Genomic DNA, 112,004 nt, shown 5'->3' on the forward strand with positions numbered 1-112,004 from the left:
CAGGAAGATGTCGGCATAGCCGGCCAGGCTGTCGACGCCCTCCTGGATGCGCGCGCCGCCGGCGTCGAACAGGCCGATGATCGGCGCGCCGGCCTTCATCGCCTGGCGCTGGACCTTGACGATCTTGGCCGCGTGCGCCCCCGACAGCGACCCGCCGAACACCGTGAAGTCCTTGGAGAACACGAATACGACCTTGCCGTTGATCGTGCCCCAGCCGGTCACCACCCCGTCGCCGGCCACCTTCTGCTCGGCCATGCCGAACTCGGTCCCCCGGTGCTCGACGAACATGTCGAACTCCTCGAACGAGTCCTCGTCGAGCAACAGGTCGATCCGCTCGCGGGCCGTCAGCTTGCCCTTGGCGTGCTGGGCCGCCACGCGGCGTTCGCCGCCGCCGGCCCGGGCCTGCTCACGACGACGCTCGAGTTCTTCCAGGATGTGTTGCAAGACAACTCCGAACGATCGACCATCGCAAAGAACGAGTTTTGCGTGGCTTCGGGACTGATCCTCAAGGAAATTGAGGCCGTGGCGAGGACTTGCGAACTTGCATCTTGTGAAATAGCAAAGTTGCGAAATGGGCGAGAAGCTGTTCATCGGGCCGCGCCTGCGGCTGCTGCGCCAGGCCAAGGGCTGGAAGCTGGAGGCCTGCGCCGGGAAGCTGGGGCTGTCGGCCAGCTATCTGTCGCAGATCGAGGCCAACCAGCGGCCGGTCACCGCCCGGGTGCTGATCGACGTCATGCGGGTGTTCGAGGTCGACGCCGCCTCGCTGGACGCCGCCGACGACCAGCGGCTGATCGCCGACCTGCGCGAGGCCAGCGCTGATGCGCCTTCGGGCGGAGAAGCCCCCAGCCTGTCGGAGATCAAGGCGGCGGTGGCCAATACGCCCAACCTGGCCAAGGCCTATCTCGACCTGCACCGCGCCTATCGCCGGCTCGACGAGCGGCTGAAGGCGACTGAGGAGGCTGTGTCGCTCGACGAGCGCGGGGCGGCCAGCGCGCTGCTGCCCTACGAGGAGGTCCGCGACTTCTTCCACTACAAGAACAACTACATCCACAGCCTGGACGTCGCGGCCGAGGCCCTCGCGGCCGAGATCGGCGGGGGCGGCGAGCGGGCGCTGGAGGCTTGGCTGGCCGACCGGCTGGGCGTGACGGTGGCCCGTAGCGGCGAGGCCGACCTGCTGCGCCACTGGCACTCCGCCTCGCGAACGGTGACGGTAGGCGCGGCCCATCCAGAGGCCACCCGCAGCTTCCAGCTGGCCTACCAGATCGCGGCCCTGACCCTGTCCGACATCGTCGAGGCCGAGCTGGCGGCGGCGGGGTTTCGCAGCGACAGCGCCGCCAAGGTCTGCCGTACGGGCCTGCTGAACTACGCCGCCGGGGCGCTCGTCTTGCCTTATGAGCGGTTCCGCGAGGCGGCGCGGGCCGCAAGGCACGACGTCGAGCGTCTGGCGCTGAGTTTCCAGACCAGCCTGGAGCAGGTGTTCCACCGGCTCTCGACGCTGCAGCGGCCGGGCGCGCGGGGCGTGCCGTTCTACTTCGTGCGGCTGGATCGGGCCGGCAACATCACCAAGCGCCACAGCGCCACGCGGCTGCAGTTCGCCCGCTTCGGCGGGGCCTGCCCGCTGTGGAACGTCCACGACGCCTTCGCCCGGCCGGACGCCTGGCTGGTGCAGCTGGCGCAGATGCCGGACGCCACGCGCTATGTCTGCCTGGCGCGGGGGGTGGTGAAGCCGTCCGGCGCCTATCGCCAGGCCGAGCGGCGCTATGCTCTCGGCCTGGGCTGCGAGGCCCGCTACGCCGACCAGCTGGTCTATGCCGACGGCCTGGACCTGGAAGGGCCCTCGGCGCCGATCGGGGTCAGCTGCCGGATCTGCGAGCGCGACGACTGCTCCCAGCGCGCCTTCCCGCCGGTGGATCGGGCTTTCGAGGTGTTCGAGAACGACCGCCGCTGGGTGCCGTTTTCGCTGCGGCCCTAACGAAGAAGGGGGCGCTTGCGGCGCCCCCTTCGTAGCTTTCATCGAAGGCGATCACGCCTCGATGTCGACGTCCTTGGTTTCCTTCAGGAACAGCAGGCCGATCACCGCGGTGATGGCCGCCACCACGATCGGGTACCAGAGGCCGTAATAGATGTTGCCGGTGGCCGCGACCATGGCGAAGGCCGTGGTCGGCAGGAAGCCGCCGAACCAGCCGTTGCCGATGTGGTAGGGCAGGCTCATCGAGGTGTAGCGGATGTTGGTCGGGAACATCTCGACCAGCATGGCCGCGATCGGCCCGTAGACCATGGTGACGTAGATCACCAGCAGGCTCAGCACGAAGACCACCAGCGGCTTGTTGACCTTGGCCGGGTCGGCCTTGGCCGGATAGCCGGCGGTCTTCAGGGCGTCGGCCAGCTTGGCTTCCCAGGCCTTCTTGGCGGCGGCGAACTCGGCTTTCGGCAGGGTCTCGCCGCGGAACGAGGGCAGGACCGCCCCGCCGATGCGGACCTCGGCGGTCTCGCCAGCGGCGGCCGGCTGGTTGGTGTAGCTGACGCCGGCCTTGGCCAGGTACGACTTGGCAAGGTCGCAGGAGGTGTTGAACACCGTCTTGCCGATCGGATCGAACTGGAACGAGCAGTCGGCCGGGTCGGCGAGGATGGTCACCGGGGCCGAGGCCGTGGCGGCGGCCAGCTGCGGATTGGCGGCGCTGGTCAGGGTCTTGAACAGCGGGAAGTAGGTCAGGGCCGCCAGGGCGCAGCCCAGCAGGATGATCGGCTTGCGGCCGATCCTGTCCGACAGCCAGCCGAAGATGACGAAGAACGGCGTGCCGATCAGCAGGGCCACGGCGACCAGGCCGTTGGCCAGGGCGCCGTCGACCTTGAGCATCTTCTCGATGAAGAACAGGGCGTAGAACTGGCCGGTGTACCAGACCACGGCCTGGCCGGCGGTCAGGCCGACCAGGGCCAGGATGACGATCTTCAGGTTGCCCCAGCGGGCGAAGCTGTCCTTCAGCGGCTGCTTGGAGCCCTTGCCCTCGTCGATCATCTTCTGGAACGACGGGCTTTCGGAGAGCTGCAGGCGGATCCAGAGGGAGACGCCGAGCAGGGCGATCGAGATCAGGAACGGAATGCGCCAGCCGAAGGCCTGGAAGGCGTCTTCGCCCACCGTCGAGCGGGTGGCCAGGATGACGATCAGGCTGAGGAACAGGCCGAAGGTGGCGGTGATCTGGATGAAGCTGGTGTAGAAGCCGCGCCGCCCGTGCGGGGCGTGCTCGGCCACGTAGGTCGCCGCGCCGCCGTACTCGCCGCCCAGGGCCAGGCCCTGGAGCAGGCGCATCAGCACCAGAGCGATTGGGGCGATGACGCCGATCTGTTCGTAGCTGGGCAGCAGGCCGACGACGAAGGTCGACAGGCCCATCAGCAGCATGGTGACCAGGAAGGTGTTCTTGCGGCCCCAGAGGTCGCCTAGCCGTCCGAACACCAGGGCCCCGAACGGCCGCACCGCGAACCCGGCCGCGAAGGCCAGCAGGGCGAAGATATAGCCCGTGGTCTCGTTCACGCCCGAGAAGAAGTGGTGGGTAATGTAGGTCGCCAGCGAGCCGTACAGGTAGAAGTCGTACCACTCGAAGACCGTGCCCACCGACGCCGCGCCGATGACCAGGGCGTCCTTGCGCTCCACGACCTTTCCGTCTTTCGCGCCAGACGTCGCAACGCCGTCAGCCATATCCCTCATCTCCTCCTAGGTCGCCGCGTCTATGCGCGGCGTTGTGGTTGAGTGAGATATGGCAGGGTGCGGCGCCGCTGCGGAAGGGGAACTTTCGAGGAACGTCGGGCTTCGAACGGTGATTTTCCGACTTGACGGGTTACCGGTAGCAAGTCTTGCAGCGCTTGCCGTCCCGGATGTTGGAATCAGGCCTTTGCGGGCGTCTCCCTGGCGAGCAAGGCTTGGCCGCGCGGGCGGCTCCGGCGACCGACGAGGGCGCCGAGCGCCTCGTCCAGCATCGGATGGGCGAAGCGGAAGCCGGCGTCCCGCGCCGCGGCCGGCAGCACCCTCTGGCCGCTGAGCAGCAGCTCGTCGGCGAAGGGGCCCAGCGCCGCCCGCAGCGGCCAGGCAGGCGCCGGCAGCAGGGCGGGGCGGCCCAGCGCGCGGCCGAGGGCGGCCGCGAAGGTGCGGTTGGTCACCGGCCGGGGCGCGACAGCGTTGACCGCGCCGGTCCACTGCGGCGTGGCGATGGCGTGGGCGATCATCCGCACCACGTCGTCCAGGTGGATCCAGCTCATCCAGTGGCGACCCGCGCCGAACGGCCCGCCCAGGCCGAACTCGAACGGGGTCAGCATCCGAGACAGCATGCCGCCCTCGGTGGACAGAACCAGGCCGATGCGCAGCCGCACGACGCGCACGCCGTGGGTCTCGGCGCGACGGGCGGCCTTTTCCCACAGCTGGCAGATGAAGCGGGAGAAGCAGGGCGTCCCGTCATCGGCCTCGGTCAGGGGCTCGTCGCCGCGCAGGCCGTACCAGCCGATGGCCGAGCCGCTGACCAGAACCTGGGGCTTGTGTTCAAGCCGGGCGATCAGGGCGACCACGGCTTGCGTGGTCCGCACCCGCGAGCGGACGATGCGGCGGCGCTTGGCGATCGTCCACAGGCCGTCGGCGATCGGCTCGCCGGCCAGGTTGACGATGGCGTCCAGCCGCGTGTCGTCGGCGATCTGGGCCAGGTCGGTGACGATGCGGATCGGCGCGGGCAGGGCGGCGGCGCTGGCGCGGCTGCGGGTCAGCACCGTCACCTCGTGGCCGGCGCCGACCAGGGCCGCGACCAGGCGCGCGCCGATCAGGCCGGTGCCGCCGGTGACCAGCACCGCACGGCGCGGGGGCAGGGCAGCGACTAGGGGCGTGGGATCGTCGACGGCGATCCGCTGGGCGCGCCGGGCGGCGGCCAGGTCGCGCAGGCCGGAGACCACGACGCCGACGGCGGCGATGGCGCAGAGGATGCTCCAGATCCCGTAATAGGCGGGCGCGACGTCCGCTGGCCGCCGGGCCCAGGCCAGCAGCAGGGGCGCGACCAGGGCCAGCACCACGCCGTAGTTCAGGGTCAGCAGGGTGTGAAGCACCCGCTCGCTGGCCGGCAGCTTGCGGGTGCGGTCCTCCTCGACGAAGTCCCACAGGGTGATGATCAGCTCGCCGGCCATCAGGGCGAGGAGCGCGAGCGCCCAACCGCCTTCCGGCCGGGTCCAGCCCAGGGCCGTGAACATCAAGGCATAGGCCAGGTTGCGCACGCCGTGCAGCACCAACTCGCCCTTCTGCGACGGCTTCCACGCCAGGCGCTGGGTCAGTTCATGGTGGTAGAGCGTGTCGAAGCCGCCCATGGCCACCTGCACGAAGACCAGGGTCCAGATCAGGTCGTTCATTGGATGATCTCCAGATGAGGGTCGGCGGCGCGTTCGCGGAACACGCCGACCTGGCGCATCACCTCGCCCAGCAGCGGGTGATGCAGGGCGAGGACGAAGTCGAAGCGTCCGTCGGAACGGTCCACGTGGCTGATGGTCAGGTCGCCGGGGGCCAGCCAGGCCGGCAGCCGCCAGCGCAGCGGTCCAGCGGCGAGGAAGTAGTGATGGCTGTGGAAGCGCAGGGCGCGCTCGTCGGCGCTGACGCTCAGGGCGATGCCGAAGCCGCCGCCGAGATATTCCTCCAGCCCCGTGGGGCCGGCGAACCGCTTGCTGCTGTGGATCACCTGCGGGAAGCCGTGGGCGCGGCCGTACATCCGCGTCCAGAACTGGCCGCCGGCGCAGGCGTCTTCGGTGACGGTGACGACGGCCGCCACGCCCAGGTCGTCGCCCAGGGGCAAGGGCGCGCCGATCAGGCGGCACAGCTGGCCCAGGATCCAGCCGGCGAGGTTGCGGCGGCTCTCGACGATCTCGCCGGCATAGGTGACGGCCAGGCCGGGGGCGAGGCGCTTGCTGAAGCGCTCGCGCACCGCCGGCGGGAGGCCCGCCCAGGCCTCGGCGCCGAGCAGGGCGGCGAAGCGCAGGTCGTGCAGGGTGTCGGTCGGCGGCGCCCCAGGTCGGGCGGTTCGAGGGCGAACGCTTCGGGCGATCATCTGACTTCCCCGTATTCTCAGTTATTTCTGTAGAAACAGAAATTATAGAGCAAATTTTTTGGCTACTCCCAGCGCCGCGCCCTCACGAGGGCGGCGGCTTGCGGCCCAGGCCCAGCAGGCCCACGACCTTGGTCCCCATCTTGATCAGGGCCATCAGGGTGGCGGGCGGCACGGTCAGCATCTGGCCGTACCAGCCGTCGATGGTGCTGACGAAGCCATGCATCTCGCGCAGGCGGGTCTTGGCCACCTTGCCCAGGGTCGGGTCGCCCTCGGCGGCGGCCAGGACGTGGGTCAGGGCCTCGACCATCGGGTCGATCTCGCGTTCCTTGCGGCCCTCGGCGATGCGGGTGAGCATCAGCCACAGGTCGGCTTCGGCCTCGTAGTGGTCGCGGCGATCGCCCAGCACCGGCACGCGGCGGATCAGCTTCCAGCCGATCAGCTCCTTGATGCTGTTGGAGACGTTGGAGCGCGCCAGGCCCAGGGTCTCGGCGATGTCCTCGGCGGTCAGCGGCTTCTCTGCCAGATAGAGCAGGGCATGGATCTGGGCCACCGACCGGTTGACTCCCCATTGGCCGCCCATGTCGCCCCAACGCAGGACGAACTGCTCGACGGCGGCGGGGAGTTTCCTGGTCGTGTCGGCTGTTTCTGTCATGACAGAAATATCAGTTTGAGCGGTTTGGGAGTCAAGGGAGGATCCGCGCATCCTTTCTTCGTCATCCTGGCCGAAGCGAAGCGGAGAGCCGGGACCTAGGGGCCGCCGCATTGTGTCGGCAGGCGCCGGGGCGCTTGATCGATCCGCTGCACCCGGTCCCCTGGGTCCCGGGTCTACGGTCCGCCTTGCGGCCCTACGCCCGGGATGACGAGAGGGGAGGAAGGCACCTCGTGATGAAAGATGGCCGAGCGTGCCTGAGGCTTGATTTGTAATATCAATACGAAGATATTCCGCCCGCAAATCTGGTCGCCTATATCCGCGGCCAACAAGATCGAACGGGAGCCAACGCCATGTCGGGACTTAAGAAGCTGGGCCTTGGCCTGATCGCCGGGCTGCTCGCCTCGACCAGCGCCCTGGCCGCCGAGCCCCTGCCGCCGAAGACCTATCTGGGCGTGGACATCTCCTACGCCAACGAGATGGACGACTGCGGCGCGGTCTATCGCTCGGGCGACCAGAAGGTCGAGCAGTACGCCTACTTCAAGCAGGCCGGCGCCAACATCGCCCGTATCCGGCTGTGGAACGACCCCAAGTGGACCAAGTACTCCAGCCCCGAGGACGTGGTCCGCAGCATCAAGCGCGCCAAGGCTGCGGGCCTGCAGGTGCTGCTCGACTTCCACTATTCCGACGACTGGGCCGATGGCGAGAAGCAGCTGGCGCCCAAGGCCTGGGAGAAGCTGTCGACGCCCGACCAGGCCAAGGCGCTGTACGCCTTCACCTACGACACCCTGCGCAAGTTGGACGCCCAGGGCCTGATGCCCGACCTGGTGCAGGTGGGCAACGAGACCAACGGCGAGATCGTCTCCAGCCTGGCCAAGGCCAAGGACCCGATCAACTGGGACCGCAACGCCGTGCTGTTCAACGCCGGCATCAAGGCCGTGCGCGACGCCGGCGCGGCGGGGTCGAAGAAGCCGCGGGTGATGCTGCACATCGCCCAGCCCGACACGGTCGAAGACTGGTTCGCCGCCGCCGCCAAGGCCGGGGTCACCGACTTCGACATGATCGGCATCAGCTACTACAGCAAGTGGTCCAAGCGCTCGATGGCCCAGCTGGGGGCGACCATCAACCACCTGCGCCACACCTATGCGGCCGACGTGGTGGTGGTCGAGACGTCCTATCCCTTCACCACCGAAGGCGCCGACAGCTCGCCCAACCTGCTTGGCGAGGATTCGCTGATCCCCGGCTATCCGGCGACGCAGGAAGGCCAGAAGAAGTACCTGACCGACCTCACTCAACTGGTTTTCGCCAATGGCGGCACGGGCGTCTTCTACTGGGAGCCGGCCTGGGTCTCGACCAAGTGCAAGACCCGCTGGGGCACGGGCTCGAACTGGGAGAACTCGACCCTGTTCGACTTCAAGGGCCAGCCGACGCAGGGCATGAAGTGGCTGTCGACGTCCTACGCCTTCCCGGTCGAGACGACCTTCAAGGTGGCGGCGGGCGACAAGGCCGCGGCCTTCATCGACGGCGACTTCCTGGGCGGCGTCGGGCCGCGCCCGATGGTTCGCGACGGGGCCGACTTCGTTTATCGCACCCGCCTGATGCCGGGGGCCTCGGTGACCGTGGCGACGGCCCCGACCGCGGAGGCCGTGGCCTCGGCTTCGGCTGTTACCGCGACCATCGCCAGCAAGCCGAGCGTCCTGCGTTTGCCGGCTCAACCGTGACCGCTTGTCATATGTGATTGGTATGATAAATAGCACTGACGCGTCGATCGGCAGAACCGGCGCGTCAGCGCCCAAAGAGGCGCGGTCACTATCGGCGCGGACCGTCGCGCCCCACTGATCCGGCGATCTTGGCGCCGGCCCAATCCACAAAACCAGAAAACAGCCACGCCCGCAGAAGGCGTCGCGTTTCAATTGGGGGAACTTGATGACCCGACAATCCATGCTGCTCGCCGCCGCCAGCGGTCTGAGCCTGCTCGCCGTTTCCTCCGCCGCCTGGGCGCAGGACGCCGCGCCGTCCACCGAAACCCAGGTCGAGGAAGTCGTCGTCACCGGCGTGCGCAAGAGCCTGCGCGACGCCCTCGACGTCAAGCAGGGTTCCGACAAGGTGGTCGAGGCGATCTCGGCCAAGGACATCGGCGTGCTGCCCGACGTGACGATCGCCGAGTCGATCGCGCGCCTGCCGGGCGTCAACGCCACCCGCGACCGCGGCAACGACAGCCAGGCGGTGGTCCGCGGCCTCGGCGCCCGCCTCGTGCTGGGCACCATCAACAACCGCGAAGTCGCCTCGTCCGAGCCCGACCGCAACGTCCGCTGGGAAATCTATCCCTCGGAAGTCGTCTCGGGCGTGCAGGTCTACAAGTCGCAGTCGGCCGACCTGATCGCCGGCGGCGTCGCGGCCACCATCAACATCTCGACGCTCGATCCGCTGGACTACAAGGGTCCCTCGCTCGTGCTGCGCGCCGGTCCGGTCTTCTATGACGGCGGCAAGGACATCCCGAACTACGACACGACCGGCTACCGCGCGAGCGGCTCGTTCGTGCACAAGATCAACGACGACCTGGCCGTGGTGTTCGGCCTGACCACCCAGCAGCAGAAGAACGGCTATGGCTCGTTCACGGGCTGGGGCTACAACGACTCCGCCGCCCGTCCGCCGGCCGGCGCCAGCGACTACAGCAGCGACGTCGATCACGACGGCGACCTGGACGCCACCCCGTGGGGCGCCCAGATGTCGGTCAGCCGCATCGACCAGAAGCGCACCGGCGTTTCGGGCGGCCTGCAATGGAAGCCCACCGACAACTTCGAACTGAAGGGCGACGCCCTCTATTCGAAGATCAAGATCACCGAGGTCCAGGACCAGACGGTGTGGGGCGCCAACAACTGGGGCAACTGGAACACCGGCACGAACAACATCGGCTGGAACGACGGCGTCTACAACGCGACCGGCGCGTCCTACACGATCATCAACAACACCGTCGTCGCCGCCACCCTGCCTTACAGCTCGGTGCAGACGGTCCTGGCCAAGTACACCGAGGACAAGGACCTGTTCGCCGGCGGCCTGAACGGCAAGTGGACCGGCGACACCTGGACCATCGCGGGCGACGTCTCCTATTCGAAGGCCGAGCGCGAGAACACCTGGAAGGCCGTGCGCTTCGAGTCGTACCCGACCTGGACCAGCTTCGACTGGCGTGACGGTCGCACCCCGACCATCAGCACCAGCCAGGACAGCCTGGGCCTGACGCAATACGCCGACCTGGCCGGTTCCTACGACGGTCCCGAGCACCTGAAGGACGAGCTGAAGGCGGCCACTCTGGACTTCACCCACGACTTCGGTCCGGGCCTGTTCAAGAGCGTGCAGTTCGGGGCCCGGATCTCCGACCGGACCAAGGACCACAACAGCTACAGCTTCGCCCCGACCGCCACCGGCGCGACGGTTCCGGCCAGCCTGCTGACCGCCTACAAGCTCAGCGACGGCGCCAACACGCCGGCCCTGCTGACCGGCGACATCGACAAGATCGCCGCCATCGCCTACGGCGCGAACGCCTTCAACGTGGCCAACGCCACCGAGGAGCTGGCCGAGCGCTGGAGCGTCAACGAGAAGGTCTACGAAGGCTACGGCAAGCTGAACTTCGCCGCCGAAGCGTTCGGCGGCTCGTGGCTGACGGGTAACGCCGGCGTGCGCGTGGTCCACACCGAGACCAGCAGCGACGGCATGCAGCAGCAGACGAACAACGCCTACACGGCGGTGACCGTCGACAACGACTACACCGACGTCCTGCCCAGCGCGAACCTGAAGTTCGACTTCCAGGAAGGCCGTATCGTCCGCCTGGGCCTGTCGCGGGTCATCGCCCGCCCGCCGCTCGACGAACTGCGCGCCAGCCGCACGCTCGCCAACTGGGCGCCGTGGACCGGCAGCGCCGGCAACCCGAACCTGAAGCCGTTCGAAGCCGTCCAGCTGGACGCCTCGGTCGAATACTACTTCCGTCCGGAAGCCCTGGCGGCGATCTCGTACTACTACAAGGCCGTGGACTCCTATATCGGCTGGAAGCAGAGCGCTGTGACCTACGGCGGCCAGACCTACGCGGTCTCCAGCCCGACCAACGGCGGCAGCGGCTACATCCAGGGCGTCGAGTTCACCTTCCAGACGCCGTTCTTCTTCCTGCCGGGTCCGCTCAGCAAGTTCGGCATCTATTCGAACTACGCCTATGTCGACTCCGACCTGAAGGAATTCTCGCCGGTCAACAACCCGCTCAGCCTGACGGGCCTGGCCAAGAACACCGCGACGATCGACCTGTGGTACGCCAACGGTCCGCTCGAAGCGCGCCTGGGCTGGAAGTACCACTCGCCGATGACCGTGATCTACGGTTGGAGCGGCTCGGACCTGCAGACCCTCGACACCGAGAAGACGCTGGACTTCAGCTCGTCCTACCAGGTCAACGAGAAGGTCGGCGTGCGCTTCCAGGTCAACAACCTGACCAACCAGGAACTGCGCATGTATCGCGACAACGATCCCAACCGGATCGGCCGCTACGACAGCTACGGCCGTCGCTACCTGGTGGACGTGACCCTGAAGTTCTAATCCACCCATCCCCTCGCTTCGGCGAGGGGACCGCTATGCAGTCCCCCCTTGCGCCAGCGAGGGGGGACTATCCAGGACGTCATTCCTCCCCGACGATCCTTTGTGAGGGGAGGAAGCCTCGCAGGCTTCCTCTCTTTCTTTTTGCTTTGAGAGGTCCCCCGATGGTCGAGTTCAGCCGCCGGCAAGCCCTGGCCGCCACGGCCGGCGTCGCCGCCTTCGCCGCCGCGTCTTCCAGCCACGCCGCTCCCCCCAAGTCGGGCAAGCCCGGCAAGCCGGCCGCGCCCGCCAGGCCTGCCCCGGTGGTCGTCGACCTTGGCCCGCGCGAGCGCACGAGCCTGGACTTCGACTGGAAGTTCCACCTCGGCCACGCCCAGGATCCGGCCCGCGACTTCGGCTTCGGGGCCAACCAGCGAACCTACGCCAAGGCCGGCGCCGATGCGCCCAACTGGTGGGTGGCCGCCGCCGCCCAGAAGGGCTTCGACGACAGCGCCTGGACCCCGGTGACGCTGCCCCACGACTGGGCCGTCACCCTGCCGTTCGTCAACAACCCCGCCTACGTGCCCAGCGGCAAGCCCGATGACGAGGACCTGCGCGCCGCCCACGGCTACAAGGCGCTGGGCCGCGAATTCCCCGACACCAGCGTCGGCTGGTACCGCAAGAGCTTCGCCCTGCCGGCTAGCGACGCGGGCAAGCGCCTGTCGATCGAGTTCGACGGCGTGATGCGCGACGCGGTGGTGATCGTGAACGGCTACATCCTCGAGAGCGAGGATAGCGGCTATGCCAGCTTCCGCGTCGACATCACCGACATCGCCAATCTCGGCGGCGACAACCTGATCACCGTCCGCGTCGACGCCAGCCTGGGCGAGGGCTGGTTCTACGAGGGCGCCGGCATCTATCGTCACGTCTGGCTGGTCAAGACCGCCCCGGTGCACGTGCCCCAGTGGGGCGTGTTCGTCAAAGCCAAGGTCGATGGCGCGCTGACCATCGACACCGATCTGGCCAACGACGGCGAGGCGCCGGCCGAGTTCGAGCTGGTTCACACCGTGCTCGACGGTGCGGGCAAGCCGGCCCTGGCCGTGGCGCCTGCCGCCGGCCGCCTGCCGGCCTGGCAGCGCCAGTCGCTGTCGCAGACCGTCACGCTCGACAAGCCAGTGCTGTGGTCGCTGGAAAACCCGCACCTCTACACCCTGGTCACCGAGGTGAAGGTCGCCGGCGCGGTGGTCGACCGCTTCGCCACCCCGTTCGGCGTGCGCTCGGTGCGCTTCGACCCGGCCAAGGGCCTGTTCCTCAACGACAAGCACGTCAAGCTGCAGGGGACCTGCAACCACCAGGACCACGCCGGCGTCGGTGCGGCCATCCCCGACGCCCTGCAGGTCTGGCGGATCGAGCAGTTGCAGTCGATGGGCTGCAACGCCTATCGCGCCTCGCATAACCCCTCGACGCCCGAACTGATGGACGCCTGCGACCGCCTGGGCGTGCTGTTCATCGCCGAGACCCGGCGGATGTCGAGCGACCCGACCTCGCTGGACGAGATGGAGCGGCTGATCCGCCGCGACCGCAACCACCCGTCCATCATCCTGTGGTCGATCGGCAACGAGGAGCCCCAGCAGGGCACGGCCCGCGGCGCCAAGGTCGCCAGGACGATGAAGCGCCTGGTCAACCGCCTCGACCCGACCCGCGGCGTCACGGCGGCGATGGACTCGGGCTTCGGCGACGGCATCACCGCCGAGCTCGACGTCATCGGCTTCAACTACCGCCATGAGAAGATGGACGACTTCCACGCCCGCTTCCCGAACCTGCCGATCATCGGCAGCGAAAGCGGCAGCACGGTCACCACGCGCGGCGAATATCTGCGCAGCGAGGCCAAGTCCTACGTCCCGGCCTACGACACCGATCACCCCTGGTGGGCGACCACGGCCGAGAAGTGGTGGAGCCATGCGGCCGACCGTCCGTGGATGGGCGGCGGCTTCATCTGGACCGGCTTCGACTATCGCGGCGAGCCGACGCCCTTCAACCGCTGGCCCAGCATCAGCTCGCACTTCGGCGCGCTCGACACCTGCGGCTTCCCGAAGGACAACTATTACTACTACCGCGCCTGGTGGCGGGCCGAGCCGCTGCTGCACCTGTTCCCGCACTGGAACTGGGAGGGCCAGGAAGGCCAGCCGGTCGCGGTCTGGGCGCACAGCAACTGCGACAAGGTCGAGCTGTTCCTGAACGGCAAGAGCCAGGGCATTCGCGAGGTGAAGGCCAACCACCACGTCGAATGGTCGGTGCCCTACGCGCCGGGCGTCATCGAGGCTCACGGCTACAAGGACGGCAAGGTCATCCTGCGCCAGCGCCGCGAAACCGCCGGTCCCGCCGCCGCCCTGCGGCTGACCACCGACCGCTCCGGGCTCGCCGCCGATGGCCAGGACGTCGGCATTCTCAAGGTCGAGGTGGTCGACGCCAAGGGCCGCCCCGTCGCCAAGGCCGAGGATCTGGTCACCTTCGCGGTGACCGGCCCTGGCGAGGTGATCGGCGTTGGCAACGGCAACCCGACCAGCCACGAAAGCGACGTCGCCAGCTCGCGCAAGCTGTTCAACGGCCTGGCCCAGGCCATTGTTCGCACCAAGCGCGGCCAGGCTGGCGAGGTGCGGGTCCTGGCCTCGGCCCCGGGCCTGAAGCCGGCCTCGCTGGCGCTGAAGGCGGGGTAGGGCGTTAAGGGAAGGCCGCTGAGCCTACCCCTCAACCGATAGATCCCCGCGAAGGCGGGGATCCAAGCTGACTTTCCAGGCGAGGCGGGGCTGTGGGTCATCCGCAGCCTCGGCTTGGATCCCCGCCTTCGCGGGGATGCTCGGAATAGTGGGCAGGGTCGAGCCTTGCGGCCCCCCAAGATCCCGCCCCGAGCCACGGAAATAGGGGTGGACGCTGACCGCGAGCGCGGCAGTATCCACCCCTTCTTTCGTCCGCCTCGCCAGGATCGCCCATGCGCCGCTCGACCCAATTGCTGCTCGCCTCGCTGCTGGCCCTGACGGCGGCGGGGCCGATGGCCGGCGCGGCGGTGCGCGAGACGCCCCAGGCGCTGTTCACCGGCCGTGACCTGTTCGGGCTGGAGGTCGCCGCCGACCCGCAGATCCGCCCCGACGGCGACCTGATCGCCTATGTGCGGGCCACCAACGACATCATGGTCGACCGGGCCGTGCGCTCCATCTGGCTGGTCGACGCCAAGACCGGATCGCAGACGCCGCTGGTCTCCGGTCCCGGATCTGCGATGTCGCCGCGCTGGTCGCCCGACGGCCAGCGCCTGGCCTATGTGCAGGTCACCCCCGACGCCGGCGCCCAGCTCTACGTCCAGTGGGTCGCCACCGGCCGCACGGCGCGCCTCGCCACCCTGGAGGAGGCCCCCAGCGACCTGACCTGGTCGCCCGACGGCAAGACCCTGGCCTTCACCATGCTGACCGCCGACGAGGGCGCGAGGCTGGGTTCGGCCCCCGAGGGCAAGCCGGAGAACGCCAAGTGGGCGCCGGCCCTGACCGTCGAGACCCGCATCACCTTCCGCGGCGACGGCGAGGGCGCGCTGAAGCCCGGCTTCTCGAAGATCTACACCGTCTCGGCCGAGGGCGGGGCGCCGCGCCAGCTGACCTTCGGCAAGTTCGACGACCGGGGGCCGCTGTCCTTCACCAAGGACGGCCGCTACCTGCTGTTCTCGGCCAACCGCGCCGAGGGCTGGGAGCGCAATCCGGCCGAGGCCGAGATCTGGCGCCTGACCCTGGCCGACGGCGCCCTGAAGGCCCTGACCAGCCGCGTCGGCCCCGACGCCAATCCCGTGGTCTCGCCCGACGGCCGCCAGGTGGCCTATCTCGGCTATGACGACACCCGTCGCCGCGGCTACGAGAACCAGCGCCTCTATGTGATGGACATCGACGGCGGCGGCAGCCGGGTCCTGACCGGAAGTCTCGACCGCTCGGTGGACGCGCCCGTCTGGTCGGCCGACGGCCGCAGCCTCTACGTGACCTATGACGACCACGGCGTCGCCCGCGTGGCGCGGGTGGGCCTGATGTCGGGCGAGGTCGAGACGGTCGTCACCGGCCTGAACGGCGCCGGCCTCGACCGTCCCTACAGCGGCGGGTCCTTCAGCGTCGCGCGCGACGGCACGGTGGCCTTCACGCAAGGCGCGACCAGCCGCCCCTCCGACATCGCCGTGGTCAAGAAGGGGGGCGAGGCCCGTCGCCTGACCGCCCTGAACGCCGACCTGCTGGGAACCAAGACCTTGGGCAAGGTCGAGGCCCTGCCGGTGAAGTCGTCCTATGATGGCAAGGCCATCGACGCCTGGATCGTCACTCCGCCGAACTTCGATCCGGCCAAGAAGTACCCGCTGATCCTCGAGATCCATGGCGGGCCGTTCTCGGCCTACGGCCCCGGCTTCTCGACCGACTACCAGCTCTACGCCGCCGCCGGCTATGTGGTGGTCTATTCGAACCCGCGCGGCTCCACCTCCTACGGCGAGGCCTTCGCCAACGAGATCGACCGCAACTATCCCAGCCACGACTATGACGACCTGATGAGCGCGGTCGACGCGGCCGTGGCCAAGGGCTTCATCGACAGCGAGCGGCTCTACGTCACCGGCGGCTCGGGCGGCGGGGCGCTGACGGCCTGGATCGTCGGCAAGACCAACCGCTTCGCCGCGGCCGCCACCCAGAAGCCGGTGATCAACTGGACCAGCCAGGTCCTGACCACCGACGCCTACAACTTCATGGCTTCCTACTGGTTCGGCAAGATGCCGTGGGAGGACCCACAGGGCTATTGGGCCCGCTCGCCGCTGTCGCTGGTGGGCAATGTGAAGACCCCGACCCTGGTCGTGGTCGGCGACCAGGACTTGCGCACCCCGGTCGGCGAGGCCGAGCAGTACTACCAGGCCCTCCAGCTGCGCGGCGTGCCCACGGCCCTCGTGAAGGTCCCCGGCGCCAGCCACGGCGGCATCGCCAGCCGCCCCTCGCAATCGGCCGCCAAGGCCTCGGCCATCCTGGCCTGGTTCGAGAAGTTCAAAGCGCCGCCGAAATAAGTTGGCGCCAAGACCCTCTCCCAAAGGGAGAGGGAGGGGCCCGCGCGAAGCGTGGGAGGGTGAGGGGTTACGCCGCCAACCGGCGTGCCGGCACGCCGTCTTCAGTCCCTAACCCCTCATCCGGCGCTTCGCGCCACCTTCTCCCTCTGGGAGAAGGAAACAAGGAAGGCGGAAGGGGATAGAGCGCCCTCCATCCCCGGCGAACTCGAAAAAGAGTCTAGCCAAAACAGCGCTCTATAACTTTCTCACCCGAACTTATCAGACGCGCCAAAACCACCCGCATACTCGCAGTCATCCCAGCCATGGGGAGGGCTCTTGGTACCGGCCCAAGTTGCGGCTGTGATCGCATCGAGCGGGGCCGCTGGTTGCGTTGCGGGAAGGGCGGGTTTGCAGGATCGCTCAGAAGGCGTGATTGGGCCGTCAGCCGTTCCGTGACGCGACAAGCGGGTCGACAGGCCGGGAACGTTCAAACCGGTTCAACAGGATCAGCCGAGGCCGCGCCGGATTACCGCGGGGCTGTCGATCCTGCCCGTCCGAGGGCTAGCCGGGCCAATGGCTGAAATAGCGCCTACGCCCCCGGTCCTTCGAGCCAACGATGCGGCGGAGCGGTCTGACGAAGCCGAAACGCTAAAACCCATCACGGTCTCCGGGCTCCGCCCGGCCGCTCCGCGCCTTCCCACCAGCTTTCGTGAGTTTTCACGGGAGGCCGCAAACCCATGCCCTCTCCCCTTGCGGGAGAGGGTGGCCTGCGAAGCAGGTCGGGTGAGGGTCTCTCAGACCTCAAAGTCGCGTGCGGCGGATCAGCTTGAAGGGCGTCGAATGTCAGCGCGACCCCTCATCCGACGGCCTTCGGCCGCCACCTTCTCCCGCAAGGGGGAGAAGGAATTCTAGTCCGCGTCCTGCAACGCCGGATCGCTGGTCGTGATCACCGCCGCCGGCTCGCCGCCCGCCAGCGCCAGGTCCAGGGCGTCCTTGTCGAGCGCCTTGTCCCAGCGGGCGACGACGATGGTGGCCACGGCGTTGCCGATGAAGTTGGTCAGGGCCCGGCACTCGCTCATGAAGCGGTCGACGCCGAGGATCAGGGCCATGCCGGCCACAGGCACGCTGGGCACCACCGACAGGGTGGCCGCCAGGGTGATGAAGCCCGCGCCGGTGACGCCAGCCGCGCCCTTGGACGACAGCATGGCCACGCTGAGCAGCAGGATCTGCTCTTCCAGCGACAGGTGCACGCCGGTGGCCTGGGCGATGAACAGCGCCGCCAGGGTCATGTAGATGTTGGTGCCGTCGAGATTGAACGAATAGCCGAGCGGTACGACCAGGCCGACGACCGGCTTGGCGCAGCCGGCGCGCTCCAGCTTCTCGATCAGGCTGGGCAGGGCCGATTCCGACGAACTGGTGCCCAGCACCAGCAGCAGCTCGCCCTTCAGGTAGCGGATCAGCTTGAGGATCGAGAAGCCGTTCAGGCGGGCCACGACGCCCAGCACCCCGAGCACGAAGATCAGCGAGGTGGCGTAGAAGGTCCCGACCAGGGCGGCCAGGTTGATCACCGAGCCGATGCCGTACTTGCCGATGGTGAAGGCGAAGGCCCCGAAGGCGCCGATCGGGGCGGCCTTCTCAGGATGGCGACCAGCTTGAAGAAGGCGTGGGCGACGGCTTCCAGCAGGTCGATCACCGGCTGGCCGCGATCGCCGACCAGGGCCAGCGCGATGCCGAACATCACCGAGAAGAACAGCACCTGCAGGATGTCGCCGTCGGCGAACGCCCCGGCCACCGTGGCCGGGATGATGTTCATCAGGAAGCCGACGATGGTCGTCTCATGGGCCTTGGCGGCGTAGTCGGCGACCTTGGCGTTGTGCAGGCTGGCCGGATCGACGTTCATGCCCGCGCCCGGATGCACCAGGTTGGCGATGATCAGGCCGACGATCAGGGCCAGGGTCGAGAAGGTCAGGAAGTAGGCGAAGGCCTTCAGCGCCACGCGGCCAAAGCGCCCCAGGTCGCGCATGCCGGCGATGCCAGTGACGACGGTGAGGAAGATCACCGGGGCGATGACCATCTTCACCAGCTTGATGAAGCCGTCGCCCAGGGGCTTGAGGGCTTCGCCGAAGCCGGGCCAGAAGTGGCCGATCAGGGCGCCGGCGACGATGGCGACCAGCACCTGCACATAGAGGTGCGTGTACCAGGGGCCGTGGCGTGTCGGCGTGGCGGCGGCGGCGGGAAGCATGGCTCGTCTCCGGGGCCGTCGTCGCCGACCCCCGACGCCGTGCGGCGGACCATTGATGTCCCGCCGGCGCGCGCTCCGGCAAGTGCTTTCGAGGCTGGCCTCTTCGGAGCCTTACGACTTCGGCTGCTTCTTCTTCAGCGGCGGATAGGCCTTTTCCACCTCTTCGGGCGTCAGCCGGCGGATCGACTGGACCGGATAGGAGTGGCGGATCGTTTCGGGCACGATCACCTCGGCGTCGAGCGGCGAGCAGATCCAGGAGCCGCCGCGCGACTTGATGCCGATGCGCAGGGCGGTGTCGAGCTCGAACGAAGAGTAGAACAGCTTCAGTTCGTAGACTTCCTTGCGGCTGATCTCGACGTTCAGGGTCTTGTCGTCGACGACCTGGTAGCCGCGGATGTTGTCGGCGAAGAAGCAGCCGTCGCGCTTGCCGGACTTGGCCGCGGCCGGCTTGGCCTTGGCGGCTTCAGCCGGAGCGGGGGCCGGATCGGGGCTCTGGGCGAAGGCCGGGGCGGCGAGGGCCGCGGTCAGGACCAGGGTGCCGAGGACGGTGACGGAGCGGCGCATGACGAGGCTCTCCTGAAGGAACAGGCCCGCACCATAGACCTGCAACTTCGCCGACGCATTGCGATTTTACGGCCGATTTTGATCCATCATGCCGCTTGCCGCGACAGGTCCTCGATCCAGGCGTCGAGGTCGGCCCGGGCGCGGCGAACGCCGGCCCGCACGCGGGCCAGCGGTTCGTCCAGCGGCAGGTCTTCGACGCAGGCGGTTTCCAGTTCCGCGGCCATGTGGCTGAGCTGCATGAAGCCGAGAATGCCGGCCGAGCCGGCCAGGCGGTGGGCGTCCTCGCGCAGGACCTCGGGATCCTCGTCGAGGAAGCGGGCGTCCAGCTGCTGGCGCAGCATGTCGGCCAGACGGGCGGTGCGGGCCGCGCCCATCGTCGCAGCCAGGGCCTTGCGGGTCGCGGCCTCGTCGGCGTCCTGGGCCGAGCGTCCGGCGACGAATCCGGCGCTGGTCAGGTGCAGGGCCAGGGCCTGGTCTAGGTCGCGCTCGCTGAGCGGCTTGAGCAGGTGGCCGACCATGCCGGCCTCCAGGCAGGCGGCGATCTGCTGCGGCGCGCCGCTGGCGGTCAGGGCCAGCACGGGCGCCGAGGTCAAGTCGCGGCGGCGCAGTTCGCGCGTCGCCGTCAGGCCGTCCATCAGCGGCATGTGCACGTCCATCAGCACCAGGTCGAAGGCGACGGCTTCGAGGGCCTTCAGCGCCTCGACCCCATCGGCGGCGGTCGCGACCTTGCAGCCGCGACGCTCCAGCAGTTCGCGGAACAGCTCGCGGTTCAGCTCGACGTCGTCGACCAGCAGGATGCGGCGGCCGGGGAAGGCCAGGCGAGCGGTGGCCTCGATCGGAACGGCGGCCTGGGCGCCGACCAGGGGCAGGGTGATTTCGAAGGCGAAGGTCGAGCCCTCGCCAACCGTGCTCTCGACCCAGATCCGGCCGCCCATCAGCTCGACCAGCTCGCGCGAGATGGCCAGGCCCAGCCCCGTGCCGCCGAAGGTGCGGGTGACCGAGCTGTCGGTCTGGGAGAAGCGCTTGAACAGGCGGTCCAGCTTGTCCGGCGCGATGCCGACGCCCTCGTCCTCGATGCTGATCCGCAGACGGGCGCGGCCGCCTTCGCCGCCCAGCAGTTCGGCGCGGGTGGTGACCGTGCCCTGGCGGGTGAACTTCACGGCGTTGGACAGCAGGTTCAGGAGCACCTGGCGCAGGCGGTGGCGGTCGCCGACGTACCAGCCTTCCAGGTCGCCGACGAGGCTGAGGTCGACCTGGTGCTCGCCGGCCTGGGTCTCGACCATGGCCGTGGTCTCGACGACCAGGTCCTTCAGCGAGAACGGATCGCTCTCCAGCGTCACGGCGCGGGCCTCGAGCTTGGAGAAGTCGAGGATGTCGTTGATCAGGGCGTTGAGGGCCTCGCCGGCCCCGCGCACCCGCTCGGCGCGGCGGCGGTCCTCGGTGGCCAGGGCAGGGCTTTCGGCCAGCAGGCGCGAGAAGCCGATCACCCCGTTCAACGGCGTGCGCAGCTCGTGGCTCATATTGGCCAGGAACTCGGCCTTGGCGTGGTTGGCGGCCTCTGCGGCGTCGCGGGCCGAGGCCAGCTGGGTGGCCATGGCGGCCAGTTCCAGCGTCTGGCGCTCCAGGGCCTCCTGGGCCTCGATGCGGGCCGTCTGGTCCTGCACCTGGGCGATGAAGTGCTTGGGCGAGCCGTCCGGCGCGCGCACCAGCGACACCGACAGATGCACCCAGACAATGCGCCCCTCCTTGTGGAGATAGCGCTTGTCCATGGCGTAGCTGGCGATCTCGCCGTCGATCAGCCGGCCCAGCAGCGACAGGTCCTTATCGAGATCGGCCGGGTAGGTGATGGTCTGGAAGTCGGTCGCCAGCATCTCGGCCTCGTCGTAGCCGACGATGCCGCAGAAGGCGGCGTTGATCTTGTTGAAGCCGCCGTCGAGGGTGACCAGGGCCATGCCCACCGAGGCGTGGTGGAAGGCGGTCTCGAACTCCTCGCTCTGGGCGCGGCGGGCGCTGATGTCGTGCATCAGGGCGGTGAACTGCCAGCCGTCGACGCCGGGGGCGGCGCTGATCGCCAGTTCGATCGGGAAGGTCTCGCCGTCGCGACGCACGGCCGGCACTTCGATCCGCTGGTCCAGCACCACGCCCTCGCCGGTGGCAAGGAAGCGCTTGAGGCCGTTTTCATGGGCCGCGCGCAGGTGCTCGGGAATGATCAGCTCGGCCAGGGGGCGGCCGATGGCCTCCTCGGCGCGCCAGCCGAAGGTGGTCTCGGCGAAGCGGTTCCAGTCGGTGACGACCCCGCCGCCGTCCATGCCGACGATGGCCTGATAGGCGTCGGCGATGATCCGCCGGGCCCGGGCCTCGCTGGCCTCGAGCTTGCGCCGCAGGGCGCGTTCCTCGGTGATGTCGCGCAGCACGCCGAAGACGGCGACCACCCGGCCGGTCTCGTCCAGTTCGCAGGTGGCGCGCGAGTGGCCCTGGCGGACCACGCCGTCGGCGCGCAGCAGCCGCAGTTCGTGCTCGACCACCGTTCGATCGACGACCACCTGCCTGGCCCGCGCCTGGGCGGCGGCCCGGTCGTCGGGATGGTACATCTCCAGCCAGTTGTCGAAGGTCGGGACGAAGGACCCCGGATCGCGGCCGTAGATCCGATAGACCTCGTCCGACCAGCTGATGGTGTGATTGACGAGATCGCAGCGCCAGTGGCCGACGCCCGAGATGGTCTCGGTCATGGCCAGGACGCGGCGCTGGTCGGCGGCCTGGCGCTCGGCGCGGCTCTTCTCCATGCGCGACACGACGGCGTCGGCGAGGATGCGCAGACGGTCGAGTTCGTCATCGGTGGGGCGCGGGCGGGGACTACTGTCGATGACGCACAGCGTGCCCAGATTGGCGCCGTCGCGGTCGCTGAGCAGGGCGCCGGCGTAGAAGCGCACGTCCGGCTCGCCGGTGACGAAGGGATTGGCGGCGAAGCGCGGGTCCTGGGTGGCGTCCTCGACCACCATCACCGAGTGCGGCTCCAGCCGCAGGGCGTGGTCGCAGAAGGCCAGTTCGCGCGGCGTGGACTCTCCGTCCAGGCCGTGGCGCGACTTGAACCACTGGCGGTGCTCGTCGACCAGCGAGATGAGGGCGATAGGCGCGCCGAACAGGTCCGCGGCGAAGGCGGTCAGTTGGTCGAAGGACGGCTCGGGAGCCGTATCCAGGATTCGGTAGGAGGCCAGGGCCGCCAATCGGTCTTGTTCGAGCATCGCGGAACATCGCTATCGGAAGGCGAGCAGAGTCGCCTTTTGCATTTCATATCTTCTGAACGAACCGCTTTTGCCGCTGCGACCGATTGAAGCGGCGACGCCAGGCGCAGCCTGGGATCAGCGTTTTTGACGGATCTGGAAGTTTCCGCTGGGGAAGACTCCCTGCTTGCGGCCGGCGCCGTTTTGCGCTTTCAATCCGTCACATCGAGATTTCGCACAAATGTTCGCATTGCGCACAATTTGGGAATTCTCTGACAAAGATGACAAAAAGGGTGTGAAACGTGACGGCTTCGACCCCCAGCAAGGACTACGTGCAGGCGTTCGCCCGCGGCCTCGACGTGATCCGGGCCTTCGACGCCGATCACTCGCGGATGACGCTGAGCCAGGTGGCCGAGCGCACCGGCCTGACCCGCGCCGCCGCCCGCCGCTTTCTGCTGACCCTGGTCGAGGAGGGTTACGCCTTTTCCGACGGCAAGGTCTTCGGCCTGGCGCCGCGGGTGCTGGACCTGGGCTTTGCCTATCTGTCGACCCTGGGCATGTGGGAGTCGGCCCAGACCGTGCTGACCGACGTCACCCGCCGCATCGGCGAGTCGTGCTCGGCCAGCGTCCTGGACGGCGACGAGATCGTCTATGTCGCCCGGGTCGCCGCCAGCCGGATCATGACCGTGGGCCTGCGCGTTGGCAGCCGCCTGCCGGCCTTCCACACCTCGATGGGCCGCATGCTGCTGGCCCACCTGCCGGCGGCCGAGCTGGATCGCGCGCTCGACGGCCGCACCTTCGAGAAACTGACGCCCAACACCGTCACCGACCCCGAGGAGTTGCGGGCCATCCTCAAGCGCACGGCCCAGCAGGGCTGGTCGCTGACCGACCAGGAACTGGAGATCGGCCTGCTGTCGATCGCCGTGCCGCTGCGCGACCGCGCCGGCCGGGTGACGGCGGCGATCAACGTCTCCAGCCACGCCAGCCGCACCACGCCCCAGCAACTGATCGACACCGTCCTGCCCGTGCTGCGCGAAGCGGCCGGCAAGATCGTCTCGATCGTTTGAGGAACGCCGACATGTCCCAATCCTCGCAGACGGCCTCCAGGCCCGTCGAGATCGGCCCGCTGCTCGATCACGGCCCGTGGGGCGGTTACCAGAAGCTGGTGCTGTTCATGACCGCCCTGGCGGTGATCCTCGACGGCTTCGACAACCAGGTGCTGGGCTTCGCCATTCCGGCCATCGTCAAGGAGTGGGGCGTCACTCGGCAGGACTTCGCTCCGATCTTCGCCATCGGCTTCCTGGGCATGAGCCTGGGCACGGCCCTGGGCGGCATGCTCGGCGACCGGGCCGGACGCCGCACGGCGCTGATCGCGGCTGTCGCCCTGTTCGGGGTCTCGACCCTGGCCTCGGCCTTCGCGCCGAACCTCGTCTGGCTGGGCGTGCTGCGAACCATCTCGGGCTTTGGCCTGGGCGCGGCCATGCCCAACGCCACCACCCTGATCGCCGAGTTCAGCCCGACCCGCCGCCGCAGCCTGGCGGTGACCCTGGGCATCGTCTGCATCCCGCTGGGCGGCCTGGTCGGCGGTTTGGTCGCGGCCCACACCCTGCCGAGCCTGGGCTGGCGGGCGCTGTTCATCATGGGCGGCATAGCGCCCATAATCCTGACAGGCGTGCTGGCGGTCTGGCTGCCGGAGTCGCCGCGCTTCCTGGCCGGCCGTCCGGTCCGCGCTGGCGAGCTGGACAAGGTCATGGCCCGCATGGGTCACGCCCACGGCGGCGCCGGCTTCAGCGATCATGGCGAGGCCGACGGCGTGAAGGTCGCGCGGGTTTCGTTCGGCCAGCTGTTCGACAAGGCTTTCCGCCTCGACACCGTGGCCCTGTGGGGCGCGTTCTTCTTCTGCATCCTGTCGACCTATGTCGTGTTCAGCTGGGCGCCGTCGATGCTGTCGGCCTCTGGCTTCGACCTGGCGGTGTCGAGCAACGGCCTGGCGGCCTTCAACCTCGGCGGCGTGCTGGGCGCGGTGGCTGGAGCCTGGGCGATCCTGCGCTACGGCTCGCGGGTGTCGATGCTGGCCATGGCGGCCGGGGCGGTGATCTCCTGCGGCCTGCTGGCCATGACCCCGCTGGACGCGGGTCACGGCGTGACCCGGCTGATGGCCGAGCTGTTTGTCGCCGGCGCCTTCATCAACGGGGTGCAGACCACGCTCTACGCCCTGGCCGCCCAGGTCTATCCGGCTTCAGTGCGGGCCACCGGCGTCGGCGCCACCGCCGCGGTCGGACGGCTGGGCGCGATCGTCAGCTCCTTTGTGGGAGCAGCGGTCGTCTCGACCGGGGGCGCGGCCTATTTTGGCGCCATCGCCCTGACCATGACCTTCACCCTCGTCAGCCTGGCGGCCATCCGCCGGCACGCCCCGCGCGCCCTGGCCGCCTAAGGCCTGACGCAGAAACACAAGGAAGACGCCATGCGAAAGCTCCTCCTGCTCGCCGCCGTCGCCGCAATCCTGCCGGCGAGCGCCCTGGCCCAGACCGCCGTCACGCCCGACGCCCGCGAGGTGCTGAAGGTCGACCGCAGCGCCGACGACGGCCAGCCGGGTTCGCTGCGCTGGGCGCTGGAAACCAGCAACGCCGCCCCCGGCCGCTATCGCATCGAGATCGTCCCGACCGGGCCGGGCGCTATCGAGCTGCGCATCGACTCGCCGCTGCCGCCGATCAAGGGGCCGGTGAAGATCGAAGGGACGGCCTGGAAGGCCGACGGCCGCTACGCCGTCATCGACGGCTCAGGCTACGTCAAGCGCGACCTCAAGGACTGCCCCGGGGCCAACCCGGCCGAGTACGGCACCAATATCCGCACCACCACCAAGCCGGGCCTGGCCTTGATCGACACTCGCGAGGTCGAGCTGACTGGCCTTGAGGTGCGCAACTTCTGCATCGGCGTGCTGGTGCTGCGGACCAGCAACTCGGTCTTCCACGACAACCGCTTCGTGCGGAACATCGGCGGGGCGGGCGTGATGTTCAGCGGCGACGACGGGCAGGGCGGTTCGACCGCCACGACGACGATCAACAACAAGGTGCTGCGCAACGTCTTCTACGAGAACGGCGACGGGCTGGAGCTGACCCGCGGCGCGGCCTTTAACCTGGTGGCCGACAACGTCTTCGACGCCGGCGAGGACAATCTGGAGCCCTCGCAAGGCATCGAGATCCTGCGCGGCAACGACAACACCGTCGTGCGCAACCTCTTCCAGAACTACACCGACGGCCTGCAGATCAACTGGGGCAGCCGCAACTATCTCGGCGCCAACGTCTTCCGGGCCAACGGCTTCGGGATCAGCCTGACCGGCGACGGCAACATCGTCGACGGCAATGTCATCAACGGCAACGCCGTGGGCGTGGCCGTGCGTTCCGAGGCCGGCGCGACCGCCAACCGCATCAGCCGCAACCGCATCTTCGCCAACGCCGCCCCGATCAGCCGCTGCTCGGCCGGCGGCAGCTGCGATCCCAAGCTGGTCAAGGGCGGCATCGTGCTGGGCCTGCCGGGCCTGGAGCACGCCAGCTTCGTGGGCAAGCGCGGCTACGGCGTCTCGACCGACACCAGCAGGATGGCCCGCATCTGCCCCGAGGCGCAGCCCTGCCAGGGCCTGCCCAACGGCGGCCAGGCGGCGCCGGTGATCGAAGGCGTCAAAGCCGATAGCGTCGAAGGTTCGGTCAAGGCCGCGCCCGGCCAGATCGTCACCGTCGAGCTGTTCGCCAACCGCTCGGCAGACGCCAACCAAGGCGAAAACTTCATCGCCGACCAGGTGGTCGCGGCCAATGCGGACGGGGAGGCGCGGTTCTCGATCCCGCTGCCTAAGGACCTGTCCGGCCAGTCCCTGACGGCGACCGCCACCTCGGTCGGCGGCGCCACCTCCAGCTTCAGCGCGCCATCCCCCCTGGCGCGCTGAACGACCGGGCTCCGCTTGCCCCCCGTGCGGAGCCCGGTCCCCCCATCGACTTCAGAGACGCGGATCCTGCCGGACCGCGAAGGAGGTTCCATGACCCGGATCCTGATGCTGGCCGCCTCGATGCTGACGTTCGCCGGCGTCGCCCAGGCGGCCGAGCCCGCCCAACAGAGCCAGGACTGGAAGGTCCGCTCCACCCTGAGCGGCGACTGGGGTGGGCTGCGCTCGCGGCTGAAGGCCAAGGGGGTGACCCTAAGTCTTGGCTACGCCTCCGAAAGCGCCCTGACCCTGTCGGGCGGCAAGGAGGGCGGCGGCGTCGGCGGCTATACGCAGGAGCTGAACGCCCGCGCGGTGCTCGACATGAACAAGCTGGCCGGGATCGAAGGGGCGGTGGTCAATATCGCCGTCGAGGAGCGCACCGGCCGCAACCTCTCGACCGAGGGGATCGGCAACCTCTTCATGGTCCAGGAGCTCTACGGCGCGGGCATGGACTTCCGGATCTCGGAACTGACCTGGGCGCAGGGCTTTGCCGGCGACAAATTCAATGTGAAGGCCGGCTTGATGCACACCGGCGACGACTTCGGCTCTTCGGCCCTGAACTGCAATTTCCAGAACTTCGCCTTCTGCCCGCGCTCGCCGGCGCTACTCTATAACAGCGGCTTCTCGGGCTATCCGGCGCCGCGCTGGGCGGCTCGGGCGCGGCTGCGGCCGGCCAAGGACTGGACGGTCACGGCCGGCGTCTACGAGGTCAATGCCTATCGCGTGCTGGAGAACAAGGGCTGGAACCTGGCCATCGACTCCAATGGCGTTCTGCTGCCCGTAGAGATCGGCTGGAGCAAGCCCGATAGGGGTGCCGGAAGCCTGCCGGGCTTCTATCACGTGGGTGGCTACTACGAGACGGCCGAGCGCTCGAACGTCTACAGCGACGCCCTGGGCCGCTCCTATGTGCTGAACGGCACGAGTCCGGCCCTGGAAGACAGCCGCTGGGGCGCCTGGGCGATGGGCGAGCAGATGGTCTGGAGAAAGGGACCGGCGGCGCTCAGCGTCTTCGCCAACGCCCTGGCCTTCGACCGTTCGACGGCGCGCTACAGCCACTTCTACAGCGCGGGCCTAATGCGCACCGCGCCCTTCGCCAGCCGGCCCAAGGACAAGGCCGGGCTGGCCGTCGCCTATGTGCGGGTCAACGAACGGCTCGAGGACGCCCAGCGCGAGCGAGCGACCCTGACCGGAAACTGGAGCGGCGTGCAGACCAGCGAGAGCTCGGTCGAGGCCTTCTACGCCGCCCAGGCGACGGGCTGGCTGGTGGTGCGGCCGAACCTGCAGTTCATCCACCGGCCCGGCGCAACCGGCGTGATCCCGGACGCCTGGGTGGGCGGGCTGACCTTGAGAGCGGCGCTCTGACGAGAGCCCCGCCCCAAACGGAAACGCCTTCCTGGCCGTGAACCAGGAAGGCGTTGCTTTGACTGAAGTGCGAGATCGAGCCGGCTTACGCCGGATCGTCGTCCACCATCGCCTTGACCAGGTCGACCACGCGGCGGCGCAGGCGGCGATCGCCGAGGCGGGGGAACAGGTCGGCCAGTTCCAGGCCTTCGGGCGTGGCCACGAACTGGGTCATGCGCTGGGCGACGCCGTCGTCCTCGCCGTTGTCGGTCTCGTCCAGGCCTTCAAAGAAGTAGGACACCGGCGACTGCAGCAGGCGGGCGGCGTCATAGAGCTTGCTGGCGCTGATACGGTTGGCGCCGCGCTCGTATTTCTGGATCTGCTGGAAGGTGATGCCCAGGGCGTCGGCGAGCTGCGTCTGGCTCAGGCCGAGCACCTTGCGCCGGATCCGCATGCGGGCGCCCACATAGATGTCGACGGGATGGGCAGGATCGACGGCGGGCTTCTGGGTCATTCTGTCTCGTCCTCGGCGGACCGCGATGCACGTGGTGCGGTTGTTTAATCTGTAGAATAGACCGCTGATCGTATTCCGTCACGTCGCCACGACGTCGCATGTCGCGAACTCGACACAAATGCCGCCGGAAAAGGTCGTCTCGCCGACGCAAAAGCTTTCTGACTTGACCTTTCGGCCGCCTGGCGGTGTTTGCCGCCCATGATTTTGCAGTCAGGCGCGCGTGTCGCGGTGGCCGGGGCCGGCGCTTTCGGCTCGGCGACGGCGCTGATTCTCTCCAGGCGCGGGTTCGCGGTCACGGTGTTCGACCCGGCGGCGCCGGGCGACAACGCGTCGGGAGTCGCCGCCGGCATGCTGGCTCCGGCCGCCGAGGCGGTGTTCGATCCGGTCTCGCGCGGCCACCTGCCGGTGCTGCGCCGGGGCCGCCGGCGCTGGGAGGCGTTCGCGGCCGAACTGGGCGTCGCCATCGACCGCCGAGGCCTTACGGTCGAGGGCGAGCCTGCGTTCCTGGCCGAGGTCGAGGCCGCCCTGGTCGAGGCCGGCGCACGCTTTTCCCGCACCCCCGAAGGCCTGTTCAGCGACGAGGACTGGAAGCTCGACGCCCGCCAGACCCTGGCGATCCTGCGCGACGCGGCCGAGACGGCGGGCGCAGTCTTCGAGGCGCGCGCCGTGACGGCGTTCGCCGATGGCCGGCTGAGCCTGGACGACGGCGCCGTGTCGCCCTTCGACGCCCTGGTCGTCGCCACAGGCGCGGGCGGGAAGGGACTGGCGCCGGAGCTGGCCGTATTGACGCCGATCAAGGGCCAGATCCTGCGTCTCGACGCCCCCCTGGCCGAGGGACCGGTCCTGCGCGGCCAGGGCGTCTATGTCGCGCCGGGCGCACGGCCGGCGATCGGGGCGACGATGGAAGCCGGGCGCGACGACCGCGAGGCCGATCCGGCGGTGGTCGAGCCGCTGCGCGCCGCCGCCGTGCGGCTGCGGCCGGACCTTGCCGGAGCTTCGGTCGAGATCGAGGTCGGCGTGCGGGCGACGACGCCGGACGGCCTGCCGCGGGTGGGCGAGAGCCGCGCGCCTGGGGTGATCCTGGCGGCCGGGGCGCGCCGCAACGGCTGGCTGCTAGCTCCGCTTGTGGCCGACATGGTCGCGGCGTATCTGACGGGCGCCGATCCCGGAGAGGACGCGGCCGCCTTCCTGCCGCAACGGTTCGAAGGCTAGAAAACAAGACCAAGCGCAGGGAAGGGACGACATGGCCGGTTTCTGGCTGACCGAAGAGCAGGAAGCGATCCGCGAAGGCGTGGCCAAGGTGTGCGCCGCCTTCGACGACGAGTACTGGCGGCGGACCGACGAGACCGGAAACTTCCCCGAGGAATTCGTGGCCGCCATCGCCGAGGGCGGCTGGCTGGGCGTGGCCATGCCGGAAAGCGTCGGTGGCGCGGGCCTGGGCCTGACCGAGGCCGCCGTGATGATGCAGACCGTCGCCCAGTCGGGCGCGGGCTTTTCCGGCGCCAGCGCCATTCACCTCAACATCTTCGGCCCGATGCCGCTGGTGAAGTTCGGCACGGACGAGCAGCGTGAACGCCTGCTGCCGCGCCTGATCTCCGGCGAGGACAAGATGTGCTTCGCGGTCACCGAGCCCAATTCGGGCCTCGACACGTCCAGCCTCGAGACCCGGGCCGAGAAGGTCGACGGCGGCTATCGCCTGAACGGCCGCAAGATCTGGACGACCGGCGCCCAGCGGGCCAACAAGATCCTGATCATCGCCCGCACCACCCCGAAGGATCAGTGCGCCAAACCGACCGGCGGGCTGTCGCTGTTCTACACCGACCGCGAGAAGATCGAGGCCAAGCCGATCCCGAAGATGGGCCGCAAGGCTGTCGAGTGTAACATGCTCTTCATCGAGGACCTGTTCGTGCCCCAGGAGGACCTGGTGGGCGAGGAGGGCAAGGGCTTCCAGTACCTGCTGCACGGCCTGAACCCCGAGCGGGTGCTGTTCGCCGTCGAGGCCATCGGCCTGGGCCGTGCGGCCCTGGCCAAGGCGACGACCTACGCCAAGGAGCGCGTGGTGTTCGGCCGGCCGATCGGCCAGAACCAGGGCGTGGCCCATCCGCTGGCCAAGTCGTGGGCGGAGCTGGAGGCGGCCAATCTGCTCGCCTTCAAGGCTGCGGCCCTCTACGACGCGGGCAAGGACTGCGGGGCCGAGGCCAACGCCGCCAAGTACCTGGGCGCGGAAGCCGGCTTCACCGCCTGCGAGGCCTCGGTGCTGGCTCACGGCGGCATGGGCTACGCCAAGGAATACGACGTCGAGCGCTATTTCCGCGAGGCCATGATCGCCCGCATCGCGCCGGTCAGCCGTGAGATGATCCTCAACTTCATCGCCGAGCGCGTGCTGGGCCTGCCCAAGAGCTACTGAAAACCCCAACGCCCGCCCCCAGGATACGCAGGGAGCGGGCGCCGGCGGCCGGGCTTAGTCTGCGGCGTTGAAGCGGATGGGGATCCGAACCTGCGCGCCGTCGACCGCCTGGCCGTTCTCGAGCTGCGGCTTCATCTTGAAGAACCGCGCCAGCTTCAGGGCCGCCGAGCCGAAGCCCTCGCTGGCCGGGTTTTCATCGATCACCATGCAGTTCTGCACAGTGCCCTTGGCCGTGACCGCGCAGTTCAGCGTCGCCCCGCCCGAGACCCCGCGCCGCTGGGCGCTTTCGGGGTAGTAGCGCGACATGTCGTCGGCGCTGGGCATCCTCAGCCACGTCGCCCGGGTGATGACCTTCGGCGCCGCGGTCGGCGGCGCGGGCGGCGACGGAGGACCGTCGATCGTCGTCACCGGTTCGCTGGGCTTGAACGGACCCGGGTCCTTCGGGATCGTCGTGACCAGCGGCTCGGTCTGGGTCTGGGTGGTGGGGACGGGCTCGCGGATCGGCAGCGGATTGCTGGCCTTGGGCGGTATGCGTTCGGCCTTCTCCGGCGGCGGGGGAGGGGGCGGCTTCGGCGGCGTGTAGATCGGCGCGATCAGGGTCGTATCCGGTTCGATCCGCTCGGGCAGGCCGCCGTACTTCTGGACGGCGACATAGGCCAGAACCGCCACGTGCGCCGCGCCCGACAGCGCCAGGGCGATGATCATGCCCTTGGAGAGCTTGCGCTTGTCGTCGCGGTCCAGGCCGGCGATGCGCGGGTTGAAGTCGGCGGGTTGGGCGATCATGGCGACCTCCGTGAAGCGGCGTCGACCGGTGTCGACGTCCTGACGCTCCCACGCGAATTTACGTCTGTAAACATATAAAATTACGAACGTGATATTTTGTCGCTTGGACTATGGTCGGGGTGCGGCCAGAGCGCGCAGGGCGGGGCGCGTTAAACGTGGTTAAGCACGCGTTAACCATGCTCGTTCAGACATTCGCGTATGGCCGTCCAGTCCATCCGCAACGTCGTCGAGTCGGCGATCCAGCGCGCTTCCAGCGCGACCGGGGTCGACTTCACGTTCCTGATGGGCACCGCCAAGCGCGAGAGCGGCTACAATCCGGCCGCCAAGGCGCGCACCTCCTCGGCTTCGGGCCTCTTCCAGTTCGTCGATCAGACCTGGCTGTCCACGCTGAAGAAGCATGGCGCCAAGTACGGCTACGCCCGCTATGCCGACCTGATCCAGCAGGGCTCGGACGGCAAGTACCGGGTGGCCGGCGACGAGGCCCGCAAGGCCGTGCTGGGCCTCAAGCTTGATCCGCATGCCGCCTCGCTGATGGCCGGCGAGCTGGCCTCGGACCACGCCTCCTACCTGCGCGGCCGCGTCGGCCGTTCGCCGACCTCGGGCGAGCTCTACGCCGCCCACTTCCTGGGTCCGAAGGGCTCAGCCCGGCTGATCGAGGCCGCCAGCAACAGTCCCGGCGCCAGCGCCGCCTCCATGTTCCCGGAAGCGGCCGCCGCCAACCGCTCGATCTTCTATCGCGACGGTCGCGCCGCCACGGTCGGCGAGGTCTATGCCAACCTAACCAAGTCCGCTGGCGGCGGCGGGGTCCCCGCGCCGGTGGCGCGCGAGGCCCAGCCGGAAAGCGCTGAGGGCTTCGTCCAGTACGCCTCCGGCCGTCGCCTCGACCGCATCCAGCAGCAGCAGGCCGTCGTCGACCTGGTGCTGCGCGGCTCGCAGGGCTTCGACGGCGCCTTCGGCGCCGGGCGCTCGGACGGCAGCGGGACCAGCCGCGTCGCCAACAGCCTGTTCTCGGCCGAGATGCTGCGCATGCTGTCGGACGCCAACACCGGCTCGTCGGGCGGCAGCGCGCGCTAGCCCGCCATCGCCGCGATCTCCGCCTCGGAATAGCCCAGCTCCGCCAGCACCTCCGCCGTATGGGCTCCCAGCGCCGGCGCCGCTTTGCGCGACCCGTCCTCCACGTCCGAGAACCGGGCCGGCGCGGCCGGCGAGCGGAAGCCGTCGGGCGTTTCAACGAAGCAGCCTGCAGCGGCCGCCTGCGGGTCGTCGGCCAGGTCGCGCGGCGTCTGCCACGGCGCCCAGGTGAGGTCGCCGGTGTCGAGGGCGGCGGCGGCCGTGTCGTAGTCCATCGCGCCGAACGCTTCGTCGAGGATGTCGACCAGGGCGGCGGTGTTCTCGCGCCGGGCTCGGGCGCCGGAGAAGCGCGGGTCGTCGACCAGTTCGGGCTTGCCGACGGCGGCGGCGATCCTGGGCCAGTCGGTCCCGCCCTGGCGGGCCAGCAGGCAGATCCAGCGCCCGTCGCGGGTCTGGAAGAAGTTGGCCAGGGGCTGCACGGCGTCGCGGCGGGGGCGGGTGGAGGCCAGCTTGCCCAGCCGTAGCTGGATCGCCAGGTCCGAGCCGATGGCGTAGGCGCCGGTGCGCAGCAGCGAGGTCTCGACCAGCCGCCCGACGCCGGTGCGATGGCGTTCGTGCACGGCGGCCAGGATCGCCGAGACCGTGGCCAGGGAGGTGACGTGGTCGCCCATGCCGGTGCGGATCGGGAAGGGCTCGGAGCCCTTGGGCGCGGTGATCGCCCCGACCCCGGCCCGCGACCAGAAGGCGGCCACGTCCATGCCCGGCTTGTCGGCGTCGGGCCCCGTGAGGCCGTAGCCGGTCAGGCTGCAGTAGATCAGCGTCGGGAAGGCGGCCCGCAGGGTCTCGTGGTCGAGGCCCACGCGGCGCAGGGCGGCGGGGCGGACATTGGTCAGGAAGATGTCGGCGGTGGCGACCAGGCGCTTGAGGGCCTGCGCGCCGGCCGGGCTGCGGATGTCGAGGACGACCGAGCGCTTGCCGCGGTTGTCGAGCTCGAAGACCGGATTGGCGGCCTGGTCCGAGCCGATCGTGTCGAAGAAGCCGCGCATCGGGTCGCCCTCGGGCGACTCGACCTTGATCACCTGCGCGCCCCAGTCGGCCATGATCCCGGCCGCGCCTGGGGCGGCGATGTAGGTGGCCAGCTCGACGACCTTGAGGTCCCGCAGCATCCGCTTCCTCCCGCTTTTCTAGTTGCGGGCAGGATGGGCGGTCGAACGCTTGTTGGGAAGGCTTCTAGGCCGCCCCGCGCGCGCCTTCCGAGCGAGGATTGCGGGTGAGGGCGGCGGCGTCGGCCACGGCGCGGGCCACGCCCGCCACGCTGACCGGCTTGCGCAGCACGGTGTCGGCGCCGGCCTCGGTGCACTCGCGGGCCTCGTCGGCGTCGCCGCCGATCACGGCGATGATCGGCATCTGGCCGTTGGAGCCCGGCATGGCGCGGATCTCGGCGGCGGTCTCGGGACCGTCGAGCACCGGCATGCGGCCGTCGAGCATCAGCAGGTCGAACTCGCAGACCTTGGCCAGGTCGACGGCGCGACGGCCGTTCTGGGCGTGGACCACCTGGTGGCCCAGCTGTTCGAGGATGGCGCGCAGCATGGCCGCGTTCAGGGCGTCGTCCTCGGCGATCAGCACGCGCAGGCTGCGCTGGACGTCGGGGGCGGCGGCCTCGGCGGCGGCCAGGGTCTCTTCCACCGGTTCCTGCGGGCAGGGGGCGGCGGCGTCGTAGGGCAGGAGCAGGGTGAAGCAGCTGCCGACGCCCAGGGCGCTGCTGGTCTCCAGGGCGCCGCCCATCAGCTTGGCCAGCTGGCGCGACAGCGACAGGCCAAGGCCCGCGCCGTTGACGCCGGCGCCGGTGCGCTCGATCCGGCGGAAGGGCTCGAAGGCCTGGTTCAGCTCTTCGGCCGACAGGCCGGGGCCGGTGTCGGCCACTTCGATGGCGATGCGCTCGCCGCGCGCCTCGATCCGCACCTCGACCCGGCCGCGAACGGTGTATTTCACCGCGTTGCCGATCAGGTTGGCGATGATCTGGCGGGTGCGCATGGCGTCGGCCATGGCCGCGCCGAGGAGACGGTGCTCCAGCGACGGATCGACATGGACGGCCAGCTCCAGCCCCTTGGCCAGGGCGTGGGGGCGTTCCAGCAGGGCCAGGTCGCGGACCAGGCGGACGGGCTCGAAGGCCTGGGTCTCGACGGCCAGGCGGCCGGATTCGGCGGTCTCGGAGTCGAGGGTGGCGTTCAGCACCGCGATCAGGTCCTGGGCGGCGTCGAGGGCGGCGTTGAGCTGCTCGCGCGACGGCGCGGCGCGGCCGCCCTTGCCGGCGGCGGCGGCCAGCACGTGGGTGACGCCGGTCAGGCCGTTGCGGATCTCGTGGCTGAGGGTGGCGACGATGTCGGACTTGGAGCGGGCCGTGCGCTCGGCGTCCTCGAGCACGCGCAGGCGCTCCTCGACCAGCGCCTCGTGGGTCACCGCCAGGGCGTGCTGCCGGCGCAGCATGCGGTTGACGATCAGGGCCATGGCCATGGCCAGGGCCAGGCCGCCCCAGGCCATGACGCCGACATTGCGGCTTTCGGGATGGCTGAACAGCGCGACCAAGGGGCCGGCGGCGGCGATCGGCGCGACGATCAGCAGGCATTGCAGCACCGGCGCGGCGAAGAAGATGCAGACCATGCCGGCGGCGGCAGCGAGCAGGAGCATCGGCTCGCGCGCCGGTCCGGCGCCCTCGGCGAAGGCCGACATCTGCACGACCGCGATCGCCCACAGCAATCCGCCCGCGACCTGAAGCCGCAGGCGACGGTTCAGGTTCTCGGCGGCGGGGGTCTTCAGCCAGTTGGTGATCCCGTAGAACACGCCCCAGTTGATCGCGAACAGCACGAAGCTCAGCGACATCCAGACGGCGTTCTTGGCGAACGACCCGGCCCAGACAAAGAACGGCAGGCTTACGGCGAAGATGGCCAGGGCGTAAGGCAGCAGGGCCGTCTGCACGTCGAGCGCGAGCACGGTGTCGGCCCCGGGCCTGGTCAGGTCTTGGGTTCGGCGCTCGGCGAGCAAGAATCGTATCCTCGGACAGTCAGGCGAGGACGCTACGTGGTCACGGTTTGCGGCCGGTTACGGCATATCGTTAATTCGGGCGGCTTTCAGGGCAAACAATCGTTAAGCCTAACCGCACATCCTTTGATTCGACCGACAATCCGCAGAAGGCCAGGCCCCATGGCCACCACCCGCGCCGCTCTCACCACCGACGACATCCGCATGCTCGTGAAGGGCGCGACGCCCGACGAGCGCGCGCTGGCCGCTCACAAGCTGTGCCGCAAGATCGACCGCGCCGACCTGGGCGAGGACGAGCGCCAGCAGGCGCAGGAAATCCTGCGCGTGATGGCCGCCGACGCCGCCGAGCTGGTGCGCCGGGCTCTCGCCGTCACCCTGAAGACCTCGCCGCTGCTGCCGCCCGACGTCGCCAATCGCCTGGCCCGCGACGTCGAGAGCGTGTCGCTTCCGATCATCAGCTTCTCGCCGGTGTTCAACGACAACGACCTGGCCGAGATCGTCCGCCTGGGCGGGCCGATCCGCCAGATGGCCATCGCCCGCCGGCCCAAGCTGTCGAGCAAGATCACCGGCCTGCTGGTCGACCAGGCCTCGGAAGAGGTCGTCGCCACCGCCTGCGCCAACGACAACGCCCGTTTCTCCGACCTCGCCCTGCAAAAGGCGCTGGACCGCTTCGCCAAGTCGGAGACCGTGCTCAAGGCCGTGGCCTATCGCTCGGTGCTGCCGTTGGCGGTGACCGAGCGCCTGATCGACATGGTCGGCGACCAGCTGCGCGAGCACATCCTCGACCATCACGCCCTGTCGGCCGAGCGGACGCTGGAGATCATCGTCGGCGCCAAGGAGCGAGCCACGATCGACCTAGTGGACCAGGCCGGCCGCACCGCCGACCCGCAGGCCTTCGTCGCCCACCTGCATCGCGCCGAGCGGCTGACGCCGTCGCTGCTGCTGCGGGCCCTGGCCCAGGGCCACATGACCTTCTTCGAGTGGGGCGTGGCCGAGCTGGCCGGCGTGCCGCATCACCGTACCTGGCTGATGGTGCACGACGCCGGCGCCCTGGGCCTGAAGGCCATCTACGAGCGTGCCGGCCTGCCGTCGCGCCTGTTCCCGGCCTTCCGCGCCGGGGTCGACGCCTATCACGGCATGGAGTTCGACGGTCGCCCCGGCGAGCGCGAACGCTTCCAGGAGCACATGCTCCAGCGCTTCCTGACCTCGTCCCAGGCCGTCTCGCGCGACGAGCACGACTACCTGCTCGACAAGCTCGACCGCCTGGCCGGCTTCAAGGCCCGCGCCGCGGGGTAGGGGACTTCCTTCTCCCCTTGCGGGAGAAGGTGGCGGCCGAAGGCCGTCGGATGAGGGGTTTCTCAGAACCTTCAGCCTCCGCATCAGGTCGTTCCGCCGTCGTGGCGGACAGGGCTTTCGACCCCTCACCCGACCTGCTTCGCAGGCCACCCTCTCCCGCAAGGGGAGAGGGATCGGGCCAGGAATCACCCCGCCGGACCCTTGTCGAAATACTTGAAGAAGGCGCTGTCGGGCGACAGCACCAGGGTCGTGTCGCCCTGGCCCAGGGCGTGTTCATAGGCCTGCATCGAGCGGTAGAAGGCGGCGAAGGACGGGTCGCGGCCGAAGCTGGAGGCGAACAGCTGGGCGCGTTGGGCGTCGGCCGCGCCGCGGATCTTCTCGGCCTCCTCGTAGGCGGTGGCGACGATCTCGCGGCGCTGCTGGTCGCCGATGGCGCGCAGCTCGGCCGCCTCCTGCTTGCGGGCCGTCTGCATGCGCTCGAACACCGCCTGCTGGTTCGGCTCGGGCAGGTCGGCGCGCTTGATGCGGACGTCGATGATCTCGAGCCCCAGCTGCGAGGCGGCGACCTGGCGGGCCACCTCGATGCGGATGTCCTCCATGATCTCGCCGCGCTTGCCGGCGATCACGTCTTCCGAATTGCGCCGGCCGATCTGTTCGCGCAGGGCGGCGTTGACGATGCGGTCCAGCCGGTCGCGGGCCACGCTTTCGCGGCCGAGCTTGCGGTAGAACTGGCGCGGATCGGAGATGCGGTAGCGGACGAAGGCGTCGACGACCAGCTTCTCCTGGTCGGCGGCGGTGACCTCTTCCTGGTTGGCGGCGATGTCGATGTTGCGCTTGTCGAAGCGCAGCACCTTGTCGATCGGCGCCTTCAGGTGAAGGCCGGGCGCGAGGACCACGCGCACCGGATCGCCGAAGCGCACCACCAGGGCCTGCTGGCGCTGGTCGACCTGGTAGACGGTGGTCGAGAGCACGAACAGGGCGCCGACGGCGGCCACGCCGGCGGCGATCAGCGGGGTGCTGGGATTGCGGATGCGGCTCATCGGGCGGCTCCCTCGACGGGCGCGGGGGCGACGCGCGGACGGAAGGTGTCTGACGGCAGGATCACCGGGGCGTTGGCGCCCTTGCTGTCGACGATCACCTTGTTGGACTTGGCCAGCACGCGCTGCATCGTCTCGATATAGAGCCGCTCGCGGGTGACGCCGGGGGCCAGCTTGTACTGCTCGTAGACCTGGTTGAAGCGGGCCGCGTCGCCGGCGGCCTCGCGCACCACCTGCTCGCGATAGCCCTTGGCCTGCTGGATCACCTGGGCGGCCTCGCCGCGGGCGATGTTGGCGGCCGACTGGGCGTTCTGGGCGGCGCGCTGGACGTCGCGGAAGGCGTCGAGCACCGGACCGGGCGTGGTGGCCACCTGGATGCGAACGCCCTCGATGCGGACCCCGATGTTGTAGCGGTCGAGGGTCTGCTGCATCAGGGCGCGGGTCTGGGTCTCGACCTGGCCGCGACCGTTGGTGAGGATCGGGGTGAGGGGGGTCTTGCCCACCACCTCGCGCATGGCGCTTTCGGCCACGTCCTTGATCACGCCGTTGGGCTCGCGGACGTTGAACACGAACTTGCCGGCGTCCGACACGCTCCACTGCACGGTGAAGGACAGGTCGACGATGTTCTCGTCGCCCGTCAGCATCAGGCGTTCGGCCGGCACCTCGGCGCCGGGCACGCCGCCGACGTCCAGGGTCTGGATCGAGGTGACGGGCACGCGCTCGACGGTCTCGATCGGCCAGGGCAGGCGATAGCGCAGGCCCGGGTCGCTGGTGCGGCTGTAGGCGCCGAAGGTGGTGACCACGCCCTGCTGGTTGGGCTGGACCACATAGGTCCCCGACAGCAGCCAAAGGCCGACCACGGCGCTGGCGCCCAGGGCGATCGCCTTGCCGCGACCGGGGCCGCCGAAGGTCTCGCGCAGGCGGGCGCTGACGCGCTCGACCAGATCGTTGACGTCGATCGGCGGCGGCGGAACGCCGGGCGGGCCGGAGGGACGGCGGGTCGGGTCGGACTTGCGTCCGCCGTCGTTCTTGTCGTCGCCCGAGGGGGGCGAGCCCCAGGGGCCGGGTCCGGCGTTGTCGTTCCAGGGCATGGGCGGCGCTGTCTTCCCGTCGCTCGTTCTTGTTGGCGGAGGTTGCGGGCAACCTCCTTGGGCTTGTTGGTGCGGAGGCCGCCGGGCGACCTCTTCAGGCTTGTTGGCTGGCGGGGTTGTAAAACAGACCCCACACGCGGATATGAGGACCCCCACGCCACAAGGCAAGACACAGACGTGACCGCAAGCTCACCCGCGACTCCCGAAGACGCCCGCGAGGCCCTCGACCGCATCGAGGATCCAGCTACCGGGCTTGGCCTGGTGAAGGCCGGCCTCGTGCAGGGGCTGGTGGTGCGCGAGGGCAAGGCCGGCTTCGTGCTGGAGGTGCCGGCGTCGCGCGTGGGCGGCTACGCCCCCGTGCGCGAGGCGGCGGAGAAGGCGCTGGCGGCCCTGCCGGGGATCACCCGCGCCCAGGTGGTGCTGACCGCCCAGGCCCCGGCCGAGACCACGAGGGTGCGCAAGGGCGCACGGGTGGCCGACGATCCGCAGGCCCAGGTCGGCCCGCCGCCGGCTTCCGAAAAGCCCGCCCACGTGCGCCACGTGATCGCCGTGGCCTCGGGCAAAGGCGGGGTGGGCAAGTCCACCGTCTCGACCAACCTGGCCTGCGCGCTTGCGGGGCTGGGGCTGAAGGTCGGGCTGCTGGACGCCGACATCTACGGCCCCTCGGCGCCGCGGATGATGGGCGTCGACGGCGAGCCGACCTTCGAGGACAAGAAGCTGCTGCCCATCGAGGCCCACGGCGTGAAGCTGATGTCGATCGGCTTCATGGTCGACGAGGGGCGGGCGATGATCTGGCGCGGGCCGATGGCCTCGTCGGCGGTGCGCCAACTGATCCAGGACGTGGCCTGGGGCTCGGAAGCCGAGCCGCTGGACGTGCTGGTGGTCGACCTGCCGCCGGGCACCGGCGACATCCACCTGACCCTGGTGCAGAAGCTGCGCATCGACGGCGTGGTGCTGGTCACCACCCCGCAGGAGATCGCCCTGATCGACGCGCGCCGGGCGGCGGCGATGTTCGCCAAGACCGCGACGCCGATCCTGGGCCTGGTCGAGAACATGGCCTTCTTCGCCGATCCCGCGACGGGCGCGCCGATCCCGATCTTCGGCTCGGGCGGCGGGGCGGCCGAGGCGGAGGTCCTGGGCACGCCGCTGCTGGCCCAGGTTCCGATCGAGATGGCCGTGCGCGAAGCCGGCGATGCGGGCCGGCCGGTGGTGCTGGCGGCGCCGGAGAGCGCGGCGGCGCAGGCGTTCGTCGAGGCGGCGAAGGCGGTCTGGAAGACGGTGGGGGGCTGACCCCCTCAGTCGCTTCGCGACAGCTCCCCCAGAGGGGGAGCATCTTTCTGGCGAGGCGTTTCCAGATCCTCCCCCTCTGGGGGAGGTGGCCCGGAGGGCCGGAGGGGGCTTGCCCGCGAAAACGAAAAAGGCCGCCCGGAGCGATCCGGGCGGCTTTTCCGCGTTCAGAGGCTATGGAAGCCTTAGAAGGTCCAGCGCGCGCCGGTCGAGAGCACGACGCCCGAACCGGTCGCCTCGCCCTTCAGCACGGTCGTGGTGGCCGCGGCGGTGCCGGCGTACGAGACGTCGGTGCGGGTGATCACGGCCTTGTCGAAGGCGATGTAGCTGGCGCCGATGTCGAGCGCCAGGTTCGGCTTGGCGGCCCAGGTGGCGCCGACGGCGTACAGCATGCGGTCGCCGTCCGGAACGCGGGCGGTGCGGCCGACTTCCGGCGTCGGGGTCGGGTCCTTCTGGACGCCGCCGCGCAGGGTCAGGCGCGGGGTCAGCTGGTGATCGACGCCGATCGCGATGGTCGTGATGTCCTTGTAGTCCTGGTCGATCACGGTGGTGCCGGCGGCGCGGGTGACGCGGATGGCGTCGAACTCGCTCCAGCCGATGCGGCTGACCGAGGCGTTCAGCGTGGTCTTCGGGGTCACGGCCCAGCGGGCGCCCAGGGTGGCCATCCACGGGGTGGTGATGGTGGCTTCACCGGCGTAGGTGCCGTTCTGGGCGGCCAGCAGGCTGCCCAGGCCCGAGATGCCGATCTCGCCCTTCAGGGTGTGTTCGATCTTCGAGCGGTAGCTGGCGCCGATCGACAGGGTCGAGACCGGGCGGTACTGGGCGCCGACGGTCCAGCCGTAGTCCCAGCCGTCGCCGGTCAGCGACTGGCGGCCGGTGTCGGCCAGCAGCGGCGAGATCTGCGGCAGGGCGTTGGTCAGGTTCGCATCGGCGTACTCGGCGCTGACGCCCACGCCCAGGTCGATCTGGTCGTTCAGGCGGTAGGCGACCGTGCCCTGGATGTCGATCGAGGTCAGGCGCGACTTCAGGGCGTCGTAGCGGGCGAAGTTGGTTTCGCCGTACTTGGTCGTGAAGTTGTAGGGGGCGGCGGTCGACAGGCCGACGACGATCTTGTCGTTCAGGCGCCAGGCACCGGCGAAGTTCGGCAGCAGGCCGTTGAGGATCGGGTTGCTCTCGCGGGTCTCGCCGCTGATGGCGGTGGTCGCCTGGCCCGGACGGGTTATGGTCGAACCGGTGTTCTTGACGTCCGAGTTCACGAGGATGGCGTGCAGGCCGCCATAGACCTCGGCGTGCTCGACGCTGGCGATGGCGGCGGGGTTCCACCACAGGCTGGCGGCGCCGGTGTCGGCGACTTCGCCCGAATAGGCGCGGCCCGAACCGCGGACCGATTGTTCCTGCAGGTAGAAGCCCGAGGCCGAGGCTTGCGAGGCGATGGCGAGGGCGGCGACGGCCGCGCTGGCGGCGAGGATCTTACGCGAGAGAGACATGACTGACGCACCTTCTAAGGGAGCTTGGGGAGGCTATTCGGTCCGCCAAACGCCTTGCAGCGCTGGAGGTTGCCGTCGGCTCTAACTGATCTTTTCAAAAACCGTTGCTATTTATTCGCTGTGGGGTGAATTTTGTTAATGGCGTCAAAGAAAGCGCGCCTTTTCGGCCTCACTCTATTCGTCGTTATGTCAGAAAGTCTGCCTTACGCTGGGTAAAGCCATGTATTCGCCAAAATCGCGAACGGCGCTCTTTTGACGTTTCTGTCAGCTTTGAAAAGCGAAGGGCGCGAGACCTGAAGTCCCGCGCCCGCGCTGTCGTGCTTTACCTGAGGTAAGGTGTTCAGCCGCCGCCCAGCTTTCGGAAGAACTTCTGGCCCTGTTCGCCGCCGTTGAAATAGGCCTGCTGGCCCGGCTCGGCGGTGATCTGTTCCCAGCTATCGCGGACTTCCTCGGCCGACAGGCCGCCTTCGCCCAGATAGACGCCTTCGGTCTCGAAGATCCGCGACAGGGCGAAGGCGCCGGCGCCGGCGGTCAGGATCGCGCCGGTCGGGGCGTCTTCCGACACCAGGTAGACGACGCCGGGCGTGACGTATTCCGGCTTCAGCTTTTCCAGCACTTCCGGCGGCATCAGGCCTTCGGTCATGCGGGTGGCGGCCACCGGGCTGATGGCGTTGATCTTGACGTTGTTCTTGGCGCCTTCGAGCTTCAGCGTGTTCATCAGGCCCAGCACCGCCATCTTGGCCGCGCCGTAGTTGGACTGGCCGAAGTTGCCGTACATGCCCGAGGACGAGGTGGTGACGACGATGCGGCCGTAGTTCTGGGCCTTCATGATGTCCCACACGGCCTTGATCGGCTTGAAGGTGCCGAAGACGTGGACCTGGATCACGGCCTCGAAGTCGGCCAGCTCCATCTTGGTCAGGGTGCGGTCGCGCAGGATGCCGGCGTTGGCGACCAGGATGTCGATCCGGCCCCACTTGTCGATCGTGGTCTTGACCAGGTCGGCGACGCCGGCGTCGTCGGTCACCGAGGCGCCGTGGGCGATCGCTTCGCCGCCGAAGGCCTCGATCTCGGCGACCACGGCCTTGGCCGCTTCGGACGAGCCGCCCGAGCCGTCGACGCTGCCGCCCAGGTCGTTGACCACCACCTTGGCGCCGCGACGGGCCAGTTCCAGCGCGTGCTGGCGGCCCAGGCCCCCGCCGGCGCCCGTGACGATCGCCACCTGACCGTCGAAGCGAATGTCGTCCGCCATGCCTGAAGTCTCCTCAAACGCGTGTTTGGTTTGACGCGTTTGTGCGGCGGCGGGGCAGGGGCGTCAAGGGCGCCCCTGCCTTGGGTCTTCGTCCTCAGCTCTTCTTGGGCTTGGTCAGGCCGCCGGCCACCGGGGCGGTCGGCTTGTCGCGTTTCACGCCGGCCTTCTTGCCCGGCTTCATGAACTTCACCAGCACGCGCTGGCCGACCAGCAGCGGGGCGCCGTCGGCGCTGACGACGACCTCGACGACGCGTTCGTCGCTGCGCTGGCTGGGATCGTCGGAGGCCAGCTTGCGGGCGCCGAAGACGGCGGCGCGGCGCAGGACCTTGCCGACATAGACCTTGTCGGGGTCGCTCTCGGGCTGGATCTCGACCTCCTGGCCGGTCTTCACGTTGGGCAGGTCGGCCTCGACGATCTCGGCGCGGACGATGCGCTGGGTGTCGGGCTCGAGGTCGAACATCGAGGTGACGTTCAGGGTCGAGGCGCCGGCGCCGGGATTGGCGTAGCGGCGGGCGATGCGGCCGTTGGCCGGCGCGCGGATCACCGTCAGTTCCTGGGTGAAGTTGGCCTGGCTGACCTGGGCGGTGGCGACGGCGATGGCGGCCTGCTGGGCGCCGATATTGGCCTGGGCCTGGGCGATCTGGTCGCTGGCCTGGTCGAGGCGCTGGGCGGCGACGAAGTTGGACGCCGACAGGTTCTGCAGGCGCTTGTACTCGCGCTGGGCGGTGCGCAGCTGCACCTGGTGCAGGGCCAGCTGGGCACGAGCGGAAGCGAGGTTGGCCGCGGCGGTCTGGGCGGCCAGGCGGGGCTCGTCGTCCTCCTGCTTGGCCAGCGGCTGGCCCGCGACGACGGCGTCGCCTTCCTGCACGAACACCTGGCGCACGATGCCCTGGCGGCGCGCGGCCACCTGGATCACGCCGCCCTCGATGTCGGCCTTGCCGTTGGCGATGGCCGCATAGGGGGAGGGCTCCTCCTGGGCGGCGGCGACCTCCAGCTTCTTCTTCTTCTCGGCGGCCTGGCCCTTCACGTAGAAGAAGCTGCCGCCGACCAGTCCGAGGACGACGATGACGATCCAGAAGGCCGGGCGGCGCAGAAACCTGGGCATTTGAACTTTCCCCGAAATATCAGTGGCTGAGCGGCGCGGGATTGGCTTCCGGCGTGCGGCGCACGTCGTCCAGGATCCGGCCGTCTTCGATGTGGATGACGCGGTCGGCATAGGCCTCGAGCCGCGGGTCGTGAGTCACGCAGATCACCGCCGCGCCGCGCTCGGTGGCGGCCGCGCGCAGCAGCTTGATCACCGTCTCGCCGCTCTTGCCGTCGAGGGCGGAGGTGGGTTCGTCGGCGAAGATCAGGTTGGGGTTCTTGGCCAGGGCGCGGGCGATGGCCACGCGCTGCTTCTCGCCGCCCGACAGTTCCGACGGACGCTGGTTGACGCGCGGGCCCAGGCCCACGGACTCCAGCGCCGCCTGGGCGCGCCGGGCCGCTTCGCCGGGGCCGACGTCCTGGTACTTCAGCACCGTCATCACCTGCTGCTTGGCGGTGAGGGCGGGGAAGAGGTTGAACCCCTGGAAGATGAAGCCGCAGTGATCGAGGCGGAAGCGATCGATCTTGCCCTTCGGCAGGGACCACAGGTCGTCGGCTTCCAGCGCCGCCACGTGGCCCTCGTCGGGCTTCAGCAGACCCGACAGCGCCGCCACCAGGGTGGACTTGCCCGAGCCCGACGGGCCCATGACCATGGTCACGTCGCCGTGGCGCGCGTCGAAATCGACCCCCTTGAGCACCTCGATGAAGGTGCGGCCGGTCTTGAACCGCTTGACGAGGCCCTTGGCGGACAGGGCGCTCTCGCCGCGCTTGTGGGCGTTGTTGTTTCCGCTCATCGCAGGAGATCCGCCGGCTGGCTGTTCTTGAGGACGCCGAGGGACAGGAAGCCCGACAGCATGGCGATGACGACGAGGAACACCGCCACGATCGCGATCAGCACGGGCGGGAAATACATCGGCACGCCGCCGGCGGTGGCCAGCAGGCTGACCAGCCAGGTCAGCAGGCCCGCGGCCAGCACGCCCACGATCCCGACCCAGAAGCTGAGCTCCATGACGATGTTGCGCAGGTCGCCCATCGAGACGCCCAGGGCCCGCAGGGAGGCGAACTCCTTGATGTTGGCCATGATCGCGCCGCGCAGGGTCTGCCAGGTGATGGCCACGCCGATCAGCAGGCCGAGGAAGGCCGAGAAGCCCAGCATGATGCCGATGATCTGGTCTTCCAGCATGGCGCCGGAATTGGCGTCGGCCAGTTCCTGGCGGGTCCAGGCGCGGAACTTGCCGTCGGCCTTCTTGTTCAGCTGGGCGGCGACGATCTCGGCGCGGGCGGGGTCACGGATCGACACCATCAGGGGGCCGACGCGCTGGCCGGTATCGGCCTCGCCGAGCATCCGCAGGGTGTCGCGCGACATCACCAGGGTGGGCTGGATGATGTTGGGATAGCCGGTGGTGACCACGCCGATGGTGATGGTCTTGCCATTGTAGATGGCCTTGTCGCCCTTCTTGACGCCCAGGCGCTTGAGGGCGGTCTGATCGATGGCCACCGAATAGGGGCGGCGCAGGGCCTCGATCATGTCGTTGCTGTAGTCGGTGGGCACGGTCACGTAGCCGGGGATGGCGTCGATGACGGTGACGTTGACGAACTCGGTCTTGCGGCCGCCGCCGCCCTTCTCGCCGCGCTTGGCCCGGGCCTCGGCCTTGGCCTGCTGTTCGGGCGACAGGATGTTCTGGAAACGGCCGCCCGAGCCGTCGAGCGGGGCGACCTGGATCACTTCGGGGTGGCTGTAGACCAGCGGGATCATCCGGCGGGGCAGGCCCGAGGGGCCGCCGAACAGCGCCTTGGCGCCGGGGCCCAGCACCATGATGTCGGCGCGGGCGCGGTCGATCTGGGCAGTGAAGCCCTTGCCGATGCCGACGAACATGCCGACTTGCGCCAGCACCAGCAGGCCCGAAAAGGCCAGGGCGACGACGGCCGCCATGTATCGACGCCACTCATATAGCAGGGTGGCCAAAGCCAACGACATTACGAACCGCTCCCCCAATTCACGGTTGTAGAAGAACAATGGGATCGGCTTTCGGCCAAGTTAAATCGGGGTAAGCTAAGTCCCTTCGACGGAACGGCCTCCGCGAGCATGTTTTTTGCGCCTGCAAGGCAAGACGGGAAACAAGGCTGGCGGCGGCGGTTCGGCTTGTCTAAGAAGTGTTATATTATACGCAGCTGCGCGCGACGCCGCGCCAAGGACGCTTGATGAAGACTCTCGCTCGCTCGACCCTGGCCGCCTCGGCCCTGGTGCTCTCGTTCGCGGCCGCCGGCGCGGCCCAGGCCGATGAAGGCATGTGGACCTTCGACAATTTCCCCTCGGCCAAGGTCAAGCAGACCTACGGCGTCGACATCGACCAGAAGTGGCTCGACACGGTGCGCGCCTCGGCCGTGCGCCTGACCACGGGCTGTTCGGCCTCGGTGGTCTCGGGCCAGGGTCTGGTCCTGACCAACAACCACTGCGTGGCCGACTGTACCCAGGCGCTGTCGAGCGAGGGCAAGGACTACGTCAAGGACGGCTTCCTGACCGGCGCGCGGGAAGAGGAACTGAAGTGCGCGGGCATGCAGGCCGAGGTGCTGCTGTCGATCCTCGACGTCACAGACCAGGTCAAGGCGGCCGGCGCGGGCAAGACCGGCCAGGACTTCGTCAAGGCGCGCGACGCGGCCTTCGCCACGGCCGAGCTGGCCGCCTGCGGCCAGGACAAGACCCTGCGCTGCCAGACCATCAGCTTCTACCGCGGCGGCCAGTACAAGGTGTACAAGTACCGCCGCTACGCCGACGTACGCCTGGTGTTCGCGCCGGAATACGCCACGGCCTTCTTCGGCGGCGACCCGGACAACTTCAACTTCCCGCGCTTCAACCTCGATAGCGCCTTCCTGCGCCTGTACGAGGACGGCAAGCCGGCCGTGACCCCCAGCCACCTGGCCTGGCGCGCCACCGCACCGGTGGAAGGCGAGCCGACCTTCGTGGCCGGCAATCCAGGCACCACTCAGCGCCAGCTGACCGTTTCGCAGCTGGAGACCAACCGCGACCTGATCATCCCGATCGGCCAGCTGCAGCGCTCGGAGATGCGCGGCCGCCTGATCCAGTTCGGCGAGCAGAACGAAGAGAACAAGCGCATCGCCAACCAGCCGCTGGCTGGGGTGGAGAACAGCTACAAGGTGTTCTTCGGCCAGCAGTTCGTGCTCAGCGACAAGAAGTTCATGGACGCCAAGCGCGCCGCCGAGACCGACCTGAGGACGAAGGTCGCCGCCGATCCGAAGCTGGCCGCCGAGATCGGCGACCCGTGGAGCGAGATCGACAAGGCCCAGGCCGCCGTGGCCGACCAGTTCGTGCCGATGCGTCAGCTCGAAACCTCGGCCGGCGGCGGCTCGGACCTCTATGGCTACGCCCGCACCCTTGTGCGCGGCGCCCAGGAGCGCGCCAAGCCCTCGGCCGAGCGCCTGCCCGAATATGGCGACACCCGCCTGCCGCTGGCCGAGAAGCGGCTGCTGGACAAGCGGCCGGTCGATGCGCCGCTGGAGCAGCTCTATCTCGAGCACTGGCTGCTGAAGACCCGCGAGTACCTGACCGCCGATGCCCCGGCCGTGAAGCTGCTGCTGGGCAAGGAAAGCCCCGAGGGCCTGTCGGCCCGCCTGGTCGCCGGCAGCAAGCTGGCCGATCCTGCCGTGCGCAAGGCGCTGTGGGACGGGGGTCTGGCCGCCGTCCAGGCCTCGGACGACCCGATGATCCAGTTCGTGCTGAAGACCGAAGGGCTGGGCCGCGAGGTGCGCAAGACCTACGAGGCCAGCGTCACCGCTCCGACCGACGCCGCCGCCGAGCGCATCGCCAAGGCCCGCTTCGCGGTGCTGGGCGACAGCGTCTATCCGGACGCGACCTTCTCCCTGCGCCTGTCGTACGGCAAGGTCGCCGGCTGGACCCATCGCGGCCGCACGATCACCCCGTTCACCGACTTCGCCGGCTTCTACGACCGCGTCACCGGCGCCGAGCCCTTCCAGGCCGCCCCGCGCTGGATCGCCGCCAAGGACAAGCTGAACCCCAAGACGGTCTACGACTACGTCACCACCAACGACATCATCGGCGGCAACTCGGGCTCGCCGGTGATCGACGCCAAGGGCCGGGTGATCGGCGCGGCCTTCGACGGCAACATCCACTCTCTGGGCGGCGCCTTCGGCTATGACGGTTCGATCAACCGCACCGTGGTGGTCTCGACGGCGGCGATCACCGAGGCCCTGACCAAGGTCTACGGCCGCGAGGCGCTGGTGAAGGAGCTGGTGTCGGGGAAGTAGGTCCTCATCCCTCTCCCCCTGCGGGAGAGGGTGCCCTCCCGGAGGGAGGTCGGGGTCTCTCAGACGTCGAACGCCGCGCCAGCCGATCCGCTGTCGCGGCGTTTTGCGTTTGTGCGACCCCTCATCCGTCGGCTGCCGCCGACACCTTCTCCCGCAGGGGGAGAAGGATTGGCCTGTGCACATTTCACCACTGCAACACGCTGAAATGTGGAATGTTTTTCGCTGGGACCGGAGCGCGCCTCGGGCAAGGGCGCGTGTTTTCCGCGCTTCGTGCGCGTCCACCGGCACCAGGAGAAATCGCCTTGAGCGTTTCCAGCCTGAGCAGTTCCTCGATCATGCAGCAGTTGCTGCAGTCGATGCGCAGCTCCTCAACGACGTCCGCGGCCAGCGCGGCGTCGACCACCAGCAGCACGTCCAGCAGCGCGTCCACTGGGCAAGAACTGCAGGTCGGCAGCGGTTCACCCCCGCCGCCGCCCCCGCCGCCCATGAGCTCGCAAGGCTCGAGCGGCGAAAGTTTCAGCTCCGAAACCCTCGGCTCGCTGCTTTCCATGCAGGAAGGCGGCATGAGCCAGATGGGCGGGATGCAGGGCATGGGCGGCCCGGGCCAGGGGGGCTTTGAGTCCCTCGACACCGACGCCGACGGAACCCTGTCGACCGACGAGCTGACCACGGCCCTCAGCAGCGCGCTGGGCGAGTCGGACGACGTCTCGTCGGCCGTCGAAAGCCTGATCTCCGACGGCGACACCGACGGCGACGGCAGCCTGTCGGGCGACGAGTTCGCGGCCCTGGCCCAAGCCTCGGGCGGCCCTGGCGGCATGGGCGGTCCGCCACCCGGACCGCCGCCGTCTGAAAGCGCGAGCAGTGAAAGTGGCGGCGGTGGCGGTGGGGCCGGCGGCGCTGGCGGCGCTTCCAGCTCCAGCGAGGTGTTCGACAGCCTCGACACCAACGAGGACGGCACCGTTTCGGCCGCCGAACTGGCCGCCGCCTATACCGACAGCACCGACAGCACCGATGCGACCTCGGCCGCCTCCTCGCTGATCTCGTCGGCCGACACGAACGGCGACGGCGGCCTGTCCGGCGACGAGTTCGCCTCGCTGCTGAAGCAGGCCTCCGACACCACCGACACCACCTCGACCCTCGCCAGCACGCTGTCGAGTTCGAGCCTGGCGTCGGACATGATGCAGAAGCTGCTGCAGCAGCTGGCCGACGCCGCGACGAGCAGCACGGCCAGCAGCGACAGCTCCAGCACGACCCAGTCGGTCAGCATCGCCGCTTAAGGCCGAGCTTTCCGATCCAGACGGCGCACGGCCGCGGGGACTCTCCCTCCGCGGCCGTGTTCGCGTCTTGACCAGCCCGTCGCCCGCCCAGCAGGCGCCGGCGCTCGCCACGCCAAAGGTTAAGCAAGCCGCTTGCGCCGGGCGCGCTTGTGTTGGACAAACTGGCCCCTTGGCCGGCGTCGCGGGGGCGTCGCTTCATACTTAAGGTTCCGCCGTCTTGCTTTTCCGTCCCGAGAACGTTCAGGCCCTCGCCGGCCTGGCGCTCACCCTCGGCCTTTGCTGGCTCGTCTCCGAAAACCGCAAGCGCTTCCCATGGGTGCTGGCCATCGGCGCCCTGATCATCCAGGTCGGCCTGGTCGTCCTGCTGTTCGGCCTGCCGCAGGCCCAGCAGATGCTGCGCGGCGTCAACGGCGCGGTCGAGGGCCTCGGCGCCTCCACCCAGGCCGGCACCGCCTTCGTGTTCGGCTTCCTGGCCGGCGGCGACCAGCCCTATCCGGTCAGCAATCCGGGTGCGGGCTTCATCTTCGCCTTCCGCGTCATGCCGGTGATCCTGGTGGTCTGCGCCCTGTCGGCGCTGCTGTGGCACTGGAAAATCCTGAAGTGGGCCGCCCAAGGCTTCGGCTTCGTGTTCCAGAAGACCCTGGGCCTGCGCGGGCCGCCGGCCCTGGCCACCGCCGCCACCATCTTCATGGGCCAGATCGAAGGCCCGATCTTCATCCGCGCCTATCTCGACAAGCTGAGCCGCTCGGAACTGTTCATGCTGATCACGGTCGGCATGGCCTGCGTGTCCGGCTCGACCATGGTCGCCTACGCCACCATCCTGGCCGACGTGCTGCCCAACGCCGCGGCCCACGTGCTGACCGCCTCAATCATCTCGGCCCCGGCCGGCGTGCTGCTGGCCCGCATCGTCGTGCCGTCGGATCCGCTGGAAAAGGGCGGCGACCTGGACCTGGCCGCCGAGGACAAGACCTACGGCAGCGCCATCGACGCCGTCATGAAGGGCACCACCGACGGCCTGCAGATCGCGCTGAACGTCGGCGCGACCCTGATCGTCTTCGTGGCCCTGGCCACCATGCTCGACAAGTTCCTGGCCCTGCTGCCGGCCGTCGGCGGCGAGCCGCTGAGCCTGACACGCGGCCTGGGCGTGGTGTTCTCGCCCCTGGCCTGGTCGATGGGCATCCCCTGGAAGGAAGCCGGCAGCGCCGGCGGCCTGCTGGGCACCAAGCTGATCCTCACCGAGTTCACCGCCTTCATCCAGATGGCCAAGACCGGCGCGTCGACGCTCGACGAGCGCTCGCGGATGATCATGACCTATGCCCTGTGTGGCTTCGCCAACATCGGCTCGGTCGGCATGAACGTCGCCGGCTTCTCGGTGCTGGTGCCCCAGCGCCGCCAGGAAGTGCTGAGCCTGGTGTGGAAGGCCATGCTGGCCGGCTTCCTGGCCACCTGCCTGACCGGTTCGCTGATCGGCCTGATGCCCCGGGCGCTGTTCGGGCTTTGACCGATCTATAGTTGCTCAGTCTCCTCCCTTCCCCCTTGATGGGGGAAGGGCCGGGGATGGGGGTGGCTGCGGCGTGTCCGAACGAGAACCAAGGCCGACACATGCGCCTGGCGCCGTCGGCCGAGCCCGCCGTCTTCGGCGGGAGATGACCGCCAGCGAGCGGAACCTCTGGAAAGCGCTTAGAGCGCTCGACCTCCATATCCGGCGCCAGGCGCCGATCGGCCGCTACGTCGCCGACTTCGTGCATCATCCGTCGCGGCTCGTGATCGAGGTCGACGGTGGGCGGCACGACCTTTCCGAAGAACAGCTGCATGACGCCGAGCGGGACGCCTGGCTGGCGAGCCAGGGCTATCGCGTGCTGCGGGTGCGGGATGTCGAGGCGTTCGGAAATCCCGAGGAGATCGCCGAGCGCGTCGCGGCGGAGATCCGGCGCTTTGTCGTCTGACGCCGTAACCACCCCCATCCCAACCCTTCCCCCATCAAGGGGGAAGGGCTCTTATGGCGACGGGAGGACTATCAGAATGAAGCTCTACGACAGCCGTCGTGCGCCCAATCCGCGCCGGGTGCGGTGGTTCATGGCCGAGAAGGGGATCGAGGACGTCGAGATCGTCGAGATCGACATCTTCGCCGGCCAGCACCGCGCGCCCGACTACCTGGCCAAGGCTGGCCTGCCCAACGTGCCCGCCCTGGAGATCGACGAGACGACCACGATCACCGAGTCGGTGGCCATCTGCCGCTACCTGGAAAGCGCCTATCCCGAGCCCAACCTGTTCGGCGCCGATCCGCGCGAGGTCGCGGTGATCGAGATGTGGGCGCGGCGGGCCGAGATGCTGGTGGCCACGCCGCTGATGCTGACCGTGCGCCACAGCCATCCGGCCCTGGCGGCGATCGAGACCCAGGTCCCCGAAGTCGCCGCCAACAACCGCGCCGCCGCCGAGAAGGGCATCCGGGTGCTCGACAGGCGTCTGGCCGAAAGCCCGTTCATCGCCGGCGACCGGGTGACCATCGCCGACATCCTGGCCGTGACGGGAATCGACTTCGCGCGGATGGCTCGGTTTCGGCCCGATCCGGAGCTGGCGCACGTGAAGCGCTGGCTGGAGGCGATGATGGCGCGGCCGGCGGCGAAGGCGGGGGTGTAGAGTGTTGGGGTTGCGGCCGCGATCCCCTCTCTCTTAGAGAGAGGGAGGGGCCCGCGCCGAAGGCGTGGGAGGGTGAGTGGTTACGGCCTCACCGATCGGAGCGCGGCCAGGATATCGGCGGCGGTTCCGCCGGGGTCCGCCAAGACCCGTTCATTGAGGAATCTGAGAACCACGTACCCAATCCGCTTCAACGTGTCGGTGCGATGATCGTCATAGACTTCACGACCGTCATGAGCCGCGCCGTCGAGCTCCACGATGAGCTTGCCCGCCTCGCAGACGAAGTCCGTGAAATAGCGGCCGATCGCGATCTGCCGCATGAAACTTGAAGCCGGCGAGGCGGCGGTTGCGGACGAGCGCCCACAGCGTCTTCTCCGCCAAGGTCTGGCTTTGGCGAAGGCGGCGGGCGTAGCGGTCCTGTCCATGCGCAAAGTCAGGCGGGGCGGTGCGGTGTTTTCAATCAGAGGAATTGGGATTTTCCTGTAGGCGGCGAAACCACTCACCCTCCCACCGCTTCGCGGCGGGCCCCTCCCTCTCTCTAAGAGAGAGGGGGAAGAGAATCCGGCTGCGCTTGGCTCCCGCGATCCATCCGGCATAACCTCGTTCCATGGCCATCTCGCTGTTCACCCATGCCGACATGCTCGACCACCGGCCAGGGCCCGGTCACGTGGAGAGCCCGGCGCGGCTGAGGGCGGTGATCGACGCGCTGGAGGACGACGCCAATCTCGACTTGGAGCCGTTCGAGGCGCCGCTGGTCGATCCGGCCGACCTGCTGCGGATCCATCCGGCCGCCTTCGTCGATTCGATCTTCGCCGCCGCGCCGCATGCTGGGATCCATGCGCTGGACCCCGATACGGTGATGTCCACGGGCAGCCTGATCGCCGCGCGGCGGGCGGCCGGGGCGGTGGCGGCGGCCGTGCGTCATGTGGCGAGCGGGGAGGGGAGCCGGGCCTTCTGCGCCGTGCGGCCGCCTGGCCACCATGCCGAGCCGGCCACGCCCATGGGCTTTTGCGTGTTCTCCAACGTGGCGATCGCCGCCAGGGTCGCCCAGGCCAGCGGCCTGCGGCGCGTGGCCATCGTCGATTTCGACGTCCACCACGGCAACGGCAGCCAGGCGGCGTTCGAGCACGACCCGACGGTGATGGTCGCCTCGATCCACCAGTCGCCGCTCTACCCCGGCACCGGCGACCCGTCGGAGAAGGGCCTGGGCAACATCGTCAACGCCACGGTGGCGCCCGGCGCGACCAGCGAATCCTGGCGCGGGGCGTTCGAGGGGCTGATGGGACGGGTCGACGCCTTCGCCCCCGACCTGATCTTGGTCTCGGCCGGGTTCGACGCCCATGCCCGCGATCCCCTGGCGCAGCAAAGCCTTGAAGTCGAGGACTTCGCCTGGGCGACGCGGGCGATCGTGACGGTCGCCGACCATCGATCCAGAGGGCGTATTGTCTCCTCGCTCGAGGGCGGGTACGACCTCGAAGCGCTCGGCCGTTCGGCCCAGGCGCATGTTCGAGCACTTCAGGAAGGATAGGGACCCGGCGCCGCGCCCAGCGCGAGCCGGACCGTCGAGGAAAATGGCCGACGCACCGACCGCCGACCAGACCGCCTCGCCCGTGGTCCGCCCGCCCGGGACGATCGTCCTGGCTCGCCACGGCGAGCCCGCCCTGTCGCGCAAGGTGCATTTCAGCGCCAAGGCCTATGGCGACTGGTGGGCCCTGTACGAGGAAGGCGGCCTGCTGGCCGGCCAGACCCCGCCGGATGGCCTGCTGGAGATCGCCCGCAAGGCCGACGTCATCATCTCCTCGACCCGCCGCCGCTCGATCGAGACCGCCCAGGCCATCGCCGGCGGCCGCGACTTTCCCCGCGACCCGATGTTCATCGAGGCCCCGCTGCCGCCGCCGCCCTGGCCCAGCTGGATCAAGCTGTCGCCCAAGAAGTGGGGTTTCTTCTCGCGCTTCTGGTGGTGGTTCTTCGACCATCATATGGGCCAGGAAAACCGCAAGCAGGCCGAGGTGCGCGCCGACGCGGCCGCCGACGCCCTGATCGCCCTGTCGCAGGACGGGAAGAACGTGCTGCTGGTGGCCCACGGCTTTTTCAACACCATGATCGGCGTGGCCTTGCAGAAGCGCGGGCTGAAGAAGACCCTCGACCAGGGCTTCCAGTACTGGTGCGTCAAGCGCTTCGAGCGCGCCTGAAGCCTCACAGCCGTTGCCCGCGGGCCGCCCACTGACTAGGGTGCCCGCTTCTCCCTGGAGTAGAAATGACCGACGCCGCTTCCCCTGTGCATGATCTCTCGGCCCTGAGCTTCGAGCAGGCCCTGGCCGAGCTCGAGAAGATCGTGTCCGAGCTGGAATCGGGCCAGGCGCCGCTGGAGCGGTCGATCGACATCTACGAGCGCGGCGCGGCCCTGAAGGCCCACTGCGAGAAGAAGCTGGAAGCCGCGCGCCTGAAGGTCGAGAAGATCGTGCTTGGACAAGGCGGCGCCGCGGGCGTCGAGCCGGCCGAGTTCTCCTGATGGGGCAGGCCTCGCCGAAGATCGCGCCGACGATCGCGTTCGAGGATTTCGAGCGCGTGGATATCCGCGTAGGGACGATCACCGCGGCCGAGGCCTTTCCCGAAGCCCGCAAGCCAGCCTACAAGCTGACGATCGATTTTGGACCGGCGATCGGCGTCAAGCGCTCGTCGGCCCAGGTGACCCGCCACTATGCGATCGACCAGCTGGTCGGGCGTCGCGTGGCGGCGGTGGTGAACTTCAAGCCGCGCCAGATCGGCCCGTTCATGTCGGAGGTCCTTTGCCTGGGCTTTCCCGACGACGAGGGCGAGGTCGTCCTCGTGACGGTCGATCGGCCGGCGCCGAACGGGGGAAAGCTGTTTTGAGCGACCTTGGCAAGCGCATCGCCCAGGCGGCCGATATCGTCACCGTGGCGCTCGACGAGCTGCTGCCGCGCGCCGACGGGCCCGAAAGCCGGCTGACCGAGGCCATGCGCTACGCGGCGCTCGGTCCCGGCAAGCGCCTGCGGCCGTTCTTCGCGCTGGAAACGGGCAAGATGTTCGACCTGCCCGAGCGGCCGGTGCTGCGCGCGGCCTGCGCGCTGGAGTGCATCCACGCCTATAGCCTGGTGCACGACGACCTGCCGGCCATGGACGACGACGACATGCGCCGCGGCCGACCGACCGTGCACATCCAATATGACGAGGCGACCGCGATCCTGGCCGGCGACAGCCTGCAGACCGCCGCCTTCGAGATCATGGCCCACCCCGACACCCACGACGACGGCCATATCCGTTCGGAGCTGGTGCGCAAGCTGGCCATAGCCTCGGGCGCCAAGGGCATGGCCGGCGGCCAGATGATCGACCTGCTGGGCGTTCGCGACGACCTGGGGGCGGTAGCCCGCATGCAGCGCCTGAAGACCGGCGCCCTGATCGCCTTCGCCTTCGAAATTCCGCTGATCATCGCCCGGGCCAAACCCGAGGAGCGCGCGGCGCTGATGGGCTTTGCCCAGGACCTGGGCCTGGCCTACCAGATCGTCGACGACATTCTCGACGCCGAGGGCGACGAAGCCTTGCTGGGCAAGGCCGCCGGCGGCAAGGACGCCGTCAAGGGCAAGGCCAACTACGTGACCCTTCTGGGTCTGCAAGCCGCCAAGGAACGGGTCGAGTTGCTCTCGACGCAGACCAAGGCTCACCTCGATATCTTTGGCGACAGAGCCGACCATCTTCGCGAAAGCGTTGATTTCGTGCTGGACCGCCGCAACTGACCGCGCTCTTTACAGACATGCCGACGCAAACTCCTCTTCTCGACACCGTCTCCTCGCCCGCCGATACGCGCGGGTTGTCGATCGCCGAGCTCAAGCAGCTGGCGCAGGAGGTGCGCGCCGAGACGATCGCCGCCGTCTCCGTCACCGGCGGCCACCTGGGCGCGGGCCTGGGCGTGGTCGAGCTGACCGTGGCCCTGCACCACGTCTACGAGACGCCCAAGGACATCCTGATCTGGGACGTCGGCCACCAGGCCTATCCGCACAAGATCCTGACCGGGCGCCGCGACCGCATCACGACTCTGCGCCAGGGCGGGGGCCTGTCGGGCTTCACCAAGCGGGCCGAGAGCGAATACGACCCGTTCGGCGCGGCCCACGCGGCGACCTCGATCTCGGCGGCCCTGGGCTTCTGCGCCGCGCGCGACGCGAAAGGCGAGGACAACGCCGTCGTCGCCGTGATCGGTGACGGCTCGCTGGGCGCGGGCATGGCCTACGAGGCGATGAACGCGGCCACCGACGCCACGCGCCAGCTGACTGTCATCCTCAACGACAACGATATGTCGATCGCCCCGCCGGTGGGCGGGATGAGCGCCTATCTGGCCAATCTCGTCTCGGGCGGCGCCTATCGCAAGGCGCGCAAGCTGGGCAAGACGGTCGTCGAAAAGCTGCCGACCCCGATCCGCGACGCGGCCCGCAAGGCCGAGGAATACGCCCGCGGCATGGTCACCGGTGGCACCTTCTTCGAGGAGCTGGGCTTCCACTATGTCGGCCCGATCGACGGCCACGACATGGACGCCCTGGTCTCTGTGCTGAAGAACGCCCGCGAATTCAAGGACAAGCCGGTCCTCGTCCACGTCGTCACCCAGAAGGGCAAGGGCTACGCCCCGGCCGAGGGCGCGGCCGACAAGCTGCACGCCGTGGCCAAGTTCGACGTCGTCACCGGCCAGCAGCAGAAGGCCGCCGCCGGCCCGCCCAGCTACACCAAGGTGTTCGCCCAGGAACTGGTCAAGCAGGCCAAGGTCGACGACAAGATCGTCGCCATCACCGCCGCCATGCCCTCGGGCACGGGCCTTGACCTGTTCGAGAAGGAATTCCCGACCCGCACCTTCGACGTCGGCATCGCCGAGCAGCACGCGGTGACCTTCGCCGCGGGCCTGGCCGCCGATGGCATGAAGCCGTTCGCGGCGATCTATTCGACCTTCCTGCAGCGCGGCTACGACCAGGTGGTGCACGACGTGGCGATCCAGCGCCTGCCGGTGCGCTTCGCCATGGACCGCGCCGGCCTGGTCGGCGCCGACGGCCCGACCCATGCCGGTTCATTCGACATCGGCTTCATGGGCGCTCTGCCCGGCATGGTGCTGATGGCCGCAGCCGACGAGCTGGAACTGGCCCGCATGGTCGCCACTGCCGTCGAGATCGACGACCGCCCCAGCGCCTTCCGCTATCCGCGCGGCGAGGGCCTGGGCCTGGAACTGCCGGCCGGTCCGGCCGAGCCTCTGGAGATCGGAAAGGGCCGCATCGTCCGCGAAGGGACCAGCGTCGCCATCGTCTCGTTCGGCACGCGCCTGAGCGAAAGCCTGAAGGCGGCCGACCTGCTGGCCGCGCGGGGCTTCTCGGCCACCGTCTGCGACGCCCGCTTCGCCAAGCCGCTGGATCTGGACCTGCTGCTGCGCCTGGCGCGCGAGCACGAGGCCATCGTCACGGTGGAAGAGGGGGCCATGGGCGGCTTCGGGGCCTTCGTGCTGCAGGCCCTGGCCCAGCACGGCGCCCTGGATCGCGGCCTGAAGATCCGCACCCTGGGTCTGCCCGACGTCTTCCAGGACCAGGACAAGCCCGACGTCATGTACGCCGAGGCCGGCCTCGACGCCGAGGGCATCATGCGCGGGGCGCTTTCGGCGCTGGGCATGGACAATGTCAGCGCCGCGGGGCGGCGGGCTTGACCTGATCCTTCTGCCCTTGCGGGAGAAGGTGGCGCGAAGCGCCGGATGAGGGGTCTCTCAAAAGTCAGACGCCGCGAAAGCTGATCGGCTTTCGCGGCGTTTCTGTGGGTGCGACCCCTCACCCGACCTCCTTCAGAGGCCACCCTCTCCCGTAAGGGGAGAGGGATCTAGCTGCCGCAAGCCTTGAAGAACGCCTTCACGCCGCGGCGCTCGTCGCCGCTGGCGGCGATGTCGTGGCGCTGGCCGGCGTTAAGGATTGCAAGATCGCCCGTGCGGCGAAAATTGCCTAGTGCAGGGTCGCGCGGGGTCGTCCGGGCCAGCAGCAGGGGCCCGGTTACGCCGTCATCGGCGGCTTTCGCGGCCAGGCGCGACGTCTGGTCGCGGCTGGACAGCGCTATGGCCTCGCCCTCGATCCCCGCCGCCGACACCTCCACCGGTCCGCCCGCGGTCGGGCAGGCCAGCATCAGCAGCACCTCGTCGCTCGACGGGCGGCCGTAGGCCAGCTTGGGGCCTTCGCCGGGCTCGTTGAGATAGGCCCAGGCGTAGGCGGGATTTGCCGGCCGCTCGTGCGCGCAGGCGCTCAGCAGCAGCGCGGCGAGCGCGGCGGCGGTGGGCAGGATCTGCAGGCGGACGCTAGGCCGGATGTTGGACACGGGGCGATGTCTCCTTGCTCAGGAGAACGCCCCGCCGGCCCAGGCGGTTTCTGCCGACCGGCGCGCTTCCGGTCAGGAAAGCGCGCGCCGGCCTCGTCTCAGGATCAGAAGGGCGAGAACTTCTCGACCAGCGACTGGCCGGCCGGGGTCTTCTGCACGCGGCTGATGTCGCCGCGGCCGCCGTAGCTGATGCGGGCTTCGGCGATCTGGGTGTGCTTGATGGTGTTGGCCGAGGAGATGTCTTCCGGACGCACGATGCCGGCCACCGTCAGCTGGCGCAGCTCGTTGTTGGTCTTCACCTCCTGGGTGCCCTGGATCACCATGTTGCCGTTGGGCATGACCTGGGCGACGATCGCGGCGACCGTCAGGTTGATCTTCTCCGAGCGGCTGACGCTGCCGGCGCCGGCGTTGGAGAAGGCCGAGTTGGTGCCCACGGCGTTGGCCGGGTCGAAGCCGCCCGGCAGAACCTTGCCGAGGCTGGATTCCAGGCCGAAGAAGTTGCTGACGCCGGCGCTGCCCGACGAGGTGCGCGACGACTTGCTGGCGTTAGAGGTGCTGGCGCTGTCGTCGATCTCGATCAGCACGGTGACGATGTCGCCGACACGGCTGGCGCGCTGGTCGTTGAAGAAGGCGCGGGCGCCGACGCGCCAAAGCGAGTTGGCCGAAGCCGCCTGCGGGGCCGGTTCGCGGGCCGAGACATAGGTCGGGGCCATCGGGGCCAGCGAGGCGGGATAGCCGACGGGCGCCAGCTCGGGGCCCTTCACGGCCTCGGTGACGGTCGAGCAGGCGGCGATCGGGGCGAGCAGGGCGAGGGCGACGAAGGCGGCGGGGCGCATGGACATCTCTGGCTCTTAGCGGGCGGCGTAGCGCACGGAGTTGGACTGGATCCGCAGGCTCTGGGCCTGGGGACCGACGGCGGCCGAACCGGGGCCCGTGGCCACGGCTTCGATGATCTTCTTGCTGGCGGTGTTCTGCACCTTGAGGACTTCCCCCGAGGCCGCGCCGCTCATGGCCTTGCCCTGCAAGGTGAGGGCCACGCCGCCGTAGTCGTAGGTGACTGCGACAACATCACCCTGCTTGATGGCCTGCGGGGCCGAGACGTCGCGCAGGGCGGCGGCCGCGCCCTGGCGCAGCGGGCGTTTGGCGCTCAGGCCGATGACGGCGTCGGCGTCGGAAGGGGCGTCGGCCGGGGCCGAGGCGACCTTGATCCACACCAGATCCTCGGGCTGGACGATGTCGCCGGCCGCCAGGCTGCGGGCATAGGCAAGAACTTCCACGTTTCCACGCTGGACGGCGGCGCCGGCCAGCTGGCCGCCGTTTTCCGCGCCCTGGCGGACGATCACGCGGCGCAGGCCCTGCGGGTTGGCCCAGTCGAGGCCGGCGCGGCGGGCGGTCATCTGCAGCTGGGCGGCGTCGAGCACGACGGTGGGGCCCAGGCGGCGTGCGGCGACGATCCCGCCAGCCGAACCAGCGCCGTCGAACAGCTCGCCCAGGGTCACCACGCCGTCGGCGTCGGTGGTGTCGTGGCGCAGCTCGACCGGTTGGCCGGCAAAGGCGGCCGGGGCGGCGATCAGCAGAGCGGCAGCGGCGAGGATCAAGGATTTCATGAGCTTACGACCGCAGGTTCGAGGTGGCCTGGAGCATCTGGTCGGCCGTGGTGATGACCTTGGAGTTCATCTCGTAGGCGCGCTGGGCGACGATCAGAGAGGTGATTTCGCTGACGGCGTCGACGTTCGAGGCTTCGGTGTAGTTCTGCAGCAGGGTGCCGAAGCCGGTCGAGCCGGGGGCGGCGACGTTGGCCGCGCCCGAGGCGCCGGTTTCCAGGAACAGGTTGTCGCCGATGGCTTCGAGGCCGCCTTCGTTCATGAAGTTGGCCAGTTCGATCTGGCCGACGGTCTGCGGGTCGGTCTGGCCGTCGAGCGTGACCTGCACCAGGCCGGTCTTGCCGATGGTGATGGCCGTGGCGTTCTCGGGAATGGTGATGCCCGGCTGCACCTGGTAGCCGTCCTCGGTGACGACCTGGCCCTGGTCGTTGGTCGAGAAGTTGCCGGCGCGGGTATAGGCCGTCTCGCCCGAGGGCAGCAGGATCTGCAGGTAGCCCTTGCCCTGGATGGCCACGTCCAGCTGGTTGTTGGTGGCCGTAGGCGTGCCTTGCTCGGTGATGCGGTAGACCGAGCCGGCCTTGACGCCGCCGCCGATCTGAACGCCGGTCGGGACCACGTTGCCGTCGCTGGACGACTGCGAGCCGGCGCGCTCGATCGTCTGGTACAGCAGGTCCTGGAACTCGGCCCGTTGGCGCTTGAAGCCAATGGTGTTCATGTTGGCGATGTTGTTCGAGATGACCTCGACGTTCAGCTGCTGGGCAGCCATGCCGGTCGTGGCGGTGCGGAGCGCTTGCATCTGTCGTTAATCCCTTACTGGACCTTGCCCATACGCTCGACGGCGGAGCGCGAGAGTTCGGCGGTTTGGTCCATCATCTTGGCGATGCTCTCGTAGGCGCGGCTGACCTCGATGAGCTTGGTGATCTGCTGGACGGGCTGGACGTTGGACCCCTCCAGCATGCCTTGGTGGATGACCGCGTCGGTGGCCGACTGCGGGGTTTCGTTACCGGCGTTGCGGTAGAGATTGTCGCCCTGCTTGCGCAGAGAGGAGAGGTCGGAGAAGCGGGCGACGCCGATCTTGCCGACCCGGGCCGAGCCCTGGCTGACGATGCCGTCGCGGCCGATGGTGACGGCGCCCAGTTGCGGATCGACCGTGATCTGGCCGCCGCCGTCGTCGAGCACCGGGGCGCCCTGCTGGGTGGTCAGCACGCCTTCCGGATTGGTCGTGAAGCGGCCGTCGCGGGTGTAGCGCTCGCCCTCGGCGGTCGAAACCTTGAAGAAGCCCTGGTTTTCCAGAGCCAGATCGAAGGTCCCGCCCGTCTGGTTCAGGGCGCCCGGCTTGAAGTCGCGGACGACGCCGTCGTCCAGCACGAACTTGATCGGCGCGGGGCCGCCCGCGGTGCGCGCAGGCTTGGCCGCCTCGGTGCGGACCATCAGGTCCTCGACCTTGAAGCCGGTGGTGTTGGCGTTGGCGATGTTGTTCGCGACGATGTCCAGCTCACGACGGAGCGTCATCTGCCGCGAAAGGCCCACATACAGCGCGTTGTCCATGACGATTAACTCGCAGTTTGGCGCGACAAATGCGCCGAAACCCTACAAGCAATCCTCGTGCCAACTCGAAAAGCGCAATAAAATCAGCAAACAGGGTGGTTAACGGCGACGCTTTCGCGGGCCCTGGCAGGCAGATTCAGCCTGCGACCAAATGGCCTTCAAAAGACATCGTTAACCATGCTCGCGCAGAAGTAGGACCCATAGTTTTCAAGGAACTCCCGCGTGGCCAAGAAACCCCCCAAGGAAGCTCCCGCCCCCGAAGGCGAAGAGGGCGCCGCCGAGGGTGAAGCTCCTGCAAAAAAGAAGCCGCCGATCGTCCTGATCGCGGCGGCCGCCGGCGTGCTCGTGCTGGGCGGCGGCGGGGCCGCGGCCTTCTTCATGCTCAAGCCGAAGCCGGCCGCCGAAGGCGAAGCCGCCGCCGGCGAGCACGGCGAAAAGGCCGAGAAGAAGAAAGAGAAAAAGGAAAAGAAGGAAGGCGGCGAGGGCGGCGAGGGGGCCAAGCCCGCCGAGGGCGGCGCCGGCGCGCCGGTCATCAAGGAAGGCCCCGACGGCGTGGTGTTCTACACCCTGCCCGACATCGTCGTGAACATGCAGGCGGCCGACGGCAAGTCGACCTTCCTGAAGCTCAAGCTGACCTTCGAGCTGCCCGACGAGGAAACGGCCGACGCCCTGACCCCGAACCTTCCGCGCCTGACCGACATGTTCCAGACCTTCCTGCGCGAGCTGCGCCCGGAAGACCTCGCCGGCAGCCAGGGCAGCTACCAGCTGCGCTCGGAGCTGCTGCGCCGGGTCAACCTGGTGGCCGCCCCTTCGAAGGTGAACGCCGTCCTGATCGAGGAGATGCTGATCAACTAGCCTTCGGGCTGGCTGAGGCGAACCATCATGGCAGACGAGATCGACGATCAGGCCGCAATGGCCCAGTGGGCCGCGGACAATCCTCCGGGGACCTTCGACGCGGCCGGCGGCGGCGCCGAGAACAGCTTCGGCGACTTCAGCGGCGGCATGGCCGGCATGAGCGGCTGGGACGACGGCGGCGGCGGAGACATGGGCTCCGAGCGGATCCTGAACCAGGACGAGATCGACAGCCTGCTGGGCTTCGACCTGTCCGGCGACGGCTCCGACGACCGCACCGGCATCCGCGCGATCATCAACTCGGCCCTGGTCTCGTACGAGCGCCTGCCGATGCTGGAAATCGTCTTCGACCGCCTGGTGCGGTTGATGACGACGTCCCTGCGCAACTTCACCTCCGACAACGTCGAGGTCAGCCTCGACAACATCAGCTCGATCCGTTTCGGCGACTATCTGAACTCGATCCCGCTGCCGGCCATCCTGGCGGTGTTCCGGGCCGAGGAGCTCGACAACTACGGCCTGCTGACGGTCGACTCCAACCTGATCTACTCGATCGTCGACGTGCTGCTGGGCGGCCGTCGCGGCACCGCGGCCATGCGCATCGAGGGCCGCCCCTACACCACCATCGAACGGGTGCTGGTGCAGCGGATGGTCGAGGTGGTGCTGAACGACGCCAAGGCGGCCTTCGAGCCTCTGCATCCGGTGGCCTTCACCCTGGACCGCCTGGAGACCAACCCGCGCTTCGCGGCCATCGCCCGTCCGGCCAACGCCGCGATCCTGGTGAAGCTGCGCATCGACATGGAAGACCGCGGCGGCCGCATCGAGCTGCTGCTGCCCTACGCCACGCTCGAGCCCATCCGCAAGATGCTGCTGCAGCAGTTCATGGGTGAGAAGTTCGGCCGCGACAACATCTGGGAAGGCCACTTGGCCACCGAGCTGTGGACCACCCAGATGGAGGTGCGCGCGGTGCTCGACGAGCAGCAACTGCCGCTTTCCAAGGTGCTGAACCTGCAGGTCGGCGACACGTTGATGCTGAACGCCACGCCCGACAGTCCAGTAGAGTTGCGGGCGGGGTCGATTCCGCTTACCCGCGGCCGGATGGGCCGTCGTAACCATTCCATCGCCATCCGGGCCGAAGCCCCGCTGACGCCCGCGGCGAAGAAGGCGGTTCAGAAGCTGAAATGAGCCTGATCGCGGTCGCCCTGCAGGTCTTTCTGGCGGTGCTGCTGATGGTGGCGCTGGTCTTCGGTTGGCGCCTGGAGCGCAAGCTGAAGGCGCTGCGCGACGCCCAGGCCGGTTTCGGCAAGGCCGTGGCCGATCTCGACAACGCCGCCCAGCGCGCCGAGCAGGGTCTCGCCGACCTGCGCGCGGCCACCGACGAGGCTTCCGAATACCTGGCCGACCGCATCGAGAAGGCCAAGTTCCTGGCCGCCCAGCTGGACGACCGCATGACCCGCGCGGCTTCGGCCCCCCGGGTGGAGAGCCGGGCCGAGCCTCGGCCGGAGCCGCGTCAAGAACTGGGCCAACGCCAGGCCCGCGATCCGCGTGATTTCGTCGCGTCCCAGGCTTCCGAGCCGCCGCCCGAGCCGACCTCGGCCAATGGCCGTCGCCTGAGCGCGCAGGACTTCGAAGCGATGCTGGAGCGCGAGGCCCGCGCCCGCAGCGCCCCGCCTGCGACCTCGCGTCCCGCGACGTCCGGCAATTCTTCGCATAATCCGTCCCCCATCCCCTCGCGGGAAACCGCCCGTTCACGGGCGCGGGTGGATGATGACCTGTTCGACGGCCCCGACCCCGCGTCGCGGCCCGGATCGCCTTTCAGAGACCGTCGATGAAAAACGTTCCTCGCATCCTGCCGATCGTCGGCATCGCCGTGGTCGGCGTCCTGGCGGTCAACGCCATGGCCGGCGCCAAGTCGGTCCCCGATCTGCTGAGCGGCGCCAAGGCCTTCGCCGAGGGCGTGGCCAAGCCGGAGAAGGGCGCCAAGGGCCCCAAGGGTGAGGAAGCCGCTTCCGCCGAGGGCGCGGGGGCTGACGCCGCCGCCAAGGCCGGCGCCGCCGCCCCGCCGCGCATCTGCGCTCCGTCAGCCACGGATCTCGCCAAGGAAGCCGGCCTGTCGCCGGCCGAACTGCGCGTGCTGCAGAGCCTGGGTCAACGCCGCGGCCAGCTGGACCAGCGCGAGCAGGACATCGACGTGCAGCTTCAGCTGCTGGCCGCCGCCGAGGCCAAGCTCGACGCCAAGATGAAGACCCTGAACGGCATGAAGGGCGAGATCCAGAGCCTGCTGGGCCAGGCCGACAGCCAGAAGGCCGCTGAGGTCGACCGCATGGTCACCGTGTTCTCGGCCATGAAGCCCAAGGACGCCGCCGCTCGCCTGACGGTGCTGGACGACAGCGTGCGCCTGCCGATCGCCGCCAAGATGAAGGAGCGCACGCTCTCGATGATCCTGGCCAACATGTCGCCGGCCGACGCCAAGGTGCTGACCGAGCGCCTGGCCACGCGGTTCTCGGGCGACGCCATCGCCAAGGGCAAGGCCGCCGTGGCCGACAATGCTGCTGCTGGGGCCGCCGCCGGTGGTCAACAAGCCGCCGCGCCGCCGCTGGCGGGGGCCAGCGCGCCGAAGAAGGCCGGCTGAGGGGACGCATGAACCTGCGGGGGGCTTTGCGGGGGGGAGTCGCGGCGATCTGCATCGCCAGCGTCTCCGCGCCCGTGGCCCTGTCCGCCGGATCCGCCGCCGCCCAGGCCATCGGCCAGGCCCCGAAGGCCAATGGACTGACGGTCCGCGCCGCCCAGGCGCCCGACTTCACCCGCATCGAGTTCCGCTGGTCGGGCCGCGCGCCGGGCATGAGCCTGCGCCGCGACGGCCAGAACCTGGTCGTGCGCTTCGCCCGCGACGCCAATCCCAACCTCAGCGGCCTGAAGGTCGCGCCGCCGCGCTGGGTGCGCGGGGCCGAGGCCCGCCACGTCGGCGGGGCGCTGGAGCTGGTCATCGCCCTGACCGACGACGCCGAGGCCCGCCAGGGCCGCGCCGACGGCGTCGACTTCATCAACATCTACGCCAAGCCGCCGCAGGCCGCCGCGCCAGCCACGCCCGCTGCGCCGACGGCGCCGCCGCGCGATCCGCGCCGGCCCAATCCCGCGCCCGCCAGCGGCGTGGTGGCGGTGAACTTCAACAAGGCCGACGGCCAGACCCAGTTCCTGACGACCTGGGCCGCGCCGGCCGCCGCCGCCGTCTTCAAGCGCGGCGAGGCGGTTTGGGTGGTGTTCGACGCCTCGGTGCGGCTGGACCTGGGCCGCACGCCGCAGAACGGTCCGCACCACACCAAGATCCAGGTCCTGCGCGGGCCGGACTATTCGGCCCTGCGCATCGTCGCCAAGCCCGGCGTGCCGGTCTATGCCGAGGGGCAGGGGAACAACTGGACCATCGCCCTGGGCGCCGGTCTCCAGCCCGAGCCCGATCCGATCAAGGTGGCCCGCGACGAGACCGTCTCGCCCGCCAGCCTGTCGGCCAACCTGGCCGGCGCGGCGCGGCCCGTCTGGGTCAACGATCCCGCCGTCGGCGACCGCATGGGCGTGGTGCCCGCCCTGGCCCCGTCCAAGGGCCTGCCGTCGCGCCGGGAATATGTCGAGATGGCCCTGCTGCCGTCGGCGCAAGGCCTGGCCGTTGAGGCCTTCACCAGCGACGTGCAGGTGGTGACCGAGGGCGACATCGTCCGCATCGGCCGGCCCAAGGGCCTGGTGCTGTCGCCGGCCTCGGCCAGCGCCGATTCCGAAGAGATCATCGCCGGGGCGCCGCAGCCGGCCGCCATGCCGGCCGTCGTCGACCTGGAGAACTGGCCCAAGACCGGCTCGGGCGGCTTCATGGCCCGCTACGCCGCCTTGCAGGCCGCCGTGGCCGCCGTCGATCCGGCCGACCGCCAGGGCGACATCGCCGCCCGCATGGCCCTGGCCCGTTTCCTGGTCGGCTCCAAGCTGTCGTTCGAGGCCATCGGCGTGCTCAACGCCGCCGCCCGCAAGCAGCAGACCCTGCTGGGCGACGCCGAGTTCCGCGGCCTGCGCGGCGCGGCCAAGGCGATGGCCGGACGCTGGGCCGAGGCGGAAGCCGACTTCTCGTCGCCGGTGCTGGCCGACGATCCGTCCAGCGCCCTGTGGCGCGGCTACGTCGCCTACAAGCAGGGCCAATGGGTGGACGCCCGCAACAAGTTCGCCGGCGGCGCCCAGGCCATGAACCTGTTCCCGGCCGTCTGGCAGGCTCGCTTCCTGGGCGCCCAGGCCGACTCCGCCGTGGCCACCGGCGACGGCATCGGGGCCGAGCGGCTGGTGACCCAGGCGCTGAAGCTGCCCAAGGTTCCGATCGTCGACCAGCTGGAGCTGCGCCTGATCCAGGCCAAGGCCTTCGAGCTGCAAGGCCGCAAGGACAAGGCCCTGAAGATGTTCGAGGCCATCTCCAAGGCCACGGTCGACCGCATCGCCGCGCCCGCGACCCTGCACGCGGTGCAGATCAAGCTGGAGAAGAACAAGATCTCGCCGGCCGAGGCCGCCAAGACCCTCGACCTGCTGCGCTTCCGCTGGCGCGGCGACGGCGTCGAGCTGGAGGTCGTGCGGGCCCTGGGCAAGCTCTATATCGACCAGGGCCGCTATCGCGAAGCGCTGGAAGTGCTGCGCTCGGCCAACAAGGTGCTGCCCGACCTGCCCCAGGCCGTGGCCTTGCAGAACGATCTCTACGGCGCCTTCCGCACCCTGTTCCTCGACGGCCTGGCCGACGGCATGCAGCCGATCCAGGCCGTGGGCCTGTTCTATGACTACCAGGACCTGACGCCGATCGGGAACGACGGCGACCAGATGGTGCGCAACCTCGTGCGGCGGCTGGTCGATGTCGACCTGCTGGACGAGGCGGCCAAGCTCTTGAAGTACCAGGTCGACAACCGCCTGAACGGCGTGCCCAAGGCCCAGGTGGCCACGGACCTGGCCTGGATCTACCTGATGGACCGCAAGCCCGAGGACGCGCTGGCGGCGATCAACAACACCCGCACCACGATCCTGCCGCCGGCCCTCAACAGCGAGCGGCGCCTGGCCACCGCCCGCGCCCTGATGACCCTGGGCCGCTACGACGACGCCCTTGAGGTGATCGAGGGCGACAAGGGCAAGGACGCTCAGGACATCCGCGGCGACATCGCCTGGAAGCAGCGCAACTGGGCCATGGCCGGCAAGCTGTACGAGGCCGCCCTGGGCGACCGCTTCAAGAACCCCGCCGGCTTGGCACCCTCGGACGAGGCCAAGTTGATGCGCGCTGCCGTCGCCTTCAGCCTGTCGGACGACGACGCCTCGCTCGGCCGCCTGCGCACGCGCTACAGCAACCTGATCGGCACGGCCCGCAATCCCGAAGGCCTGCGCGTGGCCCTGGCCGGCGTGGACGGGGTGGCGTCGAGCGCCGACTTCAGCCGGGTGACGGCCGAGAACGAGGTGTTCAACGGCTGGGTGGCGAAGATGAAGGACCGGTTCCGGGCCGCCGCGACGCCGAAGACCTAGGGCTAAAGGCCCGCCACCAAGGAACCTCCCCCTGTGGGGGAGGCGGCCGAAGGCCGGTGGGGGGATGTTTTCAGCTTTCGAAGCCTTGGCGGAGTTCGCAGCAACTCCCCCCTCCGATCGCTTCGCGATCACCTCCCCCACGGGGGGAGGTTCCTACTTCGTCAGACGAAGCCTACAGCCCCAGCTCCGCGATCACGCTGGCCGCTTCCGTGAAGGCGGTATTCGCCGCCGGCACGCCGGCGTAGATCGCCGTCTGCATCAGCACTTCCTTCAGCTCATCCTGGGTGAAGCCGCCTTGCTCCAGGCCGGCGCGAACATGGAGGCGGAATTCTTCCCAGCGGGCGAGGGAGGCGCAGATCGCCAGCACCAGCAGGCGGCGGGTCTTGTGGTCCAGGCCCGGGCGGCCCCAGATCTCGTTCCAGGCGTAGCGGGTGATCATCGCCTGGTAGTCGGCGGTGAAGGCCGTGCGCTTGGCCAGCGACTTGTCGACCCAGGCGTCGCCTAGCACCTTGCGGCGGTTCTTCAGGCCGGCCTCGAACAGCGTGTCGTTGGCCGCCCGCTCGGCGGGATCGGCGCCGAGGAAGGCGCGCACGGCGCCGGCGAAGGCGGCCGGGGCCTCGATCGACGGCAGGTGGGCGGCGTCCAGCAGGGCGGTGGCCGCGCCGGGGATGGCGGCGGCGATGCGATCGCCGTGGCCCTCGAAGGGCGTGGAGACGTCCTTGGTCCCGCCGATCACCAGGGTGGGGGTGGTGACGGCCGGCAGGCGCTCCAAAAGGTCCATGTCGCGGATGGCCGCGCCGCAGGCGGCGTAGCCCTCGGCGCTGGTCGCCAACAGGCCGGCGCGGACGGTCTCGACCTGTTCGGGATGCAGGCTGCGGAAGTCTTCCGAGAAGAACCGGCCCAGGGCCATCTCGGCGATGGCGGCGAGGCCCTGGCTGCGGACGGTGTCGATCCGCGTCTGCCAGGCGGCGGCGTCCATGGCCGCCGAGGTGCAGGCCAGGACGAGGCCGGTCAGCCGCTCGGGCGCCTTCAGCGCCAACTCCATGGCGATCATGCCGCCCAGCGAGGTGCCGACGACGGCGGCTTTCTCGATGCCTGCCGCGTCCATCGCCGCCAGCACGTCGCCGGCCAGCAGGTCCAGGCTGTAGTCGCCGCTGGGCGCGTCGGAGGCGCCGTGGCCGCGGGTGTCGAGGCGCAGCAGGCGGAAGTCGGCCAGCAGAAGGGGGGCGGCGGCGTCGTAGAGGCCGAGGTCGCAACCGATCGAGTTCAGCAGCACCAGGGCAGGCTTGTCGGCGCCGCCGTCGAGGCGGAAATAGAGGCGGGCGCCGTCGGCGGCTTGGGCGAAGGCCATCAGCGGTCCTTTTGGTAGTGGGCGAGGGTCCTGAGAGCGATGTTCTGGCTCTCGCCCGTGTCGGTGCCGACGCCGGCGGCGGCGAGGTTGGCGGCCATGCGGTCGGCGTGGACCTCCAGGCCCTCGATCACCGGGGCCATGACGGAGAGCGCCCCATGGGCCAGCTGGAACAGCTCGGCGATCACCGAACCCTCGGCCTGCCAGCCGCCCAGGTCGCGCTCGTGCGGCTGGGGCAGGGCGGACACCAGCGTGGCGGCCAGGTGCGGGGCGCGGATGGCGGCGGTCAGGGCCGTCTGGCAGGCGGTGGGGTTGCGCTTGTGGGCCATGGCCGAGGAGCCGCCGCGCCCTTCGACGCGCGGTTCGAAGGCCTCGGCCACCTCGCCCTGGGCCATCAGCGACAGGTCGCGGGCGATCTTGCCGACGGCGCCGACCAGGATGGCCAGGGCCGAGGCCAGGGCCGCCAGGGCCTCGCGGCGGGCGTGCCAGGGGGCGACGGCGGGGGCGAGGTCGAGGATCTGGGCCAGGCGATCGGAGACGGCGAAGGCCTTGCCGTCCAGGCCGGCCAGGGAGCCGGTGGCGCCGCCGAGCTGGACTTGCAGCGCGCCGGCGGCCTCGGTCTCGAAGCGCGTGAGGGCGGCGTCGACGCCCAGCAGCCATTGGCCGGTCTTGGCGCCGAAGGTGATCGGCAGGGCCGCCTGCAGCAGGGTGCGGCCGATCATCGGGGTGGCGGCGTGGGCCTTCGTCAGGACGGCGAGGCCGGCGGCGAGGCGGCGGGCCTCGTCCACGATCAGCGCCGCGCCGGCCTTGGCCTGGAGGACGAGGGCGGTGTCGGCCAGGTCCTGGCTGGTGGCGCCCTTGTGGACCAGGGCGGCGATGGCCGGGTCGGCGATGCGGCCGCGCAGGTCCTTGACCAGCGGAATGGCCAGGGTGCCGGCGTGGGCAGCCGCCTCGGCCAGAAGCTCGACGTCGGGGAGTTCGGCGCAGGCGGCGGCGATGCTCGTGGCCGCCGCCGCGTCGATCAGCCCGACGTCCGCCTGCGCCCGGGCCAGGCCCGCCTCGAAGCGCAGGGCCGCGCGCAGCAGGGCCTCGTCGCCGAAGATCGCCAGCATGGCGGGCGTCGAGGCCGCGCGGTCGCGGATCAGGGATGGCAAGGGTTCGACTCCTGAGAGATCTGAACTAGGACGGATCGACGTTCATCGTTTGAGACGAAAACCTCGTCCTTCGACAAGCTCAGGATGAGGTTTTTCTCCTGCCCGAGCTTTTGAATGGTCCTCATCCTGAGCCTGTCGAAGGACGAGGACCACGCAATGCACTAGATGTCGAAGAAGACGGTTTCGCGCTCGCCTTGCAAGACGATGTCGAAGCGCCAGGCGTCGCCGGTCTTGCGGGCCACCAGCGTGTCGCGGCGTTCGGCGGGCACGAGGGCCAGGATCGGGTCCTCCGCGTTCTGGGCGGTGTCCTCGAAATAGACCCGCGTGACCAGCCGCTTGATCAGGCCGCGGCCAAACACGCCGACGGCGATGTGCGGGGCTTGCAGGCCGGCGCCCGGACCCGGGACAAGTCCTGGACGCACGGTCTTGAAGCGGTAGAGGCCGGCCTCGTCGGTCGAGGCGCGGCCGAAGCCGGTGAAGCCTTCGTCCAGCGGCAGCTCGGCGCGGTCGTCGTCAGGGCTGGCGTAGCGGCCGGCGGCGTTGGCCTGCCAGATCTCGATCATGGCGTCGGGCACGGGCTTGCCGTCGGCGTCATAGACCACGCCTTCCAGGGTGATGACCTCGCCGCTGACCGCGCCGCGCGGCGGCGACATGTTCAGGACGTAGTGCTCCTCGGGGAACAGTTCCGGGCGCGCGCCCATGTCGGACTGGCCCACGAGATCGGCGCCGCCCTTCCAGGGCAGGCCGTAGTGGAAGAACGGGCCGACGGTCTGGGACGGGGTCTGGCCGAACAGGGCCGGGTCCTGGTTGTCGTGGCGGGGCGCCGGGTTGACCTGCTCAGTCGTCATGATGGTCGTCCTCGGTAGGCGTGGCGTCGCGGCCGCGCAGCACCACGTCGAACAGATAGCCCAGCGCCCAGTTGGGCCGGGTGGTCTCGATGTCGAAGCGCGAGACCATGCGGTCGCGGTAGGGCATGGGCACGGCGTTGGCGATCGGGTCGATCTCGATCAGCGGATCGTCGGGGAAGTACATCTGGGTGACGATGCGGCTGGCGAAGGCCGGGCCCAGCAGCGACAGGTGGATGTGCGAGGGCCGCCAGGCGTTGTGGTGGTTGCCCCACGGATAGGCGCCCGGACGGATGGTCACGTACTGGTAGCGGCCCTGGTCGTCGGTGACGACGCGGCCGGCGCCGGTGAAGTTGGGATCGTGGGGGGCGTCCCACTGGTCCTTTTTGTGGATGTAGCGGCCGGCGGCGTTGGCCTGCCAGATCTCCATCACCGTGTTCGGCACAGGGCGGCCGTCCTCGTCGAGCACCCGGCCCGAGACCACGATCCGCTGGCCCTGCGGCGTGCCCTTGTGCTGGGCCGTCAGGTCGGCGAGCGACGCGCCCATCAGGTTCTCCCAGCAGCCGGCCGGACCGGTGGTCTCGGTCAGGGTGTGGGGGATCTTGACCAGCGGCTGGCGGGGCGAGCGGGCGACGGTGGAGGCGTAGCCGGGGGCGAGCGACGGCGGCTGGCCGGCGTCTTCCCGGGCATAGGGCAGGATCAGGGTCACGAGGACCTCCTAGTCGTATCAGACACGTTCGATGGCGAGGGCCGCGCCTTGGCCCACGCCGATGCAGAGGGTGGCCAGGGCGCGCTTGCCGCCGGTGGCTTCCAGCTGGCGCAGGGCCGTCAGGGCCAGGCGCGTGCCGGAGGCGCCGAGCGGGTGGCCCAGGGCGATGGCGCCGCCGTTGGGGTTCACGTGCGCGCCGTCGTCGGGCAGGCCGAGCTCGCGCAGCACCGCCAGGCCCTGGGCGGCGAAGGCCTCGTTCAGTTCGACGACGTCGAAGTCGCCGATGGAGAGACCCGTGCGGGCCAGCAGGCGCTGGGTGGCCGGGACGGGGCCGATGCCCATGACGCGTGGCGCGACGCCGGCGGTGGCGTAGCCCAGCACGCGGGCGCGCGGGGTCAGGCCGTGGCGCTTCACCGCCGCTTCCGAGGCCAGGATGATGGCGGCCGAGCCGTCGTTGACGCCCGAGGCGTTGCCGGCGGTCACCGTGCCGTCCGGACGGACGACGGGCTTCAGCTTGGCCAGGGTCTCCAGCGTGGTTTCGCGCGGATGCTCGTCGCGGTCGACGATCGTCGGGCCGGCCTTGCCGGGGATCTCGACCGGCGTGATCTCGCCGTCGAAGAAGCCGGCCTTGATGGCGGCGGCGGCGCGCTGCTGGCTGCGCAGGGCGAAGGCGTCCTGGTCGGCGCGGGTCACACCGTAGTCGGCGGCGACGTTCTCGGCCGTCTCGGGCATGGAGTCGACGCCGTAGGCCTTCTGCATCGCCGGATTGACGAAGCGCCAGCCGATCGTGGTGTCCTCGATCTTGGCGGCGCGCGAGAAGGCGCTATCGGCCTTGCCCATGACGAAGGGCGCGCGGCTCATGCTTTCGACGCCGCCGGCGATGACGAGATCGGCCTGACCCGACAGGATGGCGCGGGCGGCCGTGCCGACCGCTTCCAGGCCCGAGGCGCACAGGCGATTGACGGTGACGCCCGGCACGGTTTCCGGCAGGCCCGCCAGCAGCAGGGCCATGCGGGCGACGTTGCGGTTGTCCTCGCCGGCCTGGTTGGCGCAGCCGTAGATCACCTCGTCCACCGCGGCCCAGTCGAGGCCGGGATTGCGGGCGATCAGGGCCTTGAGCGGGATAGCCGCCAGGTCGTCGGCCCGCACCTTCGAGAGCGAACCGCCGTAGCGGCCGAACGGGGTGCGGATGGCGTCGCAGATATAGGCGGCGGTCATTGGAAGACTCCGGGGTCGAAGGCGGCCTGGGTCTTGGCCTTGACCTCATCCAAACGAACGTTTGGCGCCAGTTCAACCAGCTTCAGGCTCTTCTGGCCGTCGGCGCCGCGCTCCAGGGTGAAGACGCAGAGGTCGGTGATGACCATGTCAACGCAGCCCGCGCCGGTGAGCGGCAGGGCGCAGCGGTCGAGCACCTTGCTCTCGCCGGCCTTGTTGGCGTGGTCCATGACGACGATGACGCGCTTGACGCCGGCCACCAGGTCCATGGCCCCGCCCATGCCCTTCACCATCTTGCCCGGGATCGTCCAGTTGGCGATGTCGCCGTTGGCGGCCACCTCCATGGCGCCCAGAACGGTGAGGTCCACATGGCCGCCGCGGATCATGGCGAAGCTCTGGGCGCTGTCGAAGAAGCTGGAGGTCGGCAGTTGGGTGATGGTCTGCTTGCCGGCGTTGATCAGGTCGGGATCGACCTCGTCCGGATAGGGGAAGGGCCCCATGCCGAGCATGCCGTTCTCGCTCTGCAGGGTGACGTGGACGCCGTCGGGGATGTGGTTGGCGACCAGGGTCGGGATGCCGATCCCCAGGTTCACGTAGAAGCCGTCCTGCAGCTCCTGGGCCGCGCGGGCGGCCATCTCGTCACGGGTCCAGGCCATCAGGCGTTCTCCTCCGGACGGGGGCGGGTGGTCAGCTTCTCGATGCGCTTCTCGTTGATGGTCGAGAGCACGATGCGGTCGACATAGATGCCGGGGGTATGGATGCCGTCGGCCTCCAGAGCGCCGGCCTCGACGATCTCCTCGACCTCGACGACGGTGATCTTGCCGGCCGTGGCCATCACCGGGTTGAAGTTGCGGGCGGTCTTGCGGAAGACGAGGTTGCCTTCCGGGTCGGCCTTCCACGCCTTGACGATCGACAGGTCGGCCCGCAGCCAGCGCTCGCGGACATAGAGCTCGCCTTCGAATTCCTCGACCGGTTTGCCCTCGGCCACGACGGTGCCGACGCCGGTCTTGGTGAAGAAGGCCGGGATGCCGGCGCCGCCGGCGCGGATGCGCTCGGCCAGGGTGCCCTGTGGGTTCAGCTCCAGCTCCAGCTCGCCCGACAGGTAGAGCTGCTCGAACAGCTTGTTTTCGCCCACGTAGGACGAGACCATCTTCTTGATCTGGCCGTTGTTCAGCAGCATCCACAGGCCAAAGCCGTCGGCGCCGCAGTTGTTGCTGATCACGGTCAGGCCCTTGACGCCGGTGTCCTTGAGGGCCGGGATCAGGGTCTCGGGATTGCCCGACAGGCCAAAGCCGCCGGACATCAGCGTCATGCCGTCGAAGGTCACGCCCTCCAGGGCGGCCGCGGCGCTGTCGTAGATCTTGCTCTTCATGCTGACTCCGGAGCCTCCTAGACCAGTGGGAGGCCGACATAGTTTTCGGCCAGCGTCACCTGGGCGGCGCGCGAGCCCTTGATGTAGTCCAGTTCGGCGATCTGCATCTTGCGATCGAAGCCGTCACGGTCGGGGAAGCGGTGGGTCAGGCTGGTGAACCACCAGGAGAACCGTTCGGCCTTCCAGACCCGGGCCAGGGCGCGGGCCGAATAGCCGTCGATCCCGGCCGCCGAACCCTCCTGGAAATATTCGCTCAGGGCTTCCGACAGCATGACCACGTCGGAGACGGCCAGGTTCATGCCCTTGGCGCCGGTCGGCGGCACGATGTGGGCGGCGTCGCCGGCCAGGAACAGGCGGCCGTGGCGCATCGGCTCGGTGACGAAGCTGCGCAGGGGGGCGATCGACTTCTCGAACGAGGGGGCGCGGACGATGCGCGAGGCCGCGTCGGGACCCAGGCGGATCGAGATCTCGTCCCAGAAGCGCTCGTCCGGCCAGTCCTCGATCCGGTCGTCCAGCGAGCATTGCAGGTAGTAGCGGCTGCGGGTCGGCGAGCGCATCGAGGCCAAAGCAAAGCCGCGCTCGTGATTGGAATAGATCAGCTCGTGATCGCAGGGCGGGGCTTCCGTGAGAATGCCCAGCCAGCCGAACGGATAGACTCGCTCGAAGGTCTTCAGCACATCGGCCGGGATCGCCGCCCGGCTGACCCCGTGATAGCCGTCGCAGCCGGCGATGAAGTCGCAGTCCAGGCGCTGCTCGACGCCGTCCTTGCGCCAGGTGACGTAGGGCTTGTCGGTGTCGATGTCGTGGGGCCGCACCTGGTCGGCGTCGAAGACGATGTTCACGCCGCGCGCCTCGGCGGCGTCGAACAGGTCCTTCATGACCTCCTGCTGGCCGTAGACCATGACGGTCGAGCCGCCGGTCAGTTCGGCCATGTCGATGCGGAAGACCTCGCCATCGCTGGCCAGGTTGGTGCCGCCGTGGACCAGGCCCTCGCGGCGCATGCGCTCGCCAAGGCCCAGGCGCTCCATCAGGTCGACGGTGATCTGTTCCAGCACGCCGGCCCGCACGCGACCTTCGACATAGTCGCGGTCCTTGCGTTCGAGGATGACGGCGTCGACGCCGGCCTGCTTCAGCAGATGGCCGAGGAAGAGGCCGGCGGGGCCTGCCCCGATAATGGCGACCTGAGTGCGCATGTGGTCCTTACGTCTTGCTCCCTGGGGCGCCTCACGGCGTCTTGTGTGGGAGGAGCCTAGCCGCCAGGCGTAGGATTGGGATGGACAGAGCGCGTCAAAACTTGGACTTTTCGCACAAGCGTTCGCATCGCGCACAAGTCGCGCTTCTCCTGGATTTGACGATGGAAAAGACTGTCGTTCCTAGCTTTTTCCTGTTCGGCGAGCCGCCTCAGGCCGCCGAGGGCAAGTTCATCCACCTGGAGGCCTTGGACGATCGCACGCGGCCCAACGATTGGAACATCCGCGCCCACGCCCATGGCGACCTCAACCACGTCTTCCACCTGACCACCGGCGGCGGGACGATGATGGCCGAGGACCGGCGGGTGGCCTTCACCGCCCCGTGCCTGCTGGTGGTGCCGTCGGGGGTGGTGCACGGCTTTGCCTACGACGTGGGGACGGCCGGCTCGGTGCTGACCATCGCCGACAGCTATCTGCGCGACCTGGCCACCCGCGAGCCGGCCTTCGCGGGACTGTTCCGGGCGCCGGAAGCGCTGGCCCTGGCCAAGGACTCCCGGGTCGAGGGGGCGCTGGAGGGGCTGGCGCGGGAACTGGTCTGGGCCGCGCCGGGCCACGCGGCGGCGGTGGAGGCGCACCTGCTGACCGTGCTGGTCGAGGCCTTGCGCTTGAGCGTCTCGGCGCGGGCCGGCGAGGGGCCGGCGGCGGTCGGCGGGCATGCGGCGCTGGTGGCGCGGTTCCGGGAGCTGGTCGAGGCCCGCTATCGCGAACACCTGTCGCTGGAGGCCTATGCCGACCTGCTGGGCGTCACCGCCAGCCGCCTGCGGACCGCCTGCGCCAAGGCGGCGGGGGCCGCGCCGCTGAAGCTGGTGCAGGACCGCATCCTGCTGGAGGCCAAGCGAGCGCTGCTCTATTCCAACATGACGGTGGCCGAGGCGGCCTATCACCTGGGCTTCGACGACCCGGCCTATTTCTCGCGGTTCTTCGCCAAGGCCGCGGGGGTGTCGCCGCGGGCGTTCCGCGAGGGGGCGCGGGCAGAGGCGGTGTGAGCGTCTGGCGCGCCACGCCCGATTGACGTCAGTTTCGAATTAGGACTAAGTCGGCCGAGCGCCGCGTTCGGGCGCGGGAGAGATTGTCCGTGCCCAGCTACAGCGAACTTGTCCAGGCCCTGCGGATCGATGGCGAGGCGATGGTCGCCACGGTGGGCGACGACTGGAAGCAGGGGCGCACCACCTATGGCGGGCTCTCGGCGGCCCTGTGCCTGGAGGCGGCGCAGCGCCGCCTGCCGGAAGCGCCGCCGCTGCGCTCGGCCCAGTTCGCGTTCGTCGGGCCGGCCGCCGGCGAACTGTCGGCCAGCGTCGAGGTGCTGCGCCAGGGCAAGTCGGCGCTGTTCGCCAATGTCGACCTCAGCGGGGAAGGGGGCCTGGCCACGCGCGGCCTGCTGACCTTCGGCACCGAGCGGGTCAGCAAGCTCTATCACCTGGACCTGCCCGCGCCTGACACGCCCGCGCCCGAGATGCTGGAGCTGTTCATCCCCGAGGGCGCGGGTCCGGCCTTCGCGCGGCAGTTCGAGTTCCGCTACGTGGCCGGCGGCAGGCCGCTGAGCGGCGGTCCGCCCGACTTCCTGGTCTGGATCCGTCACCGCGATCCGGCGGCGCGGTCGCTGGCGGCGCTGGTCGCCCTGGCCGACGCCTTGCCGCCGCCGGCGCTTTCGGTGTTCGACCAGTTCGCGCCGATCTCGACCATGACCTGGTCGATGGACGTGCTGGGGGAGGTTCCCGACGACGACGGCTGGCGGCTGATGTCCAGCCGGGCCGAGACGATCGCCCACGGCTATTCGGCCCAGTCCATGACCCTGTGGAGCCGCGACGGCACGCCGCTGATTGCCGCGCGCCAGACCGTGGCGGTGTTCCTGTAACGCACGGCGGGCATTGCCTCGCCGCGTCGAGTGCGGCTAAGGAGAACGCCCGTTCGCGGACGCGCATCGTTCGCTGACGTCGGAGCGCCGGCTTAGCTCAGCGGTAGAGCAGCGGTTTTGTAAACCGAAGGTCGGGGGTTCAATCCCCTCAGCCGGCACCAGCTTCCAGAGTCAGGCCTCGGGCTCGTAGGGCGCGAAGCCGGCCGGATCGAGGGATTCCAGCACGCCGCGAACCGTCAGGCCTTCGGAGTGATGACGCTCGAAGTCCTCGACCTCGTAGACCTGGCCGGTGAAGACGCCCAGGTGCGGCAGGGCCGCGCCGGTGCGCAAGATCATGTCGCCCTGTCGATAGACACGCTCGGTCATGGCAAATCCTCCCGTTCCTTATCCTGAGATTGCAGGCCAGGTGGCTCTCGACCAAGACACGATGATGTCAGCTTCCGGAGCGGAACTTCCCGCGACGTTTTACAAGGCCAGCGAAACGCGCAGTCGCGCGCCGCCCAGCCGGTCGGGATCGCCGGGCTCGGCCGGCAGCAGAACCAGCGACCCGCCATGGGCCTGGACGATCTGGCGGGCCAGGCTAAGGCCGACGCCGGAGCCCGTGGCCTTGGTGGTGTAGAACGGCAGGAACACCTGGTCGGCCTGGTCGGGCGCGACGCCCGGGCCGGAGTCCTCGACGGTGAGATGCAGGGTCTCGCCGACCCGCTCGGCCGACAGGCGCACGCGCTGGGCGGGGCGGTCAAGGGCGGCCTGGGCGGCGTTGTTGAGCAGGTTGCCGATCGCCAGCCACATCTGGTCCTCGTCCAGGCGGACCTCGATCCCGGGCGGGGTCTGGCGCTCCAGCGCCACGCCCTTGTCGCGCCACTGGGCTTCGAAGCTCTCGCAGGCGACGTCGAACCAGGTCGGCAGGTCGGCCAGGACGCGGACCGGTGGCGGCAGGCGGGTCATGGCGCGGTAGGCGTTGATGAAGTCCTGCAGGCCGGCGGTGCGGGCCACCACCCGCTCCAGGGCCTTGATCGCCGTGGCCGTCGCCTGGTCGCCGCCGTCGCGCAGCAGGTCGAGCGCGCTGCGGCTCATCGAGGCCACAGGGGTCAGGGCGTTCATCAGCTCATGGTTCAGCACCCGCAGCAGGTCGCGCAGGGCCGAGGCCTCGGCGGCGCGGACGTCGGCCGAGATGTCGGTCAGCACCACCAGGTCCGCGGCCTGGCCGTTCTCGACCAGCTCGGCGCGGCTGACGGCATAGGCGGCGTCGCGCCAGCGCACGGGAGTGACCAGATCGCGCAAGGGCTGGCCGTCGGTCAGGGCGCGGCGAGCGGCCGAGGACAGGGCGTAGGGGGTGTCGAACAGCTGGCGGGCGGCGCGGTTGACGGCGATGACCTGGTCGTCCTGGCCGCGCAGCAGGATCGGCGATGGGGTCTGGTCCAGCAGCATCTGCAGCCGCCGGCGGCTGAGGTCGGCGGCGAAGGCTTCGCTGGGCAGGGCGGCGCGGGCCGCCAGCGGACGGCCCGACAGCAGGCGCTGGGACAGGGCGACGGCCAGGGCCGCGGCGGCCAGAACACAGAGCAGGGCGTTGGCGTAGAGCCCGCGCGTGAAGGCCAGCCAGGCCAGGGCGCCGATCGCGAACAGGGCGGCCTGCGCCGCCAGCAGCAGGGCGAGCGGCCTAGAGCCCATGCTTTTCCATCCGCCGGTAGAGCGCCGCCCGGGTGATGCCCAGGTCCTTGGCCGCCTGGGACACATTGAAGCCGTGCCGGGTGAGGGCGGCCTGGACCAGGGTGCGCTCCGAGCGCTCGAGGTTGAGGTCCTTGGGCGGCAGGCCGGCCGGGACACGGAGCGGCGCGGTCAGCGCCGCCTGGATCGAGCCCAGGAAGCGGTCGTTGTTCCACGGCTTGACCACGAAGTCCTGGGCGCCCAGCCGCATGGCCTGGATGGCGATGGCCATGCCCGAGTGCCCGGTGACCACGACGACGGGCAGTTCGGGCGTCGCGGCCAGGGCGGCTTCGAGAAAGGCCAGGCCCGCCTCGCCCGAGGTGTCGCCGCGCCGGAAGTTGAGATCGAGCAGCAGCAGGTCGACGCCGCCCTGCGCCAGGCGCTCGCGCGCCGCCGCCGGCGTTTCCAGGCCCACGAAGCCGAAACCGCCCCGCTCCAGAACCAGGCTGGCCGAGGTCAGGATGTCGAGATCGTCGTCGAGGAAGAGGACGGTGGGCCGGGCGTCGAACATGTTCGGAAACGTACACTTTCAGGCGGCGCTTAAGGCGAAGAATCTGCGGAAATCTATCATAAAGCAAGTAAAATCAGTTATTTATGACTATTGCCGAGGTGCTGTTAGCCTAGCAGCATGACCAGGACCGTCCTGCTTTCCTCGACCCCAGACGACGCCGGCGCCGGCGGCATGGACCGCCGTATCGAGCGGCCCTGGTACGGCCGGCGCGCCTGGCGGCTGGGCGCGGCCGCCGTGGCGCTGGTCGGGGCGGGCGCGGCGTTCTGGACCCTGTCGCCCAGGGCCGGGTCGGTGAATGTCGCGGCGAGCACGCTGACGGTCGGGGCGGTGACCCGCGCGCCCTATCTCGACTATGCCCCGGTGCGGGCCGAGGCGGCGCCGGCGGACACCACCCTGGTGGCGGCCGAGGCCTTGGGGCGGGTCGACAGCGTGGGCGCCGCCGACGGCGACCGGGTCGTCGCCGGCCAGGTGCTGGCGCGGCTGAGCAACGCCCAGCTCAGTCTCGACGCCGCGGCCCGCGAGGCCGACATCTCGGCGCGGATCAGCGACAACGCCAGCCGGGTGATGTCGTTGAAGTCGGCCGAGGAGAGCCGCGAGCAGGCCCTGGCCGACGCCGTCCACGCCCTCAACAAGGCCCAGCAGGAGCTCGAAAAGCGCCAGGTGCTGCTGTCGCGCGACCTGCTGAGCGAGGCGGCGGTCAGGCCCTATGCCGACGAGGCCGCCTATCAGCGCCAGCGGGTGGCGGCGCTGAAGGCCGGCCAGGCGTCGGACAAGGCCTTCTATGTCGCCCAGCGGACCCAGGCCGCGCGCACCGCCGAGGATCTGCGGCGCAACCTGGTCGAGGTGGGCGCGGGGCGGTCGGCCCTGGTCGTCCGCGCCCCGGCCAGCGGCCGGCTGACGGCCTTCGACCTCAAGCCCGGCCAGGCCGTGACCCTGGGCCAGGGCCTGGGCCAGGTGGACGTCGAGGACGCCTACAAGCTGCGGGCCCAGGTCGACGAGTTCTATCTGCAGCGCCTGGCGGTCGGCCAGAGCGCCGAGGCGACCGTCCATGGCCGCACGGTGCAGGCCCGGGTGGCCAAGGTGTTTCCCCAGGTGACGGGGGGCCGGGTGGTCGTGGAGCTGGCGTTCGCCGGCGCCCAGCCCGCCGGCCTCAAGCGCGGCGAGGCCATCGATCTGCGGCTGTCGCTGGGCCAGCCGGCGAGCGCGGTGATCGCCCCGTCGGGCGCCTGGCTGAGCGAGACCGGGGGGACCTGGGTCTTCGTCCTGTCGCCTGACGGCAAGCGCGCCGAGCGGCGGGCCGTGACCATCGGCCGGCGCAATCCCGAACAGGTCGAGGTGGTGAGCGGGCTGGTGCCCGGCGAGCGGATCGTCACCGCCGGCGCCCAGGACCTGCAGAAAGCCAAGACCCTGCGCATTCGAGCGAGAGACTGACCATGATCGAACTGAAATCCCTCTCGCGCCGCTATCGGTCGGACGAGATCGAGACCACGGCCCTGCACGACGTTTCGCTGACCATCCGCCAGGGCGAGTTCGTGGCCATCATGGGTCCGTCGGGCTGCGGCAAGTCCACCCTGCTCAACATCCTGGGCACGATCGATCGGCCGACGGAGGGGCGCTACCTGTTCGACGGCGAGGACCTGACGGCGCGCAGCGAGGCCGCGCTCGCCCAGCACCGGGCCCAGCGGCTGGGCTTCATCTTCCAGAGCTTCAACCTGGTCGACGACCTGACCATCGCCGAGAACATCGAGCTGGGCCTGCTCTATCGCAAGGGCCGCCAGGGCTCGCGCCGGGCGCTGGTCGAAGCGGCGATGGACCGCGTTGGGGTGGGCCACCGGGCGCGGCATTTCCCGCACCAGCTGTCGGGCGGCCAGCAGCAGCGGGCGGCCATCGCCCGCGCCATCGTCGGCGAGCCCAGCCTGATCCTGGCCGACGAGCCGACCGGCAATCTCGACACCGAGAACGGGGCCCAGGTGATGGAGATCTTGAAAGGCCTGAACGCGGCAGGGGCGACCATCGTCATGGTTACCCACTCGCCCAGCCACGCCGACCAGGCCGGCCGCCGCATCGACATCCTCGACGGGCGGCTGGTGGCCTCCGTCGCCCAGGCGATCTGAGGAGGCGGGCGTGCTGCGTTCGATCCTTGTCGCCTTCTGGCGCTCGTTCACTCGGCGGCCGCTCTATGCGGCGCTGAACCTGCTGGGCCTCAGCCTGGGCGTCGCGGCGTTCCTGACCCTGAGCCTGCTCTATCGCTTCGAGACCAGCTACGAGACCTGGACCCCTGAGCACAGCCGGATCTACGCGGCGGGGGTGGCCTACAACTTTCCGGGGTTCTCGCGCGCCACGCGGGTCGGCGCCATGGGCGGGCTTCTGGAGGAGATGAAGGCCGACTATCCGGACGTGCGCGGCGTGCGCGACTGGAGCCAGGCGGTCACGGTTCACAAGGGGGCCGTCGCCACGGGCGAGCAGATGGAACTGGTCGACCCCGAGTTCCTCGACTTCTTCCAGACGCCGCTGCTGGCGGGCGACGCCCGCACGGCCCTGGCCGATCCTGGCCGGGTGGCGATCTCTGAAGACCTGGCGCGCAAGTATTTCGGCGGGACCGACGTGATCGGCCGCACGCTGGACGTTACCGACTCCGAGGGGCGGGCGACCTATACGGTCAGCGCGGTGATCAAGGCGCTGCCCAAGAACAGCGAGCTGAAGCTCGATCTGTTGCGCCGGCTGCCCGTGGAGCGCACGGCCAAGGAACAGGCCTGGCATCACTGGGGCTCCCTCCAGCTCTTCACCTTCTTCAAGTTCGATCGGCCCGAGCAGGCCAGGGCGCTGGAGGCCCAGTTGCCCGCCTTCGTCGACCGACGGGTGGGCAGGACCTTCGGCGACGATGTCGTTCCGCACGAGATGCTGGCCCTGAAGTTCGTGCCGCTGCGCGACGTGCACCTGCTGGACGCCAAGCAGCGGGCGGCGGTCGACACCTTGGGGGTGGTCGGGATCGTGGCCCTGGTGCTGGCCCTGATCAATTACGTGAACCTGGCGACCGCCCGGGCGGGGCTGCGGGCTCGCGAAGTGGCGGTGCGCAAGGCGCTGGGCGCGGGGCCCGGGGCGCTGCGCACGCAGTTCCTGGGCGAGGCGGCGTCGACCATCGCCCTGGCGTTCCTGGTTGGCCTGGCCGTGGTCGAGCTGGCCTTGCCGCTGATCAACGCCGCGGGCGGCCTGTCGCTGAGCCTCGACTACCGGCGGGACGGGGCGTGGGTGGCCGGTGTGTTCGGCGTGGTGCTGGCGGCGGGCCTGCTGGCCGCGGTCTATCCGGCCTTCATGCTGGCGGCGTTCAAGCCGGCCCAGGTGCTGGCCTCGAGCCGGGCGCCCAGCGGCGGACGGTTCGGCGCGCGGCTGCGCGAGGCGCTGGTGGTCTGCCAGTTCGCCGCGGTGGTCGCCGCCTTCGTGCTGATGCTGGGCTTCCTGGGGCAGATCCGGCACATGCAGGAGGCGGACCTCGGCTATCGCCGCGACGGCCTTTATCTGGTCCTGTCCACCCGCCGGGTCGGGGTGACGCCCGAGCAGCGCAACGCCTTCTGGGAGACGGTCAGGCGTATCCCCGGCGTGACGGCGGTGACGGCCAGCAGCAACGCGCCGGCCGACGACGACTTCAACAGCAACTCGACGGCTCACCGGCTCGATCGCGGCGCGCCGCCGGAAATGGCGACGACCCTGAACGTGTCGTCGATCGGCCCCGACTACTTCCAGGTTCTGGAGGGGCGGCTGGTCGCCGGGCGGATGCTGGATGCCCAGCATGGCGGCGACGAGCAGTACAATCCGAAAGCCACGCCCGACACCGTGACCAACGTCGTGATCAGCCGCGAGGCCGCCAAGGTGCTGCAGTACGCCTCGCCCGAGGCGGCGCTGGACCAGTTGCTGGACTTCGGCGGCCGCAAGGTGCGCGTCGTCGGCGTGGCCGAGGACATGCGCTTCTACAGCCCGATGGAGAAGGTGCCGGCCCGGATCTACTTCTTCAGCGGTCTTCCGGCCTGGTGGCCGGCGGACTGGCCGATCACCATGGTGCGCTATTCGGGCATGGACGAGGCGGCGATGCGCGCGCGGCTGGAGACGGCCTGGCGGCAGGCCGCGCCGGGCGCGCCGTTCGAGGGCAAGACGGCCCTGGCCAATCTGGATCGCTACTATAAACCCCAGCGCGATCGCTCCAACCTGTTCAGCCTGGGCGCGGCGGCGGGCGCGGGGATCGGCTGCATCGGGCTTTACGGCCTGGCGGCGTTCAACACCTCGCGGCGGGCGCGGGAGGTGGGCCTGCGCAAGGTGCTGGGGGCGTCGAGCCCGCAGGTGGCGCGGCTGCTGGTCGGCCAGTTCCTGCGGCCGATCCTGATCGCCTGCCTGATCGCCTGGCCGCTGTCCTGGTGGGCGCTGCGGCGCTGGCTGGCGCAGTTCGACGATCCCATCGGGATCGGGCCGGGGATCTTCCTGGCCGGCGCGGCGGCGGCCCTGGCCATCGGCCTGGCGACCGTCGGCGGCCTGGGCTGGGCGGCGGCCTCGACCTCGCCCGGCAAGGCGCTGCGCAGCGAGTGATCGGGGTGCGCGGCCAGGTGGAGGGCGTTGTCGCGCTCTCCCTCAGGCTTCGTTGTCTTTGATCGGAAAGGCTTTTCGCCGGAACGGGCGCCTGCGCGGCGGGCAGTTGACTGGCCGGTCCCGGACTTGCAGAGCTAGGCGTTGACGAGGCGCGCACCGACAGCAAAGAAGCGCGCCATCGAGGGCGGGCAGGGGCGATCGGTGTGAAGGACGAGGGCTGGCGCGGCTTGGTGCGCCGCATCACGCGCATCACGCGCGACCCCGCCGGCGCGGAGGACGTGGTCCAGTCCGCCATGGTGCGGATGCTGGAATACCGACGGGCCAACGTGCTGATCAATCCCGAGGGCTTCGTCGCGCGGGCGGCGGTCAACCTGGCCATCGACGAGCGTCGGCAACGCGCGCGACGCCCCGAGGAAGGCCTCGACTTCATCGACGACGCCCTGGCCGATTCCCAGCCGCTGCAGGACGAGGTGCTGCGGGCGCGCGAGCGTCTGGCGCGGCTGAAACTGGGCCTGGCGCGTCTCAGCCCGCGGACACGCGAAGTCTTTTTGCTTCACCGACTGGAGGGGCTGAAGTATCGGGAGATCGCAGAGCGCCTCGGGATCACCGTCAGCGCCGTGGAAAAACACGTGGCCAAGGCGGCCCTGTTCCTGACCGGATGGACCGAGAAGTGGTGAGCCCAGCGCGGGACATCGAAGCTGTTCGCAAGGAGGCGGCCGACTGGCTGGCCCGCCTGCGCAGCGACGCGCGCGGCCCCGCCGACGAATCCGACTTCAAGCTCTGGCTGAATCGCTCCGAAGACCACCGGGCCAGCTTCGACGCCCTGACCGAGACCTGGGAGCTGGCCGGCGCCCTGAAGCACGATCCGGAGATCGTCGTGCCTCCGGCTCCGCGGCGTTCGCCCGTCCTGGCGCGCCGCGCGGTGCTGGCCGGGGTGGGCGTCGCGGCCGTGGGCCTGGGCTGGCTGGCCCTGGCGCCGGAGGTCTACGCCACCGGCATCGGCGAGACCCGCACCCTGCACCTGGACGACGGCTCGTCGATCCTGCTCGACGCCGACAGCCGCATCCGCGTCCACCTGGAAGGCCGCAAGCGCAAGGCGACCCTGGTGCGCGGCCGGGCCTTCTTCCGCGCCGCCACCGATCCGGTGAAGCCGTTCGTGGTCAGCGCCGACGGCCGCGAGATCGTCGGCGACGGCGGCGACGCCTTCGACGTCTCGGTGAACGGTGCGGCCGTCGCCGTGACCAGCGTCGAGGGCCAGGTTCTGGTGATGGAGGCCGGACAGCCTTCCAGCCGTCTGATCGCCATGGCGGGGCAGCGGATCGTCATGGCCGGCGAGGCCGCGCCGCGCCGCGAGGCCGCCGACGTGCAGGCCGCCACGGCCTGGCGATTCGGCCAGGCGGTGTTCGACGACCAGACCCTGGCCGCGGCCATCGCCGAGATGAACCGCTACAGCCGTCGCCGCATCGTGCTGTCGGAGCCGGGTCTGGAAGACCTGCGGATCAGCGGCGTCTACAAGGCTGGCGACAACGAGGCCTTCGCCCGTTCGGTGGCGGTGTTGCTCGATCTAAAGGTCCAGACCAGCGCCGGCGGTCTGCTGATCGCGCCGCGCGCCGGGGCATGAACCTGTCGGCGCGCGCGCCCGAAAGTGCGAAGGCCGCAAAAAAGTTGCTGAGGAAAAATCGACCGCCGTCGTCAGGCCTCTTGAGCCCGAAATGCGGGCCAAGAGGGGACTAGAGTTTCATGACGATGGGGAACGACGGCCGGCTGCGCCGTATGCTGGCCGGATCGGCGGCCGTGGGCGTGCTGTTGGTCGCTGGGGCGGCCTTTGGTCAGGTCGTAGCGGTGGACGTGCAGGCTCAGCCGCTGGACAAGGCGCTGCGTGAGCTGGGCAAGGAAACCGGGACCAACATCCTGTTCTCGCCCAAGGCCGTGGCCGGACGCCGCGCGGCGGCCGTGGTCGGCCGCTACACCCCGATCGAGGCCGCCCGCAAGCTGGCCGGTCAGGCCGGCCTGGAAGTGGTCGAGGACGGCTCGGGCGCGCTGATCGTGCGCCAGCCCGGCGCGTCCCAGGTCGCCACCGTTCAGCAGGCGTCGTTCGAGACGGTAGATCAAGGCTCTACTGTCGAGGTTGAAGAAGTCGTGGTGACTGGCTCGCGCCTGCGCCGCACCACCTTCGACAGCCCCTCTCCCGTGGTCGATGTCGATCGCGAAGACCTGCTGGAAAGTGGCTACACCGACATCGCCGAAGCCCTGACCGACCTGCCGGGCGTCGATATCGGCGTCAACCTGTCGACCAGCCAGTCGGCCGTGCAGGACAACGGCCTGTCGACCGTCAGCCTGCGCGCCCTGGGCCAGAACCGCACCCTGACCCTGATCGACGGTCACCGCACGGTGTCCAACGCCGGCAACAAGAACGCGGTGAGCCTCAGCTCCATCCCCGAGTTCTTCGTCGATCGCGTCGAGATCAGCACCGGCGGCGCCTCGGCCATCTACGGCTCGGACGCCGTCTCGGGCGTCGTCAACATCATCACCACCAACAAGATGGACGGGGTGAAGCTGCGCGCCGTGGCCGGCGTCACCGACGACGGCGGTGGCAGCACCATCGAATATTCGGCGGTCGCGGGTAAGCGCTTCTTGGACGACAAGCTGTTCATGATGATCGGCGGCACCTACGAGAAGCAGGACGCCCTCAACGCCACCGACCGCAAGTGGGCGACCCAGTCGGTGCTCTACGATCCCGACACCAACACCGTCACCAGCCCTGACCTGTCGACCTATACCCCCGGCGGCCGCTTCCGCAGCAGCAGCTTCTATTATGACGAAGGCGGCCTGCAGAAGAACTTCGTCACGGCGGTCAACGGCTACGAGACCCGCGACAACGGCACGCTTATCACTCCGGCCAAACGTTCGTCCGGCGCGATCAAGATCAACTACCAGGCCACGCCCGACATCAAGATCTGGGGCCAGTTCCAGGCTTCGCGCGTGACCACCAACTCGGTGCGCGAGCCCTACGGCCTGAGCAGCTCGACCACCTACGGCGTCAACGACGAGTACACGATCGGCAACATCGCCCGCGCCAATCCGTACGTGCCGTCGGCGATCTACTCGTCCTCGACCTCGTCGATCAGCTTCCGCCGCCGCATGACCGAGGTGGGCGAGCTGGAAATCTACAACCGCCGCACCACCCTGCGCGGCTGGGCCGGGGCCGAGGGCAAGGTGTTCGGCGACTGGGACTGGGCCGTGACCTACGGCTACGGCGAGTACGACGGCTATCAGGTCCGCAAGAACGGCCTGAACATGGCCAATGTGAAGAACGCCCTGAACGCCGAGCTCAACACCACGACCGGCCAGGTCCAGTGCAAGGGCGCCACCGCCCGCGCCAACGGCTGCGTGCCGCTGAACCTGTTCGGCATCGGCTCGATTAGCAAGGAAGCGGCCGACTACATCCGCGCCGACGTCTGGTATCGCCCGCAGAACCGCCAGGACACGGTCGAAGGCTACATGACCGGAGAGCTGTTCCAGCTGCCGGCCGGCCCGATCGAGACCGCGGTCGGCTTCGAGCTGCGTCGTGACAAGACCCGCACCACGACCGACGAGCTGACCCAGAACGGCCTGACCAACTTCGCCTACATCCCCGAATACAGCGGCGTGGTGAAGTCGAACGAAGCCTATGTCGAGGCCTCGGTTCCGCTGGTGAAGGACCTGCCGTTCGTGCAGCGCCTGGAAGTCGACGGCGCCGTCCGCGTCGCTCACTACAACCTCGAGAACGTCGGCACGACGCTCAGCTACCGCGCCGGCCTGCAATGGCAGCCGGTGGCGGGCCTGCGCTTCCGCACCGCCTGGAGCCGCGCCCAGCGCGCGCCTGACACCACCGAGCTCTATTCGCCGCCCCGCGACGACTACGACACGGTGGCCGACGTCTGCAGCGGCGTGACCGCCTCGACCCCCGGCACCGTGGCCCAGAACTGCCGCGCCAATGCCGGCATCGCGGCGGCCATCGCAGCCGACGGCGTGTTCACCTCGGACGTCACCAGCGTCAACTCTCCCAACGGCGGCAATATCGACCTGAAGGAAGAGACCGCCGACACCCTGACGGTCGGCTTCGTGTTGCAGCCGACCTTCTTCAACGGCTTCGACCTCAGCGTCGACTACTACGACATCAAGGTGGCCGACGCGATTTCGTCGCTGTCGAACAGCCAGCTTCTGGCCGAGTGCTACCAATCGACCAGCGGGACGGACAACCGCTTCTGCAACGTCATCACCCGTGACGCCGAGGGCCAGATCTCCAAGATCCTGAACCTGTCGGAAAACCTCGACGACCTGCGCGCCAGCGGCGTCGACGTGGCCCTGCGCTACCGGTTCGACCTGGACCGCTGGAAGGTGCCGGGCGACTTCACCTTCCGGGCCAACTACAGCCGCCGCCTGAAGCTGGAGAGCCGCTACGAGGGCGTCAACGGCGTCTCGATCGCCGACGACCTGGGCGAGGTCGGCACCTCGAAGAACGAGGGCAAGTTCAGCCTGGCCTGGCGTAACCGCCAGTGGAACGTGCAGTGGTCGGCCAACTACGTCGGCGAGGCGGTGGACGACAACGACCTGGCCGCGGCCTTCGCCGAGGCCGGCGTGACCAACCCGCTGTACCTGAACGTCGACGCCTTCTGGCGCCACGACCTGTCGGTGAAGTTCTTCCCCGATCCGAAGAACAAGGACCTGCGCGTCTTCGGCACCGTCAAGAACGTGTTCGACAACCAGGGTCCGTTCCTGCCGGACGGCACGGAGTCGGGCAGCAGCTACAACTACAGCGCCGTCTACGGCGTCAGCGGCCGGGCCTACACCCTGGGCCTGCAAGTCGCTTTCTAGGAAGCGGCCTCTTCATCGCCGGCGCCTTCGGGCGCCGGCGATTTTCATTTCCGGAGCTTTTCGATGTTTCGTTTCCGCCTGGCGGCCCTGGCCGCCGGAAGCCTGCTCGCGGCCGCCGCCTCGCAGGGCTGGGCCGCGCCGCGCGTGATGACCGCCACCGACCTGGTCGGCCTCGAGAAGCTCTCCGATCCCAAGGTCTCGCCCGACGGGCGGTTCGTGCTCTATTCGGTCGGCCGGGTCGACTGGAAGGCCAACGCCGTGCAGGACGACCTGTGGCGCGTGGGCCTGGACGGCTCGGATCCCCGGCGGATGGTCGAGGGGCCCGCCTCGGGCGCGGCCTGGTCGCCGGACGGCAAGCGCTTCGCCTTCACCGCCAAGCGCGAAGGCGACAGCGGCCGGCAGATCTACCTGTCGCCCATCGATGGCGGCGAGCCCAAGCGCCTGGGCAAGCTGCGCACCGGCCCGTCGGACCTGCGCTGGTCGCCGGACGGTTCGGCGATCTATTTCCTGGCCGACGCCCCCGATCCCAAGCCCCTGGCCAAGCGCAAGCGCGAGAAGGACGACATGATCGCCTTCGAGACGCCGCAGGCGCGCGGCCGGCTGTGGCGGATCACCGTCGCCGACGGCAAGGCCGCGCCGGTGATCGAGGGCGACTTCGAGGTCGAGGCCTACGACCTGTCGGCCGACGGCAAGACCATTCTCTATCGCCGCGCGCCCTCGCATCTGCTGGACGACAATCCGAAATCCGAGCTGTGGGTGAAGGCGGGGCAGGGACCCGACCGCCGCCTGACCGACAACGATTACCAGGAAAGCACGCCGCGCCTGTCGCCCGACGGCCGCTCGGCGCTGTTCCTTGCCACGGCCGAGAACGGCCGCTACGGCACGGTCAATCCGAACCTCTTCGTGCTGCCGACGGCCGGCGGGGCGCCGCGCGAACTGGCCCACGGCCTGCCCTATGAGATCGAGGACGCGGCCTGGTCGGCCGACGGCCGCGAGATCTACATCACCGCCACCACCGGCGTGCGCCGCGAACTGTTCGCCGTCGATGTGAAGAGCGAGGTCGTGCGGCCGCTGGCGCGTGGCGACCACGCCGCCGGCGACGTCACCCTGACCCGCGACGGCAAGACGGTGGTGTTCTTCAAGGCTTCGGCGACCTCGCCGGGCGAGGTGTTCAGGATGGATCCGGCCCGTCCGGCGCCGGTGCAGGTGACGCACCTGAACGACGACATCGCCACCCGCTTCCGCCTGCCGCGCCAGGAGGCGATCCAGTGGACCGCGCCCGACGGCCAGGCGCTGGAAGGGCTGGTGACCTATCCGCTCGACTACCAGCCGGGCCGTCGCTACCCGCTGATCGTCCAGAGCCACGGCGGGCCGCGTTCATCGGACGTGTTCAACATCTTCGCCTACGGCCGCTTCAACCCGCTGCTGGCGGCCAAGGGCGTGATGACGCTGAGCGTCAACTACCGAGGCGGCACGGCCTATGGCGACGCCTTCCTGCAGGGGATGAACGCCGGCTATTTCCGCCATGCCGACAAGGACGTGCTGTCGGGCGTCGACAATCTGGTCGCCAAGGGGCTGGCCGATCCGGATCGCCTGGGCGTGATGGGCTGGAGCGCCGGCGGCCACATGACCAACCGCCTGATCACCGTCACCGACCGCTTCAAGGCCGCCGCCTCGGGCGCGGGGGCGGTCGACTGGCCGTCGATGTACTTGACGTCCGACAACCGCTGGCAGCGCACCGAATGGTTCGTGACGCCGCCCTACGGCTCGACCGCGCGGCGCGATCTTTACACGGACAACTCGCCGCTCAGCCAGCTGGACAAGGTCAAGACCCCGACCCTGATCTTGGCCGGAGCCGAGGACGAACGTGTGCCCTGGACCCAGTCGGTGATGCTGAACCGGGCGCTGCGGGCCCTGGGCGTCGAGAGCGAGCTCTACCTGGCCCCGCGCGAGCCGCATAATTTCCGCGAGCTGCGCCACCGCCTGTTCCAGGTGAACGTGCAGATGGACTGGTTCAGCAAGCGCGTGCTGGGCCAGGACTACGTCTGGAGCGGCCCGCCGGGCGAGGACGCCGACGAGACGGGCGAGCTCTGAAAATAGAAACGGCGGGGATGAAGACCCCCGCCGTTTGTCGTTCTAGCGACGCACCCGCAGGGTGACGCCGAAGGTGCGCGGATCGCCCAGGGTGCCGGTGATGGCCCCGGTGTTGGCCGCGCCCAGCGACAGGTAGTAGAGCTTATCGAAGACGTTGCGGCCCCAGACCTGCAGGTCCCAGCGCCCGTCTTCCGAGCTGATGCCCGCGCGCAGGTTCAGCAGGGTGTAGCCCTTGATCTTCGAATATTCGGAGTCCGCGGCGGTGGTGTAGTAGGACGAGCGATAGCTGGCGTCGTAGCCGGCATAGGCCTCCAGGGCGTTGCTGCGCCAGGTCCCGGCGGCCCGGCGGTATTCGCCGCCCGTCGAGGCGGCCCACAGCGACACGCCCGGCAGGCGCCGGCCGCTGAGGTCGCAATAGGTCGTCAGATGGAGCTCGATCGGGCAGGCGGCCCGCTCGTAGCTCGTGTAGCTGGCGTCGTTGTAGGTGGTCGAACCGTAGAGGGTCAGGCCCTCGACCGGCGCGGCCCGCACGTCCAGCTCGACGCCCCGGCTGCGCACGCTGCCGGCGTTGGTCAGGTAGCTTACGTTGTTGATCAGGTTGATCGAGGTGGTCTGGTAGCCTTCGTCCTCGGTCCAGAACAGGGCGAGGTTGGCGGTCAGGCGGCGGTCCAGCCAGGTGCTCTTGAGGCCGGCCTCGTAGCTGTCGATGGTTTCCGGATCGATGACCGGATCGACGGCGTTGGCGCCGGAGGTGTTGATGTTCGACAGGTTCAGGCCGCCGGCCTTGTAGCCCCGGGCGTAGGTCGCATAGACCAGCGGGCCGTTGTCGAAGGTGTAGGCCAGGGTGATGTTGCCGGTCAGGCTGTCGCCCGAGGTCTCGGACGAGAAGCTGTTGGCCGCGCCGAAGCGGGCGCGCAGGGCGATCGCCGTGGCCTGCTCGGCCGTGGTCAGGCCCGACAGCGAGGCGCCCGAGGCGGTCTGGTCGAACCAGCCGGTCATCTTCTCGTAGGTGTAGCGCAGGCCGCCGGTGATATCGAAGCGGTCGGTGACGTGCCAGGTGCCCTGGGCGAAGGCCGCCGCGCTGTTGGTCTTCGGGCTGGAGTGGCTGATGATCGAGTAGTTGTTCAGCGCCGCGGCGCGCACCGTGGCCGAAGCCGCCGCCGGAGCCAGCAGCCAGTCGGCCGCGTAGGGGCCGTAATAGTTGACCGCCTCGGCGTCGAGATCCTGCCAGAAGTAGTAGAGGCCGGCCACGTAATCGAGCTTGCGGTCGCCTTCCGAGCGGATGCGCAGTTCCTGGCTGAACTGCTGCTGGTCGTTGTCCTGGTGGGCGTCGATGATCGCCGACAGGGTGGTGCCGTCGGCGTCGTTGTGCGGACGCCAGTGCCAGCCGCGCCAGGCGGTGACCGAGGTGATGGTGGCGCCTTCGAGGCTGTAGTCGGCGATGGCAGAGACGCCGCCGTGGGTCTCGAAATAGCTGTTCTTGGTGTTGACCGAGACCAGGCGCGCTTCCGGATCGATGGCGGTCGGCGTGAAGCCGATGCGGGCGGCGCGGGCCAGATAGCCGTTCGGATAGGCCGTGCCGTCGTCGGCATAGGTGGTCAGCAGGCCGGTCAGCACGCTGGCGGCGGTGTTGGAATATTGCTGGCCGTAGTCGCCCGACAGCTTGATCTTCAGCTTCTCGTTCGGGGTCAGCAGGAACTGAACGCGGCCGCCGAAGTCGTGATAGTCCTGCGTTTTCGAGCCGTCATAGACGTTGGTCATGTAGCCGTCGCGCTGGGTGTTGGCGAGGGCGACGCGGAAGGCCAGCTTGTCCTCGACGATCGGACCGGCGACCGCCAGGTGGGCCTGGAAGTAGTTGTAGTTGCCGCCGGTGACGTCGGCCGCGAACTCCGGCGTGAACTTCGGCTCCTTGGTGGCGATAACGAGGGCGCCGGCCGAAGTGTTCTTGCCAAACAGCGTGCCCTGCGGGCCGCGCAGCACCTGCACGGAGTCGAGGTCGGCGAGGTCGAACACCGCCTGGCCCGGACGGCCCAGATAGACTTGGTCCAGATAGACGCCGACCGCCGATTGCAGGCCGTCGTTATAGACCGAGACGTTGTTGCCCAGGCCACGGATGTTGATGCTGGTGTTGCGCGGGTTGGTGACGCTGACGCTGAGGCTCGGCGAAAGCTGCTGCAGGTCGCGAACGTTGTAGGCGCGGGCTTTCTCGAGCTGAGCGCCGCCAAAGGCGGAAACGGCGACCGGCACGGTCTGGGCGTCTTCCTCGCGGCGGCGGGCGGTGACGACCACGGCGTCCAGGCCCACGGCGTCATTGGCGCTCGGCTCGGCCGGGGTCTCGGCGGGCGTCTCGGCCGCGAAGGCCGGCGCGGCGCCGGTCATCAGGGCGGCGCACGAGGCGGCGGCCAAGGCCAGGCGACGCAGCGTCACGCCGGGGTTGTGGTCGAGGCGAGTATTCGCCTGGCGATAAGAATGTTGCGCGCCCGACATGTTGTGGAGCCCCCATAAACAGCAAGAACAACCGCAGAGAACGACGGTTCTTGACGTCTCGGCGGGCCCTTCGCCGATGCGTCGTCGTTGCGGTGTGGGAACGGCTCTAATCCCAACCACTCCTATCGGCATTACAGAAATTCTGAACTATGGGTTTCGAAATTGTCGTAAGCGCCTCCGAGCGGGGAGGCCTTAGGGGAAAGGGAAAGCTGAGGGAAAGCGTCATGAAGACCCATCATAACACCCTGCGCGCGCGCCTGCTGGCCGGCGCCCTGATCGCCGCGACCGGCCTCGTGGGCGGCCTCGCCAACGCCGCCGAACCGACGGCTCCGGCCGCGACGCGCGGCGTGGAGAAGCGTCCGAACTTCTTGATCATCGTCGCCGACGACTTGGGCTATTCTGATCTGGGCGCGTTCGGCGGCGAGATCGAGACGCCGAACCTCGACGCTCTGGCCAAGGCCGGCGTGCGTCTCTCGGGCTTCCACACCGCCGCCACCTGCTCGCCGACCCGCTCGATGCTGCTGACCGGCTCGGACAACCACCAGGTCGGCCTGGGCTCGATGGCCGAGATCCTGACCCCCGGCCAGCAGGGCAAGCCGGGCTACGAGGGCTATCTCAACGACCGCTCGGTGACGGTGGCGGAACTGCTGCGCGACGCCGGCTACCGCACGGTGATGGCTGGCAAGTGGCACCTGGGTTTGACCGACGACCAGTCGCCGGCCGCGCGCGGCTTCGAGCGCTCCTACGCCCTGCTGCAAGGCCTGCAGAACCACTATGGCGAGGACCAGAACGAGGCCTACAAGGCGGCCGGCGCATCCTCGACCTTCCGTGAGGACGGCAAGGTCGTGACCTATCCCAAGGGCGTGTTCTCGGCCGACTTCTATGGCGACCGGATGGCCCAGTACGTCCGCGACGGGGCCAAGGACGGCCGGCCCTTCTTCGGCTACCTGACCTTCACCGAGCCTCACTGGCCGCTGCAGGCCCCGCCCGAGACCATCGCCAAGTACAAGGGCCGCTACGATGCGGGCTACGAGGCCCTGCGCGAGCAGCGCTTGGCCAAGCTGAAGGCGCTGGGCCTGGTGGCCAAGGACGTCAAGCCGCACCCGTTCGTCGACGTTCCGGCCTGGAGCTCGCTGACCCCCGAGCAGAAGAAGGTCGAGGCGCGGCGGATGGAGATCTACGCGGCCATGGTCGACCGGCTCGACCAGAACGTCGGCAAGGTGGTGGCGGCCCTGAAGGAGACGGGCCAGTACGACAACACCGTCATCGTCTTCCTGTCGGACAACGGGGCCGAGGGCAGCCGCATCGACACCGTGCGCGCGGTCTTCGACCCGGCCAAGCTGGCGGCGCTGCAGATCGACAACAGCTTCGACAACCTGGGCCGCGCCAGCTCGCACGTCGGCTACGGCCCCGGCTGGGCCCAGGCGGCGACCTCGCCGACGCGGCTGGTGAAGGGCTATTCGACCGAGGGCGGCATCCACACCCCGGCCATCGTCGAGGGGCCGGCCGTCAAGGGCGCCGGCCGCATCGTCGACTCCCTGGCCCACGTCACCGACGTCGAGGCCACGGTGCTGGAACTGGCGGGCGTCAAGCGTCCGGAGACCTATCGCGGCCGTCCGGTGGCCCCGGCCATCGGCCACTCGTGGGTCCAGGCCCTGGCCAGCCCCGACGCCTCGGTGCGCGGCCCGCAGGACACCGTGGCCTGGGAGCTGTTCTTCCGTCGCGCCGTGCGTCGCGGCGACTGGAAGGCGGTCTACCTGCCCACCGCTCCGGGCGGCGCGGCCTATTCGCGCGAAGCCGTGCTGCCGGCCAACTGGCAGCTGTTCAACCTCAAGAGCGACCCGGCCGAGGCTGTCGATCTGGCCTCCAGCCAGCCCGACAAGCTGAAGGAACTGGTCGAGGCCTGGAACCGCTACGCTGCGGACAACGGCGTGATCCTGCCGCCGGCCGCGCCGCCTGCGGGCGCCGCGCCAGCCAAGCCGGCCGGCCGATGAACCGTCGGCGCGGCCTGTCCTGGGCGGTCGCCGCCGGAGCCCTCGTCGCCGGCCTGGCGACGAGCGGCTTCACGGTCGCCGATCCGGCCGGCGTCGAGGTGGCGGCCATTCGCGCCGCCGCCCCCGGCGCTTGCAGACCCCAGCAAGGCCGCGCCTTCGTTCCCGCCGGCGCCGTGGCGCTGGGCGAGGACGGCCCTGGACGTCCGGGCAAGACCCTGGCCGTCGAAGGCTTCTGGATCGACCGCCACGAGGTCACCAACCGCCAGTTCGCCGCCTTCGTCGACGCCACCGGCTATGTCACCCAGGCCGAGCGGGACGGAAGCTCGGCGGTGTTCGTCCAGCCCGAACACCTGTCGGGCGACGACGCGGCCCAGTGGTGGAAGCTGGTGCGCGGCGCCAACTGGCGCCGGCCGCACGGCGGCGGGGCCGACGATCTGGCCCATGCCGACGAGCCGGTGGTGCAGGTCGCCTACGAGGACGCCAAGGCCTATGCCCGCTGGGTGGGCGGGCGCCTGCCTACCGAGGCCGAATGGGAGCGCGCCGCGCGCGGCGATCAGTCCGGCCCGCGCTCGCCCCAGGCCTGGGCCTATGACGACGACGGCAAGCCGGTCGCCAACACCTGGCAGGGCGAGTTTCCGCTGGCCCAGAGCAACGAAGACCACTTCACGGGCCTGGCCCCCGTCGGCTGTTTCGCCGCCAACGCCTTCGGTCTCGTCGACATGATCGGCAACGCCTGGGAGTGGACCTCCAGCCCGGCGGCGAGCGGTCCCGCCCAACGCCTGATCAAGGGCGGCTCGTTCCTCTGCGCCTTCAACTACTGCGCCAACTTCCGCCCCGCCGCCTGGCAGGCGCAGGAGGAGGGGCTGGGGACCTCGCACGTGGGGTTCCGGGTGGCCTACGCGAAGGCGGCGTAAGGCTTTCATTTTATAGCCCGTCATTCTCGCCCTTGTGGCGAAAACCCTTCTGTCAGCCGCAAAGGCGGATGGGGCGGCGTGCTCAGCACGACGCTTGAACTTCACTTGCGGGCGGAAGCAGGGGGACCCGCCACAAGGGCGAGTGTTGACCGAAACCGACACTCGCTCGCGACGCCGATCTGACCGTCCGAAACAGGCGGCGGAGCCAACTTCGGCCTACGACCCGTTGCGGACGGCGGAGCGAGAGTGGCCCCTCTCTCTTAGAGAGAGGGAGGGGCCCATGCGAAGCATGGGAGGGTGAGTGGTTACACCCTCAACCGGCGTGCCGGCACATTGCCCGCAACAGCGTCAAGATCGTCCAGGGGCTTCGCCTACCCACTCACCCTCCCACGCCTTACGGCGCGGGCCCCTCCCTCTCTCCATGAGAGAGGGTTCGAAACCCGCTTCCCACCCTTTGCGGACGCTGACGGTGTCCGCTCTCTGGGGCAGTGTCGGTAGCGGTGGAGGTCCCCGGTTCCAGGGTGGAAATGACGGGAAAAATAGGGAACCGCCGCTACCCCACTAGTTCCCGCGCATCCCCATCCAAATCGATCCTTTGCCGGACGATCTCCAGCCGATCCCCAGCATCCCGCATCTCGTAGAGCTTGCCGCGGGCGTTCTTGAAGGGGCGGTGGACGATCATCATCAGCTGGCCGTCGAAACGCCGGAACAGCATGCCGTGGCCGCTGTCGTGGCGGACCAGCGGCGGCAGCTGCGCCCACGGGCCTTCGAGCTTGCCGCTCATTGATTGGGCCTGGGACTGGACGTAGCCGTCCTTGTCGTAGCTCGACCACAGCATCAGCAGCTGGCCGGTTCGGGTGGTGAACAGCTGCGGGCCGTCGGTGACATAGGCCAGGTCGCCCTCGGGCTGGCGCTTGCCGTCGGCCCACGACGCCTGGCTGGCGGTGAACAGCGTCCGGGGCGGGCCGGCGGCGGCGAGATCGTCGGTCAGGGGCAAGGCCTCGATGGCCCCGTCGCCGACCTGCAGCCATTCGCGCGAATAGACGGACCAGGGACGGCCGTCGGGCGCGACGTAGAGCGTGCCGTCCAGGGTCATGAGGTCCTTGGATGCGACCGGCTCGCCGCCGCGCACGACGGTGAAGGGACCCTCGGGGCTGTCGGCGACCGCCAGGATCGTGCCGCGTCTGTAAGGCTTGCGCCTGCCGACGGGCGGCAGGGCGGCGGCTTCGTCGTGGAAGGTGGTGAAGAGCCACCAGCGGCCCTTCCAGAGGTGAACCTCCGGCGCCCAGGCCCCGCCCTTGAACCAGGCGTCGGTCGGGGCGGCGAAGACGCAGCGCGGCTTCTCCCAGTCCAGCAGATCGCGGCTGGCGTACATCATCGTGCCCAGGCCCGGCGTTCCGCTGAGGCGCGGGATGTTGGCGGTGTAGAGCCGATAGAGCCCGGCGGTCTCGTCGACCACCATGAACGGGTCGTGCAGCGGCATGTTCGGCAGGCGCAGCGACGGCTGGGCGCGCGCGGCGACGGGGGCGAGGGCCAGGGCGGCGGCACCCAGGGCCACGGCCCGGCGTGAACGATCGACGGGCATCAGGGCTCCTAGGAGACTTCACCGATCGGACGATCCGGGTTCCAGCGGCGCTTTGCAACGGCGAGGGCAGGGGGCAAGCTGGCGAGGAACGCACGGCCTGCGGCAAAGGTCATGCTGGTGTAGCGGCGTTTTCGGGCATAAACGTCGCCCAACAACGAAACATGCGATGGAGGCTCTCCAGAAAGGGCCTTGTCCCGAGGAGGAATGCGTTGATCGAGTCGGTCCTGATCGCCAATCGCGGCGAGATCGCGCGCCGGATCATCCGCACCGCGCGCGAGCTGGGCGTGCGCACCATCGCCGTCCACTCCGAGGCCGACAGCCACGCGCCGTTCGTCATGGAGGCCGACATGGCCATCCTGATCGGCGGCTCGCCGGCCCGCGAAAGCTACCTCGTCCCCGAGAAGATCCTGGCCGCGGCCCGCCAGACCGGCGCCGAGGCGATCCATCCCGGCTACGGCTTCCTGTCGGAGAACGCCGACTTCGCCCAGGCGGTCATCGACGCCGGCCTGGTCTGGATCGGCCCGCCGCCGTCGGCGATCCGCGCCATGGGCCTGAAGGACGCCGCCAAGAAGCTCATGATCCAAGCGGGCGTACCGACCACGCCCGGCTATCTGGGCGACGACCAGAGCGAGGCGCGGCTTTCCAAGGAGGCGGCCGCCATCGGCTTCCCGGTGCTGATCAAGGCCGTGGCCGGCGGCGGCGGCAAGGGCATGCGCAAGGTCGATCGCGCCGAGGACTTCGCAGAGGCCCTGGGCTCGTGTCGGCGCGAGGCCGCCGCCAGCTTCGGCGACGACCGCGTGCTGCTCGAAAAGTACGTCACCCGGCCGCGCCACATTGAGGTGCAGGTGTTCGGCGACCAGTTCGGCGACGTCGTCCACCTGTTCGAGCGCGACTGCTCGTTGCAGCGCCGCCACCAGAAGGTCATCGAGGAAGCTCCGGCCCCGGGCATGGACGAGGAGACGCGGGCCGCCGTCTGCGGCGCGGCGGTGCTGGCCGCCAAGGCCGTGGGCTATGTCGGCGCGGGCACGGTGGAGTTCATCGCCGACGCCAGCGAGGGCCTGCGCGCCGACCGCATCTGGTTCATGGAGATGAACACCCGCCTGCAGGTCGAGCATCCGGTCACCGAGATGGTCACCGGCCAGGACCTGGTCGAATGGCAACTGCGCGTCGCTTCTGGCAAGCCCCTGCCGCTGGCCCAGGACGAGATCGAGCTGGACGGCTGGGCCATGGAGGCCCGCCTCTATGCCGAGAACCCGGCCACTGGCTTCCTGCCCTCGACCGGGCCGCTGAAGCACTTCCGCCTGCCGGAAGGCGACGTGCGCGTCGATAGCGCGGTCGAAGAGGGCGGCGAGGTCACGGCCTTCTACGATCCGATGATCGCCAAGCTGATCGCCCACGGCGTCGATCGCGAGGACGCGGCGCATCGCCTGGCCGAGGCTTGCAAGCTGGTCGAGGTCTATCCGGTCAAGACCAACGCCGCCTTCCTGGCCGCCTGCGCCAGCCATCCCGACTTCGTCGACGGCGCGATCGACACCGGCTTCATCGGCGAGCGGCTGGAGGAACTGGTCGAACGTAGCTTCAGCGACGAGCCGGTGATGGCGGCCATCAGCTGGCGCCTTGAGAGCTTTTCCGAGGCTGACTTCAAGCGCGACGTCTGGGAGAGCGCGCCGTCGCGTCTGCTGGGTTTCCGCATGAACGGGCCGCGCGCGGGCATGGACCTGCCGATGGCGGTCGACGGGGTTTCCACGCCCTTGCGGGTTTCGTTGATGGGGGAGGGCGAGGACTGGACCTGGGACATCCGCCATCGCGACGGCCGTGAGTTCGGGGAGGTGACGCGCCTGCCCACCACCTACGGCAAAGGTCCGATCCAAGTGTTCGAAGGCGGCGATGTGCGCGAGTTCGACTTCACGCCGAAGGTCGGCGGCGGCGCCCATGGCGCGGCGTCGGACGGGGTGATCCTGTCGCCGATGCCGGGCAAGGTGGTGTCTGTGTCGGTGATGGCCGGTCAGGCTGTGACCAAGGGCCAGACCCTGCTGGTGCTCGAAGCCATGAAGATGGAGCACGCCCTGGCGGCACCGTTCGACGGCGTGGTCGGCGAGCTCTCGGCCGTGGCCGGGGGGCAGGTGGCCGAGGGCGTGGTGCTGGCGCGGCTGGAGGCCGTTTCCTGATCCTTCTCCCTTTGCGGGAGAAGGTGTCGGCGAAAGCCGACGGATGAGGGGTCCCTCAGACGTCAAACGCCGCGACAGCTGATCGGCTGCCGCGGCGTTTCTGTTCGTGCGACCCCTCACCCGACCTCCTTTGGAGGCCACCCTCTCCCGCAAGGGGAGAGGGGAGGTTCTAGGCCGGCAGCCTCGCCAGCTCCCCATCCTCGTCCTGGCTCTCGTCCAGGGCGCCCAGCTCGCCGCGCGCCCGGGCGGCCTTGCCGTAGAGGATCTCGAACAGCGGGCTCGCCATCAGGGTGGTGATGATCGCCATCAGCACCAGCATCGAGAATAGGGCCGGGCCGATGATTCCCTTCTGCAGGCCGATGTTGATGATGATCAGCTCCATCAGGCCGCGGGCGTTCATCAGGGCGCCGATGCCGCAGGCGGTGGCGTTGTCCTGGCCGGTGAGGCGCGCGGCGGCCCAGCAGGCGCCGCCCTTGGCCAGTATCGAGCCGGCCAGGATCACCAGGGTGACGGCGACCAGGCTGACGCTGTTGACCATGGTCAGCTGGGTGTGCAGGCCCGAGAAGGTGAAGAACATCGGCAGCAGCAGCACGACCGCGAACGGCTCCAGCTGTTTCTTGACCTCGCGGCTCAGCACGCCGCGCGGCAGCACCGTGCCCAGGATGAAGCCGCCGAACACCGCGTGGATGCCGACCGCGTCCATGGCCCAGGCGCACAAGGCGAACAGCATGACGACAATGCCCAGCATGTTGGGCGTAACCTTGCCCTCGCGCTCGGCCCAGCGGCCCAGCGGGGCCAGGAGCTTGGGGCCCAGGGTGATCATGAAGGTCACGAAGATCAGGCCGCCGACGATGGCCTTGATCGCCACGATCGGGCCGCCGCCGAAGGTGGCCAGCACGATGGCCAGCACCGTCCAGGCGCCGGCGTCGTCGATGGCCCCGGCCGACAGCGACAGGGTGCCGAGCGGGGTCTTGGACAGGCCGCGCTCGTGGATGATCCGGGCCAGCATCGGGAAGGCGGTGATCGAGATCGCCGCGCCCATGAACAGGGTGGCCTGGAAGGTGTCGATGCCCTTGCCGAACAGGCCGAGATTCAGCAGCCACGGCGCGATGGCCACGGCGACCAGGAACGGCGCGGCCATGCCCGACAGCGAGACCGCCGCCGCGCTCTTGGCGTTGCTCTTGAAGTGGTCGGCCTGGAAGCCGAGCCCGACCAGGAACATGTAGAGGCCGACCCCCATCTGGGCGCCGACATAGAGCACGCTCTTGGAGTCCTTGGGGAACAGCATGTGCTGCAGGTCGGGGGCCAGCAGGCCGAACAGCGACGGCCCCAGCAGCACGCCGGCGATCATCTCGCCGACCACCTGGGGCTGGCCGAGATATTTCTTCGCCAGCCAGCCGACCAGACGACTGACCGCGATGATGACGAACAACTGCAAGAAGAAGACAACGCTGAGCTCAGCCGGCGTCATGCCCAATACCCCCGATAGGCGCCGTCCTCGACGGTCGCCGTTCCATCCCTGGAGCACGGATACCATCGGTTTGGAACCGGGCCTAGGCGCCAACTGATAGCGTTGTCACCCGGATGCGGCGATCGCACGCTTGCGCAGGCGTCCCGCCGCGCTACATCGACGGCATGGCTCTGCACATGATCAAGCTGGTCGTCGGTTGCGACACCGTCGAGGACCTCGTCGACTGGCACAAGGAAGGCGCGGGCCGTCCGTGGGTGATGCACACCCGCATGACGCCCAAGCGGATCGACGAGATCCTCGACGGCGGCTCGCTGTACCGGGTGTTCAAGGGCCAGGTGCTGTGCCGCCAGACGATCCTGGCCATCGACACGGTGGGCGAGGGGCAGGCGACGCGTTGCGAGGTGACGGTCGATCCGAACTATGTCCGTGTCGCGCCCCAGCCGCGCCGCGCCTTCCAGGGCTGGCGCTACCTGAAGCCCGAAGACGCGCCGCCCGACCTCACCGAAGGCGAAGCCGCCGACATGCCGCCCGAACTGGCGCGGCAACTGCGCGAACTCGGGGCCTGGTGATCGTTTAGTAGATCGTCAACCTCAGGCTGCGACGCTTTGTCCTCGGTCTTTCGGGGAGAGTGAAGATGCGACTGGCCTATGTGGCGCTCGGCATGGGGTTGCTGTTTCTGGCGATGGTCGCCGCCGTCGGAATCGCGCTGGCGGTGAAGGTCTAGGCGCTCAAAAGCCCATATTGTCGATCAGCCGGGTCTTGCCCAGCCAGGCGGCGGCCAGCAGGCGGGGCTTGGCCTCGTTCAGGGCGTCGGGGCCCAGGCGCGACAGGTCGTCGGCGTCGCGGAAGTCGAAATAGTCGACCTGGCGGAAGCCGGCGGCGGCGAGGGCGGCCTTGCCGGCGGCTTCGGCTTCGTCGATACGGCCGCCGGCCCGGACGGCGGCGATGGCGGCCTTCATGGCGTTGGGCAGGGCCACGGCGGCGGCGCGCTCCCCGGCCGACAGGTAGGCGTTGCGCGACGACAGGGCCAGGCCGTCCTCGGCCCGGGCGGTGGGGGCGCCGACGATCTCGACGGGCAGGTCGAGGTCGCGGGTGACGCGGCGGATGACCTGGAGCTGCTGGTAGTCCTTCTCGCCGAAGACGGCGATGTCGGGCTCGGCCTGGATCAGCAGCTTGGTGACCACGGTGGCGACGCCGCCGAAGAACTGCGGGCGGGCCGCGCCTTCCAGCGGTTCGGAGACGCCGGTCAGGTTGATGGTGGTCGCAAAGCCCTGCGGATACATCTCGGCGCCGCTGGGGGCGAACAATAGGTCGCAGCCGGCGGTTTCCAGGAGCTGCGCGTCACGGGCCTCGCCGCGCGGATAGGCGTCGAAGTCCTCGTGCGGGGCGAACTGCTTGGGATTGACGAAGACGCTGGCGACGGTGCGCTGAACCTTGGTCTGGGCCAGGCGGATCAGCGACAGGTGGCCGTCGTGCAGGGCGCCCATGGTCGGGATCAGGGCCACGTGCTCGCCGGCGGCCTTCCAGGCGCGGACGTGCTGACGCAGTTCGGCGACGGTGCGGACGATGCGGGTCATGGCGGAACTCTGCTGCAACGCAAAAACAAGCGTTCGGACGGGGCGGCTTATGGCCGATCTGGGACATCCGGTCCACCTGCGACACGGAGTCTGTGGACGCCGGGCGCCACAAGATTGACGCTGATGGCGCGCAGGGCGCTTCATGCGCGTTAAGATTTTGGTTAGATTCGCCGAGTCGGGCGGAACGAAGGATGAAGCCAATGGCCGAAACGCGCGTGATCGTCGTCGGCAATGAAAAGGGCGGCGCCGGCAAGTCCACCATCGCGGTGCACCTGATGACGTCGCTGTTGTACGGCGGCGCCAAGGTGGCGGTGATGGACCTGGACCTGCGCCAGTGCACCAGCATGCGGTTCTGCGAGAACCGCGCGTCCTGGCTGGCCGGCAACAAGGTCACCCTGCCGATGCCGCTGACCTTCCGGCTCAGCGAGGACGACATCGCCCTGGCCGCCGCATCGGAAGCCGAGCAGGTGGCCGCGTTCGAGAAGGCCTTCCTCGCCGCGCGCGAAGTCGCCGACTTCGTGCTGATCGACACCCCCGGCGGCGACACCCAGATCACCCGCATGGCCCACGGCCTGGCCGACCTGATCGTCACCCCGATGAACGACAGCTTCGTCGACTTCGACATGCTGGGCCACGTCGATCCGGTGACCATGGAGCTGCAGAAGCCCAGCCTCTATTCCCAGACGGTGTGGGAGGCCCGCAAGGCCCGCGCCATGGCCGGCCAGCGCCAGCCGCTGGACTGGGTGGTGCTGCGCAACCGCCTGGCCACCACCGAGGCCCGTAACCGCAAGCGCCTGGAAGACCGCCTGACGGCCCTGGCCAAGCGGGTCGGCTTCCGCATGGGTCCCGGCCTGCGCGACCGCGTGATCTATCGCGAGCTGTTCCCGTTCGGCCTGACCATCGCCGACCTGTCGACCCAGGTCCGCCCGGTGCCGGTGTCGCTGCAGCACCTGGCCGCGCGCCAGGAACTGCGGGCCCTGATGCATTCGCTTGGTCTGGCGGCCTTCTCGGGCGAAACTCTGCTCGCCGCCCAGTAACTTTCCGGGCGGCGGCGGGTCCGCTGATGCTCTTCTATCTGATCCTCGGCGCGGTGGTCGTCGCCTGGCTGCTGTGGGGCAAGCGCAAGCCGCTGCTGGCCGGCGAGGGCTGGCGGGTCGGCGCGGGCGTGGCCTCGGCGGCCGCGTTCGCCGCCGCCGCTTACGCTGGCGTGCGCAGCCAGTGGCCGGCGACCCTGGCGCTGTGCGTGCTGGGCCTGTGGTGCGCCACCTCGGCCCGCCAGCGGCCGGTGATCCGCAAGGTGAGCGAGCCGCGCAAGGCCGAGCTGTCGGCCAGCGAGGCCCGCTCGATCCTCGGCGTCGACGCCAAGGCCGGCGCTGACGAAATCCAGGCCGCCTACGCCCGCCTGATCCGCCTGGCCCATCCCGACAAGGGCGGCACGGCGGGCCTGGCGGCGCAGTTGAACGCCGCGCGGGATCGGTTGCTGAAGGGGCGGTGAGGGGGCGGCGCCCGGACCTTTGTGCTCGTCGTGATCCCCATCACCGTTCCTCCCCGCGAAGGCGGGGATCCAAGCGGACTTTCAGGATGAAGCACGCTCGGCGATAGGCCCGCTGACTCGGCTTGGATCCCCGCCTTCGCGGGGATGCTCGGAGCATTGAGCTGAGCCTCAAGTGCAAAGAAAAAGCCGGCGACCGCGAGGCCGCCGGCTTTCTTGTGTCTGGCTCAGCCCGTAATCAGCGCGGGGCGATGACCATGCAGGGCTGGCGCTTGGCGCTGATCGCCGAGCAGGCGGCGCGGGCGGCTTCGGCGGTCATGCCCTGGAACTGGGCCCGGAAGGCGCCGCCGGCGGCTCCGACCACGGCGCCCTCGGCATCGGACACGGCCTTGGCGAAGCGGTCGCGGACGATGCTCAGCTGCTTGTTGGCCAGGCTCTTGGACTGGAAGGCGCCGACCTGGACGCTCCACTCGCCCTTGGCCTTCTTCGGGGCCGGCTTGGCGGCTTCCTTGGCGGCCTTGAGGGTGGGGGAGACCTTCACCGGAGCGGACTTGGGATTGTCGGTCAGCACGATCTTCAGGCCGGCCTGGTCGCCGTCGCCTTCTTCCGACGAGGGACGCATGATCGGGCCGGTCGGATCCTCTTCATAGAGATTGGCGGCGATGCTGGTGCGCTCGCCGTGCGAGCGGCGCTTGAGCACGTCGAAGCCGGTGGTCAGCAGGTCTTCCATGTTGTTGTCGCGCCAGGCGGTCGAGGAGCCGCCCAGGACCACGGCGATCAGGCGGCGGCCGTCGCGCACGGCCGAGCCGGCGAGGTTGAAGCCCGACGCATTGGTGTAGCCGGTCTTCAGGCCGTCGAAGCCTTCCATGCTGGTCAGCAGGCGGTTGTGGCCGCGGACATAGGACCCGCGGAACTCGAAGCCCTTGAGGCTGAAGTAGGAATAGTACTGCGGGAAGTCGCGCATGGTGGCGCGCGACAGGATGGCCAGGTCGCGGGCGGTGCTGATCTGGCGGCTGTCGGGCAGGCCCGAGGCGTTGACGAAGCGGCTGTTGCGCATGCCCAGTTCCTGACCGCGCAGGGTCATCAGGGCGGCGAAGCGGCTTTCGCTGCCGGCCAGCTTCTCGGCCATGGCGGTGGCGATGTCGTTGGCCGACTTCACGGCCATGGCGCGAATCGCCTCGTCGACGCTGAGGCTATCGCCGGGGCGCAGGCCCATCTTGGTCGGGGCCTGGGCGGCGGCGCGCGGCGAGATCGGCACGCGGTCGGTCAGCTTCAGGCGGCCTTCGCTGAGCGCCTCGAAGGTGAGGTACAGCGTCATCACCTTGGTGACCGAAGCCGGATAGCGCGGGCTGTCGGCGCGCTTGTCGTAAAGGACTTCGCCCGAATTGGCGTCGATCACGATGGCCGCGTACTTCGGCTCGGAAGCGTTCAGTTGCAGGTACGGGATCTGGGCCGAGGCGACGGTGGGGGCGGCGGCGCCAGCCATCGCGGCGACGGCGAAGCCGGCGGCGACGAGAAGGCGACGAGCGGAGAAAAGCCTGGCGAACATGCGACAAACGTCCGTCATTTTGAACTGAGCGGTTCCGCACCGCCACACGCGTGAACCTAGCATGCGCGTTGTCGCCTTACGCCAAAGTAAACAACTGGTGAGCGATTTCGCCGCAGAATGAGATAAAACTTAGGCGTTGCGGCAACGCTTCGCCCCAGTCGCGCCATGTCGAAGCCCTCAGGCGGTCCGGGTGCGGAGCAGCTTCACCTTAGGTTATGGTGCACTGCACAAAAACGTTTGACTGCTGCGCTGCAACATGAGAAAACCGTGTCGTCCCAACGCACGGGGCAGGGCTGCGGACCATCTCCCGTTTTCCGCCGTTCGAACCTGTGCCCCGCCATCTGCCCAGGAGCCTTCCCCATGGCCGTCACCGAGACCCTGAAGAGCACCGTCGAGCAATACTCCACCGCCTCCAACCAAGCCTTCAAGGACGGCGTCGACAAGTCGCTCGCCGCCCTGGCCGAGGCCAATGTCCATTCGAAGAAGAACCTCGAGGCCGTCGTCGCCTCGGTGACCGCCGCGACCAAGGGCGCTGAAGCCCTGGGCGCCGAAGCCTTCGCCTACTCGAAGAAGGCCGCCGAGGACCAAGTCGCCGCCGCCAAGGCCCTGGCCTCGGCCAAGAGCGTGCAGGAAGCCGTCGAGCTGCAGACCGCCTGGGCCAAGTCGGCCCTGGAAGCCTACATCGCCCAGGTCAGCAAGGCCTCGGAGATCGTCTCGGCCTCGATGAAGGACTCGGTGAAGCCGCTGAACGAGCGCGTCACCGCCACGGTCGAGAAGTTCCAGGCCGCTCGCTAAGCCAAGTTTCGGAGCCGCCCCGCCGAGGGGCGGTTTCGCAGATCTACCCAGCCTTCAGGCTCGGACCTCGCGGTCCGGGCCTTTTTTCTTGTGCCCGGGCTCCCCCTTGCTAAGCATGCGCACTCTGTAAGGGAGCGTGTGATGTCGAAGGTGGAAGAGCGTCTGGCGGGCCTGGGGATCACGCTGCCGGAGCCGGTGGCGCCGGTGGCCAACTACGTGCCGTTCGTGCGGTCCGGGAACCTCGTCCATATCTCCGGCCAGATCTCGCTCGACGCGTCCGGCGGCATCAAGGGCACGGTCGGGGTCGACGTCGACCTGGAGACCGCCCAGGAGGCCGCGCGCCTGTGTGGGATCAACCTGCTGGCACAGATCAAGGCCGCGACCGGCGACCTCGACAAGGTGGCCCGCATCGTCAAGCTGGGCGGCTTCGTGCAGGCTGGCCCCGACTTCATCGACATTCCCAAGGTGATCAACGGCGCTTCGGACCTGATGGTCGAGGCGTTCGGCGACGCCGGCCGCCACGCCCGCTCGGCCGTCGGCGTCTACAAGCTGCCGCTGGGCTTCGCCGTCGAGGTCGACGCCGTGGTGGAGGTCTTCTGATGCGCGCCCGTCCGCGGCCCGGGACCGAGGTGTTCGGCGAGGCGTGGGAGCGCCTGTTCGATCCGCCCGTCGCCCATCGGGGGCTGTGGACGCCCGGCGGCGCGCCGGAAAACTCGCTGGCCGCCTTCCAGGCCGCCTGCGCCAAGGACTACGCCATCGAGCTGGACGTCCAGCTGACGGCCGACGGCCAGGCGGTGGTCTTCCATGACGATCGCCTGGAGCGGCTGACCGGCGCCGAGGGCCGCCTGCGCGACCACACCGCCGCCGAGCTCGGCGCGCTGAAGCTGTCGGGCACCGACGAGACCATCCCGACCCTGGCCGACGCCCTGACGGTGATCGGCCACCGGGCCATGGTCTATATCGAGCTGAAGACCCCGTTCGGCGAAGTCGGCGAGCTGGAGAAGAAGGTCTCGGAGATCCTGATCGACCACAACGGCCCGATAGCCGTGATCGGCTTCAATCCCTATTCCCACGCCTGGTTCGCCGACCACCATCCGCAGATCCTGCGGGGGCTGGATTCCTACAGCTGGAACGACGACAACGCGCGCAAGCTGGCGCCGGAACTGCGCAAGTCGCTGGCGGCGCTGGAACAGGTGGAGCTGGCCCGGCCGGACTTTTTGGCGCTCGGCCTCGACATGCTGCCCAGCCCGCGCGCCGACGTGTTCCGCGCCAAGGGCATGCCGATCATCGCCTGGACCGTGCGTTCGCAGGACCAGTGGGACGCCGTCTCCGACCATTGCGACAACCTGATCTTCGAGGGCTTTACGGCGTGAGTTCACTGAAGGCGGAGGTGCGTATCCACCGCCGCATCGCCGACATCGGCAAGGAAGCCTGGGACGCCTGCGCCGGTCCGTCCGGCGACCCCTTCGTCAGCTTCGACTTCCTCGATATCCTTGAAGAGAGCGGCTGTGCGGCCGACCGCACCGGCTGGGCGCCGCATCACGTCAGCGTCGCCGACGTCGATGGCGAGATCGGCGGTGTGATGCCGCTCTATCTGAAGAGCCACAGCCAGGGCGAATACGTCTTCGACCACGCCTGGGCCGACGCCTACGAGCGGGCCGGGGGCGACTACTATCCCAAGCTCCAGTGCTCGGCGCCGTTCTCGCCGGTGACCGGGCCGCGCCTGATCGCCCGGCCGGACGTCGATCCGGACGAGGCGCGCTCGGCGCTGCTGGGCGGCGCCCTGACCCTGTGCGAGCGCCTGAAGGCCTCGTCGCTGCACGTGACCTTCCCGACCACGGAAGAGTGGGACTGGATGGGCGATCGCGGCCTGCTGCGCCGTCAGGACCAGCAGTATCACTGGGAAAACGCCGGCTACGCGACCTTCGACGACTTCCTGGCGGCCCTGTCGTCCAACCGCCGCAAGACCATCCGCCGCGAGCGGCGCGACGCCCAGGAGGGGCTGGAGATCGTCGCCCTGTCCGGCGACGACCTGAAGCCCGAGCACTGGGACGCCTTCTTCGGCTTCTACATGGACACCGGCGCCCGCAAGTGGGGGCGGCCCTATCTGAACCGGCGGTTCTTCTCGCTGCTGCACGAGCGGATGGCCGACAAGGTGCTGCTGATCCTGGCCCGGCGGCCGGACGGGCCGTGGATCGCGGGCGCGCTGAACCTGCTGGGCCGCGACTGCCTCTACGGCCGTCACTGGGGCTGCACCGAGGACGTGCCGTTCCTGCATTTCGAGCTCTGCTACTATCAGGCCATCGAGCACGCGATCCGGCTGGGCCTGCCGCGCGTCGAGGCCGGCGCCCAAGGGCAGCACAAGATCGCCCGCGGCTACCTGCCGAGCGCGGTCTATTCCGCCCACTGGATCGCCGACCCGGCGCTACGCGCGCCGGTCGCTCGCTACCTGGAGCAGGAGCGGGCGGCGGTGGCCGAGGACATGGCGATGCTCACCGAGGAGTATTCGCCGTTCCGGCACGCCGACGGCTAGAGCCGAACCTCAGCGGTCTTGTCGTCGTAGTCCTTCTTCGGGTCGACGCCGAGCAGCATCTTCACGCCGGCGAACAGGCTGTTCTCGTTCAGCCAGATCTGGGCCTGGCCGGGTTCGAAGCGCAGCAGGCGCAGCTTGGGATCGTCCTTGCCCTCGTACCAGGCGGCGATGAAGGGGTTCCACAGGCGCTCGACCATCTCGGGGTCGGTCTCGATGGTCAGGCGGCCGTCGACCGCGGCGAACAGGTCGTGGCCCTTGGAGGCGAAGTGCAGCAGGGCAGGGGCGCCGGCGCCGGTTTCCTTGACCAGGTCGACGTCGACGGCGCTGAAGATCCAGGCCGCCTCGGTCTCGTCGCCGTCGAGGACGAAGGTCATCGGCTGGGCCCGGCCGCCTTCGCCGCCGCGCAGGCCGATCAGGCCGGTGCGGTCGGATTTCAGGGCCTTCCAGAACTTGGCTTTCAGTTCGGCTTCGTTGGACATGGGGATCTCCTCCATTGGACCTAGCCAACGGAGGGCGAAGCGGGTCGTTCCCGTTCAGGAGCGCTCGAAGGCGGCCTTCAGCAGGGTCTTCACCTCGTCGTCGATCTCGGCGGGCGAGGCGAGGGCGAGCTTGGCCTTCAGCCGTTCGGACCAGCCTTCGTTCTTCGGCTCGGACAGGCGAGGGGAGGCGTTGGGCGCCAGGGCCAGGCCCAGCGACACGCCTCCGCCCTTGAGCGGCTTGGCGGCGGCGAACTGCACCTTGTTCGACCAGGCCGTGAAGCCCTTGCGCTGGCCGGTGACCAGGCCGGGGAAGTCGGCCACGGCGGCCTCGATCGCTTCCAGGATGGCGGTGGAGGCCGGGTCGGTCCATAGCGCCGCGCGCAGGCCGGCCGCGTCGTCCCAGCCCAGTTCGGACGGGAAGGCCTCGCCCAGGATGTGGGCGCAGCGATTGACGCCCAGGCCGTAGTGGGTTTTCAGCCAGTCGATGCGGGCCTTGGGCCTGGTCTCGGCGCAGTCGCGGCGGACGATCTCGACCCATTGGGCCAGGGTCTTGCCGGTGTCGCGTTCCAGGCTGGCCTGGACCGAGGCGAACCACTTCTTCTGGCGGTCGGTCAGGCCTCGGCCCGCCTCGTCGGTCTTGCCCACGCTTGCGCCCCCCCTCGTGGTTTGGCCAGTGGTTTGCTAGAGCCTGTCCCACGCAATTGGAGACGGTCATGAGCCTTCACGGAACCTACGACCCGGACAACATCTTCGCCAAGATCGTTCGCGGCGAGATCCCGAGCGTGAAGGTGTTCGAGGACGACGAGGTCCTGGCCTTCATGGACGCCTTTCCCCAGTCGCCGGGTCACCTGCTGGTGATCTCCAAGACCTCCAAGGCCCGCAACGTGCTGGAGGCCGAGCCCAAGACCCTGGGCCGGCTGATCGGCGCGGTGCAGAAGGCCTCCCGGGCGGTGACCACGGCGCTGAAGCCCGATGGCGTGGTGGTGACCCAGTTCAATGGGACGCCGGCCGGCCAGACGGTGTTTCACCTGCATTTCCACGTCATCCCGCGCTACGAGGACCAGGAAGTGGGCCGTCACGGCGAAGGCATGGCCGACGCCGAGGACCTGAAGGCCCTGGCCGCGAAGATCGCCGCGGCGCTGTAGGGTCCGCTTCCGCGGACCCCCTCAGTCGCTCCGCGACAGCTCCCCCAGAGGGGGAGCATCTAGGCGCTCAAGATCCTCCCCCTCTGGGGGAGGTGGCCCGGAGGGCCGGAGGGGGCAGGCACGGCGCTTCGTCCTCGCGCTTTCGCTACGAGTTGATCGGAGAGGGCGCGGGGCGTCCGGGCTGCGCCCGGCTGGGTGGGTTTTTTATACCGTTTCGACGAAGCTCAGACGCCCCCCCCGATCGTTTAACCAC

The 112,004-nt window shown here is 69.2% G+C and carries 92 protein-coding genes, 1 tRNA gene and 2 pseudogenes; 51 read left to right on the plus strand and 44 right to left on the minus strand.

Annotated features, from left to right (window positions below; genetic code table 11):
- A partial coding sequence (locus tag I4Q42_RS20405) for a carboxyl transferase domain-containing protein (protein ID WP_332873122.1) occupies nt 1-444 on the minus strand: 444 nt, incomplete at its 3' end.
- A gap of 127 nt (nt 445-571) precedes the next feature.
- Between I4Q42_RS20405 and I4Q42_RS20410 the strand changes: the two genes are divergently transcribed.
- The gene (locus I4Q42_RS20410; protein ID WP_198577934.1) at nt 572-1,972 is read left to right on the plus strand and encodes a short-chain fatty acyl-CoA regulator family protein; all 1,401 of its coding nucleotides are present in this window, start codon (nt 572-574) and stop codon (nt 1,970-1,972) included.
- A 51-nt stretch (nt 1,973-2,023) separates the two neighbouring features.
- Here the strand turns inward: I4Q42_RS20410 and I4Q42_RS20415 are convergent, their stop codons facing one another.
- From I4Q42_RS20415 to I4Q42_RS20430, 4 genes are all read right to left on the minus strand, one after another.
- Nucleotides 2,024-3,694: an MFS transporter gene (locus I4Q42_RS20415; protein WP_198577935.1), complete on the minus strand. Its 1,671-nt coding sequence runs from the start codon at nt 3,692-3,694 to the stop codon at nt 2,024-2,026.
- Nucleotides 3,695-3,879: 185 nt separating this feature from the next.
- Nucleotides 3,880-5,376, minus strand: a complete 1,497-nt coding sequence (locus tag I4Q42_RS20420) for a TIGR01777 family oxidoreductase (protein ID WP_198577936.1) — start codon at nt 5,374-5,376, stop codon at nt 3,880-3,882.
- Nucleotides 5,373-6,065, minus strand: a complete 693-nt coding sequence (locus tag I4Q42_RS20425) for a DUF4166 domain-containing protein (RefSeq protein WP_198577937.1) — start codon at nt 6,063-6,065, stop codon at nt 5,373-5,375. Before I4Q42_RS20425 ends, I4Q42_RS20420 begins: the two co-directional genes overlap by 4 nt.
- Nucleotides 6,066-6,147: 82 nt before the next feature.
- Nucleotides 6,148-6,717 carry a GbsR/MarR family transcriptional regulator gene (locus tag I4Q42_RS20430; RefSeq protein ID WP_198577938.1) on the minus strand — a complete coding sequence of 190 codons (570 nt, stop codon included), beginning with the start codon at nt 6,715-6,717 and terminating at the stop codon, nt 6,148-6,150.
- 350 nt (nt 6,718-7,067) lie between these two features.
- Between I4Q42_RS20430 and I4Q42_RS20435 the strand changes: the two genes are divergently transcribed.
- The 4 genes from I4Q42_RS20435 to I4Q42_RS20450 all read left to right on the plus strand — a co-directional run bounded on the left by I4Q42_RS20435 (nt 7,068) and on the right by I4Q42_RS20450 (nt 16,333).
- Complete coding sequence (locus tag I4Q42_RS20435) at nt 7,068-8,435, plus strand: glycoside hydrolase family 53 protein (RefSeq protein WP_198577939.1); 1,368 nt, start codon at nt 7,068-7,070, stop codon at nt 8,433-8,435.
- A gap of 205 nt (nt 8,436-8,640) precedes the next feature.
- On the plus strand, nt 8,641-11,292 hold the full coding sequence (locus tag I4Q42_RS20440; protein WP_198577940.1) for a TonB-dependent receptor: 2,652 nt from the start codon (nt 8,641-8,643) through the stop codon (nt 11,290-11,292).
- Between the two features lie 161 nt (nt 11,293-11,453).
- Nucleotides 11,454-13,985: a beta-galactosidase GalA gene (gene galA / locus I4Q42_RS20445; protein WP_198577941.1), complete on the plus strand. Its 2,532-nt coding sequence runs from the start codon at nt 11,454-11,456 to the stop codon at nt 13,983-13,985.
- A 272-nt stretch (nt 13,986-14,257) separates the two neighbouring features.
- Nucleotides 14,258-16,333 (plus strand): alpha/beta hydrolase family protein, encoded by a 2,076-nt coding sequence (locus I4Q42_RS20450; RefSeq protein WP_198577942.1) that lies wholly within the window; start codon nt 14,258-14,260, stop codon nt 16,331-16,333.
- Nucleotides 16,334-17,220: 887 nt separating this feature from the next.
- Here I4Q42_RS20450 and I4Q42_RS20455 read toward each other — a convergent pair.
- From I4Q42_RS20455 to I4Q42_RS20465, 3 genes and pseudogenes are all read right to left on the minus strand, one after another.
- Nucleotides 17,221-18,554 (minus strand): annotated as a pseudogene (locus I4Q42_RS20455) (dicarboxylate/amino acid:cation symporter).
- A 111-nt stretch (nt 18,555-18,665) separates the two neighbouring features.
- Complete coding sequence (locus I4Q42_RS20460; RefSeq protein WP_232793320.1) at nt 18,666-19,118, minus strand: DUF6491 family protein; 453 nt, start codon at nt 19,116-19,118, stop codon at nt 18,666-18,668.
- An 86-nt stretch (nt 19,119-19,204) separates the two neighbouring features.
- Entirely contained in the window at nt 19,205-22,360 is a 3,156-nt protein-coding gene (locus tag I4Q42_RS20465; RefSeq protein ID WP_198577943.1) for a PAS domain S-box protein, read from the minus strand.
- 281 nt (nt 22,361-22,641) lie between these two features.
- Between I4Q42_RS20465 and I4Q42_RS20470 the strand changes: the two genes are divergently transcribed.
- The 4 genes from I4Q42_RS20470 (at nt 22,642) to I4Q42_RS20485 (ending at nt 27,677) form a co-directional block, all read left to right on the plus strand.
- Nucleotides 22,642-23,406, plus strand: coding sequence for an IclR family transcriptional regulator domain-containing protein (locus tag I4Q42_RS20470; RefSeq protein WP_198577944.1), 765 nt, complete (start codon nt 22,642-22,644; stop codon nt 23,404-23,406).
- Between the two features lie 11 nt (nt 23,407-23,417).
- Entirely contained in the window at nt 23,418-24,773 is a 1,356-nt protein-coding gene (locus I4Q42_RS20475; protein ID WP_198577945.1) for an MFS transporter, read from the plus strand.
- A gap of 30 nt (nt 24,774-24,803) precedes the next feature.
- Nucleotides 24,804-26,279, plus strand: a complete 1,476-nt coding sequence (locus I4Q42_RS20480) for a NosD domain-containing protein (protein WP_198577946.1) — start codon at nt 24,804-24,806, stop codon at nt 26,277-26,279.
- A gap of 90 nt (nt 26,280-26,369) precedes the next feature.
- Nucleotides 26,370-27,677, plus strand: coding sequence for a carbohydrate porin (locus I4Q42_RS20485; RefSeq protein WP_198577947.1), 1,308 nt, complete (start codon nt 26,370-26,372; stop codon nt 27,675-27,677).
- Between the two features lie 85 nt (nt 27,678-27,762).
- Here I4Q42_RS20485 and I4Q42_RS20490 read toward each other — a convergent pair whose 3' ends face one another.
- Nucleotides 27,763-28,170 carry a helix-turn-helix domain-containing protein gene (locus I4Q42_RS20490; protein ID WP_110122149.1) on the minus strand — a complete coding sequence of 136 codons (408 nt, stop codon included), beginning with the start codon at nt 28,168-28,170 and terminating at the stop codon, nt 27,763-27,765.
- Between the two features lie 198 nt (nt 28,171-28,368).
- Between I4Q42_RS20490 and I4Q42_RS20495 the strand changes: the two genes are divergently transcribed.
- Nucleotides 28,369-29,382 (plus strand): NAD(P)/FAD-dependent oxidoreductase, encoded by a 1,014-nt coding sequence (locus tag I4Q42_RS20495; protein ID WP_198577948.1) that lies wholly within the window; start codon nt 28,369-28,371, stop codon nt 29,380-29,382.
- A gap of 31 nt (nt 29,383-29,413) precedes the next feature.
- The gene (locus I4Q42_RS20500; RefSeq protein ID WP_198577949.1) at nt 29,414-30,577 is read left to right on the plus strand and encodes an acyl-CoA dehydrogenase family protein; all 1,164 of its coding nucleotides are present in this window, start codon (nt 29,414-29,416) and stop codon (nt 30,575-30,577) included.
- Nucleotides 30,578-30,631: 54 nt separating this feature from the next.
- On the opposite strand, the gene I4Q42_RS20505 is transcribed toward I4Q42_RS20500, so the two are convergent.
- Entirely contained in the window at nt 30,632-31,360 is a 729-nt protein-coding gene (locus I4Q42_RS20505) for an energy transducer TonB (protein WP_198577950.1), read from the minus strand.
- A 198-nt stretch (nt 31,361-31,558) separates the two neighbouring features.
- On the opposite strand from I4Q42_RS20505, the gene I4Q42_RS20510 reads away from it, so the two are divergent.
- Nucleotides 31,559-32,434 carry a transglycosylase SLT domain-containing protein gene (locus I4Q42_RS20510; RefSeq protein ID WP_198577951.1) on the plus strand — a complete coding sequence of 292 codons (876 nt, stop codon included), beginning with the start codon at nt 31,559-31,561 and terminating at the stop codon, nt 32,432-32,434.
- Here the strand turns inward: I4Q42_RS20510 and I4Q42_RS20515 are convergent.
- Together I4Q42_RS20515 and I4Q42_RS20520 are read right to left on the minus strand one after the other, a co-directional pair.
- Complete coding sequence (locus I4Q42_RS20515; protein ID WP_198577952.1) at nt 32,431-33,597, minus strand: CaiB/BaiF CoA transferase family protein; 1,167 nt, start codon at nt 33,595-33,597, stop codon at nt 32,431-32,433. The two genes, I4Q42_RS20510 and I4Q42_RS20515, sit on opposite strands and share 4 nt — an antisense overlap.
- A gap of 64 nt (nt 33,598-33,661) precedes the next feature.
- On the minus strand, nt 33,662-35,473 hold the full coding sequence (locus I4Q42_RS20520) for an ATP-binding protein (RefSeq protein WP_198577953.1): 1,812 nt from the start codon (nt 35,471-35,473) through the stop codon (nt 33,662-33,664).
- Nucleotides 35,474-35,632: 159 nt separating this feature from the next.
- On the opposite strand from I4Q42_RS20520, the gene spbR reads away from it, so the two are divergent.
- Complete coding sequence (spbR, locus tag I4Q42_RS20525) at nt 35,633-36,766, plus strand: pole-localized protein SpbR (RefSeq protein WP_198577954.1); 1,134 nt, start codon at nt 35,633-35,635, stop codon at nt 36,764-36,766.
- Nucleotides 36,767-36,951: 185 nt separating this feature from the next.
- Here spbR and hflC read toward each other — a convergent pair whose 3' ends face one another.
- A complete protein-coding gene (hflC, locus tag I4Q42_RS20530) occupies nt 36,952-37,806 on the minus strand; it encodes a protease modulator HflC (RefSeq protein ID WP_198577955.1) in 855 nt (284 codons plus the stop codon).
- Nucleotides 37,803-38,894, minus strand: coding sequence for an FtsH protease activity modulator HflK (gene hflK, locus I4Q42_RS20535; RefSeq protein ID WP_198577956.1), 1,092 nt, complete (start codon nt 38,892-38,894; stop codon nt 37,803-37,805). The genes hflC and hflK overlap by 4 nt, the downstream gene beginning before the upstream one ends.
- Nucleotides 38,895-39,071: 177 nt before the next feature.
- On the opposite strand from hflK, the gene I4Q42_RS20540 reads away from it, so the two are divergent.
- Nucleotides 39,072-40,184: an Mrp/NBP35 family ATP-binding protein gene (locus I4Q42_RS20540; RefSeq protein WP_198577957.1), complete on the plus strand. Its 1,113-nt coding sequence runs from the start codon at nt 39,072-39,074 to the stop codon at nt 40,182-40,184.
- Nucleotides 40,185-40,366: 182 nt separating this feature from the next.
- Here the strand turns inward: I4Q42_RS20540 and I4Q42_RS20545 are convergent, their stop codons facing one another.
- The 5 genes from I4Q42_RS20545 to I4Q42_RS20565 all read right to left on the minus strand — a co-directional run bounded on the left by I4Q42_RS20545 (nt 40,367) and on the right by I4Q42_RS20565 (nt 45,978).
- Nucleotides 40,367-41,668 carry an outer membrane protein transport protein gene (locus I4Q42_RS20545; protein ID WP_198577958.1) on the minus strand — a complete coding sequence of 434 codons (1,302 nt, stop codon included), beginning with the start codon at nt 41,666-41,668 and terminating at the stop codon, nt 40,367-40,369.
- A 340-nt stretch (nt 41,669-42,008) separates the two neighbouring features.
- Nucleotides 42,009-42,917, minus strand: coding sequence for an SDR family NAD(P)-dependent oxidoreductase (locus tag I4Q42_RS20550; RefSeq protein ID WP_198577959.1), 909 nt, complete (start codon nt 42,915-42,917; stop codon nt 42,009-42,011).
- 94 nt (nt 42,918-43,011) lie between these two features.
- On the minus strand, nt 43,012-44,022 hold the full coding sequence (locus I4Q42_RS20555; RefSeq protein WP_198577960.1) for an HlyD family secretion protein: 1,011 nt from the start codon (nt 44,020-44,022) through the stop codon (nt 43,012-43,014).
- A 19-nt stretch (nt 44,023-44,041) separates the two neighbouring features.
- Nucleotides 44,042-44,794 (minus strand): ABC transporter ATP-binding protein, encoded by a 753-nt coding sequence (locus I4Q42_RS20560; protein ID WP_198577961.1) that lies wholly within the window; start codon nt 44,792-44,794, stop codon nt 44,042-44,044.
- Nucleotides 44,791-45,978: an ABC transporter permease gene (locus tag I4Q42_RS20565; protein WP_198577962.1), complete on the minus strand. Its 1,188-nt coding sequence runs from the start codon at nt 45,976-45,978 to the stop codon at nt 44,791-44,793. Before I4Q42_RS20565 ends, I4Q42_RS20560 begins: the two co-directional genes overlap by 4 nt.
- Before the next feature lie 224 nt (nt 45,979-46,202).
- Between I4Q42_RS20565 and I4Q42_RS20570 the strand changes: the two genes are divergently transcribed.
- A complete protein-coding gene (locus I4Q42_RS20570) occupies nt 46,203-48,284 on the plus strand; it encodes a S46 family peptidase (RefSeq protein ID WP_232793321.1) in 2,082 nt (693 codons plus the stop codon).
- 184 nt (nt 48,285-48,468) lie between these two features.
- On the opposite strand, the gene I4Q42_RS20575 is transcribed toward I4Q42_RS20570, so the two are convergent.
- Nucleotides 48,469-48,714: a hypothetical protein gene (locus I4Q42_RS20575; protein ID WP_198577963.1), complete on the minus strand. Its 246-nt coding sequence runs from the start codon at nt 48,712-48,714 to the stop codon at nt 48,469-48,471.
- A 133-nt stretch (nt 48,715-48,847) separates the two neighbouring features.
- On the opposite strand from I4Q42_RS20575, the gene I4Q42_RS20580 reads away from it, so the two are divergent.
- The 4 genes from I4Q42_RS20580 (at nt 48,848) to I4Q42_RS20595 (ending at nt 52,201) form a co-directional block, all read left to right on the plus strand.
- Nucleotides 48,848-49,561, plus strand: a complete 714-nt coding sequence (locus I4Q42_RS20580) for an EF-hand domain-containing protein (RefSeq protein WP_198577964.1) — start codon at nt 48,848-48,850, stop codon at nt 49,559-49,561.
- Nucleotides 49,562-49,778: 217 nt separating this feature from the next.
- Entirely contained in the window at nt 49,779-51,062 is a 1,284-nt protein-coding gene (locus I4Q42_RS20585) for a NupC/NupG family nucleoside CNT transporter (RefSeq protein WP_198577965.1), read from the plus strand.
- Between the two features lie 73 nt (nt 51,063-51,135).
- Complete coding sequence (locus tag I4Q42_RS20590) at nt 51,136-51,507, plus strand: endonuclease domain-containing protein (protein ID WP_332873123.1); 372 nt, start codon at nt 51,136-51,138, stop codon at nt 51,505-51,507.
- A 76-nt stretch (nt 51,508-51,583) separates the two neighbouring features.
- Nucleotides 51,584-52,201, plus strand: a complete 618-nt coding sequence (locus I4Q42_RS20595; RefSeq protein ID WP_198577967.1) for a glutathione S-transferase family protein — start codon at nt 51,584-51,586, stop codon at nt 52,199-52,201.
- Nucleotides 52,202-52,281: 80 nt separating this feature from the next.
- On the opposite strand, the pseudogene I4Q42_RS20600 reads toward I4Q42_RS20595, so the two are convergent.
- Nucleotides 52,282-52,623, minus strand: a pseudogene (locus tag I4Q42_RS20600) (endonuclease domain-containing protein).
- 182 nt (nt 52,624-52,805) lie between these two features.
- Here I4Q42_RS20600 and I4Q42_RS20605 point away from each other — a divergent pair.
- The 6 genes from I4Q42_RS20605 (at nt 52,806) to dxs (ending at nt 57,890) form a co-directional block, all read left to right on the plus strand.
- Nucleotides 52,806-53,726 (plus strand): histone deacetylase family protein, encoded by a 921-nt coding sequence (locus I4Q42_RS20605; RefSeq protein ID WP_198577968.1) that lies wholly within the window; start codon nt 52,806-52,808, stop codon nt 53,724-53,726.
- 43 nt (nt 53,727-53,769) lie between these two features.
- Nucleotides 53,770-54,390, plus strand: a complete 621-nt coding sequence (locus I4Q42_RS20610) for a phosphoglycerate mutase family protein (protein WP_198577969.1) — start codon at nt 53,770-53,772, stop codon at nt 54,388-54,390.
- 65 nt (nt 54,391-54,455) lie between these two features.
- A complete protein-coding gene (locus tag I4Q42_RS20615) occupies nt 54,456-54,710 on the plus strand; it encodes an exodeoxyribonuclease VII small subunit (RefSeq protein ID WP_058349196.1) in 255 nt (84 codons plus the stop codon).
- Nucleotides 54,710-55,072, plus strand: coding sequence for a tRNA-binding protein (locus I4Q42_RS20620; RefSeq protein ID WP_198577970.1), 363 nt, complete (start codon nt 54,710-54,712; stop codon nt 55,070-55,072). The genes I4Q42_RS20615 and I4Q42_RS20620 overlap by 1 nt, the downstream gene beginning before the upstream one ends.
- Nucleotides 55,069-55,953 carry a polyprenyl synthetase family protein gene (locus I4Q42_RS20625; RefSeq protein ID WP_198577971.1) on the plus strand — a complete coding sequence of 295 codons (885 nt, stop codon included), beginning with the start codon at nt 55,069-55,071 and terminating at the stop codon, nt 55,951-55,953. Before I4Q42_RS20620 ends, I4Q42_RS20625 begins: the two co-directional genes overlap by 4 nt.
- 17 nt (nt 55,954-55,970) lie before the next feature.
- On the plus strand, nt 55,971-57,890 hold the full coding sequence (dxs, locus tag I4Q42_RS20630) for a 1-deoxy-D-xylulose-5-phosphate synthase (protein WP_198577972.1): 1,920 nt from the start codon (nt 55,971-55,973) through the stop codon (nt 57,888-57,890).
- A 167-nt stretch (nt 57,891-58,057) separates the two neighbouring features.
- On the opposite strand, the gene I4Q42_RS20635 is transcribed toward dxs, so the two are convergent.
- The 5 genes from I4Q42_RS20635 to flgF form a co-directional block, all read right to left on the minus strand.
- The gene (locus tag I4Q42_RS20635; protein ID WP_332873124.1) at nt 58,058-58,543 is read right to left on the minus strand and encodes a hypothetical protein; all 486 of its coding nucleotides are present in this window, start codon (nt 58,541-58,543) and stop codon (nt 58,058-58,060) included.
- A 104-nt stretch (nt 58,544-58,647) separates the two neighbouring features.
- Complete coding sequence (gene flgH, locus I4Q42_RS20640) at nt 58,648-59,379, minus strand: flagellar basal body L-ring protein FlgH (RefSeq protein WP_198578018.1); 732 nt, start codon at nt 59,377-59,379, stop codon at nt 58,648-58,650.
- Nucleotides 59,380-59,394: 15 nt separating this feature from the next.
- A complete protein-coding gene (gene flgA / locus I4Q42_RS20645; protein WP_198577973.1) occupies nt 59,395-60,150 on the minus strand; it encodes a flagellar basal body P-ring formation chaperone FlgA in 756 nt (251 codons plus the stop codon).
- Nucleotides 60,151-60,154: 4 nt separating this feature from the next.
- The gene (gene flgG / locus I4Q42_RS20650; RefSeq protein WP_198577974.1) at nt 60,155-60,943 is read right to left on the minus strand and encodes a flagellar basal-body rod protein FlgG; all 789 of its coding nucleotides are present in this window, start codon (nt 60,941-60,943) and stop codon (nt 60,155-60,157) included.
- Between the two features lie 14 nt (nt 60,944-60,957).
- Nucleotides 60,958-61,695 carry a flagellar basal-body rod protein FlgF gene (flgF, locus tag I4Q42_RS20655; RefSeq protein WP_198577975.1) on the minus strand — a complete coding sequence of 246 codons (738 nt, stop codon included), beginning with the start codon at nt 61,693-61,695 and terminating at the stop codon, nt 60,958-60,960.
- A gap of 222 nt (nt 61,696-61,917) precedes the next feature.
- On the opposite strand from flgF, the gene fliL reads away from it, so the two are divergent.
- From fliL to I4Q42_RS20680, 5 genes are read left to right on the plus strand one after another with little or no spacing between them, the layout of a single operon-like run.
- Nucleotides 61,918-62,550, plus strand: a complete 633-nt coding sequence (fliL, locus tag I4Q42_RS20660; RefSeq protein ID WP_198577976.1) for a flagellar basal body-associated protein FliL — start codon at nt 61,918-61,920, stop codon at nt 62,548-62,550.
- 27 nt (nt 62,551-62,577) lie between these two features.
- Entirely contained in the window at nt 62,578-63,729 is a 1,152-nt protein-coding gene (fliM, locus tag I4Q42_RS20665; protein WP_198577977.1) for a flagellar motor switch protein FliM, read from the plus strand.
- Nucleotides 63,726-64,376: a DUF6468 domain-containing protein gene (locus tag I4Q42_RS20670; RefSeq protein WP_198577978.1), complete on the plus strand. Its 651-nt coding sequence runs from the start codon at nt 63,726-63,728 to the stop codon at nt 64,374-64,376. Before fliM ends, I4Q42_RS20670 begins: the two co-directional genes overlap by 4 nt.
- Nucleotides 64,373-65,176: a MotE family protein gene (locus I4Q42_RS20675; protein ID WP_198577979.1), complete on the plus strand. Its 804-nt coding sequence runs from the start codon at nt 64,373-64,375 to the stop codon at nt 65,174-65,176. The genes I4Q42_RS20670 and I4Q42_RS20675 overlap by 4 nt, the downstream gene beginning before the upstream one ends.
- 8 nt (nt 65,177-65,184) lie before the next feature.
- Nucleotides 65,185-68,070 (plus strand): tetratricopeptide repeat protein, encoded by a 2,886-nt coding sequence (locus I4Q42_RS20680; protein WP_198577980.1) that lies wholly within the window; start codon nt 65,185-65,187, stop codon nt 68,068-68,070.
- Between the two features lie 172 nt (nt 68,071-68,242).
- Here the strand turns inward: I4Q42_RS20680 and pcaDC are convergent, their stop codons facing one another.
- The 8 genes from pcaDC to pobA all read right to left on the minus strand — a co-directional run bounded on the left by pcaDC (nt 68,243) and on the right by pobA (nt 75,906).
- Nucleotides 68,243-69,421 carry a bifunctional 3-oxoadipate enol-lactonase/4-carboxymuconolactone decarboxylase PcaDC gene (pcaDC, locus tag I4Q42_RS20685; RefSeq protein ID WP_198577981.1) on the minus strand — a complete coding sequence of 393 codons (1,179 nt, stop codon included), beginning with the start codon at nt 69,419-69,421 and terminating at the stop codon, nt 68,243-68,245.
- Nucleotides 69,421-70,572 carry a 3-carboxy-cis,cis-muconate cycloisomerase gene (gene pcaB, locus I4Q42_RS20690; protein WP_198577982.1) on the minus strand — a complete coding sequence of 384 codons (1,152 nt, stop codon included), beginning with the start codon at nt 70,570-70,572 and terminating at the stop codon, nt 69,421-69,423. Before pcaB ends, pcaDC begins: the two co-directional genes overlap by 1 nt.
- Before the next feature lie 161 nt (nt 70,573-70,733).
- Nucleotides 70,734-71,420, minus strand: a complete 687-nt coding sequence (gene pcaG / locus I4Q42_RS20695; RefSeq protein ID WP_198577983.1) for a protocatechuate 3,4-dioxygenase subunit alpha — start codon at nt 71,418-71,420, stop codon at nt 70,734-70,736.
- Entirely contained in the window at nt 71,410-72,120 is a 711-nt protein-coding gene (pcaH, locus tag I4Q42_RS20700; protein WP_198578019.1) for a protocatechuate 3,4-dioxygenase subunit beta, read from the minus strand. Before pcaH ends, pcaG begins: the two co-directional genes overlap by 11 nt.
- A 24-nt stretch (nt 72,121-72,144) precedes the next feature.
- Nucleotides 72,145-73,344, minus strand: coding sequence for a 3-oxoadipyl-CoA thiolase (pcaF, locus tag I4Q42_RS20705; RefSeq protein ID WP_198577984.1), 1,200 nt, complete (start codon nt 73,342-73,344; stop codon nt 72,145-72,147).
- Complete coding sequence (locus I4Q42_RS20710; protein ID WP_198577985.1) at nt 73,341-73,997, minus strand: CoA transferase subunit B; 657 nt, start codon at nt 73,995-73,997, stop codon at nt 73,341-73,343. The genes pcaF and I4Q42_RS20710 overlap by 4 nt, the downstream gene beginning before the upstream one ends.
- On the minus strand, nt 73,997-74,713 hold the full coding sequence (locus I4Q42_RS20715) for a CoA transferase subunit A (protein WP_198577986.1): 717 nt from the start codon (nt 74,711-74,713) through the stop codon (nt 73,997-73,999). The genes I4Q42_RS20710 and I4Q42_RS20715 overlap by 1 nt, the downstream gene beginning before the upstream one ends.
- A gap of 17 nt (nt 74,714-74,730) precedes the next feature.
- A complete protein-coding gene (pobA, locus tag I4Q42_RS20720) occupies nt 74,731-75,906 on the minus strand; it encodes a 4-hydroxybenzoate 3-monooxygenase (RefSeq protein ID WP_198577987.1) in 1,176 nt (391 codons plus the stop codon).
- Nucleotides 75,907-76,067: 161 nt separating this feature from the next.
- Between pobA and I4Q42_RS20725 the strand changes: the two genes are divergently transcribed.
- The 3 genes from I4Q42_RS20725 to I4Q42_RS20735 all read left to right on the plus strand — a co-directional run bounded on the left by I4Q42_RS20725 (nt 76,068) and on the right by I4Q42_RS20735 (nt 77,979).
- Nucleotides 76,068-76,949, plus strand: a complete 882-nt coding sequence (locus I4Q42_RS20725; RefSeq protein WP_198577988.1) for a helix-turn-helix domain-containing protein — start codon at nt 76,068-76,070, stop codon at nt 76,947-76,949.
- 89 nt (nt 76,950-77,038) lie between these two features.
- Nucleotides 77,039-77,818, plus strand: a complete 780-nt coding sequence (locus tag I4Q42_RS20730; protein ID WP_332873125.1) for an acyl-CoA thioesterase — start codon at nt 77,039-77,041, stop codon at nt 77,816-77,818.
- Between the two features lie 86 nt (nt 77,819-77,904).
- Nucleotides 77,905-77,979 (plus strand) — tRNA-Thr (locus I4Q42_RS20735).
- Between the two features lie 10 nt (nt 77,980-77,989).
- Here I4Q42_RS20735 and I4Q42_RS20740 read toward each other — a convergent pair.
- From I4Q42_RS20740 to I4Q42_RS20750, 3 genes are all read right to left on the minus strand, one after another.
- Complete coding sequence (locus I4Q42_RS20740) at nt 77,990-78,184, minus strand: hypothetical protein (protein ID WP_198577989.1); 195 nt, start codon at nt 78,182-78,184, stop codon at nt 77,990-77,992.
- Nucleotides 78,185-78,283: 99 nt separating this feature from the next.
- On the minus strand, nt 78,284-79,489 hold the full coding sequence (locus I4Q42_RS20745) for a sensor histidine kinase (protein ID WP_198577990.1): 1,206 nt from the start codon (nt 79,487-79,489) through the stop codon (nt 78,284-78,286).
- A complete protein-coding gene (locus I4Q42_RS20750; protein ID WP_198577991.1) occupies nt 79,479-80,036 on the minus strand; it encodes a response regulator in 558 nt (185 codons plus the stop codon). Before I4Q42_RS20750 ends, I4Q42_RS20745 begins: the two co-directional genes overlap by 11 nt.
- Before the next feature lie 117 nt (nt 80,037-80,153).
- On the opposite strand from I4Q42_RS20750, the gene I4Q42_RS20755 reads away from it, so the two are divergent.
- The 7 genes from I4Q42_RS20755 to I4Q42_RS20785 all read left to right on the plus strand — a co-directional run bounded on the left by I4Q42_RS20755 (nt 80,154) and on the right by I4Q42_RS20785 (nt 91,562).
- Complete coding sequence (locus I4Q42_RS20755) at nt 80,154-81,467, plus strand: efflux RND transporter periplasmic adaptor subunit (RefSeq protein ID WP_232793322.1); 1,314 nt, start codon at nt 80,154-80,156, stop codon at nt 81,465-81,467.
- Nucleotides 81,468-81,469: 2 nt separating this feature from the next.
- A complete protein-coding gene (locus I4Q42_RS20760) occupies nt 81,470-82,150 on the plus strand; it encodes an ABC transporter ATP-binding protein (RefSeq protein ID WP_198577992.1) in 681 nt (226 codons plus the stop codon).
- A 10-nt stretch (nt 82,151-82,160) separates the two neighbouring features.
- Nucleotides 82,161-84,611, plus strand: a complete 2,451-nt coding sequence (locus tag I4Q42_RS20765; RefSeq protein ID WP_198577993.1) for an ABC transporter permease — start codon at nt 82,161-82,163, stop codon at nt 84,609-84,611.
- A gap of 203 nt (nt 84,612-84,814) precedes the next feature.
- Nucleotides 84,815-85,288 carry an RNA polymerase sigma factor gene (locus I4Q42_RS20770; RefSeq protein WP_198577994.1) on the plus strand — a complete coding sequence of 158 codons (474 nt, stop codon included), beginning with the start codon at nt 84,815-84,817 and terminating at the stop codon, nt 85,286-85,288.
- A complete protein-coding gene (locus I4Q42_RS20775; RefSeq protein WP_198577995.1) occupies nt 85,285-86,232 on the plus strand; it encodes a FecR family protein in 948 nt (315 codons plus the stop codon). Before I4Q42_RS20770 ends, I4Q42_RS20775 begins: the two co-directional genes overlap by 4 nt.
- Nucleotides 86,233-86,351: 119 nt before the next feature.
- The gene (locus I4Q42_RS20780; protein ID WP_198577996.1) at nt 86,352-89,468 is read left to right on the plus strand and encodes a TonB-dependent receptor plug domain-containing protein; all 3,117 of its coding nucleotides are present in this window, start codon (nt 86,352-86,354) and stop codon (nt 89,466-89,468) included.
- 63 nt (nt 89,469-89,531) lie between these two features.
- Entirely contained in the window at nt 89,532-91,562 is a 2,031-nt protein-coding gene (locus tag I4Q42_RS20785) for a S9 family peptidase (RefSeq protein WP_198577997.1), read from the plus strand.
- Nucleotides 91,563-91,604: 42 nt separating this feature from the next.
- On the opposite strand, the gene I4Q42_RS20790 is transcribed toward I4Q42_RS20785, so the two are convergent.
- Nucleotides 91,605-93,989 carry a TonB-dependent receptor gene (locus I4Q42_RS20790; RefSeq protein WP_198577998.1) on the minus strand — a complete coding sequence of 795 codons (2,385 nt, stop codon included), beginning with the start codon at nt 93,987-93,989 and terminating at the stop codon, nt 91,605-91,607.
- A 284-nt stretch (nt 93,990-94,273) separates the two neighbouring features.
- Between I4Q42_RS20790 and I4Q42_RS20795 the strand changes: the two genes are divergently transcribed.
- The gene (locus I4Q42_RS20795) at nt 94,274-96,043 is read left to right on the plus strand and encodes an arylsulfatase (protein ID WP_232793324.1); all 1,770 of its coding nucleotides are present in this window, start codon (nt 94,274-94,276) and stop codon (nt 96,041-96,043) included.
- Complete coding sequence (locus I4Q42_RS20800; RefSeq protein ID WP_198577999.1) at nt 96,040-96,957, plus strand: formylglycine-generating enzyme family protein; 918 nt, start codon at nt 96,040-96,042, stop codon at nt 96,955-96,957. The genes I4Q42_RS20795 and I4Q42_RS20800 overlap by 4 nt, the downstream gene beginning before the upstream one ends.
- Before the next feature lie 553 nt (nt 96,958-97,510).
- On the opposite strand, the gene I4Q42_RS20805 is transcribed toward I4Q42_RS20800, so the two are convergent.
- Nucleotides 97,511-98,542 carry a glycoside hydrolase family 43 protein gene (locus I4Q42_RS20805; protein ID WP_198578000.1) on the minus strand — a complete coding sequence of 344 codons (1,032 nt, stop codon included), beginning with the start codon at nt 98,540-98,542 and terminating at the stop codon, nt 97,511-97,513.
- 209 nt (nt 98,543-98,751) lie between these two features.
- Between I4Q42_RS20805 and I4Q42_RS20810 the strand changes: the two genes are divergently transcribed.
- Nucleotides 98,752-100,710, plus strand: a complete 1,959-nt coding sequence (locus tag I4Q42_RS20810; RefSeq protein ID WP_198578001.1) for an acetyl/propionyl/methylcrotonyl-CoA carboxylase subunit alpha — start codon at nt 98,752-98,754, stop codon at nt 100,708-100,710.
- A 169-nt stretch (nt 100,711-100,879) separates the two neighbouring features.
- On the opposite strand, the gene I4Q42_RS20815 is transcribed toward I4Q42_RS20810, so the two are convergent.
- The gene (locus I4Q42_RS20815) at nt 100,880-102,181 is read right to left on the minus strand and encodes a cation:proton antiporter (RefSeq protein ID WP_198578002.1); all 1,302 of its coding nucleotides are present in this window, start codon (nt 102,179-102,181) and stop codon (nt 100,880-100,882) included.
- Nucleotides 102,182-102,345: 164 nt separating this feature from the next.
- Here I4Q42_RS20815 and I4Q42_RS20820 point away from each other — a divergent pair, with 164 nt between their 5' ends.
- Nucleotides 102,346-102,750 (plus strand): DUF1489 family protein, encoded by a 405-nt coding sequence (locus I4Q42_RS20820; RefSeq protein WP_198578003.1) that lies wholly within the window; start codon nt 102,346-102,348, stop codon nt 102,748-102,750.
- 159 nt (nt 102,751-102,909) lie between these two features.
- Here the strand turns inward: I4Q42_RS20820 and panC are convergent, their stop codons facing one another.
- On the minus strand, nt 102,910-103,758 hold the full coding sequence (panC, locus tag I4Q42_RS20825; protein WP_198578004.1) for a pantoate--beta-alanine ligase: 849 nt from the start codon (nt 103,756-103,758) through the stop codon (nt 102,910-102,912).
- Nucleotides 103,759-103,958: 200 nt separating this feature from the next.
- On the opposite strand from panC, the gene mipZ reads away from it, so the two are divergent.
- Complete coding sequence (gene mipZ, locus I4Q42_RS20830; protein WP_198578005.1) at nt 103,959-104,795, plus strand: division plane-positioning ATPase MipZ; 837 nt, start codon at nt 103,959-103,961, stop codon at nt 104,793-104,795.
- Nucleotides 104,796-104,821: 26 nt separating this feature from the next.
- The gene (locus I4Q42_RS20835; protein WP_198578006.1) at nt 104,822-105,253 is read left to right on the plus strand and encodes a J domain-containing protein; all 432 of its coding nucleotides are present in this window, start codon (nt 104,822-104,824) and stop codon (nt 105,251-105,253) included.
- Nucleotides 105,254-105,488: 235 nt separating this feature from the next.
- On the opposite strand, the gene I4Q42_RS20840 is transcribed toward I4Q42_RS20835, so the two are convergent.
- Nucleotides 105,489-106,799 carry a D-alanyl-D-alanine carboxypeptidase family protein gene (locus I4Q42_RS20840; RefSeq protein WP_198578007.1) on the minus strand — a complete coding sequence of 437 codons (1,311 nt, stop codon included), beginning with the start codon at nt 106,797-106,799 and terminating at the stop codon, nt 105,489-105,491.
- Nucleotides 106,800-107,159: 360 nt separating this feature from the next.
- Between I4Q42_RS20840 and I4Q42_RS20845 the strand changes: the two genes are divergently transcribed.
- From I4Q42_RS20845 to I4Q42_RS20860, 4 genes are all read left to right on the plus strand, one after another.
- Nucleotides 107,160-107,594, plus strand: a complete 435-nt coding sequence (locus I4Q42_RS20845) for a phasin family protein (protein ID WP_198578008.1) — start codon at nt 107,160-107,162, stop codon at nt 107,592-107,594.
- Nucleotides 107,595-107,735: 141 nt separating this feature from the next.
- A complete protein-coding gene (locus I4Q42_RS20850) occupies nt 107,736-108,194 on the plus strand; it encodes a RidA family protein (RefSeq protein WP_198578009.1) in 459 nt (152 codons plus the stop codon).
- Entirely contained in the window at nt 108,194-108,967 is a 774-nt protein-coding gene (locus I4Q42_RS20855) for a glycerophosphodiester phosphodiesterase (RefSeq protein WP_198578010.1), read from the plus strand. The genes I4Q42_RS20850 and I4Q42_RS20855 overlap by 1 nt, the downstream gene beginning before the upstream one ends.
- Nucleotides 108,964-110,127 carry a GNAT family N-acetyltransferase gene (locus I4Q42_RS20860; protein ID WP_198578011.1) on the plus strand — a complete coding sequence of 388 codons (1,164 nt, stop codon included), beginning with the start codon at nt 108,964-108,966 and terminating at the stop codon, nt 110,125-110,127. Before I4Q42_RS20855 ends, I4Q42_RS20860 begins: the two co-directional genes overlap by 4 nt.
- On the opposite strand, the gene I4Q42_RS20865 is transcribed toward I4Q42_RS20860, so the two are convergent.
- Together I4Q42_RS20865 and I4Q42_RS20870 are read right to left on the minus strand one after the other, a co-directional pair.
- Entirely contained in the window at nt 110,124-110,606 is a 483-nt protein-coding gene (locus I4Q42_RS20865; protein WP_198578012.1) for a pyridoxamine 5'-phosphate oxidase family protein, read from the minus strand. The genes I4Q42_RS20860 and I4Q42_RS20865 overlap by 4 nt on opposite strands.
- 54 nt (nt 110,607-110,660) lie before the next feature.
- Nucleotides 110,661-111,251 (minus strand): DUF4287 domain-containing protein, encoded by a 591-nt coding sequence (locus I4Q42_RS20870; RefSeq protein WP_198578013.1) that lies wholly within the window; start codon nt 111,249-111,251, stop codon nt 110,661-110,663.
- Nucleotides 111,252-111,319: 68 nt separating this feature from the next.
- Between I4Q42_RS20870 and I4Q42_RS20875 the strand changes: the two genes are divergently transcribed.
- A complete protein-coding gene (locus tag I4Q42_RS20875) occupies nt 111,320-111,751 on the plus strand; it encodes an HIT family protein (protein ID WP_198578014.1) in 432 nt (143 codons plus the stop codon).
- Nucleotides 111,752-112,004: the final 253 nt, after the last annotated feature.

Source organism: Caulobacter hibisci (genome assembly GCF_016135805.1).
In the GTDB taxonomy this organism is placed as follows: domain Bacteria; phylum Pseudomonadota; class Alphaproteobacteria; order Caulobacterales; family Caulobacteraceae; genus Caulobacter; species Caulobacter hibisci.

Excerpts from the sequence above, each read along its gene's own strand:
- I4Q42_RS20410 (WP_198577934.1), top strand. The coding sequence starts at position 572 with ATGGGCGAGAAGCTGTTCATCGGGCCGCGCCTGCGGCTGCTGCGCCAG.
- I4Q42_RS20415 (WP_198577935.1), bottom strand. The coding sequence starts at position 3,694 with ATGGCTGACGGCGTTGCGACGTCTGGCGCGAAAGACGGAAAGGTCGTG.
- I4Q42_RS20420 (WP_198577936.1), bottom strand. The coding sequence starts at position 5,376 with ATGAACGACCTGATCTGGACCCTGGTCTTCGTGCAGGTGGCCATGGGC.
- I4Q42_RS20425 (WP_198577937.1), bottom strand. The coding sequence starts at position 6,065 with ATGATCGCCCGAAGCGTTCGCCCTCGAACCGCCCGACCTGGGGCGCCG.
- I4Q42_RS20430 (WP_198577938.1), bottom strand. The coding sequence starts at position 6,717 with ATGACAGAAACAGCCGACACGACCAGGAAACTCCCCGCCGCCGTCGAG.
- I4Q42_RS20435 (WP_198577939.1), top strand. The coding sequence starts at position 7,068 with ATGTCGGGACTTAAGAAGCTGGGCCTTGGCCTGATCGCCGGGCTGCTC.
- I4Q42_RS20440 (WP_198577940.1), top strand. The coding sequence starts at position 8,641 with ATGACCCGACAATCCATGCTGCTCGCCGCCGCCAGCGGTCTGAGCCTG.
- galA (WP_198577941.1), top strand. The coding sequence starts at position 11,454 with ATGGTCGAGTTCAGCCGCCGGCAAGCCCTGGCCGCCACGGCCGGCGTC.
- I4Q42_RS20450 (WP_198577942.1), top strand. The coding sequence starts at position 14,258 with ATGCGCCGCTCGACCCAATTGCTGCTCGCCTCGCTGCTGGCCCTGACG.
- I4Q42_RS20460 (WP_232793320.1), bottom strand. The coding sequence starts at position 19,118 with ATGCGCCGCTCCGTCACCGTCCTCGGCACCCTGGTCCTGACCGCGGCC.
- I4Q42_RS20465 (WP_198577943.1), bottom strand. The coding sequence starts at position 22,360 with ATGCTCGAACAAGACCGATTGGCGGCCCTGGCCTCCTACCGAATCCTG.
- I4Q42_RS20475 (WP_198577945.1), top strand. The coding sequence starts at position 23,418 with ATGTCCCAATCCTCGCAGACGGCCTCCAGGCCCGTCGAGATCGGCCCG.
- I4Q42_RS20480 (WP_198577946.1), top strand. The coding sequence starts at position 24,804 with ATGCGAAAGCTCCTCCTGCTCGCCGCCGTCGCCGCAATCCTGCCGGCG.
- I4Q42_RS20485 (WP_198577947.1), top strand. The coding sequence starts at position 26,370 with ATGACCCGGATCCTGATGCTGGCCGCCTCGATGCTGACGTTCGCCGGC.
- I4Q42_RS20490 (WP_110122149.1), bottom strand. The coding sequence starts at position 28,170 with ATGACCCAGAAGCCCGCCGTCGATCCTGCCCATCCCGTCGACATCTAT.
- I4Q42_RS20495 (WP_198577948.1), top strand. The coding sequence starts at position 28,369 with ATGATTTTGCAGTCAGGCGCGCGTGTCGCGGTGGCCGGGGCCGGCGCT.
- I4Q42_RS20500 (WP_198577949.1), top strand. The coding sequence starts at position 29,414 with ATGGCCGGTTTCTGGCTGACCGAAGAGCAGGAAGCGATCCGCGAAGGC.
- I4Q42_RS20505 (WP_198577950.1), bottom strand. The coding sequence starts at position 31,360 with ATGATCGCCCAACCCGCCGACTTCAACCCGCGCATCGCCGGCCTGGAC.
- I4Q42_RS20510 (WP_198577951.1), top strand. The coding sequence starts at position 31,559 with ATGGCCGTCCAGTCCATCCGCAACGTCGTCGAGTCGGCGATCCAGCGC.
- I4Q42_RS20515 (WP_198577952.1), bottom strand. The coding sequence starts at position 33,597 with ATGCTGCGGGACCTCAAGGTCGTCGAGCTGGCCACCTACATCGCCGCC.
- spbR (WP_198577954.1), top strand. The coding sequence starts at position 35,633 with ATGGCCACCACCCGCGCCGCTCTCACCACCGACGACATCCGCATGCTC.
- hflC (WP_198577955.1), bottom strand. The coding sequence starts at position 37,806 with ATGAGCCGCATCCGCAATCCCAGCACCCCGCTGATCGCCGCCGGCGTG.
- hflK (WP_198577956.1), bottom strand. The coding sequence starts at position 38,894 with ATGCCCTGGAACGACAACGCCGGACCCGGCCCCTGGGGCTCGCCCCCC.
- I4Q42_RS20545 (WP_198577958.1), bottom strand. The coding sequence starts at position 41,668 with ATGTCTCTCTCGCGTAAGATCCTCGCCGCCAGCGCGGCCGTCGCCGCC.
- I4Q42_RS20550 (WP_198577959.1), bottom strand. The coding sequence starts at position 42,917 with ATGGCGGACGACATTCGCTTCGACGGTCAGGTGGCGATCGTCACGGGC.
- I4Q42_RS20555 (WP_198577960.1), bottom strand. The coding sequence starts at position 44,022 with ATGCCCAGGTTTCTGCGCCGCCCGGCCTTCTGGATCGTCATCGTCGTC.
- I4Q42_RS20560 (WP_198577961.1), bottom strand. The coding sequence starts at position 44,794 with ATGAGCGGAAACAACAACGCCCACAAGCGCGGCGAGAGCGCCCTGTCC.
- I4Q42_RS20565 (WP_198577962.1), bottom strand. The coding sequence starts at position 45,978 with ATGTCGTTGGCTTTGGCCACCCTGCTATATGAGTGGCGTCGATACATG.
- I4Q42_RS20570 (WP_232793321.1), top strand. The coding sequence starts at position 46,203 with ATGAAGACTCTCGCTCGCTCGACCCTGGCCGCCTCGGCCCTGGTGCTC.
- I4Q42_RS20580 (WP_198577964.1), top strand. The coding sequence starts at position 48,848 with ATGAGCCAGATGGGCGGGATGCAGGGCATGGGCGGCCCGGGCCAGGGG.
- I4Q42_RS20595 (WP_198577967.1), top strand. The coding sequence starts at position 51,584 with ATGAAGCTCTACGACAGCCGTCGTGCGCCCAATCCGCGCCGGGTGCGG.
- I4Q42_RS20605 (WP_198577968.1), top strand. The coding sequence starts at position 52,806 with ATGGCCATCTCGCTGTTCACCCATGCCGACATGCTCGACCACCGGCCA.
- I4Q42_RS20610 (WP_198577969.1), top strand. The coding sequence starts at position 53,770 with ATGGCCGACGCACCGACCGCCGACCAGACCGCCTCGCCCGTGGTCCGC.
- I4Q42_RS20615 (WP_058349196.1), top strand. The coding sequence starts at position 54,456 with ATGACCGACGCCGCTTCCCCTGTGCATGATCTCTCGGCCCTGAGCTTC.
- I4Q42_RS20620 (WP_198577970.1), top strand. The coding sequence starts at position 54,710 with ATGGGGCAGGCCTCGCCGAAGATCGCGCCGACGATCGCGTTCGAGGAT.
- dxs (WP_198577972.1), top strand. The coding sequence starts at position 55,971 with ATGCCGACGCAAACTCCTCTTCTCGACACCGTCTCCTCGCCCGCCGAT.
- flgH (WP_198578018.1), bottom strand. The coding sequence starts at position 59,379 with ATGCGCCCCGCCGCCTTCGTCGCCCTCGCCCTGCTCGCCCCGATCGCC.
- flgA (WP_198577973.1), bottom strand. The coding sequence starts at position 60,150 with ATGAAATCCTTGATCCTCGCCGCTGCCGCTCTGCTGATCGCCGCCCCG.
- flgG (WP_198577974.1), bottom strand. The coding sequence starts at position 60,943 with ATGCAAGCGCTCCGCACCGCCACGACCGGCATGGCTGCCCAGCAGCTG.
- flgF (WP_198577975.1), bottom strand. The coding sequence starts at position 61,695 with ATGGACAACGCGCTGTATGTGGGCCTTTCGCGGCAGATGACGCTCCGT.
- fliM (WP_198577977.1), top strand. The coding sequence starts at position 62,578 with ATGGCAGACGAGATCGACGATCAGGCCGCAATGGCCCAGTGGGCCGCG.
- I4Q42_RS20670 (WP_198577978.1), top strand. The coding sequence starts at position 63,726 with ATGAGCCTGATCGCGGTCGCCCTGCAGGTCTTTCTGGCGGTGCTGCTG.
- I4Q42_RS20675 (WP_198577979.1), top strand. The coding sequence starts at position 64,373 with ATGAAAAACGTTCCTCGCATCCTGCCGATCGTCGGCATCGCCGTGGTC.
- I4Q42_RS20680 (WP_198577980.1), top strand. The coding sequence starts at position 65,185 with ATGAACCTGCGGGGGGCTTTGCGGGGGGGAGTCGCGGCGATCTGCATC.
- pcaDC (WP_198577981.1), bottom strand. The coding sequence starts at position 69,421 with ATGGCCTTCGCCCAAGCCGCCGACGGCGCCCGCCTCTATTTCCGCCTC.
- pcaG (WP_198577983.1), bottom strand. The coding sequence starts at position 71,420 with ATGACGACTGAGCAGGTCAACCCGGCGCCCCGCCACGACAACCAGGAC.
- pcaF (WP_198577984.1), bottom strand. The coding sequence starts at position 73,344 with ATGACCGCCGCCTATATCTGCGACGCCATCCGCACCCCGTTCGGCCGC.
- I4Q42_RS20710 (WP_198577985.1), bottom strand. The coding sequence starts at position 73,997 with ATGGCCTGGACCCGTGACGAGATGGCCGCCCGCGCGGCCCAGGAGCTG.
- I4Q42_RS20715 (WP_198577986.1), bottom strand. The coding sequence starts at position 74,713 with ATGAAGAGCAAGATCTACGACAGCGCCGCGGCCGCCCTGGAGGGCGTG.
- pobA (WP_198577987.1), bottom strand. The coding sequence starts at position 75,906 with ATGCGCACTCAGGTCGCCATTATCGGGGCAGGCCCCGCCGGCCTCTTC.
- I4Q42_RS20725 (WP_198577988.1), top strand. The coding sequence starts at position 76,068 with ATGGAAAAGACTGTCGTTCCTAGCTTTTTCCTGTTCGGCGAGCCGCCT.
- I4Q42_RS20740 (WP_198577989.1), bottom strand. The coding sequence starts at position 78,184 with ATGACCGAGCGTGTCTATCGACAGGGCGACATGATCTTGCGCACCGGC.
- I4Q42_RS20745 (WP_198577990.1), bottom strand. The coding sequence starts at position 79,489 with ATGGGCTCTAGGCCGCTCGCCCTGCTGCTGGCGGCGCAGGCCGCCCTG.
- I4Q42_RS20750 (WP_198577991.1), bottom strand. The coding sequence starts at position 80,036 with ATGTTCGACGCCCGGCCCACCGTCCTCTTCCTCGACGACGATCTCGAC.
- I4Q42_RS20755 (WP_232793322.1), top strand. The coding sequence starts at position 80,154 with ATGACCAGGACCGTCCTGCTTTCCTCGACCCCAGACGACGCCGGCGCC.
- I4Q42_RS20760 (WP_198577992.1), top strand. The coding sequence starts at position 81,470 with ATGATCGAACTGAAATCCCTCTCGCGCCGCTATCGGTCGGACGAGATC.
- I4Q42_RS20780 (WP_198577996.1), top strand. The coding sequence starts at position 86,352 with ATGACGATGGGGAACGACGGCCGGCTGCGCCGTATGCTGGCCGGATCG.
- I4Q42_RS20785 (WP_198577997.1), top strand. The coding sequence starts at position 89,532 with ATGTTTCGTTTCCGCCTGGCGGCCCTGGCCGCCGGAAGCCTGCTCGCG.
- I4Q42_RS20795 (WP_232793324.1), top strand. The coding sequence starts at position 94,274 with ATGAAGACCCATCATAACACCCTGCGCGCGCGCCTGCTGGCCGGCGCC.
- I4Q42_RS20800 (WP_198577999.1), top strand. The coding sequence starts at position 96,040 with ATGAACCGTCGGCGCGGCCTGTCCTGGGCGGTCGCCGCCGGAGCCCTC.
- I4Q42_RS20805 (WP_198578000.1), bottom strand. The coding sequence starts at position 98,542 with ATGCCCGTCGATCGTTCACGCCGGGCCGTGGCCCTGGGTGCCGCCGCC.
- I4Q42_RS20815 (WP_198578002.1), bottom strand. The coding sequence starts at position 102,181 with ATGACGCCGGCTGAGCTCAGCGTTGTCTTCTTCTTGCAGTTGTTCGTC.
- I4Q42_RS20820 (WP_198578003.1), top strand. The coding sequence starts at position 102,346 with ATGGCTCTGCACATGATCAAGCTGGTCGTCGGTTGCGACACCGTCGAG.
- panC (WP_198578004.1), bottom strand. The coding sequence starts at position 103,758 with ATGACCCGCATCGTCCGCACCGTCGCCGAACTGCGTCAGCACGTCCGC.
- mipZ (WP_198578005.1), top strand. The coding sequence starts at position 103,959 with ATGGCCGAAACGCGCGTGATCGTCGTCGGCAATGAAAAGGGCGGCGCC.
- I4Q42_RS20835 (WP_198578006.1), top strand. The coding sequence starts at position 104,822 with ATGCTCTTCTATCTGATCCTCGGCGCGGTGGTCGTCGCCTGGCTGCTG.
- I4Q42_RS20840 (WP_198578007.1), bottom strand. The coding sequence starts at position 106,799 with ATGTTCGCCAGGCTTTTCTCCGCTCGTCGCCTTCTCGTCGCCGCCGGC.
- I4Q42_RS20845 (WP_198578008.1), top strand. The coding sequence starts at position 107,160 with ATGGCCGTCACCGAGACCCTGAAGAGCACCGTCGAGCAATACTCCACC.
- I4Q42_RS20850 (WP_198578009.1), top strand. The coding sequence starts at position 107,736 with ATGTCGAAGGTGGAAGAGCGTCTGGCGGGCCTGGGGATCACGCTGCCG.
- I4Q42_RS20855 (WP_198578010.1), top strand. The coding sequence starts at position 108,194 with ATGCGCGCCCGTCCGCGGCCCGGGACCGAGGTGTTCGGCGAGGCGTGG.
- I4Q42_RS20865 (WP_198578012.1), bottom strand. The coding sequence starts at position 110,606 with ATGTCCAACGAAGCCGAACTGAAAGCCAAGTTCTGGAAGGCCCTGAAA.
- I4Q42_RS20875 (WP_198578014.1), top strand. The coding sequence starts at position 111,320 with ATGAGCCTTCACGGAACCTACGACCCGGACAACATCTTCGCCAAGATC.